The sequence below is a fragment of the Methylobacterium sp. E-045 genome, from assembly GCF_022829685.1.
Lineage (GTDB): Bacteria > Pseudomonadota > Alphaproteobacteria > Rhizobiales > Beijerinckiaceae > Methylobacterium.
The window spans coordinates 1-115343 of the sequence record NZ_JAKSYE010000096.1 but is presented as its reverse complement, the minus strand read 5'-3'; the positions used below and the strand labels follow the sequence as shown (position 1 = coordinate 115343).

Below are 115343 nucleotides of genomic sequence, written 5' to 3'. Positions count from 1 at the left end.
GTTGCTTGCCCCCTCTGCCACGGCGAAGGCGCGTTCAAAGGTGCCGATTGCCCAGCATGTGACGGTAACGGCGAGATGGAGAGTCGCTACGCAGAACAGGTTGACCCTCGTGATTGGGAGACGGTTTCCTGCCAACTCTGCAAAGGATCAGGCGTTCGAGAAGGCCTGCACTGCCCGGCGTGCGGCGGCAATGGATCGCTGGACCGACGTCAGCGTGATGAGGTCGACCTTAGGGACTTCGATTCAGTCAAATGTCCGCTCTGCGAAGGCGAGGGCATATTTCGAGGGGACGATTGCCCTGTCTGCCGTGGCGAGGGGGAAATGGATCGCCGCTTCGCAGACGAGGTCGACATCAGTCAGTACGAGAGCCAGGACTGTCCGATCTGCAAGGGATCAGGCGAATGGCACAATGTACGGTGCCGTGCCTGCGGAGGCAACGGCGCGCTGGACCGGAGATACGCTGACGAGATTGATCGAAGCGACTACAAGATGGTCGCGTGCCCAGCGTGTAGAAATCGCGATGTGGAGTTCTGCAGGACCTGTGACGGCGAGGGTGAGGTCCCTCGATGGGTCGCGAACGAGTTCGACTGACGCAGAGCGCTCTCACTCGCATTACGAAGATAAGCGCATATAAGCGTACAGAAGCGCATCGAAGGTTCCTAAAAAAGTCCCTTTGGCGCAGCGCTGGCAGGCGCTAAGTGATGGTGCGAACGGCAGGAATCGAACCTGCGACCTACGGTTTAGGAAGACGGGGTTCTGATTTCTAGCTTCTCAATCACTTCCCTTCCCGTCATCTCCCTAACCATCGGAAATAAAAGGTTAATTAACCATTATCGTACGTGATCGAAAATGCGTGACGGAGCCACGAACTTACGAGATTAGGCGTACGTAGGGTTGCCCAAGTGCAGCTTGAATTCCTCGCAGCGTTACTCGTTGCAGGCAGCGTCAGTTCTACCTCCCGTCGCGCGACCTACCTCAGGCTACCTTGGTCGAATGACGAGGGCCGCAGGACCAGACGGATCGATGGTGATGGTGGACCTTCGCCGGACGGTCCTCAATTCCGTACCGTGGCGACACTGCGGCGCAGCCGGTATCGTCATCCCAATCGCGCAGCTGACGTCCTACTCGTCGCCATCATGGTTGGATGGCGGGGGCCCCACGACTAGCCTGTCGATCGTAAGGGGTGCCCTGACCGACCGGGTTCCGATCCCTTATGTGTCTATCGGGGCGGAATGTGTCGCGTCCTGAATGTCAGCGGTGTGCTCGGCAAGGCCTCCGAGAGGACGTGGCCAGAACAGATTGGGCTGGATCTCGCGCGGCGTTTGTGAATCCGCCCTCCGCGGTGCCGCTTATCGCTCACGACGGAGGGCCCCACGAATTACGAGGCGTGGTGATGAGGGCTTTTGAGCTCCGTTCTCTATGCGGAGAAGCGGGCTCGCTCGGTCTCATAGGCCTCAAGAATAGCCTTCACCCATACATCCATCCCCGGCTGCTTCACTTCCAGCCTTTGACCGTGGATGTAGTGCTTCAACGTCATAGCTTCAGTAAATTCAGACTCCGCCATGCTCGTATCGTCGGACGAGCGCTGCCTGCGGTGGGCGAGTATGGCGGAGGCTGATCCACCGAGTCGCTCCATGTCGAGGTAGGTCGACAACGCGCGCCTGACGTCGTGTCGAACCCACGGTCGGATCTTGCATTTTATGAACAGGTCCCCTTCCGGACGCAGCGTGATGCCATCTTGCTTCGCGGCCTTCTCCTTTCCCATCAAGCGAGCGAACAGCGATGTTAGCGCGGTGCCCTGCAATGGCTTGTCTGACACCCCTGAAGGGAACAGGAACGTGCTTGTCGGGTCGGCATCGTATTTGGCAATCATCGCGAGAGCCTCGGGCGGCATCGGCAGGGCATGCGGCACCTCGATGCCACCCGACTTCTTCATTTCCTCGCCTGACCAACTCCAGATTTTCCATCCGACCGGGCCATCGTTCCATGGGAGGACGCTGTCGCGCCGAGTGCCGGTCAGCGCGCCAACGCGCTGGCCGGTAAGGACGACCGCCCATAGCGCGCCTAGGACTGCGTCTGAGGTCTCCTTGCCGCTGCCGCCGAGCGCCCGGTACTGCTCGGCGAGTACGAGCGTCCGAGCAAGCTCGTCCAGCCTGGGCGTGTGGGTCCGCTTTCCTGACTCGTAACCTGTCTGAACCTTCTCTCGCCACCAGGGGTACGCGGTCTCTGCGAACCCTGCCCGATGAGAATTCATGTTGAGTGCCCAGTCTAAAGCGGATTTCACCGCTTCGATGGTGTCAGCCGCGGCTGAGAGCGTTCGTGCCTCTATTACCTCGTCACGCAGTAAGAGCAGGTCATTTTGGCGCACCTGGGCGACCCGCATGTTCGTCAGCCGGTTGTTCAACGACCTGCGCACGTGCCCCTCGAACTGCTTGCCCCAACGCGGGCGAAGGGTGGGAAGCTTGTGGGCGAGGTAGAGATCAACGAGGTCCTTCCATTGCCACGGTCCTCGACGGCGCCGGTCCTCGTCAGTCTGGAGCTCAACCACCTCGGGGAATGCCGCGTCGATGGCGACCGCAAGATCGCCCGTCTTCGCCATGGCGTGCTCGAACACCCTTAGGTCGACGCTTGGGTCGATGCCGGCGTTGAGGTCGAGCTTGGCCCGCGTCGCTGCCTCGCGGGCAGCCGCCACTGTCAGGCTCGCCCCATCTCCCAGCCGTAGCGTCTTGGTCCGGGTCTTCAGATACCAAGTGACCGCCAGTGGTGTCGTCCGGAGAATAAGTCCGGGGAAGGCGATGTCGGCATGGTCAATCCCGCGGCCCGGGACCTTGCCGCCCGCGACCATCGCCAGGGCGCGCTTCACATCAACCGCCGTCAATCGCCCCCTCTCTCTCGTGTAGGTTGACACCCAATCCTCCCAGGCGCGATACCACAGCGATACCACAACATCGAAAGGCCCGTAGTCAACACCATAAATGTGCAGGAGCGCGTTTTTCCTTTGCATTCGCAGTGGCTTGGTCAGCAAGCGCAGGATGTCTCACGCTGCCGTAATTTTGATCCATCAGCTTCCCAAGCTGAATGTCGTCGGTTCGATCCCGATCGCCCGCTCCAATTCACTCGGTGAAGCGTCAGCTCTTCTAATCCCCTGCCGCTGATCTCGCGTTCCCCACGGCCTGTTCAGGCCCGTTCTTCACGGCCCGGTGCGCGATCCGAAGATTCGCCACCGCCCGTGATTGTCCGACCGCGCCGCGCGAGGAGCGCCGCGCCGTCGAGGATCAGCGGACCGACGCGGCGATGAGCCGGCACCTTGTCCGGCAAGGCCACCACGAGAGGGCAGAGCTTCAGATCGTGAGCGGCGAAGGCGCCCGCCTTCGTCGTCACTTTCCTCACGAGGTCGCCCCGCCCGCAGGGACAGGCTCCCCCTCGCCGAAGACGTCCTTCTGCCGCGTCCCGTCTCCAACTGGATGGCGGTCCCCGGCGCCAGGGATAGCCGTCCCATCCCAAACGCCCTGGCGGGCGGATTTCTCTGTAACGCCATTTACGTTACGCTCAGTCCTCCTCCGGTAGAGCCAGTGGCGTTACATTTTCACGGTCGAGCAGTGGAAGAAGACGGCAGCCCTGACCTCCGGATAGACCCGCAGTCGAAGGCGACGGCCGAACGCGGGGCTGACGATCAGCGCTCGCTGACCTCGCTTGCGGAAAAGCGGCTCACCGATCACCTGAAAGCCGAAGGCCATTTTGGCGGAGAACATCTGGAGCGGTCGAGGAAGGGGATGGGATGACGATCGTACGCTTGTCGAAGATTGCCCTCGTCGCATCGGTCGCGCTCACCTGCAGCCTGGCCGTGTTCGAGAACATCGTCGATCCGCAAATCAACATGGCTTTCGTGCGCCATGCCCTCTCGATGGATACGATCTTTCCCGATTCCGGCATTCAGGATCGATCGATCACGAATCCGCCCCTTCAGACAATCGCGTTCCTGCTGATCGTTGCCGGCGAGTTCCTCACGGCCCTGTTCCTCTGCATCGGCACCGTGCTGATGGTGCGGCGCCTGAAAGCTCCAACCGGCCGGTTCGCGCAGGCAAAGACCTGGGCGATCGTCGGGCTAAGCCTCGGGTTCGTCGTTTGGCAGGCCGGCTTTCTCGGCATCGGGGGCGAGTGGTTCGGCATGTGGATGTCGAAAACGTGGAACGGCCAAGAGGCGGCCTTCCGCTTCTCGACCGCGTTGCTCGGCATCTTGATCTACGTATCGATGCCGGAGCCGGAATGACTGTCGCACCGTGTCGGCTGAACCGAAATCCATGAGCGTTCACCGGCGTGCCCCGATGATGTAGAATTTCGGATGCTCATGATGTGACAGGTCTTGACCTGGATGATTGGAGCCGGAACAAGGTTACAACCTTGTTCCGGCTCGAAATTTACGCGAGCGTTTCATCATGGCACGGTCAATGAACGCGAGAGCTGCGCCCGACCACGTTGGATCGGGACACACCTCTCGCTTTTTGTTGTGTCGCACTCTCTTTCGCCGAACCGGCATCCACTTCGGCGGAGAGCGCTCTGGCGTCAGAAAGCGAGGCCGCCCGGCGAGCACCGGCACAGGCCAGACCATCGGCGTTCGCAGGCTGCCGGCTCGACTTGCTTCACCCGATGCCTGGATCGCAGATCAGCCGGATCCGACGCCCTCCCGTCCTGACGCCATCCGCGAAGCAGTGTCCGTGCATCTGAAGACGAAGGGCTATCCGAAGTCACGGCGATCTTTCGGCTACCTCCCGAGCACACATTCAGAGGCACTCTGAGCCAGGACGGGCGAACACCCCTTTCGGCCTGACGTCACCGCCCCTCGAACGGAGAGTTTGATGCGCACAGTATCTGGTTTGATGATCTCCCTGGTGACCGTGCTTCCGCCGACCCTCCTGTGCCAGATCGCGCCGGCCTTGGCCCAGCAGAAGGCGCCGATCCGGGCTACGTTCTCCTGTCCCGCTGGTGCGACCCTGGCAGTCGAGTTCGTGACGGCCGAGCCGAACGCGGTCGCCATTGTGCGGCCGCCCACCGGGCCCGCCGTGACCCTGCCGATCCAGATCAGCGGATCCGGCTATCGCTATGCGGACGCGACTCATGAGTTGCGCGGCAAAGGCGGCGATGTGACCTGGACCGCCGGAAGTGCCCCTCCTCTTCAATGCTCAGATGCCGGCTCGCCCGCGAAGTGAGCGACCCGTGACCGCCGGGACGGGACTTGTAGGGTACGGTCCCACGACAGGAAGGGGATGACCTCCGGAGGTCATCCCCTTCCTGTCGTAACGATCCGACAGTTCTTTCACCCTCGAGAACGGACAGGTTATGCGCATCCCACCCCATGCTGGTCGCGAACGCCCAGGGCTCGGCCTGCGTGCCCTCGCCGTCTGCCTCTTCCTGATCGGGCCAGCGAACTCGGGAAAGGCCCTCGCCCAGGACTTCGGAGCCCCCGCGAGCGCCCTGTATGGCGAGGATGCCGCCTCCCTGCAGCCGTTCGTCGATCGCATCGTCGGTGAAGCGGTGGCGCGGGAGGCCATTCCTGGCGCAATCGTCGGAGTGAGCTGGCGCGGGCGCCGTGCCTTTTTCGGCTACAGCGGCACGGGTGGTGCGCCCTATGGGCCCGAGACCATCGTGGAGATCGGCTCGATCACCAAGGTGTTCACCACTGCTCTGTTTGCCGAAGCGGTCCAGGAAGGCGCGATGCAGCGCGATGCGTCGATCCAGGACTACCTGCCACGGCTGCGCCTGCACGCCTGCGCGGCGGCAGTCACGCCGCTCCAACTTGCCGATTTCACCTCCGGCATGCCCGAACTCCCGGGCGACGTGCCCCGGCGCCTCGCGGAGCGCGGCATCGACACTTACACCAGCGAGGATTTTCTGGCCTGGGTTGGCCGCTGGGCTCCGGGCGATGGTGGACGCTGCAATCTGCCCGCCCCCTACCGTTATTCCAACGCCAGCGTCGGCCTTCTTGGGTATCTCGTGGCTGAACGGCTCGGAGCCCGCTGGGAGGAGCTCGTGCGCGCGCGGATCACCGGGCCGCTGCGCATGAGCAGCACGACCGTCCGCGTGCCCCCGGATCAAGCCGGGCGGATTGCACAGGGGTTCGGACCGGAGGGCGGCCAGGTCATCCCTTGGCCCGTCTTCGCCTGGTACGCTGCCGGCGCCTTGCGCTCGACCGCGTCCGATATGCTTGCTTTCGGCGAGGCGGCGCTCGGCCACGAGCGCGTCAACGGCGAGCGGGTGCCCCCTGCGCTGACCACGGCCCTGGCGACGGCTATGGCGCCGATCTACCAGCCTGAGGGACAGCCCTTCGTGCAAGGCATGGCCTGGATTGAGAACCCGGGCGACCCCGAGGCCGGCACGCACCCCGTCACTTTGAAGATCGGTGGGACGGACGGCTTCAACAGTATTCTCGTCATCAACCCCGGCAAGGATCTCGCTGTCTTCATCGCGGGAAGCCGGCCCAAGATGCAGATCGAGAGGCTGGGAGTCTCCCTGTCACGCCAGATTCGTTGAACGACCCGGAGCGACGCGCCTGGCGAAGATACAGACCAGCTAGAGCATTTTCCGTAATCTCTGGATCACGGAAAATGCTCTAGCCTGCTGTGTGGTCGCATTTTCTTCACGCGAGCCGGCATCCACCTCGCTTGAAAACGCTCTAGATCACCCGGGCCGTGAAGAGCGGCGACGAGGCCATCGCCTTGGACGCGGTGAGCGACCTCGCGCGACCGATGCACACTCTCGCGCCCTGGCGAGCCCACCGACACTGCGCTGGTCGCGTTGTTCCACGGCCGCCTGCGCGACAGGTGCCTGAACGCGAACTGGTTCTTCTCGTCGGCCGACGCGAGGAGCAAGATCGATTTGAGTTCCTCCGATCCGGGGAGCCCGGCGTGCCGGTCGCCGAAAACGGGGAAGCGGGAATGCGGCTGCCGAGCCATTCAAATGCGACGGCTGAAAACTCAGCCGATGTCGTGAGGCCTGTCCCCGTCAGCGAAGCTCCCCGTCGTCGAGCCTCGAGCTAGCGCTTCCGGGCGTAGGCCGTCGGGAGCGCGACGCTGCGTGTCGGGAAGGCCGATTTGAACCCGGCGAAGCCTTCGGATTCCTCGTCCCCCGTGGGGACTACAGGGGGGGTCTGTCGCTTGAGCCGCTTTCGTGTCCCTTTCCGCTGACAGAACCTCGTGCGTCCTCTGGATCCTGTCATTCCAAGACTTACCGCCCGGACTCGGCCCTATCGGTCCCGATCCGCCTCCAACTGCTTCATGAGTTCGGCAAGGCGCGGGTCCAGCGACTCGTCGATGACCGGCTCGTAGAGGGCCTGCAGCTCTTCGCCGAGACGCCGCCGCGTCGTCTCGGTCAGCGCAACGTTCAGATCCGTGGCACGGGGACGGGGCCAAGACGGCTCACGGTATTCCTCGATGCGCATCCCCACTCCCTCGCTGACACAAGGACTGTAAACGCGAAGGTCAGCGATAGGTTCAGATATCGCGGCCCTCGTGAAAGTTCTCTCTCGGGCGTGCGACGGCCTCTCCGGGCAAATGTCCGCACCCTCGTCGACCGGGGCGGCGCGGCGGCGAGCGCGCTCACGACGCTCCCGGTCACGGCCGGAGCACGATGGCGCAGAGAGAGTTCTGGAAGACATACCGAACCATCAGCTCAGCTCTACGGATGACCATCGAACGAACGTGAAGTCGGAAGAATGAGCGCCACGCCCGAGGCCAAATTCGAGCGGAGAGCCCGACGATCGCTGAAGAGCCGAGCTTCGATCACGCCCAGCGTCCACTATAACTGGGTCTCCTCGGCGCTTTTATCTTGCATGAACATTCTGTCAGCCCGTTCTCAGCTATCGTGATACGATGTCTTATTTATTATTAATCAAATCTGTCGATTTATGCTTGCGTTACAGGTCCGGCTGGTTACGCTCCTGCGAATCATCCCGCTTCGGAATCGCCATCCCATCGCCGTATGAGCCTCACCTCCGCGCAGATTCTCGACCTCGCTCCCGATGCATCGAGCCGCAAGGCCGGCCAGGATCAGGCGAAACCGGCCAAGTGGGGCGGGCTCGGCCGGGCGGGCGACGTCGTCTGGGGCGAGATCAAGGGGAGCGGGGCGAATCCCTATCGCACGGTCGCCGACCTTTCGGGGCCGAGCTCGAAATGCACCTGCCCGAGCCGGAAATTCCCCTGCAAGCACGCCCTCGGTCTGATGCTGGTGGATGCGGCCGCGCCGATCCCCGAGGCCGAACCGCCCGACTGGGTCGCCGCCTGGATCAAGGGGCGCGAAAGCCGTGCCGTCTCCGCCGAGGCGCGGGCCCAGGCGGCCCCGGCCCCCGTGGACGAGAAGGGGCAGGCCAAGCGCCGCCAGGCCCGCGAGGGCAAGGTTTCGGCGGCCCTCGATGAACTCGACCTCTGGCTCGGCGACCTAATGCGCCGCGGTCTCGCGACGGTGCGGCGCGAGCCCTATGCCTTCTGGGACCGCATGGCGGGGCGTCTCGTCGATGGCCAGGCCCCGGGCCTCGCCCGCAGGGTCCGGGCCATGCCGGGCCTCGTCGCGGCCCCACCCGGGGCGGGGGCGGCAGGTCCGGAAGCCAGCCTCGCCCTCGCCCTCGGCCGCCTGTCCCTGCTGGTCCGGGCCGCCCGGCGTCCAGACAGGCTCACCCCCGAACAGGCCGCCGGCGTCCGCGCGGCCATCGGCTATCCCGTCACCGCCGAGGAGCTGGCGGGCCGGCCGGGCCTCGTCGACGAGTGGGCGATCCTCGCCCATGCGGTGGAGGACGAGGACAAGCTCACCGCCCGCACCGTCTGGCTCGCCGGACGGACGAGTGGCGCCATGGCCCAGGTGGTCGATTACGGCACCTCCGGCTCGCCCCTGCCGCCGGTCCCCGCGGCGGGACAGGATTTCTCGGGCGCCCTCGCCTTCCATCCCGGCGATCCGCCGTTGAGGGCCGTGTTTCGCGAGGGTCGCGCCGGGCCGGCTCGAGCCTGCGCCCTGCCCGGCGCGACGAGCGTCGCCGCGGCCCTCGACGGGTTCGCCGAGGCTCTGGCGAGGGCGCCGTGGATCGACCGCTGGCCGGTTCGGCTGTCCGGCCAGCGCCTCGGACACGGGGCGGATGGCGCCATGGCCGCGGGTGATGCCACCGGCTGTTTCACCCTTGCCGATTCCGCACATTTCCCCCCTCTGATGGCGGTGGCGGCGGGGGGCCACGTCGATCTCTTCGGGCTCTATGACGGGTTCGCGCTAACACCCCTGGCCATGGTGGCCGAGGGGCACCTCTACGCCGTTCCCGCCCAGGATGCCCGGCCGATCCTGGTGAGGGCGGCCTGATGAGCCTCGGCACGTCCACCCCCGACGATTGGGAGGCGGCCCTCGTCGCCGCCCTGCTCGGAGCCGACCGCTCCCCCGCCCCCGCCGAGTTCGAGACGGTCGCCGGTGCCCTCCCGCGCGAAGAACCGGGCATGGCCCTGCTGACGCGGGTCGCGGTCGCGGGCATCCACCATCTCGCCGGCAGCGGCTTTCCCCCCGACGCCTTCACGCCGGCGCCGCCATGCCAGGCGAAGGGCCGTCCCTGCCCGCCCGACGCGGCGGCGCGGCTCGGCCTCCTCCTCGCCGCCGGCACGGAGGCGCGGGGCCGCGTGAAGGAGTGGTGCGAGATCGCCGCGGAGCGGGGCATGCGCGCGCCGCCCTGGCTGCTCCCGGCCCTCGCGCCCTATCGGCGCGAGTGGGACGAGACCATCGACGCGGTCGCGGGCGAGGAGCTCGACTGGCTGGAGACGGCCTGTTCCGCCCGAGGCACCGAGGCGGCGGCCCCGGCTCCGGACGATGCGGAGGCGAGCCCCGCCGAGCGCTACGCGGCCTTCGCCGCCTTCCGCCGGCGCGACCCGGAAGGAGCCCGCGCCGAACTGGAGGCGGGGTTCCGCGCCGAGAAGGCGGAGATGCGCGAGCGCCTCGTCCACATCCTGGAGATCGGCCTGTCGGAGGCGGACGCGCCCTTCCTCGAGACCTGCCTGGACGATCGCGCGGGCGGCGTGCGCGCGGCGGCGAGAAGCCTGCTGCCGCGCCTCACCCGTTCGCTCCTCGCCTTCCGCATGGCGGCGAGGGTGCGCACCGCCCTCGTGATCGAGAGCAGACGGACGCTCCTCGGCGGGACGAAACACGGTCTGGTGGTGACGTTGCTGGAGGAATCTCCGACGCTCGCCCGCGACGGGATCGAGCCGAACGCCTACGAGCGGCGGCGCGGCGGCGTGAGAGCCAGCCTGCTCGAGAGCATCGTCGCCGCCGCTCCCCTCCACGCCTTCGCCGAGCATCCGCCGAGGCTCTGGATCGAACTGGCGCTGCGCAGCGAATGGCCCAACCAGATCGTCGACGGCCTTCTCACCGCCGCGCGCCGCGAGCGCGACCTCGACTGGGTACGGACGATGGCGACGGTGCTGGCCGAGGCCATCGCCGGGCGCCTCTCCGGCATCAAGCCGGGCGACGACATCCATGAGATCTGGGCCCGCGCCGTGCGGTCGCTCCCCGATGCGGAATGGGAGGCGACGGTGACGCGGCACTTCGGCGGGGGCGAGATCGATACGATCCTGACCCTGCTGCGGCAGACGCCCTCCTCCCTGTCCGGGGCCTTCACGGCGGCCCTCCTCGATTGGCTCGCCTCGGTGACGCGGACCTCGCCGTCCGACCGGAAGGACCTCGCCTCCGCTTACCTGCTCACCCGCCTCGCCGAACGGGCCTGGCCCGCCGACGACCACGCGGCCTCCGCCGCCGCCATCCTCGCCCGGCTGCCGGACGAGGCCGAGGACAACCTGCGCCGGCAGATCGAGGCCTTCGCCGAGACCCTCGCTTTGCGCGCCACCATCCGACGGGAGTTCGCCTGAGGCATGAGCCAGACCAACGCAACCAAGACGACGCAGCTGCGCCGGGCCGCCGAGGATGCCTTCGCCGAGGAATTGGAGGCGCTGCGCGGCGCCGATGACAGGCCCCGCCCGCCGAACTGGCTGCTCTCGCCGCAGGCGGTCGTCACCTACCTCATGGGCGGGCGGCTCGGCTCCGGGTTCGAGGTCACGCCGAAATACATCGGCGACCGGCGCCTGATGGAAGTGGCGGTGGCGACGCTGGCCACCGACCGGGCGCTTCTGCTCCTCGGCACGCCCGGCACCGCCAAGAGCTGGGTCAGCGAGCATCTGGCGGCGGCGATCTGCGGCACCTCGCGCCTCATCGTGCAGGGCACCGCCGGCACCAGCGAGGAATCGATCCGCTACGGCTGGAACTACGCCCTGCTCCTCGCCAAGGGGCCGAGCCGCGAGGCGGTGGTGGCGAGCCCGATCGTGCGCGCCATGGAGGACGGAAAAATCGCCCGCGTCGAGGAACTGACCCGCATCCCCTCCGAGACGCAGGACAGCTTCATCACGATCCTCTCCGAGAAGACCCTGCCGATCCCGGAACTCAACGAGGAGATCGCCGCCGCCCGGGGCTTCAACCTCATCGCCACCGCCAACAACCGGGATCGCGGCGTCAACGAATTGTCGAGCGCCCTGAAGCGCCGCTTCAACACCGTGGTGCTCCCCTCGCCGGCCACGATCGAGGCCGAGATCGCCATCGTCGAGACCCGCGTGGCCGCCCTCGGACGCGCCTTCGAGATCCCGGCCGAGCCCCCCGGCGCCGACCAGATCCGCCGCGTCGTCACCATCTTCCGGGAGTTGCGCGAGGGCGTGACCGCGGATGGGAAGAGCAAGGTCAAGCAGCCGTCCGGCACGCTCTCCACGGCCGAGGCGATCAGCGTCGTCGGCAGCGGGCTGGCACTGGCCGCCCATTTCGGCGACGGCCACCTCTCGGCCCACGACCTCGTCTCCGGGATCAGTGGCGCGGTGATCAAGGATCCGGTGCAGGACGCCATCGTCTGGCGCGAATATCTCGAGACCGTGGTCAAGGAACGGTCGGAGTGGAAGGACTTCTACCGCGCCGCCCGCGAGAGCGCATGAGGGCGTTCTTACCCTCCCCCCTCCGCGGGGGAGGGCCCCCCCCGCGCGCCATCCACCGCGACACCCCACCCACGAGACCGTTCGTGCCATGAGCCTTCGCCCCACCACCCCCGGCCGCGATGCCTGAGGTCCGGATCTTCGGCATCCGCCATCACGGACCGGGATCGGCCCGCTCCCTGCGCGCGGCCCTCGACGCCTTCCGGCCCGATTGCTTGCTCATCGAGGGGCCGCCGGATGCCGACGCCCTGATCCCGCTGGTGGCCGACCCGGCGATGGCGCCGCCCGTAGCGCTCCTCGTCTACCGGGCTGACCGGCCGCAGACCTGCGCCTTCTTTCCCTTCGCGGCCTTCTCGCCCGAATGGGTGGCCATGCGCCACGGCCTCGATCACGGGGCGACCCTGCGCTTCATCGACCTGCCGCACGCGATCCAGCTCGCCGACGGGTTCGCAGCGAGGGGGGAGGCGCCCGAAGGCGAACCGGCCCCGGCCGGGCTCGACGCGCCCGCGCCCGACGAGGCGGCCGAGGCCCCCTCCCTCGCCCTCCGGCGCGATCCCCTGGGCGAACTGGCCGAGGTCGCGGGTTTCCCCGATGGCGAGCGCTGGTGGGACGCCTTCGTCGAGAGCCGCGCGGGCGAGGACGGCGACGTGTTCGCGGCGATCCACGAGGCCATGGCGGCCCTGCGCGAGGGCGCGCAGGCCGAGACCGGCATCGACGAGGAGGCGTCTCGCGAAGAGGCCCGCGAGGCGCATATGCGCACCTGTCTGCGCAAGGCGGGACGGGAGGATTTTGCCCGCATCGCCGTGATCTGCGGGGCCTGGCACGCCCCGGCCCTGGCGCGCCACGACGCCAAGGGACAGGTCGGCCTCGACGCCGCGACCCTGAAAGGCTTGCCCAAGACCAGGGTCGCCGCCGCCTGGGCGCCCTGGTCCTATGAGCGCCTCGCCACCGCCAGCGGCTACCGGGCCGGGGTGCTCTCGCCGGAATGGTACGACACCCTGTGGAACCACGAGGGCCGCGTCGCAGCGCGGTGGCTCGCCCGCGCGGCGGCCCTGCTCCGGGCCGAGGACCTCGACGCCTCCCCGGCCTCGGTGATCGAAGCCGCCCGCCTCGCCGCAGCGCTGGCCGGTTTCCGGGGACGGGCGCGCCCGTCCCTCGACGACCTGCACGAGGCCGCGCAGGCGACCCTGTGCTTCGCCGACCCGGCGCCCATGGCCCTGATCCAGCGCAAGCTCGTCATCGGCGAGCGCCTGGGCGCCACCCCGCCGGACAGCCCCGGCACGCCGGTGGAGGCGGATTTCGCCGCGACCTGCAAGAGCCTGCGCCTCAAGCCGGAGGCGGTCGCCGGGGACCTCGTCCTCGACCTGCGCAAGGACAACGACCTCGCCCGCAGCCATTTCCTCAACCGGCTCCATCTCATCGGCATCCCCTGGGGCCGGCGCCAGCAGGCGCGCGGGCGCGGCACCTTCAAGGAGGCGTGGTTCCTGTCCTGGCAGCCCGAATGGGTGGTGGATCTGGTCGCCGCCTCGGCCGATGGCGGCACCGTGGCGGAGGCCGCCGCCAGCCGGGTGCGCAGGCGGGCCCGCGAGGCGACCCGCGTCGCGGAGCTGTCGGGCCTCATCGGCACACTCCTCGACGCCGATCTCGCCGGAGCCGGGGAGGATGTGATCCGCGCCCTCAACGACCGCGCCGCCGTCTCGGCGGACGTGTTCGACCTGATGGAGGCGCTGCCGCCGCTCGCCGAACTGGCGCGCTACGGGTCGGTGCGCTCCTCCGATACGGGACCGGTGCTCGGCGTGGTGCGCGGGCTCGTGCCGCGCGCCGCCGCGGGCCTGACGGCGGCCTGCCAGAGCCTCGACGACGACGCCGCCGCGGCGGCCATGGGGCGGATCGTCGGCGTCCACGGCGCGATCTCATTGCTGGAGGAGCCCGACCTCAAGGCGGTCTGGCAGGAGGCCCTTCGCGGCCTGGCCGACCAGACCCATGTGCATGGCCGCGTCGTCGGTCGCGCCGTGCGGCTGCTCTTCGACGACCGGGCGCTCACGGCGGAGCAGGCCGGCGATCGGCTTCGCCTCGCCCTGTCCCGCGCCTCCGGCACGCTGTCGGCGGCCGCCTGGATCGAGGGGTTCCTGGAGGAGAGCGGTACGGTCCTGATCCACGGCGGCACCCTGCTCGCGGTCCTCGACGAATGGCTGTCGGGCCTCGACGGCACGCTCTTCGACGAACTGCTCCCCCTCCTGCGACGCACCTTCGCGACGATGGCGCAGGGCGAGCGGCGCGCCATCGGCGAGGCTTTGACGCGCCATGGGACGGGTGTTTCCGACGACGAGGGATCGGCCCGCATCTTCGACGATCAGCGCGCCGCCAGGGTGCTGCCGATCCTTCGCCTTCTCTTAGGCCCCGAAGCGGTCTCCGACACCGCAGTTCCGGTGTCTGGGGAGGACGAGACGACGGAGGACAGGCCATGAGCGACACGGAACGCCTGCGCCGCTGGCGCCTCGTCCTCGGCGGGGGGGCGGCGGACGGCACCGGCTGCGGCCTGTCGGGTCGTGATGCCGGCATGGACCGGGCACTCGGCGCCCTCTACGATTCCGATCGGAAGGGGGGCCTCGGCGCCTCGTCCCCTTCGGTGCCGCGCTGGCTCGGCGACATCCGCGATTATTTCCCGGCCTCCGTGGTGCAGGTGATGCAGCGCGACGCCTTCGAGCGCCTCGACCTCAAGCGCATGCTCACCGAGCCCGAGATGCTGGAGGCGGTGGTCCCCGACGTCGCCCTCGTCTCGACCCTGATCTCCATGCGCGGGCTCCTCGGCGGCAAGACCAAGTACACCGCCCGCCTCGTGGTGCGCAAGGTCGTGGAGGCCCTGATGCGCAAGCTCGAAGAGCCCCTGCGCCAGGCGGTGACCGGGGCCATCGACCGCGCCAGCGTGAACCGGCGCCCGCGCCATGCGGAGATCGACTGGAACCGGACCATCCGGGCCAACCTGCGCCATTACCAGGCCGAGTACCGGACCATCATCCCCGAGACCCGGTTCGGCCACGGCCGGCGCCAGCGCGCCAGCCTCAAGGACGTGATCCTGTGCATCGACCAATCCGGCTCGATGGCGAGCTCGGTCGTGTATTCGAGCATCTTCGGTGCGGTGATGGCCTCATTGCCGGCGGTGTCCACCCGCCTCGTGGTGTTCGACACCGAGGTGGTGGACCTCTCCGACGAGCTGGAAGACCCGGTGGAGGTGCTGTTCTCGGTGCAGCTCGGCGGCGGCACCGACATCAACCGGGCGATGGGCTATTGTGAATCCCGCATCACCCGGCCGGAGGACACGATCCTGGTGCTGATCTCCGACCTCTACGAGGGCGGCGTCGAGGCCGGGCTCCTGGCGCGGGCGCAGCGGATGGTGGCGTCGGGCGTACAGGTGGTGGCGCTGCTGGCCCTGTCCGACGAGGGCGCGCCCTCCTACGACCGCGCGCTGGCGGGCCGGCTCGCCGCCTTGGGCGTACCCGCCTTCGCCTGCACGCCGGACCTGTTTCCCGACCTGATGGCGGCGGCGATCCGGAAATCCGACCTCACGGCCTGGGCCGCCTCGGCCGGCATCGCCGCGATCCCGGCGGCGGGCGCGCCCGGCTGAGCCGGGACGCGTCTCATCCTAAGACGTCTCGTCGGCCGACGCACCGGCCGGGAGCCTGGCTCTCGCGCGAAACAGGGCCGGGTGGAACGCCCTCGCCCTCCGCAGCCGGCGCTGCAGCATCCGGCGGGAGCGGGACCGGATCGGCCACAGGGCACGTCTCATGAAGGTGCCCTTAACCGAGACGGAGCGGCGGCGTGGGCCGGCCCGCCTCGCTGGCCGCCGCGATCTCGTTCAGGCGCCCCGTGGCGACGTCATAGACGAAGCCGAAGATCGGGATGCGGCTCGGCACGAGGGGATGCGCGCGGATACGCCGGACATCCGAGGTGACGGCATGGCTCCGCTCGGGGATGGTCAGCCAGTCGATGGCATATCCGGCCGGCGAGCCCCCGCCATGATGTGGGTTCGACCAGACCGTGCCGTCGAAACTCGCGGTGTCGAGACTGTCGGCGAGGAGATCGCCGATGACGGAATCGGTGAACAGCTCCATCCCGCAATTGGTGTGGTGGATCACGAAGAACGCCTCGGTGCCGAGGAGCTTGTGCGAGATCACCAGGGAGCGGATCGCGTCGTCGCTGGCCCGCCCGCCGGCATTGCGGATGACGTGGGCGTCGCCTTCGCTCAGACCGGCATATTTCGCCGGATCGAGGCGCGCATCCATGCAGGTCAGGATGGCGAACCGGCGGGCCGGCGGGAGGGCGAGGTCGCCCTTGTCGAAGCCTGCCGCGTAGCGGTCGTTGGCCGCGCGGATGTCGCGATAGGCCTGGGGCTCCGGGTCGGAGACGGCGATGTCGGCTGCCATGGAGGGGAAACCTCGCTGAGGAAGGTGGCGTGGCTGAACATGGCGGCGACACCGGCGAGATGAGCCGCATCGGGATTGCCGCGCGGGGCGTCGCCGTACCGGGGCCGGCCGCGCAGGACCACGTCCAGCAGGCCGGAGATCACGCGCCGGGGACCGCCTCTCATGCGGCCCCCGTCACGGCGAGATCGCCGTAGAACCGCGCCGCTACATCGGGATGGGAGCGCAGGCGGCCCTTGAGGTAGTTGCGTCCGACCTCGTGGAAGAGCGGGTTGTCGGGGTCGCTCGCCGGACCGCGCGCCTCGGCGGCGAGATCGGCCGGCAGGTCGAGGAGGGGCACCGTGGCGTCGTGGCGGGCGCCGAGGAAGAACGCGACGGAGAGGCAGTCGCGCCCCGCCGGCGGGGTGACGACCCGGTGGATCGTGGCGCGCAGATAGCCGTTGGAGGCGAGTTCGAGCAGTTCGCCGATATTGACGACGAAGCTCCCTTCCACCGGCTCGGCCGCGATCCAGCCGTCCGCCCCCTCGACTTCGAGGCCGCTCTGCCCGTCCTGGACCAGCAGGGTGAGGAAGCCGCTGTCCTTGTGGGCGCCGACGCCCTGGTCTCCATGCGTGGCCTCGCGGCCGGGATAGCGGATGATCTTGATGTGCTGGTTCGGCGCGTCCTGGTAGATCGGGGCGAACACGTCCTCCGGCTGGCCCAGGGCGAGGGCGAAGGCGCGCAGCAGGCGGATGCCGAGCTGTGTCACCGCCGCCTGCCAGCGCAGCAGGCCGATGCGGAGTTCGGGCAGGCCGACCGGCCATTGGTTGGGACCCTGCAACCGGGTCCAGGGGGGCGAGGCGGCGGTTTGCGGCAGGGCTTCGCGCTCGGCGCCGACATCGAACTGCTCGCGCCAATCCGGCGCACCGCGGGTGACCTCGCGGCCGGCCGCGGTATAGCCTCGGAAATGCGGCGAGCGCACCATCGCCACGGCCTGCTTCTCCGGGAGAGGCAGGGCGAAGAAGCGTCGGGCCAGAGCCTGGACTTGCGCGATCTCCGCCGCCGGAATGCCGTGGCCGACGAGGTGGAAGAAGCCGACGTCGCGGGCCGCGTCACGCAGTTCCGCAAGGAAGGCCTCCCGCTCGGCCGGCCCGGCGTCCAGACGGCGCAGGTCGAGACGGGGAATCGAGGCGGCGGGAGCACCGGGTTCGGGTGCTGCCCACGAAGCCAGGGGGGCGGCCGCCATGGTCAGGCGGCCTTCGCGAAGGAGCCGACCGAGGCCAGCGCCTGATCGAGATCGGCCAGGATGTCGTCGATATGTTCGAGGCCGATGGAGAGGCGGACATAGCCGTCGGACACGCCGGTGGCGCGCTGGTCCTCCGGGGAGAGCTGCGCGTGGGTGGTGGTGGCCGGATGGATGGCGAGGCTGCGCGCGTCGCCGATATTGGCCACGTGATAGAACAGCGACAGGGCCTCGATGAAGCGCCGGCCCGCATCGCGCCCGGCCGCGAGCTCGAACCCGACGAGGCCGCCGAGGCCACCCGTGAGATACGTCTCCGCCCGCTCGCGCGCCCTGCCGGTGGCGTGCGAGGGATGGATGACCCGCTCGATCTCGGGCCGGGCGGCGAGGTAATCGACCACGGCCTGGGCGTTGCGGCTGTGGCGCTCGATGCGCAGGGCCAGGGTCTCCAGCCCCTGCAGGGTCAGGAAGGCGTTGAGCGGCGAGACCGACGGACCGAGGTCGCGCAGCAGGCGGACCCGGGCGCGCAGGACATAGGCGATGGGCCCGAGGGGCTTGGCGGCCTCGGTCCAGACGGCGCCGTGATAGCTCGGATCGGGGGTGTTGAGGGCGGGCTGGCGCTCGGGGTTGGCCGACCAGTCGAACCGCCCGCCATCGATGATCGCCCCGCCGATGGCGATGCCGTGGCCGCCGAGATACTTGGTGGTGGAATAGACCACGATGGCCGCGCCGTGGTCGAACGGGCGGGCCAGGAGCGGCGCCGCCGTGTTGTCGACGATGAGCGGGATGCCGAAGCTCCGGCCGATCTCGGCCACCTCCGCGATGGGGAAGACCGCGAGCTTCGGGTTGGCCAGCGTCTCGCCGTAATAGGCGCGGGTGCGGTCGTCGGTGGCGCGGCGGAAATTCTCCGGATCGGCCGGATCGACGAAGCGGACCTCGATCCCCTGCTCGGGGAGCGTGTTGGCGAACAGGTTCCAGGTTCCGCCATAGAGGTCGGTGGAGGCGACGATGTTGTCGCCCACCCGCGCAAGGTTCTGCACCGACAGAGCGGACGCCGCCTGCCCGGAAGCTAGGGCCAGGGCCGCCGCCCCGCCTTCGAGGGCGGCGAGGCGCTGCTCCAGCACGTCCACGGTGGGGTTGGTGACGCGGGTATAGAGGTGGCCGAGTTCCTTCAGGGCGAACAGGTTCTCGGCATGGGCCGTGTCGCGGAACTGGAACGAGGTGGTCTGGTGGATCGGCACCGCCACCGAGCCCGTGGTCGGATCGGCGCGCCAGCCCGCATGCAGGGCGAGCGTCTCCGGGTGAAGCGAGGCGGGGCGGGGCGGCTTCGGGCTCTGGTTCGACATGGGGCGGCTCCGTTGGACGTCGGGTCGGCGTGAGATCCGGACAGGCCATGGCAGGCCGATCGCCGCTCCGAAGGAACGGCGTGAACCAGACTGCGACAGAAGTGTCGAGACAGTCGGCCACAGCAGAACCGACAGACTTTGCCACTACTGATCAGTCACGCGCAGAAACTGTTCAAGATTGCCTTCGTATCATGAGGCACTTGCCGTTTCTGTCAACGGAATGGATTTTCGATTTTCAGCGAAGATCGATGCAAAGTCTTTGGCGACGGGCGCATCGGGGGAGTGAATTTTCGCTCCTCGCACCGGACCGGCCGGACAGGCTCGATCTTCGGCGGACGTGGCGCTCTCCCCGTCTTCGGCTCGGCGGCGCCTCGTGACGGGCGGACTGGCGATGCGCTCCGGCGGTGAACGGCCGTGGTCGCGGGGATGAGGCTCCCCGACCGGTCGGGAGGCCACGCGCCAGTGGGGACGCGGCCTCCCGGTAGTGCCTGAGTGCATTTTCAAGCGAGGTGGATGCCGGCTCGCGTGAAGAAAATGCGACCACACAGCAGGTGAGAGCATTGTCCCGTGATCCATAAAGTACGGACAATGCTCTCGTGTCTCTCACAAAACTCCCGCTGCGCCGCCGTCCTCAGAGCGAGAACCGAGGGTGACCGGGAGTTTTGTGAGGCACTCTTAGTCGACGGCGATCATCACGTCAGAAGATTTGACGACAGCATAGGCTTCGCCGCCCACGGTGAGGCCGAGTGCATCCACCGATTCGTTGGTAATCGAGGCGGTGACGACGGTGCCGTCGGCGATCTCGATCTTCACATGGGCGGTGGTGGCGCCCTTCTCGACGGCGACGACCTTGCCCTTGAGGGTGTTGCGCGCGCTGATCTTCATGGTGTTTTCCTTAATTACTGTGCAGAAGTAGGGCCGAGGATGGTGAAGCCCTGGGCTTCGAAGAAGGGCCTGGCTTCTGCTCCCTTGAGGAAGTCAAGGAACTTGGCGGTGCCCTCCCCCTTAGCCTCGGCCGTGACGGCGAACGGGTACACCACCTTTGAGTGGCTGTCCGCAGGAAATACGCCCACCACCTTCACCCCCGGATCGGACCTGGCGTCGCTCTCGTAGACCACGCCAAGCCGCGCCTCCCCGCGCGAGACCAGCAGCAGAGCGGCCCGCACGTTGTCGGCCTGGGCGAGGCGCGGCTGCAGACCTCCCCACAGGCCGAGCTTCTCGAGGGCGGCCACGGCCTTCGGCACCGATCTGGTCCGCGCTTACCGCGCCATCGAGGCGGCGGCGGCCGAGGCTGCAACACCGCTCCTCGACGGGTTCGACGGGGAGACGGTCACGCCCGGCGACGGCGAGGGCGCGCCCGCCGGACGCACCGGATGAGGGCGCGCAGCCGGGCCGAAACCGGGATCAGGGGCGGCTCGCGCGCCGCCGGTCGATCTCGAGGGCTGCGTCCACGACGGCCTCACCCGCGAAGTGATGGAGCATGTGGCCGAGGCCATGCAGCCACCGGAAGGTCGCGTCCGGGATCAGGCGCGCGGCCAGCCGCCCGTGCATCAGCGGGTTGGTGACGATGTCGGCGCTGCCGCACAGGACGGCCACGGGGACGCGGCAGGCCGCGTAGGAGAGCGCGCTGCGGGACAGGTCGCTCCACAGCATGTTGGCGTTCTCGCCATCGGCGACGAGGCGGCGGGACTGGCCCGCAAGGCCGAAGGGGAACTCGGCGGCGAAACGCGCCGGCATCGCCTGCGGCAGGAACATGGCCCGCCACAGCAACGGCATCAGCATCGCATCGCTGCCGGCGAGCATCCGCGACAGCGTCTCCCCGCCCAGGGGGCAGGCGCGGGGCCCGAACAGGAGCTGTTCGAGGCGCAGCTCGGGAAAGCAGATCGGCGAGACGGTGACGACGCCGCCCGCCTCGTCAGGATAGGCCATGCCGAGGGCGAGGCAGACGGCTCCGCCGAAGGAATGGCCGACGAGGACCGGACGCCGGAGCCCCAAGGCCCGCGCGACGTCACGGACGATCCGGGCCTGCCGCCAGACCGACGCATCGTTCAGGCGGACATGCTCGCTCTCGCCATGGCCGGGCCGGTCGATGGCGACCACGTGAAAATGGCGCGACAGCACCTCCATCGGGCCGAGCCACATGTCGTCCAGGGTCATGACAGCGCCGTGGACGAGGATCAGGTCCGGGCCCGACCCCGCCTCCACATAGGCGATCCTCGGCCCGTCCGGGATGTCGAGGAAGCGGCGCGGCGGCCTGTCCGCCCGGACCGGCACCGCCGGGGAAGACGCATACGGTCGGGACTGGCCGTCGATCGCTCCCGCCATCTCAGAACCGCCTTCGCGGGGACGACTTGCGGCCGAGAAGCACGGCGGCAGTGGCGGCGAGGCCCGCCACCGCGCTCAGGGTCACGAGGGGATGCAGGGTCGCCCGCGTGTAGGCGCTCGACCGCATGACGGGAAACGGCGGGGAGCCCCTCACCTCGCCGGCGCCGCGGGGAGCATGCAGGGCCCCCTCGGCATGCTCCGCCGGCTCGGATCGCTTCTGAAGCGCGATGATGGCGGAGGCCAGCCGGTCGTAGGCACCGGGGGCGAATTCCTTGCCCATGACGAACAGTTTGCCGCCGCCGCCGACGATGATGTCGCGCTGGCCATGCACCGCCGCGTGAAGGATGGCGTTGGCGACCTCCTCGGGCGGATAGATCGGCGGCGGCAGGGTCGGCCGCCGGTCCATGTAGTTGCGGGCCCGGTCGGGGAGCGGGGTGTCGATGGAGGCGGGCTTGATCAGCGTCACGGTGACCGGCGCATCCTCCGCGATCAGTTCCATCCGCAGGGTATCGGTGAAGCCCTTCACCGCGTGTTTCGAGGTCGCGTAGAGGCCCTGGAACGGGAAGGCGAGGTCGGAGGCGATGCTGCCGACATTGACGAGCGCGCCCCCGCGCCGGCGCAGGTGCTCGACCGCGATCAGGGAGCCGTTCACCGTGCCCCAGAGGTTCGTCCGGATGAGGCGTTCGTGGTCCTCCTGGGCGATGGCCGAGAGCGGCCCGTAGACCGTGAGGCCGGCGACGTTCACCCAGGTGTCGAAACCGCCGAAGGTGGCGATGGCGGCGTCGGCGATGGCCTGGACATCCTCGCGACTCCCGACATCGGCGACGACGGAGACGGCTCGGCCGGGGCCTCCGAGTTCCCCACAGAGTCTGGCGAGGACATCCCCGCTCCGTGCGGCGAGGACGACGCGCGCCCCCCGCCCGGCCGCCATGCGGGCCGTGGCGAGGCCGATGCCGCTCGACGCACCCGTGATGACGATCACCTGCTCGCGCAGGGGCTTATGTTTCATCGGCGGGGATTCCCGGTCTCTGCTTGGTCTGGATGGATCTCCGGACCTACGCACGAGCGGGGGATGCGTTGCCGATGGCGCCAGCCTGCGCGGTTTTCACGCGCGCCGTCGCGTCAGCCGCCGGTGAGGCTCTCGGCGAAATCATCGGGCACCTCGCCGAACTGGCCGAGGATCGTCGCGCTCTCGAGCTCGCCGGTCTCGTCGTCGGCCACCACCTTCAGGGCGGCGGTGCCGGGCATGCGGCCGGACATGGCCTCCGCCTTCTTCAGGGCGCCGCTCTCGGTGGGCGCGACCTCGCGGTCGCCGGGCACGAGGCGCTTGCGCTTGATCACGAAGGTCTGGACCACGAACGTCGTCTTCAGGGCCATTGCCATCTCCGTGGGCCGCGCCGCCCTCCCTGCCTCATAGGCCGGGCGCGGACGCCTTACCAGAGACGGATCAGGCCGTAGCCGACACGCGCATCCACGACCGCGAAGCCGAGGAGGCCGATGATCGAGAGGCTGGCACGGAACACCGCCGGGCCGAAAGCGCTGGAGAACAGGAAGAGACCCGCCAGGATCAGGTTGACATGCTGGGCCGCCTGGTCGGCGACGCGGCGCACCGGCTCGGGCAGCCAGGGCTGAAGGATGCCGTAGCCGTCGAGGCCCGGAAGCGGCATCAGGTTGAGGATGATGGCTGTGCCCTGGAACAGGGCGGAGACGGCGAGCACCGCCCGAAGCGTGTCGGATTCCTCGCCCGCGAGGGAATACAGCAGGGCGAGGGCGAGGAGGACCAGGCCGTTCATCGCCGGGCCGGCCGCCGACACGGCGGAGACCCAGACTTTGCTCCGCAGCAGATGGGTGTTCACGAACACGCGCCCGCCGGGAAACCCGATTCCGCCGAGGATCGTGAACAGCAGCGGCAGGACGATGGAGGAGAGCGCGTCGGCGTAGAGCCGCGGGTCAAGGGTGAGGTAACCGGTCCGCGGGATGTCGGCATCGCCCCCTTTCCAGGCGACGAAGGCATGACCAAATTCGTGCAGGCACAGGCTGAGCAGCCAGCCGGCCATCACGAAGACGAACGCCGCACCCGAGCCCTCCACGGCGCCGGTGCCGATGGCGAGGCCGGTCCCGAGGAAGATCAGGGCGATGAGCAGGAAGTTCGCGCTGGGGCCGACCGGCATGGTGGCTGCGCGAAGCTGGCTTGGCGGAAGCTCTGACGACATCTCACCCCCGATGGTGTCTCGGACCGAAGGACGCGCGGCGGCGGGTGGAGATCCCGAATTCCGCCATGTCCGACCGTCTTCTACGCTCTCAGCCCCGCGCGCGGCACCGTCGCATCGCGGGCGCTTCGTGCGCATGACACGATAAGAGGGGGGTCTCAACAGCGCGCCGCCCCCCGACCGCCCTTTCCATCCACCATTCCATCATCGAAGCGCCCTGAATGACCCTGCTCCGCGTCATCCTGCTCGTCGCCTTCGGGTTGACCGCCTCGCTCCTCGGCGCCCTGTTCCTGTTCCAGCGCCATCTCATCTATCCGGGCGCCTTCGGAGCCGGTCTCGCCGAGGGCGAACGCCGGGTCCCGGCCGGGACGGAAGCGGTCGCCGTGACGACGGCCGACGGCCGCCGTCTCTACGGCTTGTGGCGGGCGCCCGAACCCGGACACGGCGTGGTGCTGACCTTCCACGGCAACGGCTCGCTGCCCGAGCCGCATGCCGCGCGGTTCTCCAGCGGGGTCTGGCGCGAGGCCGGCTGGGGCACCCTCGCCATCGCCTATGGCGGCTATCCGGGCTCGGCCGGCTCCCCGAGCGAGGCCAGCCTGATCGAGGACGGGATGGCCGCCTACCGCTTCGTGCGTGACCGCGCCCCGGATGCGCCCATCCTGCTCCACGGTCATTCCATGGGGGCGGCGGTGACCGTGGCCGTGGCCGCGCGCGAGCCGCATCTCGGCCTCTATCTCGAAGCGCCCTTTGTCTCCCTCGCCCGCCTCGTGGCCGAGCATTTCCCTCTGCTGCCCGGGCTGCTCCTGCGCGATACCTGGCGTTCGGACCGCCGCATCGGCGCCGCGGCGGGGCGGATCCTCATCGTCCACGGCACCGACGATCCCGTCATTCCCGTGGCGCATGGGCGCGACCTCGCGGCCCTCGCCGGGACGAGGGCACGCTTCGTCGCCGTGCCGGGCGATCACGTCTCGCTCCTCGGCCAGCGCGATGCGGAGGCGGAAGCGACGTTCCGTCCCGTCAGGAGCGGCGAGCCCAATCCGGCGATGCCGCGTTGATACCCGCAGGATGGGAGACGGGGATTTGGGACGACGCGCCCGGCAATGGCGGGAGGACGAGGACAACGCGGACCGACCGGCCGGTCCCGCGATCTGCCCGCTCTGCGAGAGGCCGATCCCGCCCCGCGCCAAATCGAGCCTGCATCACCTCACACCCAAGCTGAAGGGCGGCGCGAAAGCCGGCACCGTCCGCCTGCACCAGATCTGCCATTCGGCGATCCACGCCCGCTACAGCGAGGCCGAGATCGCCCGGCGTCTGGCCGATATCGCGGTCCTGCGGGCCGATCCCGAGATCAGCGGCTTCCTCGCCTGGGTGCGCACCAAGCCGGACGATTTCCACGCCGCCACGCGGATGACGCGGGCTCGCAAGCTCTCGCGCCGCAAGGTTTCCTGACGCCCCGCCATCCGGGGGCCCCGCCGGAGCGGACCGACGTGGCCGCTGCCGGGTCGTCGGGCGCGTTGACATCCCTCGTGAGACGGCGGGTCTTTTTCTTTAGAACAATTCGTCTTTGTTGCCCTGGAAGCACGCTGCTTGAGCAACGATTCCCAAGTCCTTGCCGAAATTCATGTAATAAATTATTCGCTTTCGTATACACGAAGTCGATCCCAAAATATTTGACTCATCGATGCGCTGGCTGCGAGCCAAAAACTCGCATGCCTGTCGCAACAACAGGAATGCAACGGTGCGTAAGCGCGTCTCGACACTGGCAACAACCCTGAGTTACTCGGCAATCGGCGCCGCCTCGCTCGGACTCGCTTGGATCGGATCGTCATCGAGCGCCTGGGCGCAGACGGCGGTGCGGCTGGACGAGCTTTCGGTGGAAGCCTCGGCCGGCGGCGCGGGACGGGGCGCCCAGGGGTCGGGGCGCCTCGGAGACCTGCCGCCCCCCTATGCCGGCGGTCAGGTCGCCCGCGGCGGGTCCCTCGGGATCCTCGGGACCAGGGATGTGCTGAACACGCCCTTCAGCACCGTCAACTTCACCCAGCAGGTGATCCAGGACCAGCAGGCGCGCACCGTCGCCGATACGCTCATCAACGATTCCTCGGTGCGCCTGACGACGGGCAGCAACGGGTTCGACGACACGTTCCAGATCCGCGGCTTCGACGTCCCGTCCCAGGATGTCGGCCTGAACGGCCTGTACGGACTGGTTCCCTCCAACCGCGTGGCGGCACAGTACATCGAGCGCATCGAGCTGCTCAAAGGGCCGGGCGCCTTCATGTACGGCATCCCGCCGGGCGGCAGCGTCGGCGGCAGCATCAACATCGTGACCAAGCGCGCGCTCGATATCCCCTTCGTGCGCGTCACGCCGCAATTCATCAGCGACGGCAATTTCGGCGTCCATGTCGATGCGGGCACACGCGCCGGCGAGAATAAGGAATGGGGCATCCGCTTCAACGGCCTGGGCCGGACCGGCGAGGCCTCGATCAACGGCGGCGACGTTCAGAGCGGTATCGGCGCCCTCTCGCTCGATTATCGCGGCGAGCGCCTGCGCTGGGCCCTCGATATCATCTCCCAGAACGACGACACCAAGAACTTCCGGCCGCAGATGACCCTGCAATCGGATATCCCCTTCATTCCCCAGCCGCCCAATGCCCGGAGCAACTGGTATCCGGGGACGCTGCTCAAGCAGCGCGACAACACCGTCGCCTCCTTCGTGGAATACGACCTCACGGATTGGCTGACCGCCTATGGCGGCCTCGGCTATCGCGCCGGCTCCAATCAGCAGACCTTCCCGGATTCCCGCGTCTTCGGGTACTCCAGCGGCGCCGACGCCCTGGGCAACTTCCGGCTCATCAACGCCTTCTACGATTCCGACAGCAGCACGATCAGCGGCAATGCCGGCGTGAAGGCCCGGTTCGACACAGGGTTCATCAATCATTCGCTGAACTTCGTCTTCACGGGGTTCACTCGGGAGGACGGCTTCGCCTATGTCTCGAACACACCGGATGAATCGGTGCCGTCGAACATCTACCGTCCGGTCCCGCTTCCCGTGGTCACCGGCGCGCGCCTCAACCCCCAGCGCTATGCCGACACGTCGCTGACGAGCGTCGCCGTCGTCGACACGATGTCGGTCCTCGACGACCGTATTCTGCTCACCGCCGGCGTGCGCTACCAGATGGTGAACCAGAAGAGCTACGACACCGTCACCCAGGCTCGGACGAGCGAATACGACGCCGATGCCACGTCGCCCCTCGCCGGCATCGTCATCAAGCCCTGGCAGAACGTCTCCCTCTACGCGAACTACGCGGAAGGACTGACGGCGGGCACCATCGTCGCCCCCGGCTTCAGCAATGCGGGCGCGATCCTCAGTCCCTACAAGTCGGATCAGCAGGAAGTCGGGATCAAGGTCGATTGGGGGACCATCACCACGACGGCTGCGCTCTTCCAGATCAGCCGACCCAACCAGGCCGTGTCCGCCACGAACGTGGTGGCCTATAACGGCGAGCAGCGTAACCGGGGCCTGGAACTGTCGGCCTACGGCGCCATCGCGCCGAGCCTGCGCGGGTTCGCGAGCGCGACCTTCCTGCGTCCCGAACTGACCAAGCCGGACGATCCGCTCCAGCGCGGAAACGATGCCTCCGGGGTGCCCGACCTCACCGCGTCCGCCGGCCTCGAATGGGACACGCCCTGGGTACCGGGCCTCTCCCTCAACGGCCGGGTGATCTACACGTCGGGTCCCTACCTCACCAACGCCAACACCCTGCGCTTCCCCGACTGGACCAGGGTCGATCTCGGCCTGCGCTATGCGACACTGGTCTATGACAGGCCCATCACCTTCCGGTTCAACGTCGAGAACATCGCCGACAACCGGTACTGGCTCACGACGGGCACCTTCGTGACCGTCGCATCGCCCCGGACCTTCATTCTGTCCGCCTCCCTCGATTTTTGAGGGAGCAGCCTACGCGGCATTGCGTTGACCGGGCGTTCGGCATGGATCAAGGACGACCGCATCGGAGCCACCTGGCGTTAACCCCGGATCGGCCATGCTCGTCCCCGGATATCGACGGAGTGCAGCTTTGGCGCCAGCGACCCAGCTCCCAGGCTCCGAGGAGGCCCTGAGACTCGCCTGGGTCGATGTCGCCAAGGGCCTGTGCATCGTCCTCGTGGTGATGATGCACTCGACCCTCGGCACCGGTAACGAGATGGGCGGCGAGGGCTTCCTCCACACCGTGGTCGCCTTCGCCAAGCCGTTCCGCATCCCCGATTTCTTCCTCCTGTCGGGTCTGTTCGTCGGGCGGGTGATCGACCGGGACTGGCGCCTCTTCGCCGACCGGCGGGTCGTCCATTTCGCGTATTTCTACCTGCTCTGGGTCCTCATCCAATCGGCGGTGAAGTACGGCCAGATCGTCGACGGCGCCGGGCCGGGGGCTTTCCTCGCCCATCTCGCCCACGCTTTGGTGGAGCCCTATTCCACCCTCTGGTTCATCTACCTGCTCGCCGTGTTCTCGGTGCTGACGAAGCTCCTGCGGGGCCTGCATCCGGCGCTCCTCCTCGGGGGAGCCGCCCTGCTCCAGAGCATTCCCCTCGAAGGATATTCGGATCTCGTCACCGAATTCTGCAGCCGCTACGTCTGGTTCGTCGCCGGCTATCTGTTCGCGGACCGGATCTTCCGGTTCGCCGGCCTCGTCCAGCGCCACCCCCTCGCCGCCCTCGGAGGCCTCGCGGCCTGGGCCGTGGTGAACGGCGTCTTCGCCTTCACCGCCACCAGACACGAGACCTTCCCGACCCTGGCGAGCCTGCCCGTCGTCAGCCTCGCCCTCGGCGGGGCCGGCGCCCTCGCCATCGTCGCCACCGGCGCGCTCCTCACCCTCGCCGGCGGGCCGGTGACGGCGGCGCTCAGAGCCTGCGGCGAGCGCTCGATCGTCATCTACCTGGCGTTCTTCCTGCCCATGGCGGCCACGCGGACGCTCATCGTGAAGACCGGCGCCATCACCGATATCGGGCTCGCCAGCCTCGTCGTGACGATCGTCGCCGTGCTCGTCCCCCTCGCCATCGAGCGGGTGGTGCGCCACACGCCCTTCGTCTTCCTGTTCCGCCGCCCGGCGGCGTTCCACATCGTCGCCGAGACGCCACCGCGATCCGCCAGGACGGCGGCGGCGCGCTGAATTCAGGCCTGGTCGTCGATGTAGCGGGAGGCGATCATCGAGGCGGCGGTACGGTTCTCGACGCCGAGCTTGGCGTAGATGCTCTCCAGATGCTTCGTCACCGTGCGCGGCGACAGGCCGAGGATCTCGCCGATGTCGCGGCTCGCCTTGCCGCGCGACAGCCAGAACAGCACGTCGGCCTCGCGGGCGGTGATCGGCAGGTTGCCGCGCAGGCGCTCGATCCCGCTGGCCGAGGCATCGCGGGAGAGGCGCAGCAGCACCTCGTCGCCGGTGGTGCCGATGAGGCTGAGACTGTGGGCGCTCCCCTCCGCATCCAAGAGGACGACGGCGGCGGCATTGCCGCCCTCGAGTTGCTCGGCGAGCCAGGCGCGGCCGGTCTCCGGCAGGCGCGCGCCCCCGTCGCCGAGCTTGGCCAGCACGCGGGCGGCCTGCGGCGTGCTCCACAGGACGACACCCTGTCGGTCCACGGCGAAGAGCGTGCGGCCGGTGGTGTCGAGGGCGGCCCGCGCGCTCTGGGCCGCCCGCGCACTCGCCAGATGCACGCGGATGCGGGCCAGGATCTCGTCGGGGGCGATGGGCTTGGTGACGTAGTCGCTGCCGCCCGCCTCCAGTCCCTTCACGATATGCTCGGTCTCGGACAGGCCGGTCATGAAGATCACCGGCACCAGGGCGAGGTCGCTGCGCGCCTTCAGGCGGCGGCAGGTCTCGAACCCGTCCATGCCGGGCATCATCGCATCGAGCAGGATGATGTCGGGGGTGATCTCCTCCACCAGCGCCAGGGCGAGGTCGCCGGCCACCGCCACCAGGACGGTGGCGCCGGAGCGCTCGATCGCCTCGGTGAGGAAGCTCAGGGTCTCGGGGGAATCGTCCACGACGAGGACGATGTCGCGCTGCATCTCAGCCATCGCGCATCCCTTCGAGGACGCGCACGTAGCGCCGGAGGTCGTAGGAGGCGACGAGACCGCGCATCTGCGCGGCGATCTCGGCGGGGATGGCGGTCTGGTCTTCGAGTTCCGCGAGCTTGGCCTCGATGCCGCGGACATGGCCGATGCGGCCGAGGCGGATCAGCTCGGCGATGTGGTCCTGGCGCAGGGATTCCCCGCCATTCCCGCTCCTCGGCGAGACCTGCGCCACGGCGGGTGGAGGCGGCGCGGGCTGGCCCAGAGCCAGCAGCCGCTCGATGCGCTCCAGGAAGTCGCGCAGATCGAAGGGTTTGGGGATGATCTCGTCATGCGGGGCGTCGTCGCCCCGGATCGGGCTGATCTCGTGGACGTTGGCGGACATGATGGCGATACGGGACGAGAGCCCGCCATCGCGCAGGGCCTTGGCCACGGCCCAGCCGCTCATTCCCGGCATGGCGATGTCGAGGAGGATGATGTCGGGCCGCCGCTCCATCGCCTGCGCCAGGCAATGCGGCCCGTCGGGGGATTCCAGCACGACGAGGCCGAGGGGTTCGAGCACGTCGCGCATGAGCGCACGATGCGCGGAATCGTCGTCGGCCACCAGGACCACGCGGGGCGGCCCGTCATGGGCCGGCCTCGCCTGTCGATGGCCGCCGGCGGGCTCGGGCGCCTCCACGGGCCTGGGACCGGCGGGCCGATGCATCGAGGCGAGCATGAGCCGGAGGCTGAAACAGGTGCCGCGTCCGACCTCGCTGGTGACGGTGATCTCGCCGCCCATCACCTGGGCGAGGAGATGGGCGATGGTGAGCCCGAGCCCCGTGCCGGGCGTGTTGCGCGCCGCCGGCAGGGAGCCGCGCTCGAAGGGCCCGAAGATCCGCTGCAGGTCGCCCTCGGGGATGCCGAGGCCGCTGTCGCGGATCGAGAACACCGCCACCTGGCTGCGATAGCTCATCTCCAGGGCGACCCAGCCGTTTTCCGTGAACTTGATCGCGTTGGAGAGGAGGTTGAGGAGGATCTGGCGCAGGCGCTTCTCGTCCGCCGCCACCACGGCCGGCAGCATGGGCGGGCGCGAGAACCGGAATTCGAGGCCGGCGGCGTTGGCCTGGAGCCGGACCATGTCGACGATCTGGTCCAGGAAATCCACGAGGCGGAACTCGTTGCGGTGGATCTGGAGACGCCCCGCCTCCATGCGGGAGATGTCGAGGAGCCCGTCGATCAGGCCCGACAGGTGCTGGGCGCTGCGCCGGATGACGCGGATGCCGTTGCGGCGGGCCATGGGGATGCCGTCGTCGCCCTCCAGCAATTGCGCGTAGCCGAGGACGGCGTTGAGCGGGGTGCGCAGTTCGTGGCTCATGCCCACCACGTAGCGGCTCTTGGCGAGGTTGGCGGCCTCCGCCGTCTCCTTGGCCTGCTGCAGCTTGGCGTCGGTGATCTTGTGGGCCTCGATCTCGGCCTCGTACAGGGCGGTCTGGCGAGCGGTCTCCTCCTGCGCCACGCGGCGGCTCTCCTGGGCGAGGACGAACAGCCAGGCGACGATGCCGAGGATCACCACGAGGATGAAGAACACGCTGGTCAGCGCCGCGCGCAGGGTCTCGCCGTGCTCGGGCTGGGCGGCGGCGATGCCGGCATGGACGATCCCGAGGATCAGCCCGATCACCGACACCAGCGTGAGCATCAGGGCGAGGTAGCGGCCCAGCGGCGCCCCGATCCAGGCGGCGGTCCTGGCCGGCATGATCCGGGTCAGGGCGCTCTGGGCCTGCGCCTCCAGACGGCCGTGCGGCTTGCACAGGTCGCCGCAGCGGGCGTCGAGCGAGCAGCAGAGCGAGCAGATCGGCCCGGCATAGGCCGGGCAATGGGACATGTCCTCCCCCTCGAACGGATGTTCGCAGACGGTGCACTGGATCTCCGGGCGGCCGCCCCAATCGGCGATGGCGGGCCTCGCCAGATAGTAGCGCCCGCCGGTGGCGAAGGCGATGGCGGGCGCCGCGGCGAAGGCGGTGACGAGGGAGAGCAGCGGCGCGAAGTTCTGGAGCCCCGCGCCGAGCAGACCCGCATGGGCGAGGAAACCGGCGAGCAGCGCCAGGGCCGAGGCGCCGGTGCCCACCGGGTTCACGGCATAGAGATGCGCCCGCTTGAACTCGATGCCCGGCGGCGACAGCCCGAGGGGCTTGTTGACGGCCAGATCCGCCGCGAGCGCACCGACCCAGGCCGACACCACCACCGCGTAGAGCGAGAGCGTGCTGACCAGGGTCTTGTCGATGCCGAGTTCCATCAGCAGCAGCGCGATGGCGACGTTGAAGACGAGCCAGACCACGCGCCCGGGATGGCTGTGGGTGAGGCGCGAGAAGAAGTTCGACCAGGCGATGGAGCCGGCATAGGCATTGGTCACGTTGATCTTGAGCTGCGAGATCACCACGAACAGGCCGGTGAGGAGCACCGCCCCCTCCCGCGACGGCATGACGTAGCCGAAGGCGACCACGTACATCTGCGTCGGCTCGGCCGCCTGTTCGTGCGGTACGCCCTGCCCCAGGGCCAGCACCGCCAGGAAGGCGCCCAGCATCATCTTGAACATGCCGGGCAGGATCCAGCCCGCGCCGGCCCCGAGCACGGCGAGCCACCAGCGCGGATTGCTCCCCGATTCCGACGTCTCGGCCGGCGGCACGAAGCGCAGGAAATCCACCTGCTCGCCGATCTGGGCCAGCAGCGCCAGGAGGATGCCGGAGGCGAGGCCGAACTGGGCGAGATCGAAGCCGGAGATCGGGTAGCCCAGGACCGTGGAGATCGAGCCGACCGCTTCAGAGGCTCCCGGATAGGACAGGAGGTCACTGAGGGCGGGGCCGCCCTTCCACGCGATGAAGCCGAGCGGCAGGAGGTTGAGCGCGATCCAGAGCGGCTGTGTCCAGATCTGGAACCGGCTGATCAGGCTGATGCCGTAGACGACGAGGGGGATCACCACCACCGCGCTCACGACGTAGCCGATCCCCAGCGGCAGGCCGAGGCAGAGCTGGAGCGCCAGAGCCATGATCGACGCCTCGATGGCGAAGAACAGGAAGGTGAAACTCGCATAGATCAGCGAGGTGATGGTGGAACCGAGATAGCCGAACCCGGCCCCGCGGGTGAGGAGATCGATGTCGACGCCGTAGCGCGCGGCATAGAGGCTGATCGGCACGGCGGTGGCGAAGATCAGCACGCCCACGAACAGCACCGCCGTCACGGTGTTGGTGAAGCCGGTGGCCAGCACCAGGGTGCCGCCGATCGCCTCCAGCGCCAGGAACGAGAGCGACCCCAGCGCCGTCTGCGCGACCTGCAGGCTCGACCAGCGCCGCGCCTTCTTCGCGGTGAAGCGAAGGGCGTAATCCTCGAGCGTCTCGTCCGCGACGAAGCGGTTATAGGCCCGCCGGATCGGAGGAATCTGCTGGCGGCCGCTCATGGGGTCGTTCAGTCTGCCCGGTCAGCGTCAAGTGTGAGGAAGGCCGGCCCGCGCGGTCGCGGGAACACGGCGGTCGATGAGCAATCCCCGTGCCGCGGGGCCCGGAAACATTGGTACACCAGGAGAGCCGCGTCGAGGCCTCCCTTCACAGGGAGGGCATGCCCCGCGCGGGAAAGATCGTCCTCCGGGGCACGGGGAAGGCGACGCGCATATCCTCCGCCCTACGCAAAACAGCGTATATGCTGCGCCGCGCCATCCCGCCTAGCTTCCGCCATCCGCAACGGCCCGCCTCATGCAGGAGCCGGCGGGATATCTCGTGGAAGGGGTTCACGCACGATGGCAGCCGACAACGAGCACGGACCGCACTCGGCCCTGCGTCGCAAACTTCTGATGGGTCTGGCGAGCATTCCGGCCATGGCCATGATGCCGCGCAGCGCCTTCGCTGCGGCCCCTCCGACCTCGGCGGTGAACACCACCGGGCTCGCGGTGACCGATACCGAAGTCACCGTCGGCATCCTCCACTCGGCCACCGGCACCATGGCGATCTCCGAGACCGGCTCGATCCAGGCGGAGAAGCTCGCCATCGCCCAGATCAACGAGATGGGCGGCGTGCTGGGCCGCAAGATCAAGGTCATCCAGGAGGACGGCGCCTCCGACTGGCCGACCTTCGCCGAGAAGGCCAAGAAGCTCCTCGTCAACGACCATTGCGCCGCCGTGATGGGCTGCTGGACCTCCGCCTCGCGCAAGGCCGCGCTGCCGGTCTTCGAACAGTATAACGGCCTGCTCTACTACCCGACCTTCTACGAGGGCCTGGAGCAGTCCAAGAACGTCATCTATACCGGCCAGGAAGCCACGCAGCAGATCCTCGAATCGCTGAACTGGGTCACCAAGGAGAAGGGCGCCAAGACGTTCTTCTTCATCGGCTCGGACTACATCTGGCCGCGCACCTCGAACAAGATCGCCCGCAAGCACATCGAGAACGTGCTCAAGACCAAGGTCGTCGGCGAAGAATACTTCCCGCTGGGCCACACCCAGTTCAACTCGGTGATCAACAAGATCAAGCTCACCAAGCCCGACGTGATCTTCACCGACGTCGTCGGCGGCTCGAACGTGGCGTTCTACAAGCAGCTCAAGGCAGCCGGCATCGATCTCTCGAAGCAGACCCTGCTGACCATCTCCGTCACGGAAGACGAGATCGACGGCATCGGCGGCGACAACATCGCGGGCGCCTATTCCTGCATGAAATACTTCCAGTCGCTCAAGAACGCCAACAATGAGAAGTTCGTCGCAGCCTTCCACAAGATGTGGGGCGAGAAGACCGTGATCGGCGACGTGACCCAGGCCGCCTATCTCGGCCCGTTCCTGTGGAAGATGGCCTGCGAGAAGGCAGGTTCCTTCGATGTGGACAAGGTGGTGGCGGCCTCCCCGGACATCGAGTTCAAGGAGGCCCCCGAGGGCTACGTCAAGATCCACCCAAACCATCACCTCTGGTCGAAGACCCGCGTCGCCAAGGCCCTGCCGAGCGGCCAGTTCGAGATCGTCTACGAGAGCCCCGCGCTGATCGAGCCGAACCCCTTCCCCAAGGGCTACCAGTAGCACTGCGCCCCCTCCCCCTCGTGGGGAGGGGTTAGGGCGGGGGTGGTCGGGTGACCCTCGCGGGCCAGAGGCCGGCGGATCCACCCTCACCCCGGCCCTCCCCACAAGGGGAGGGAGCGTGCCCTTCTCGGGGGAGCGCTGCGCCACGCCTGATCGGCCTGATGCTTGCAAAGCAGACATCGGATTCTTCGGAAGGTCGGAAATATGTTCGGTGACTATTCCCTCGGCGATCTCGGCGCGATCTTCGCGATGCAGGGCTTCGCCGGCCTGATCCTGTTCTCGGTCTACGTGCTGATGGCCCTCGGCCTCGCGGTCATCTTCGGCCAGATGGGCGTGATCAACATGGCGCATGGGGAGTTCATGATCCTCGGCGCCTACGTCACCTATCTGTGCTCGACCTTCTTCCAGACGCACCTGCCCGGCCTGTTCGGCATCTACTTCTTCGTGGCGATGATCCTGGCCTTCCTGGCCTCGGGAGCCCTGGGGATGATCGTCGAATGGACGCTCATCCGCCACCTCTACAAGCGCCCCCTCGATACGCTGCTCGCCACCTGGGGCCTGTCGCTGATCCTGCAGCAATCCTATCGCACCATCTTCGGGGCCCGCGAGGTTGGCGTCGAGCTGCCGTCCTGGCTCATCGGCTCGGTCCAGGTCACCGACACGATCGAGGTGCCGATCAACGGCCTGTTCGTGATGGCGATCACCACCCTCATCACCGTCGGCGTCGGCCTGCTGATGTACCGCTCGCGCTTCGGCCAGCAGGTGCGCGCGGTGATGCAGAACCGCCCCATGGCGGGCGCCGTCGGTATCGATACCGAGAAGGTGGATCGCTACACGTTCGGCCTCGGCTGCGGCATCGCCGGCATCGCCGGCTCGGCCTTCACCATGATCGGCTCCACCGGGCCGACCTCGGGCCAGCTCTACATCGTCGACACCTTCCTGATCGTCGTCTTCGGGGGTGCCGCGAGCCTGCTCGGCACCATCGCCTCGGCCTTCTCGATCTCGCAGACCCAGTCGACCCTCGAATTCTTCCTGTCCGGCTCCACCGCCAAGGTCCTGACGCTGCTCGCCGTCGTCGGGATCCTGATGGTCCGCCCGCAGGGTCTGTTCACCCTCAAGGTCCGGCGCTGAGGAGGCCTACCCGATGACAAGCCCCGTCCAGACCCTGTCGAAGTCGCTCACCGTGAACGACAATCCCTTCATGAAGCCGATGGAGTGGGTGAGCCTCGCACTCCTCGCCGCCTTCATCCTCATCGTCCTGCCGGCGACCCTCGACGCGTTCCGCCTCAACCTGGTGGGCAAGTACCTCACCTACGCCTTCGTGGCGCTCGGCCTCGTCATGTGCTGGGGCTATGCCGGCATCCTGTCTCTCGGACAGGGCGTGTTCTTCGGGCTCGGCGGCTATTGCATGGCCATGTACCTGAAGCTCGAAGCCTCCAGCGTCGAGAACACCAAGATCCAGTCGACGCCGGGCATCCCGGACTTCATGGACTGGAACCAGATCACCGAACTGCCCCTGATGTGGAAGCCGTTCCAGAGCCTGCCGCTGACGCTGATCCTCATCCTCGCCGTGCCGGTCTTCTTCGCCTTCGTCATCGGCTTCGCGATGTTCACCCGCCGGGTCGGCGGCACCTACTTCGCCATCATCACCCAGGCCATCGCCGCCATCCTGACGATCCTCATCGTCGGCCAGCAGGGCTATACCGGCGGCATCAACGGCATCACCGACCTGCGCACCCTGCACGGCTGGGACATCCGTACCGACAGCGCGAAGTTCATCCTCTACTTCCTCAACGGCGGGCTGCTCATCGGCTGCATCCTGGCGGCGCAATACGTGAAGAAGGCCAAGCTCGGGCGCATCCTCCTCGCCATGCGCGACAAGGAGGACCGGGTCCGGTTCTCGGGCTATTCCGTGGCCGGGTTCAAGGTCTTCGCCTTCTGCCTCGCGGCCGGCTTCGCCGCCATCGGCGGGGCGATGTTCACCCTCCAGGTCGGCTTCATGTCGCCGTCCTTCGTCGGGATCGTGCCCTCCATCGAGATGGTGATCTACGCCGCCGTCGGCGGGCGCCTGTCCCTGTTCGGCGCGGTCTGGGGCACGCTCCTGGTCAACTGGGCCAAGACCACCTTCTCGGAGAGCTTCCCCGAGCTCTGGCTCTTCGGCCTCGGCGCCCTGTTCATCGCCGTCGTCCTCGCCTTCCCCAACGGTCTCGCCGGCATCTACCGCAGCTATGTCGAGCCCCGGCTCACCCGCAAGGTGAAGGCCCTGGCGCCCGTGGGGGCGCCCGTCCCCCACGGCACCCCCGCCGAATAGGAGCGCCCTGAGATGAACGCCGCCATCCTGAGCTCGCCGATCATCGGCGAATCCCCCGACGCGAAGGACTTCCTCCTCTCGGTCGAGGCCCTCACCGTCTCCTTCGACGGCTTCAAGGCAGTGAACGACGTGTCGTTCTACGTCGATCCCAACGAGATCCGCGTCATCATCGGCCCCAACGGCGCCGGCAAGACCACGGTACTCGACCTGATCTGCGGGCGGACCAAGGCCAGTGCCGGCTCGATCAAGTTCAAGGGCCAGGAACTCACCAAGATCTCGGAGAGCGCCATCGTCCAGGCCGGCGTCGGCCGCAAGTTCCAGACGCCGTCGATCTACGACGACCTCACCGTGTTCGAGAACCTCGAGATCTCGTTCCCCCGCGGCCGCACGGTCTGGGGGGCGCTCACCTTCAAGCGCGATGCCGAGGTCCGCGACCGCATCCACGAGGTCGCGACGATGATCTTCCTCAAGGACCAGCTCAAGGAGCGGGCGGAGTTCCTCAGCCACGGCCAGAAGCAATGGCTCGAGATCGGCATGCTGCTGATCCAAGACCCGGAACTCCTCATGCTCGATGAGCCGGTGGCCGGCATGAGCGTCGGCGAGCGCATCAAGACCGCCGAGCTCCTCAACCAGATCATCGTCGGCCGCTCGGTGCTGGTCATCGAGCACGACATGAAGTTCGTCGAGGACATCGCCCACCGGGTCACCGTGCTGCACCAGGGCAAGGTGCTCTCCGAAGGCTCGATGGAGCGGGTGAAGAACGACCCGAAGGTCATCGAAGTCTATCTCGGCCACTGAACAGGACCGGCGCCATGCTTCAGACCAGTTCCTCCCCGGCTACCCTCCCGCCGGGGCCCGTCCTCGGCACCGAGCCGATGCTGGCGATCCGCGACCTCCACTCGGCCTACGGCCAGAGCGAGGTGCTGCACGGCCTCGACATCAGCATCGCCCCCGGCGAGATCGTCGCCGTGATGGGCCGCAACGGCATGGGCAAGACCACGCTGATGAAGACCCTGATGGGGATCGTCCCGGTGAAGTCCGGCACCATCACCGTCGACGGTCAGGACATCACCGCCCTCAAGAGCCACCAGCGCGTGGCAGGCGGCCTCGCCTACGTGCCGCAGGGCCGGATGATCTTCTCGGCCATGACGGTGCAGGAGAACATCGAGACGGGCCTGACCGTCACCAAGGAGCGCAAGGTTCCGCAGGACCTCTACACGATGTTCCCGGTGCTGCTGGAGATGAAGGGACGGCGCGGCGGCAACCTCTCCGGCGGCCAGCAGCAGCAGCTCGCCATCGCCCGCGCCTTGGCGAGCCGGCCGAAAGTGCTCCTCCTCGACGAGCCGACGGAGGGCATCCAGCCCTCGATCATCCGCGAAATGGGGCGCACCCTGAAAAAGATCCGCGACGAGCGCGGCCTCTCCATCGTCGTCTCCGAGCAGGTGCTGAGCTTCGCCCTCGACGTCGCCGACCGGGTGCTCGTCATCGAGAACGGCAACATCGTTCACGAGGCGATGCGGGCCGATATCGACGAGGCGCAGGTCGCCCGCTTCCTCTCGGTCTGATTGCGGGGGAGCCTCCGCCCGTCGTTCCGCAACACAGCTCCAGGCAGCCCCCAATGGCGGATTACGAGATCTTCGAGCTCGGCGACTATGTGCTCCAATGCGGCAAGACGCTGCGCGGGGCCAAGCTCGCCTTCAAGACCTTCGGCACGCTCAACGCGGCCAAGGACAACGCCATCGTCTATCCGACCTGGTATTCGGGCCAGCACACGGAGAACGAATGGCTGATCGGCCCCGGCATGGCGCTCGATCCGGACAAGTACTTCATCATCATCCCGAACATGTTCGGCAACGGGCTCTCGTCCTCGCCGAGCAACACGCCCGCCCCCTGGGACGGGCCGCGCTTTCCCAACGTCACGGCCTACGACAACGTCGTCGCCCAGCACCGCCTCGTCACCGAGCATTTCGGCATCGAGACGCTGGTGCTGGTGACCGGCTGGTCGATGGGCGCCCTCCAGACCTACCATTGGGGCGCGCTCTATCCCGACATGGTCCCGCGGATCCTGCCGTTCCAGGGCTCGGCCAAGTGCTCGCGGCACAACTTCGTCTTCCTCGAAGGGGCGAAGGCCGCACTCCAGGCGGACGCCGCCTTTGCGGAGGGCTGGTACACGTCGCCACCGAACAAGGGCCTGCGCGCCTTCGGCCGGGTCTATGCCGGCTGGGGCCTGTCGCAGACCTTCTACCGGATCGAGGCCGACCTGACCCATATGGGCTACGCGTCGCTGGAGGACTTCCTCGTCGGGTTCTGGGAAGGCCTGTTCTACACCCGCGACGCCAACGATCTGCTGGCCATGCTGTGGACCTGGCAGAACGGCGACATCGGCGCCAACCCGGTCTTCAACGGAGATACCAAGGCGGCTCTCGCCGCCATCCGCGCCAAGGCGATCCTGATGCCGGCCTCCACCGACCTGTACTTCCCGCCGGAGGACAACCGGATCGAGGCGCAGTCGATGCCGAACGCCGAGTTGCGGGTGATCGAGACCTGGTGGGGCCATTTTGCCGGCGGCCCCGGCACCAGCCCCGACGACATCGCCACGCTCGATGCCGCCCTGAAAGAGCTGCTCGCGAGCTGAAAGCCGGGCAGCGCCGCAAAAGGGCGCCGCCGGCCATCGTCCACGGCCCGTCGGATGAACCGGCCGGCCCAAACGGGGCGCATGCCCCGACCACCCCAGAGGGAGTCGAACAACGATGGCCGAGACCCTGATCAAGGTCGACCTGACGCAGTCGGCCTACGACAACGACATGGTCCATAACCGCTGGCACCCGGACATCCCGATGGTGGCCATGGTCAAGCCCGGCGACGACTTCATCGTCGAGACCTACGACTGGACCGGCGGCTTCATCAAGAACAACGATTCCGCCGACGACGTGCGCGACATCGACCTGTCCATCGTCCACTTCCTGTCCGGCCCCATCGGCGTCGAGGGGGCCGAGCCCGGCGATCTCCTCGTGGTCGATCTCCTCGACATCGGCGCCAAGCCCGAGAGCCAGTGGGGCTTCAACGGCTTCTTCTCCAAGAAGAACGGCGGCGGTTTCCTCGACGAACACTTCCCCCAGGCCCAGAAGTCGATCTGGGACTTCGAGGGCATGTTCACGAAGTCGCGCCACATCCCCGGCGTGCGCTTCCCCGGCCTGATCCATCCAGGCCTGATCGGCTGCCTGCCCGACCCGAAGATGCTGGAGACCTGGAACACCCGCGAGAAGGCGCTCTACGACACCAATCCCGGCCGTGTGCCGGCGCTGGCCACCCTCCCCTTCGGACCCACCGCCCATATGGGCCGGCTCCAGGGCGAGGCGAAGGACAAGGCGGCGGCGGAAGGTGCCCGCACGGTGCCGGGCCGCGAGCATGGCGGCAATTGCGACATCAAGGATCTGTCGCGCGGCTCGAAGATCTACTTCCCCGTCTACGTGCCGGGTGCCGGCCTCTCCATGGGCGACCTGCATTTCAGCCAGGGCGACGGCGAGATCACCTTCTGCGGCGCCATCGAGATGGCGGGCTGGGTCCATCTCAAGGTCAGCCTGATCAAGGACGGCATGTCGAAATACGGGATCAAGAACCCGATCTTCAAGCCGTCGCCGATGACGCCGAAATTCGACGACCATCTGATCTTCGAGGGCGTCTCCGTCGACGAGTACGGCAAGCAGCATTACCTCGACGTCACCGTCGCCTACCGGCAGGCCTGCCTCAACGCGATCGAATACCTGAAGAAGTTCGGCTATTCGGGCGCCCAGGCCTACTCGATCCTCGGCACCGCCCCGGTCCAGGGCCACATCTCCGGAGTCGTCGACATCCCCAACGCCTGTGCGACCTTGTGGATTCCCACGAAGATCTTCGACTTCGACATCAATCCCGGCGCCGACGGGCCGATCAAGCATATCGACGGCTCGATCCAGATGCCGCTCTCGCCGGATCTGTGAGAGCAAGACCGCGCACTCGTGAAAAGAAGCGCGTCCCCCTCCCCCCTGTGGGGAGGGAAGGCGCGCGATGCGTGAGACCGACAGCCCTGGAGCGGGAAGCCCGTTGCTCCCCTCGCGTCGCCCATTGTCGATCCTTCGGGAGGCCCCGATGCCCGTCTACGATTACGCCTGCAACGAATGCGGACCGTTCACGGTGCTGCGCCCCATGGCGCAGTTCAAAGACCCGCATGACTGCCCCGATTGCGGGTCGTCCTGCGGCCGCGCCTTCCTCACCGCGCCCAACCTCGCCTCGATGGATGCGGGCCGGCGCAAGGCGCATGCGACCAACGAGCGGAGCGCGCACGCACCCCGCCGTTCCTCCGGGCACGGAGCCGGCTGCGGCTGCTGCTCGGGATCTTCGAAAACCAAGCAACCGGCAGCCGCGAAAAGCTTCCCCAACGCGCGGCCGTGGATGATCAGCCACTGACGGCTGGCCGCCTACCCCTCTCCCCGCCTGGCGGGGAGAGGACGTCAGACACAACAGGAGACCCACCCATGATGCACGGCGACATTTCCTCGAGCAACGACAGCGTCGGCGTCGCGGTCGTCAACTACAAGATGCCGCGTCTTCACACGAAGGCCGAAGTCCTGGAGAACGCGCAAAAGATTGCCGACATGGTGGTCGGCATGAAGTCCGGCCTGCCCGGCATGGACCTCGTGATCTTCCCCGAATACTCCACCCACGGCATCATGTATGATGGCCAGGAGATGTACGAGACCGCCTCCGCCGTGCCCGGCGAGGAGACGGCGATCTTCGCGCAAGCGTGTCGCAAGGCGAAGGTCTGGGGCGTGTTCTCCCTCACCGGCGAGCGCCACGAGGAACACCCGAACAAGGCGCCCTACAACACCCTCATCCTTATGAACGACGAGGGCGAGATCGTACAGAAATACCGCAAGATCATGCCCTGGACCCCGATCGAGGGCTGGTATCCGGGCGATTGCACCTATGTCTCGGACGGGCCGAAGGGCCTGAAGATCAGCCTCATCATCTGCGACGACGGCAATTATCCCGAGATCTGGCGCGACTGCGCCATGCGCGGTGCCGAACTCATCATCCGCTGCCAGGGCTACATGTATCCGGCCAAGGAACAGCAGATCCTGATGTCGAAGGCGATGGCGTTCGCCAACAACACCTATGTCGCCGTGGCCAACGCCGCGGGCTTCGACGGCGTCTATACCTATTTCGGCCACTCGGCGATCATCGGCTTCGACGGCCGGACGCTCGGCGAATGCGGCACCGAGGAGATGGGCATCCAATATGCCGCGCTCTCGAAATTCCTCATCCGCGATGCCCGCGCCAACATGCAGTCGGAGAACCACCTCTTCAAGCTGCTGCACCGCGGCTACACGGGCATGATCAACTCGAAGGAAAACGAGCCCGGCAAGGCCGATTGCCCCTACGACTTCTATCGCCGCTGGATCGAGGACCCGGCCGGCACCCGCGAGGCGGTCCGCGCCATCACCCGCCCCGACCTCGGCACGCCGGAATGCCCCATCGAGGGCATCCCCAACGAAGCCCAATAGGGCTTTTGCGGATACGAGGTCTCGGTGAGCCCGGTAGGGGCCTGGCTCACCGAGCCTTGGTACAACGGGATTAGTGGAACCGGACCGTCGGCACCGTCTCGATCGGCACGTCGATGCGGCAGCGCAGGCCTTCGGCGAGAAAATCGAGCTCCACCGAGCCCGCCAGTTCGCGGGCGATGCCGCCGGTGATGAGGCGGGTGCCGAAGCCGCGGCGCCGGGGCTGCGCCACGGTTGGCCCGCCGCGCTCCCGCCACTCGATCTCCAGGCGGCGGCCACCCGTGTCGTCCTCGACGACGCGCCAGACCACCGACAGGCGGCCTTGAGTGCCCGACAGGGCACCGTATTTCGCGGCGTTGGTGGTGAGTTCATGGGCGGTCATGCCCAGGGCCAGGACGTAGCGTGGCGGCAGGTCGATGTCGGGACCGTCGAGTTCCATGTGGTCGGCCGAGCTGCGGTAGGGGCTGAGCTCGTTCTCGAGCACGGCCCGGAGCGGCGCGCCGGTCCAGTCGTCGCGGGTCAGGAGATCGTGGGTCTTCGACAAAGCGAGGATGCGGCCCTCGAGCTGCGCCGCCTGCTCCTCGCCGCCGCGCGACTGCCGGGCGAGGGACTGGACCGTGGCGAGGGTGTTCTTCACCCGGTGGTTTAGCTCGTGCATCATCGTCACCTGCTGCTCCTGCAGGGTGCGCGTGCGTTCGAGCTCGGCCCGAAGGCCGTCCTCGTGCGTCTCCAGCGTGGCGGCCATGGCGTCGAAGGCCTGGCCGAGCTGGCCGAACTCGGAGCGGCCCGTCAGGCCCGACCGTGCGAAGAGCTGGCCGGAGCGCCAGGCACGGGACGCCTTCAACAGGCGCCGCACCGGCTTGCGGATGAAGACGCGGCCGCCGATGAGCGCCGCGACGATGGCGACGAGCGTGCCGAGGAAGATCAGGATCACGCCGCGCCGGGTCGCCGCGTCGATATCGGCGAAGGCGGTGTGACGTTCGAGGCCCACGGCGACGGTCATCCCGTCGAGGGCGCCATCGGGACGGACCACACCGGTGATGCGGCGGGTTCCGTTGAGGCCGAGCATCTCGATGGCGCTTCCCCGGGCGCTGGCCGTGTTCAGCCCGGCCGCGAAGTCCGCCGGCATCGTCTGACCGACCCAGGAGCCGAGATCGGGATTCTGGACGATGATCGTGCCGCTGCGGTCGGCCACCGTCACGGCGGCGTCCTTGGGCAGCCCGGCATGGGCCAGCCTCTCCCCGAGCCAGGCGGGATCGAAGCCGAAGATGAGCAGGCCGGAGGGTGTGTCGCCGGCATCCCGGATCGGATAGGCGAACTGGATGGTGGGAACCCGGCTGCCGCGACCGACCACGTATTCGCCGATCACCGGGACGCCCGACTGCATCGCCTTCTGGAAATAGGTCCGGTCGGCGACGGAATAGGCGCCCTGCTCCATTCCCAGGCTGTTGCAGACGAGCTGCCCCTTCGCATCCGCGACGATGAGGATCGTGGCGCCCGAAAGCTTGCGGATGATGGAGCGCAGGAAGCTGGTGCAGCCCACCGCTTCCTGGTCTCGGATGAACGGCGCCTCCGCGAGGATGTCGAGGAGCTGGCGCATACCGCCGGCGAATTGGTTGAGGTCCTCCGAGACCGCCCGGGCATTGCGCAGGGCCGAGGCCGTGACGGCATCCTCGCGGGCGCTGCGCAGGGCGTGCTCGTTGAAGCTCTGAACCGCGATGGCGGGGATGAGGGCGAGGACGACCAGCGCGACGATACGGGAGGTGAGCGTCATGACGGGAGGTCGGCCAGGGGGAAGGTATCAGCCACGCGGACCCGGCTCGGCCGGCCGAATCAGCTTGGCCATATACTGTATGCCTGACTTGCCGGGGCGGTCGTATCGGTAATTTGGCACGGCGCCGCGATTTCTGCGCGACGGCGAAGGCTGAAACGTCCGCGCCCGCCGATGTTGAGGCTGGACCGCCGCTCCGCCTGCGGCCACAACCACGCCAGCGTGACAGCCCCTGAGCGTGACAGCCCCGAGGAAGACGACATGAGCGACCGCATCACTCTCAAGGCCGGCGACGGCACCGTGGCGGTGGTCTCGTCGGCCGGTGCCGAGCCCGTCTCCTGGCAGGTGGGGGGCCGCGAATATCTCTGGAACGGCGATCCGGCGCATTGGAACCGGCATGCGCCCTGGCTCTTCCCGGTGGTCGGCGCCTCGTCCGGCGGCGTGGTCCGGGTGGACGGCACGGCCTATCCGATGGGCCAGCACGGATTTGCCCGCGACCTGCCTTTCGCCATCGTCTCGCAGAGCGACGACACCGTCACCCTGCGCCTCACCGAGAGCGAGGCGACGCGCGCGCACTACCCCTATTCGTTCCAGCTCGACATCACCACGCGGGTCGGCCCGGCCCATCTCGATTTCGAGATCTGGATGGAGAATACCGATGACGTGCCGCTGCCCTACGCGCTGGGCTTCCATCCGGCCTTCCCGTGGCCCTTCGCCGGGGGCGAGCGCAAGGCCGGCGGCGGCTACGCGGTCGAGTTTGAACATCCCGAACGGGCGATGGCGCCCGAGGTGGGGGATGGCGGCCTGCTCCTGCGCCAGGAGCGTCCGTTTCCCCTCGAAGGGCGCACCCTGCCCCTCGATCCCGACATGTTCGCCGAGGCCATCGTCCTGCGCGATGCGGCGAGCGCGCGGATGCGCTTCACGGCGCCCGATGGCAGCGCCATCCGCATGAACGTCTCGGACTTCCCGCATCTCGCCATCTGGACGAAACCGACGGCACCGTTCCTGTCCCTCGAATGCTGGACCGGCCATGCCGACTGGGCCGGTTTCGGCGGCGACCTGACCGAACGGGATTCGCAGCGCCTCATCGCCCCCGGCCAGCGCGTCCGCCACGGGGTCAGCCTCACCCTGGAAGGTCCCCGCTCATGATCCGTCCCACCGACGAGAACGGCTTTGCGGCCGAAGCCTGGGCGCGGAACGAGGCGGCCTACGAGACCATCCGCACCATGCCGTTCAACGCGGAACTCGCCGCCGGCACCCTCGGCGAGGCGCGCTTCCGCCACTACATCCTGCAGGACGCGCATTATCTCATCGGCTTCGGACGAGCACTGGCCCTCGCCGCGGCGAAGTCGCCCGAGCCCGAGGGCATCGTGCAGTTCGCGAAAGCCGCCGAGACGGCCATCGTGGTCGAGCGCTCGCTCCATGGCGGGTTCTTCCGGGATTACGGCATCTCGGCGGACACCTTCGCCGCCACGCCGCTCTCGCCCCCTTGCGACCACTACGTGTCCTATCTCCTCGCCACGGCCTACGGCGACCCCTACGAAGTGTTGGTCGCCGCCCTGCTGCCGTGCTTCTGGATCTATGCGGAGATCGGCACCGACATCCTGTCGCGGGCGGGCGCCGGCAATCCCTACGCCGCCTGGATCGACACCTACGCGGGAGAGGACTTCGGCACCGCCGTCGCCGAGATGATCGCGGCCACGGACGCCGCCGCGCGGGGTGTCTCGCCCTCCCTGCGGGACAGGATGCACCGTGCCTTCACCCGCGCGACGCAGCTCGAATGGATGTTCTGGGACGGGGCCTACCGCGAGGCGGCCTGGCCGGTCTGACCGTCGGGACGCCCGCTCCCGGAACAGGGCGACGGAACCCGCACCGGCTTCGGCAACCCCGGCTTGACGATGCGGACGATGCCGTCCCGCAGGGAGAGCATGTGGCCGCGCTCCACGTCGGTCCAGCACTCGTCGCGGGTGAGCGCCTTGGTGGCGATAACGGTCACCACGTCGTCGGTCCGCGTCTCCTGCGCGAAATCCACGTGCCAATCCTCGTCGATGAGGGTCGCGGTGCCGAAGGGGGCGCAGCGGGTGAGGTAGCACAGGCGCTTGCCGCAATGGGCGTAGAGCGTCCGGCTGTCGCTGAGCAGCATGTTGAACACGCCGAGCCCGTGCAGCTCGGCACAGAGTTCGGCCACGGCGCTGTCGAGCCGCGCCGGGCTCGGCAGGCTGGGATAGCGCGCCTGCAGTCGGTCGAGCATCCAGCAGAAGGCGTATTCGCTGTCGGTGGAGCCCACCGGCTTGAACCAGGTGAGCGGCCACTTCTTCACACCCTTGAGCTGGCCGTTATGAGCGAAGGTCCAGCGCCGTCCCCAGAGCTCGCGGCTGAACGGATGGGTGTTCTCGAGCCCGACCCGCCCGCGATTGGCCTTGCGCACATGGGCGATGACGATCCGGCTCTTGATCGCGTAGTCGCGCAGGAGCTTGGCCAGGGCCGAGCGCGCGCTCGGCTCCGGCTCGTGGAAGGCGCGCGCCCCCCGCCCCTCGTAGAAGGTGATGCCCCATCCATCCGCGTGGGGCCCGGTCTCGCCGCCGCGCCGGGCGAGGCCAGCGAAGGAGAAACGGATGTCGGTGGGCACGTTCGCGCTCATGCCGAGCAATTCGCACATGGAAAATCTTGCAGCTTCTGGCGATGCGCTTGCGACGAGAAAGCGGATTATGGGGGAGCGGGCGTCGGGAATGCCGGAGAGGCATGAACCTAGGAGTGTTTGGCACGCCCGACAACCGCGGACCCGGCATGGAGCCGCAAAACCGCACCGATCATCGTCTCCTCGACGTGCCTCCCTGGATACAGGCAGATGCCTCCCGTACTCCTATTGCTCGCAGGAGGATTTCCACTTTGGAAATACAGCCGAGACGCGACATGAAACACGCCGGAACGCCGACGCTGACTGTGTTGCAGGGCGGCCGTGCCGTCGCGGCCCTGGCCGTCGTCGCATTCCATTCCGCCATCGCCACCCGCGACTTCGGGCAGGGCCTGCCTGACGCCGTCTTCCGGGCCAGCGGCTACGGGGCGTTCGGGGTGGACTTCTTCTTCGTGCTCAGTGGATTCATCATCCTCTTCGCCCATGCGGGAGATGCACGCGACAGCCAGACCGCGCGGACCTATGTCTGGAAGCGGCTCGCGCGCATCTATGTGCCCTACCTGCCCGTCTCCCTGGGCCTCATCGGCATCTATCTGGCGCTGCCTCGGCTTTCCGGCAGCACACGCGAATGGAGTCTGCTGACGTCCCTGACGCTGATCCCGACGGGATTGCCTCCAGCGCTGGCGGTAGCCTGGACCCTCGTCCACGAGATGATGTTCTACGGCCTGTTCTTGGTGTCGTATGTGATCCGGCGCTTCGCCTGGCTGGTCGCCGGCTGGGTGGTGCTGATCCTGGCCGCGGCCCCGTGGGGCATGGGTGAGACCGGCAATGTCCCAAGCGCCTGGAGCTTCCTCGCGCCGATCAATCTCGATTTCGTCCTCGGCATGCTAGCCGCCCATGCCGTTTGGTTGCTGAACCTGCGCGGCGCGTGGGTCGTCCTGTGCATCGGCCTCGGCGTCCTGGGCGCCGCGGTCGCGTTCTCGCCTCCGGATCCGGGGGGGCTCCACCGCCTGCCGCACGGCATCGGCCTTGCCTGCATCGTGGCAGGGGCCGTGCGGTTCGAACAAGTCGGCCTGATCCGCGCGCCCTTGTTTCTCGTTGGCCTCGGCAATGCGTCCTATGCGATCTACCTCGTCCACAATCCGATCGCTTCCCTGGCCGCCCGTATGGCAGCCCGCCTCGGAGCGTTCGCCGCTTGGCCGCTGTGCCTCGCCTTCTGCATCGGCTGCGGCGTGGTGGTCGGCCTGTTCTATCATTACGCCGTCGAGCGCCCCGCCCTCGACCGGGTTCGCCGCCGCCTGGGGCAGGTGCGGACAAGCGTGGCCGTGATGCGTCGACCCGATCCGGCGTGAGCCGGTACGGCATGCTTCCGTCCGCCGGGGCGCCCGCCAAGCCGTGCCGCATGACACGGTAGCGATACCGCCCGTCGCTTGCCGCCTTCCCTGCCCGGCGACGATCCTCTAAGCCGACCTCGGATGATGGACCGTACCCGGCGCGGCCCGCCGGAGGGAAACGTCGATGGATCGTGATCCGATCGTCTTCGCCTGGAAGTCGGCGCGGACACTCCAGGCTTCCGCCATCGCCCTGACGCTGGGAATCGGCCTTCCCATCGCCCTGTTCGCCCTGCTCTGCCTGCGCGATCTCGTGAGCGTCCTGGTCCAGGCACCGGCGCAGACCGTCCCCTTCCTCCGGATCGCCATGGAACGGCCCTGGAACGCGGCCGGTGACCCGGCCCTGGTGGCCGTCTCCGGCTGGCCCCTGGCGCCCGTCGACGTGGTCCTGTGGGCGCTGACCGGCCTCGCCGCCGTCGCGGTGCTCGCGGCGGCCCTGGGCTGGATCGTGGCCCGCCTGTGCTTCTCCGCCCAGTCCCGGACGATCCGTCTCCTCAACGAACGGGTGACCACGGCGATCCTGCATGCCCCCACGGCCGCTCGGGACGAGGCCCGTAGCCTGACGCAGCACGTGGGCGCGATGCTGGCGCGGATCGACACGCTGTTCGGCCTCGGCATCGTCGTCCCGGTCGCCGCTCTGGCCACCATGATCCTGGCCCTCGCCATGGCCGGCCTCGCCGCCCCGAGGCTGGTGCCGGCGGTGGCGGTGGGCCTTCTCGCCGCCGCCCTCGCCCGCATCCTGATCCTCCGCCGCACCCGCGAGCGGACGATCCTGCGCCTCAGTTCCGGCGTCTCGGCGGAACGGTTCCTCTCCGACCTCATCCGGCGGGTTCCGGCGGTGCGCGCCCATGGGGCCGAGGCCTTCGAGCGCGGTCGCCTCGCGGCCAAGGGGGCGGCGATCCGCGATGCCCTCGCGGCGGCCGAATCCTCCCTCGCCTTCGCGCGGGCGCCCTCCCTCGCCCTCGGCGTCCTGCTTCCCGCCATCATGCTGGCCGTGGCCCTGTGGCGCGGCGAGAGCGGCACGGCGCCTCCCGTGGCGCCGGGCGCCCTGGTGGCGGCCGGCGGCGGCTTCGCCCTCGCGGTCCTCGCCCTCGCGGTGACCCTGCGCCTGCGCTCGATCCACGAGGGGGTGTCCCCGGTCTTCCGCGATCTCGCGGCGACCCTTGTTTCCTTGGAAAGTCGCGGCGGCTACAGGCCCGGCCCCTTCGCAGCTCTGCCGAAGGGCGGGGCGCTCGCCGCGTCGGGGGTCGGCGCCTACGATCCCGCCAGCGGCGAGCGCCTCACCGGTGTCGACGTCACCGTGGCGATGCCCTCCCATCTGGCGATCGTGGGCGAGCGCGGCAGCGGCGCACGGGCGCTGGCCGCCCTGCTGGCCGGCCAGCTCGAACCCACCGCGGGGTCGGTGACCTATGACGGGATCGACCTGCGCAGCCTCGATCCGGCCGAACGGGCCAGCCACATCGCCCTGGCGGGCGCCGAGGCGATCCTGATCGAGGGCACGCTGGAGCAGAACATCCTCTACGGCGCGGCGCGCCAGGAACGTCCCTCGGAGGCGGACCTCATCGAAGTGCTGCGCCTGACCGGGCTCGACGCCTTCGTCTATGCGCGCGGCCTCGAAGGCACGGTGGACCCTGCGGCCGAGCCGGCCGTCGCGAAGACGATCGTCGCCGCCCGCCACGCCGTGCGCGAGGCCCTGGTGGCGGACAAGGCGGCGCGGCTGGTGGAGCCGTTCGATCCCGCCCGCTACAACCACCAGGCGACGGTGGGCGAGAACATCCTGTTCGGCGAGGCCGTCGGCTCAGCCTTCTCCGGCAGCCATATCGCCGCCCATCCCTACCTGCGCGCGGTGCTGGAGGCCGAGGACCTGACCCGGCCCTTCACCGAGATCGGGCTGCAGGTGGCGCGCAGCACCATCGAGATCTTCGCCGACCTGCCGGACGATCACCCCCTCTTCGATGCGTTCTCGCTGTTCCCGGCGGCCGAGCGCGGATTCTTCGAGGATCTCGTCAGCCGTCAGCCCGAGGCGAAGGGTTGGCGCCGGGGGCCGGCGGGCCAGCGCGACCGCAAGCGCCTGATCGGGCTGGCGCTCCGCTACAGCGAGACCCGGCACAGGTTCGGCCTGATCGACGCCGCCTTCGAGGAGCGCATCGTCGCCGCGCGCCATTCCTTCGCGCGGCTGATGCCGCAGAGCCTGCGCGCGAGTGTCGAGTTCTACGATCCCACCCGGCTGAATCCCGCCGCCAGCCTCGAGGAAAACCTGCTGTTCGGCCGGATCAACGGCGAGGAGGCGGGGGCCGAACAGCGCGTGCGGGCGCTGGTGCGCCGCGTCCTCGTCCAGCAGCACCTCGAATCCGCCGTCTACCGGCTCGGCCTCGCCAGCCGCGTGGAGCCGGGCATGGGTGGCGGCGGGGCCAGTCTCGGGGAGAACGCCATCGGCTCCCGCGAGCGCATCGGCATCGACCTCGCCCGCTGCCTCGTGCGCAAGCCCGACATCGTGGTCGTCGCCATCGCCCTCGACGACGGCAAGGCCGCCGAGATCCGGGAGCGCCTCGCCAGCCTGCGCGCGGCGCGGGCCGGTCGCGGCCTCATCGTCTGCCTGCCGAGTGCCGCCCCCCTCGACGCCAACGATCCCTTCGGCGCGGTGCTGCATGTGGAGCGCAACACGGTGCTGGCCGCCTGATACGGCGAGGACAAACCAACGGGTCCGGCCGCCTCCCCTATTGCCGCCCCATTGGGATGGGATAGGCAGGGACGCGTGCACCCCGCTGCACGACGCCGGCCACGTCGGCGGACCCCTCTCCAGGGCCGGGCATGGTCGTTCTACCCTCGCCACTCCTCCCGCGCCGCGCCATCGCCTGGCTTCTGCTGTTCGCTCTGGCGCTCGTGGCGCCGGACATCGCACGGGCGCAATCGGCCAAGGCCACCGCGCCGATCCCGGCGGCGACCCTGGCGTTGATGAGCCAGAAGGGCACCAGCGCCTCGGCGCCGGTCCTGTTCAGGGCCTACAAGAAGGAATCCGAGATCGAGGTCTGGAAGAAGGCCGTCAACGGGCGCTTCGTCCTCATCAAGACCTTCCCGATCTGCCGCTGGTCGGGCCAGCTCGGCCCGAAGCGCAAGAGCGGCGACCGGCAGACGCCGGAGGGGTTCTACTCCGTGCCCCAGCGCCAGATGAACCCGAATTCGAGCTACTACCTCTCCTTCGATGTGGGCTATCCCAATGCCTATGACCGCGCGCAGGGCTCCACCGGCTCGGCGGTGATGGTCCACGGCGTCTGCTCGTCGATGGGGTGTTTCGCCATGACCGACCAGGTGGTCGGCGAGATCTACGCCATCGCCCGCGACGCCTTCGCCGGCGGTCAGGCGGCGTTCCAGTTCCAGTCCTTCCCGTTCCGGATGAATGCGGCGAACATGGCCCGCTACCGCACGGACCCGAACATCGCGTTCTGGCGCCAGCTCAAGGAAGGCGCCGACCGGTTCGAGGCGACGGGCGAGGAGCCCAACGTCACCGTCACATCCGGCCGCTACGCCTTCCTCCCCTACAAGGATCCCGCCCTCGAATCCCTCGTGACGGCGCGGCGGGTGCAGGAGGAGGCGCGCATCGCGAGCCTCGTGGAGGAAGGAAGTGCGGCCGTGCGCACCACCTATTCGGACGGGGCGCAGCATCCCTTCTGGGCCGCCCTCTCCGCCAAGGGCGTCTCCCTCGGCGATGTCAGCCGACCCGAGGCCCTGGCCTATGCCGGCCAGGACGTGATCGTGATCCCGGCCCAGCGCCGCCCGGTCCTCGTCGCCGAAGCGGTGTGGTCGCGCTGGATGGCGGCGGCGTCGGTTCCCGCGCTGGTGAGGGTGCGCGGGTTCAAGCCGGCCTACGAGGCGGAGCCGTCGCGCTTCGCCGCCCTCGTCACGCGCTACGATCAGACCCTGCCGACGATGCTCTCGGCCTCCCTCGCCGGACAGATGCCGGCCCCGACCCCGCCGGCCCTCGTCGAGACCCTGGCGCAGCGCTAGAGCGCTCTCCGCCGAAGCGGATGCCGGTTCGGCGAAAAGGAGCGCGGCAGAACAAGGGGCTAGAGATGTGTCCCGACCCAACGTGGTCGGGCGCAGCTTTAGCGCCTCGCCGTCGGAAGCCTCCGCTCGTTGCTCGTTGCAAGCGGCCGCTTCAGTATGGGCGGGCTGGATTGACGCCACAGCCGTGCGGGTTCCCCTCTCCCCGCAGCGGGGACAGGGGATGCTCAGGCGGGGACCGCACGACGAGCGACCAGCTTTTGCCCTCGTCCTTCGGCGACCGGCAGGCTCAGCCGAACCGACCGACCGGAGCCCAAGTCACGGCCCCGCGCTCGACAGGCGCGCGGGCGGTGTCCCTCGCAGGGCGGTACTGACGGGGACGAGGCGAACGCCGCGGGCTTCGAGGTCACGCGACCAGCGGGCGATCCGCTCGATCGTCATGGGCATCGCCCCGGCGGAGGCCAGGGCGAACCCGTTGGCCTTGGCCTGAGCTTCGAGTCGGGCGAGTTCGCGGTCGATGGCCTCGGCCTGGGGCATGGCGTCGAGGACGATCTCGGCGCGGGCGACGGGAACCTTCAGCTTGCCGCCGAGAGACGTCGCCAGGGAGCGCGACGAGGTGCCGTCATCCACGAAGCCGAGCCCCCTGGCGCCGATCTCGCGCAGCACCGGCTCGAAGGCGGCCGCATCGCCCTCGAGCTTGGCCCCCATGAAGTTCACGAGGCCGACATAGCCCCCGAACCGGCTCATCACCCAGGACAGCCGGTCGAGATTCTCAGGGGCGCGCGAACCCGTCAGCATGGTCTGCGGACCGGGATCGCTGTCGGGATAATCGAACGGCTCCATCGGGGCCTGGACCAGGATCTCGTGGCCGAAATCACGGGCGCGGGCGACGCTGCGTTCGAGGTCGCCGCCATAGGGCGAGAAGGCGAGGCTGATTGCGGGGGGCAGCCGGGCGATGGCGCCGGCCGTGGCGGCCTGCCCGACCCCGAGACCGGTGACGAGAAGGGCGATGCGCGCGCCCGGCGCCCCGGTGGCGGAATCGGCACGGGCATAGACGTCGAGGGGCCGGCGGCGGTCGTCACCGATCTTGGGCAAGCTGCCGTGGCGACCGCGTTCCATCAGCCGCGGGTCGGGGGCGGCGAGGCGCGCGGGCTCGGCATTGGGCACGCGGATGATCACCGCATCGGTGGGGGCGGCGGTGCCGGCAGGCCGCACCACGTGGACGCCGGATGCCGTCTCGACCTCGCCGGCCGAGCGCGGGGCCGATGCCGGGGGCTCGGGAGCCTTCGCCACGGGGGGAGGAGCGGCCGGTTCGCGCAGGGTGATCGTCGCGATGGCGGACGGCTCGCCGCCCCGGGGGTCGCCGGTCATCGCCAGGATGGTGCCGCCGACGGCGAGGCTCGCCACCGCCACGGCGACCACGGCCGCCGCGCTCATCCTGGGCATCGCGACGCCGCGCAACCGCTGGCCGAGCGAGCGGGGCGCCGCAGCACTCACGGTTCCCAGCGGACGGGTCAGGATGTCGTCGGTGGCCACGGTCAGCCGTTTCCCTGAGGGCTCGCGACCGACGGATGCTGGGCGCGCACGATGCGAGAAACGAAGCGGCCCGCAGAGTCGGTTCTCACCGACATTGCGGGCCGCGCTGGTTAACGTTTGCTTAAACCCGGCGACACGAGCCGCGTTTCAGGAGCGTACCGGGATCGTCAGTTCGGAACGGCGGCCTTGGGCGTGTTGGCCGCGCCCTTCTGGATGCCGCGGATGAAGTCGACGGCGGCAATGAGCTGCTTGTCCTTGGCCGGATCCGGCGGGACGTAGGCCGACGAACCGCCGCGCTCCTCCACGTCCTTCTGCTTGAGGTGACCCTTCAGGCCGGCCTCGCCCTTGGTCTCGTCCTTGCCCTTCAGCTCGTCGGGAATCTCCTGCAGGACCTCCTGGTCCGGCTCGATGCCCTTGGCCTGGATCGAGCGGCCCGACGGCGTGTAGTAGCGCGCCGTGGTCAGGCGCAGCGCGCCGCTGCCGCCCAGCGGAATGATCGATTGGACGGAGCCCTTGCCGAAGGAGCGCGTGCCGAGCACGGTGGCGCGCTTGTGATCCTGCAGGGCGCCGGCCACGATCTCCGAGGCCGAGGCCGAGCCGCCATTCACCAGGACGACGATGGGCTTGCCCTTGGTGAGGTCGCCGGACTTGGCCGAGAAGCGCTGCGTCTCGTCCGGGTTGCGGCCGCGGGTGGAGACGATCTCGCCCCGGTCGAGGAACGCGTCGGAGACCGAGACGGCCTGGTCGAGGAGGCCGCCCGGATTGTTGCGCAGGTCGAGGACGTAGCCCTTCAGCTTGTCCTGGCCGACTTCCGTGGAGAGCTTCTCGATGGCGTTGCGCAGGCCGTCATAGGTCTGCTCCGTGAACTGAGTCAGGCGGATGTAGCCGACGTCGCCGCCCTCGGCCCGCGAGCGCACCGGCTTGATCTTGATGACGTCGCGGTTGAGCACGACGTCGATGGGATCCTTGGACTCCTTGCGGGAGATCTTGAGCTTCACCGGCGAGTTCACCGGTCCGCGCATCTTGTCGACGGCCTGGTTCAGGGTGAGGCCCTGGACCTGATCCTCGTCGATCTGCGTGATGATGTCGTTGGTGAGGATGCCGGCCTTGGAGGCGGGGGTGTCGTCGATGGGGCTGACCACCTTGATCAGGCCGTCCTCCATCGTGACCTCGATGCCGAGGCCGCCGAACTCGCCCTTGGTCTGCACCTGCATGTCGCGGAAGCTCTTCGAGTCCATGTAGCTCGAATGCGGGTCCAGCGAGGTGAGCATGCCGTTGACGGCCGCCTCGATCAGCTTGGCCTCGTCGGGCTTCTCGACATAGTCGGTTCGCACCTTCTCGAACACGTCGCCGAACAGGCTGAGTTGGCGATAGGTCTCCGCGGAGGCCGCCACCGCGCTGGTCCCGGAGAGCAGATGCGTCTGGGTCGCGAGGAGGGAGGAACCGACGCCAAGAAACGCGCCGGCCAGGACTAGGGAAATCTTGCGCATTATCCGCGAACCTTCTCGCTGGGGCTCTTCGCCCACCACGGCTCCGGATCGATGGAGCCGCCGTCTTTCCTGAACTCGACGTATAGAACCGGCCCGTCACGGTCGCCCGGAGCGGTGCCCTGGCCGCCCTCACCCATGGCCGCCACCGGTTCCCCCGCAAGCACGAACTGTCCGACCTCGACGCTGATCTGATCCATACCGGCCAGCAGCAGATAGTAGCCATCGCCGGCATTGATGATCAAGAGTCGTCCATACGAGCGGAACTGCCCGGCGAACGACACCCACCCATCGGACGGAGACGAAACCACCGCCTTCGGGCGGGTCGCGAGCGATATGCCGCGGGTCGTTCCGCCGTTGCCGTCGGGCTGGTTGAAGCTGCGCAGGGTCGCGCCGCTCACGGGCTTGGGCACGTCGCCGCGCGTATCGACGAAGCGGATCTTCGGGGCGAGCCGCGCGGGATCGCGCGCGCCGGCCGCCGCGAATCGCTCCTGGGTCGCCCGTGCCTCCCGCGTTTCGGCGGCACGCGCCTCCTCCGCCGCCCGGCGGGCCGAGGCGACCTCGTTCTCCATCCGGTCGAGGAGCTCCTTCAGGCTTTTAGCCTGGACACCGAGCTCGGCCGTGCGCGCGCGCTCGGTGACGAGACCGCTCTCCACCTCGGCGAGGCGCGTGCGGCGTGCCGTGATGAGGGCGTTGATCCGCTGCTGCTCCCTCGCCCAGCCGGTCAGATCGTTCTGCAGGCCTTCCCGGTCGGCGGCGATGAGCCCCTTCAGCCGCACCATCTCGGTGAGGTCGGCGGCCAGGGTCTCGGCCTCACCGCGCAGTTCGGGCACCACGGCCCCGAGCAGCATCGAGGTACGGATCACGGCGAGCACGTCCTCCGGCTGGACCAGGACAGCCGGCGGTGGCCGCCGGCCCATGCGTTGCAGGGCGGCGAGGATTTCGGCGATGACGCCCCGTCGCGCTTCGAGGGAGCGGCGGATGCCGGATTCGCTGGCGGTGAGCGTCTTCAGGCGCTCCTCGAGCCGGCTCATCCTGTCTTCGGTGGCCTGCGCCTGGCGTGCGGCATCGAGGAGGGCGGCATTCAGCTTGGCCCGGTCTCCGGCGACCGAGGCGATCTCCGCTTCGAGCTTGGCCCGCGCGCCGGTGGAGGCCGCGAGTTGCTCCTCGATCCGCTTCAGGTTCTCGGCGCGGCGGGCCTTCTCGTCGATGGCGCGCTGGACCGCGTCGGCGGCGGCGTCCTGCTGTTTCGAAGTGTCCTGCTGTTTCGAAGCGTCCTGGGCCTGGGCACGACCGAGCGCCAGCACCGCCATCGCCGCGAAGGCAGCGATGCGGAGCGCTCCGCCGTCAGATCCGCGTCGCGCGTATCCGCCCCTCATGCGTCGATGTCGCCCCGGTGATAGGGATGTCCCGCAAGGATCGTCAGCGTCCTGTACACCTGCTCCAGGGCGAGCACGCGCACAAGGCCGTGAGGCAGGGTGGCCGCCCCGAAGGCGAGGGAGAGGTCGGCGCGCGCACGCACCGCCGGCGCGAGCCCGTCGGCGCCGCCGATGGCGACGACGAGGGTCGCCGTCGCCGCATCGCGCCAGGACGCGATCCGCTCGGCGATGCGCTCGCTGGTCCAGTCCGAGCGCCCGCGCTCGTCATAGACCAGCAGCACGCTCGACGAGGCCGGGGCATGGGACAGGATCGCCGCCCCCTCCTCCACGCTGCGGTCGACGGCGCGCCGGGCCCGGCTCTCAGGGATCTCGACGATGTCGCAGGCGGTAACGCCCAGCCCGCGACCGAGCTGCACCGCCCGATCACGATAGCGCGACGCCAGATCCCGCTCGGGTCCGGGCTTGAGGCGGCCCACCGCCGTCACGAGCAGACGCACGCCTCAGATGCCCCGCGCCACCGGGACGGTGCTCAGCCGGCCATGAGGTCGGTGGTGGGACGATCGGCACCCCACATCTTCTCGAGATTGTAGAAGCCGCGGACTTCCGGGCGGAAGATATGGACGATGATGTCGCCCGTATCGATCAGCACCCAATCGCAGGCGGGCAGGCCTTCGACCCGGGCCGTTCCGAAGCCCTTGGACTTCATTTCCTGCAGGATCCGGTCGGCGATGGCGCTGACATGGCGCTGCGAGCGGCCGGAGGTGATGATCATCGTGTCGGCGAGCGAGGTCCGACCGGCGAGATCGATCTCGATGGTTTCCTCCGCCTTCATGTCTTCGAGACAATCGAGCGCGAGCGCCTTGAGATCGCCGATCCTCTGATCGGTGGCGTGGTCGGAACCTGTGGTTCCGGAAGGGTGCGAATCGGTCAGTGTCTCGATTCCCGAAGTGACGGCGGTCATTTTACCTGAACAATCTATAGTCTGGAGAGAGTGGAACGATCACTCTCCGTTTTCAAGAGTCGCGACGCGCTCGTCATCGTCCGCCCCGGAGGGCCGTGGACGACAGGGTCGAGCGCGGGCCATGGAGAAACACCCAGGCCGGGGGTTCGAGATCGGCGAGGAGACCCGCATCCGATTCGTCGATGCGCCACCGTCCCATCGCCTGCGCCCCTCGGGCGCGCGGCGCCGTCAGGGTGAAGCCCGGCCTATCGATGATCGCGATCGGCATCGTGGCGGCGATAGCACGAAAATCACGCCAGCGGTGAAATGCCGCGAGACTGTCGGCCCCCATGATCCAGACGAACCGCACGGCGGGGTGGCGGGCCTGGAGGTAAGCGAGGCTCTGGCGGGTATAGCGGGCGCCGATCCGCGTCTCGAAACCGGTGATGGCGATGCGCGGATGGTCTGCGACGGCGGACGCCACCGCGATCCGCGTCTCGAGGGGGGCGAGAACCGTGCGGTCCTTCAGCGGGTTGCCCGGGGTGACCATCCACCAGATGCGGTCGAGCCGCAGCCGCTTCAGCGCCACGAGGCTCACGTGGCGGTGGCCGAGATGGGCGGGATTGAAGGATCCGCCATAGAGGCCGATCCGCAGGCCGGGTACGGCGGGGGGCAGCCGGACGAGCCCCTCCGCCTCAAGCCGCACGGGTGAAGCGGGCAAGCCGTATCAAGGACGGGTCTGCCCGCGGCCATGGACCCGGTACTTGAAGGTCGTCAGCTGCTCGACGCCCACCGGGCCGCGCGCATGCATCCGCCCGGTGGCGATGCCGATCTCGGCGCCGAAGCCGAACTCGCCGCCATCGGCGAATTGCGTCGAGGCGTTGTGGGTGACGATGGCCGAATCGACCTCCGCGAGGAAGCGCGTCGCTTCGGCGGCGTCGCCCGTGACGATGGCGTCGGTATGGTGCGAGCCGTTGGCCTCGATATGGGCGATCGCCGCGTCGAGCCCGTCCACCACCTTCACGGCGATGATCGCGTCGAGATACTCGGTGCGCCAGTCGATCTCGGATGCGGCGGTGACCCGCGCATCCACCGCCTGGGTCGCCGCATCGCCGCGGACGCTGCAGCCGGCCTCGATCAGCGCCGTGACCAGGGGGGCGAGGTGGGTCTCCGCCACGGCGGCATCGACGAGCAGGGTCTCGGCGGCGCCGCAGATGCCGGTGCGGCGCATCTTGCTGTTGACCACCAGGGTGCGGGCCATGTCGAGATCCGCGCCGGCCGCCACGTAGACGTGGCAAATGCCGTCGAGATGGGCGAAGACCGGCACCTTGGCCTCGGACTGGACCCGCTCCACGAGGCCGCGTCCGCCGCGGGGCACGATGACGTCGATGCAGCCGTCGAGGCCCGACAGCATGGCGCCCACCGCCGCGCGGTCGCGGGTGGGGACGATCTGTACCGCATCCGCCGGCAGGCCGGCGGCTTCCAGCCCCTCGCGCATGGCGCGGGCGATGGCCATGGCGGTGCGGTGGCTGTCCGACCCGGCGCGCAGGATCGCCGCGTTGCCGGCCTTGAGGCAGAGAGCGCCCGCATCGGCGGTGACGTTGGGACGGCTCTCGAAGATGACGCCGACGACGCCGAGCGGCACGGCGATGCGCTCGATCAGGAGTCCGTTGGGACGCTCGAACGCCGCGAGCTGGCGGCCGACGGGATCGGGCAGAGCGCCGATCTTGGCCACCGCGTCGGCCATGGCGGCGAGCCGGCCCTCGTCGAGGGTGAGGCGGTCGATCAGCGCCTGGGTCTGTCCGCTCGCCTTCGCGGCGGCGACATCGCGGGCGTTCTCGGCGAGGATCGCGTCCCGGCTCGCCCTCAGGCAATCGGCCACCTGACGGAGGGCGACATCCTTCGCCTGGGCCGAGGCCTGGGCGATCTTGCGGGCGGCGGCGCGGGCGCGGTGGCCGATCTCCTGCATCTGCTCGGTGAGATCGGGGGCGGCGGCGAAATCGGATCTCAGGTTCAGAACGGGCACGGTCTGTTTCCTCGCAGCTCACCGTTCAAGGCGATGGCGGCATGTCGATCGTGCCCTCATGCCATGCGTCGAGGCGGCAAAACAAGCACATTGCTTAATAGTCGAGCCTATTCTCCCGCCATCGCGAGGTCATCGCGATGCACCATTTCAGCGCGACCGGGATGAGTGAGCAAGTCTGCGATCTCCCGACTCGGGCGACCGATGATCTGTGCCGCCTGTGCACTGTCATAAGCCACGAGGCCGCGCCCCAAGGTGCGGCCCTGCACGTCCCGGATGATCACGGCATCCCCCCGCCCGAAGCTTCCGGCGATCGCGGTGACGCCGACCGGCAGCAGGCTCGCGCCGCCCTGCAGGGCGCGGGCCGCCCCGGCATCGACCACGAGGGTGCCGCGCGGCTCGAGTGATCCGGCGATCCAGGCCTTGCGGGCGGCGACGGGGTTCGAGCCCGAGAGGAACCAGGTGCAGCGCCCGCCCTGGACGATGGTGCGCAGGGGGTTCTTCTCACGCCCGTCGGCGATGATCATGTGGGTGCCGCCGCTCGCGGCGATCTTGCCCGCCTCGACCTTGGTGCGCATGCCGCCCCGCGACAGTTCCGAGGCCGGCCCGCCCGCCATGGCCTCGATCTCCGGCGTGATCCGCTCGATGAGGGGCAGATGGCGCGCATGCGGGTCGCTGGCGGGGGGGGCGGTATAGAGACCGTCGATGTCGGAGAACAGCACCAGCACGTCGGCGCCGATCATGGTGGCGACGCGGGCGGCGAGGCGGTCGTTGTCGCCGTAGCGGATCTCGCTGGTGGCGACCGTGTCGTTCTCGTTGACCACCGGTACGGCGCGGACTTCGAGGAGCTTCAGCACGGTGGCGCGGGCATTGAGGTAGCGGCGGCGCTCCTCGGTGTCCTGCGGCGTCACCAGAATCTGGCCCGCAGCGATGCCGTGATGGCCGAGCGCCTCGGCCCAATAGCGCGCGAGCGCGATCTGCCCCACGGCGGCGGCGGCCTGGCTCTCCTCCAGCCGAAGGGTGCCGGGCGGATAGCCGAGCACCGTCCGCCCCAGGGCGATGGCGCCCGAGGAGACGACGAGGATGTCGACGCCCCGCGCATGCAGCTCGGCGATGTCCTCGACGAGCGCCGCGAGCCAGGCATGGCGCAGGCGCCCCCGCGCGCGATCGACGAGAAGCGCCGAGCCCACTTTGATGACGACGCGGCGGAAATCCTGGAGGGCGGGGATCTGGGGAGAGGTGACGTGTTGAGAAGAGGTCATTATCGGGAGCTTTGCACGGCGCAGGCGAGGTCCGTTCGTGAAAAATCGTTGCCCTTGAACAGGAGCGGCACAGGTGAAGCTCCGCAAGAGTCGGCGTCCCGATCAGGCAGATGGAACGGTGGAAAAGGCGGCCGTAATCGACGGGTCCGTCTTCACGCAGGAAGATCGCCACGAGGGCCGACGTGTCGACGGCGATCGTATGATCCGCCGCAGTCAAATCGGCAGGCCGTTCTCATCGTACATGTCGGAATGGTCCGACGTCGCGCCGAGCAGTTTGGTGGCCGCACTCCGAGCCGACAAGGCCCGCAATTCCTGATACCGCCGCTCCACTTCCTCGGGGGCCAGCACGTCCCATGCCTGGGACCGGCGATCCTTGAATTCCCTCAACGCCGTTTCGACCACATCGGCGATGGATGTCCTGCTGGAGCGAGCCAGAGAATGTGCGATCTCGTAGGCGACGTCGCTCCTCACATTCAGTTGCTTCGTCATCCCCGAACTCCACCGCCGGCAGCACGTAGCTTAGGGCTACATGCCCGTGTCCTCAAGGCTGCCAGGCCTCCGCCGGCTGAGCCTCGGCCTCGGCCGCCTTGGCCTCCATCATCTCGCGGGTGATCGCGCGCAGGGCGTCCTGCACGCCGAGGCCGGTGGCCGAGGACAGGATCAGCGGCTTCGCCTTGGAGGCCCGCTTCAGCCGCGCCACCTGCTCCTTCAGCGTATCGGGATCGACGGCGTCGGCCTTCGACAGGGCCACGATCTCGTGCTTGTCGGCCAGACCGTTGCCGTAGGCCTCGAGTTCCTTGCGCACCAATTTGTAGGTCTTGCCGGCATGCTCGCTCGTCGCCTCCACGAGGTGGAGCAGCACGCGGCAGCGCTCCACGTGTGCCAGGAACTTGTCGCCCAGCCCGACGCCGTCATGGGCGCCCTCGATCAGTCCCGGAATGTCGGCGAGCACGAATTCGCGCTCGTCGGAGCGGACCACGCCGAGGCCCGGATGCAGGGTGGTGAAGGGATAGTCGGCGATCTTGGGACGCGCCGCCGTCACGGTGGCGAGGAAGGTGGACTTTCCGGCATTGGGCAGGCCGACGAGGCCGGCATCGGCGATGAGCTTGAGGCGCAGCCAGATCCACTGCTCGTGGCCTTCGAGGCCCGGATTGGCGTGTTTCGGGGCGCGGTTCGTCGAGGTGGTGAAGTAGGCGTTGCCGAAGCCGCCGTTGCCGCCCTTGGCCAGACGCACACGCTGGCCGACATGGGTCATGTCGGCGATCAGGGTCTCGCCGTCCTCGGCGATGATCTCGGTGCCGGCGGGCACCTTCAGCACCACGTCCGCCCCGTTGGCGCCGTGGCGGTTCGAGCCCATGCCGTGCTCGCCCTTCCTGGCCTTGAAGTGCTGCTGGTAGCGGTAGTCGATCAGCGTGTTGAGGCCGTCGACGCACTCGACCCAGACGTCGCCGCCCCGGCCGCCATCGCCGCCGTTGGGGCCGCCGAACTCGATGAACTTTTCGCGCCGGAACGCGACGCAGCCGGCGCCGCCGTCACCGGAGCGCACATAGACCTTGGCTTCGTCGAGGAATTTCACGGGTGTTCTCGTCTCTGTCGTTCCTTCGCCGAGGGCGGGGCCTGCCGGCTCCGGACCTTGGCGAATCACATGCGGGTTCGGGTTCAGGCTGCGCCTTGTCGGCACTTCCCGTCGAGGTTCAGGTACTGCACGCTGCGCAGGCCCGCCTCGAACCACGCCCCACCCGACTTCGTCCGGTCGTAGGCGTAGAGATTGATGACGATGGCGCCGTCCGGAGACGTGAGCGTCGCCGGCACCTGCGCATCGTCCAAGGCCCAGATCGGGCGGGAATCGGAGCCGAATTCGGCCCGCGTCCCGTCCATCTCGAACTGGCTCACCTGGGCGAAGACCGGCCGTGAATCACGGTCGGAGATCGCGAAGGAGAATCCGACCTTGGGGCTCCGCCCGACGAAATTGTAGAATTCGCAGTAGAGCGTCGGGCTCCGTGGCGACGGTCTCGGCGTGTCCGCGACCGGGGTCGCGGGGGGCTCGCCTCTGCCGCTCAGAAGCGCGAGGGCGACCGCGACCGAACCGATCGCGGCGAAGGCCGCCAGAACGAGCGTGCGTTGCGTCATCGCGGCTCCGCTTCCGAGCGCGACACCGTCCGGATGACGGATGCCGCGCAGACGACGAAAGGGAGGATGGCGCACCATCCTCCCTTCGATGTCCGACGATCGTCGATGACGGGATGCCCGGTGCGGGCGCCGCCTCGCGGTGGGAGACCGTGGATTACTCCGCGGCTTCCTGGTGCGGCACCACGGCGACGAAGGCGCGGCCGCGCTTCACCTGGAACAGCACGCGGCCATCCGCCTTGGCGAACAGGGTGTGGTCCGTGCCGATGCCGACATTGACGCCGGGGTGGAACTTGGTGCCGCGCTGACGGACGATGATGTTGCCGGCGATGACGGCTTCGGCACCGAACTTCTTCACGCCGAGGCGCTGACCGGCCGAATCGCGGCCGTTGCGGGACGAGCCGCCTGCTTTTTTATGGGCCATTGTGGTTGACTCCGAATGTCTCGATCAGAACGTCAGGCGCTGATGCCGGTGATGCGCACCACGGTGTGGTGCTGGCGATGACCGCGCTTGCGGCGCGAGTTCTGACGGCGGCGCTTCTTGAAGGCGATGACCTTCGCGTCGCGGCCGTGGCTGACGATCTCGCCGGCGACGCTGATGCCGGACAGGAGCGGCGCGCCGACCTGCGTGGCGCCTGCGCCGTCCGTGAACAGCAGGACTTCGCCGAAGGTCACGGCCGAGCCGGGCTCGCCCTCGACGGTGGCGATCGTGATGGTGTCGTTGGCGGCAACGCGATACTGCTTGCCGCCCGTCTTGATGACTGCGAACATCGTTCTCTCTCGTGTTCTCTGCCGGCCTCCGGCTTTCGCCTGGACCGTCTTCTTGTTCAGGTCATCCGCGACACCGATCGAGCGATGCTGCGAACGCGAAACGCGCGGACTTCGTCGAGGAAGCCGCGCGTTGCGGGGCTGGATAGGCGCTCGGGGGGTGATTTGTCAATGTCACTCCGAAAACGCCTCAGCGTCCGGCTTGATCGCCCCTGTGCCGAAGCGCGCCGTTGTACGTGAGCACATACTTCAAGCGACTTGCAATGACGGATTTTAGAGTCGGTATCGGTCCACGACAAAAGTAAATCGTATCACTAAGTCGATGAAATTCTGAAATTATCGCTTCGACCTTTCGACGAATCTTTTTAGCCATACTATTTTCCCGACCGATACCAACGTCGGGTGCGAGCATCCGAATCGTCACCGCTTCATCAAGCCACCCAGAACATTGCGCAGGATCGCGTTGCCCACCTGCGTGCCCACGGTGCGCGCCATGGACCGGGCCGCGTTACCGATGACTTGTTCGGCCAGACTCTGCGGCGGGCGGCGGCCGCCCTTGGCGGCGGGCTTCGAGCCCAGCACGCCGCCGAGCAGACCGCCGAGCATGCCGCTTAAACCACCCTCCGATTGCTGCGCCGCCTCGGCGGGGGCGGAATCGAGCCCCTTACGCGCGGCCAGGATCTCGTAGGCGCTCTCATTGTCCACCGCCTCGTCGTACTTGCCGCGCAAGGGGCTCTTGGCGATCAGCTCGGCGCGCTCGGCCGGCGTCAGCGGGCCGACCCGGCCCTGGGGCGGGGCGATGAGGGCGCGCTCCACGATCGAGGGCGTGCCCTTGGCTTCGAGGAAGCTCACCAGGGCCTCGCCGACGGCGAGTTCGGTGATGGCGGATGCCACGTCGAAGCCGGGATTCTGCCGAAACGTGTCGGCCGCCGCCTTCACGGCACGCTGGTCGCGGGGCGTGAAGGCGCGCAGGGCGTGCTGGACGCGATTGCCGAGCTGGCCGAGTACCGATTCTGGCAGGTCGAGGGGGTTCTGGGTCACGAAATAGACGCCGACGCCCTTGGAGCGGATGAGGCGGACCACCTGTTCCACCGCGTCCAGAAGGGCTTTTGGCGCGTCGTCGAACAGGAGATGCGCCTCGTCGAAGAAGAAGACGAGCTTGGGCTTGTCGAGGTCGCCCACCTCCGGCAGCTGCTCGAACAGTTCGGACAGCATCCACAGCAGGAACGAGGCGTAGAGGCGCGGCCGCTGCATCAGCTTGTCGGCCGCCAGGATGTTGACGATGCCGCGGCCCTCGCGGTCGATCTTCATGAAGTCGTTGAGGTCGAGGGCGGGCTCGCCGAAGAACTGGTCGGCGCCCTGGTTCTCCAGCATCAGCAATTGCCGCTGGATCGCGCCGACGGAGGCGGCCGAGACGTTGCCGTACTTCCCCGAGATCTCCTTGAGGTTCTCGGTGACGTAGAGCAGCAGCGCCCGCAGGTCCTTGAGGTCGAGGACCGGCCATTGGTTGTCGTCGGCAACGCGGAAGGCGATGTTGAGCACGCCTTCCTGGGTGTCGTTGAGTTCGAGCAGCCGGGCCAGCAGCAGCGGCCCCATCTCGATCACCGTGCAACGGATCGGGTGCCCCTGCGCCCCGAACAGGTCCCAGAACACGGTGGGGAACCGGTCGGGCTCGTAGGTGATCCCGAGTTCCTCCGCACGCTTGACGAAGACCGGCTTCGATTCGCCCGCAGCCGCGAGGCCCGACAGGTCGCCCTTGATGTCGGCGGCGAAGACCGGGACGCCGGCATTGGAGAACCCCTCCGCCAGGACCTGGAGCGTCACCGTCTTGCCGGTGCCGGTGGCGCCGGCCACGAGGCCGTGACGGTTGGCGAGCCTGAGGGTGAGCGCCTCCGGCTTGGTGCCGCTTTTGCCGACGAGGATGGTGCCGTCGCTCCGCATGATCGCCTGAACCCACCGCTTCCCGTCGCGCCCGCTGCGCCGACGGTGGAGTTATGCCGCTCGCAGGCAACATTTTCCAGCGCGCCGCCCCGAGGCGCTTGATTTCGCCTCGTCCAGGCCAGATGGACGGGACGACCTGCACGCGTTGGAGCATTTGCACATGGAAGAGTTGATCGCCCGCGTCACCACGAAGACCGGGCTCGACGCCGCGACGGCGCAGACGGCCATCGGCCACATCCTCGCCTTCCTGCAGAAGGAAGGCCCGGCCACCGAAGTCGCCCAGCTCTTCGCGGCGATGCCCGGCGCGGACGCGGCGGCGGCGCAGTCGAACGAGGGCGAGGGCGGCGGCGGCCTGATGGGCATGCTCGGCGGCATGATGGGCGGGGGCGTGATGGCGCTCGGCCAGAAGCTGATGGCGGCCGGCGTACCCATGGGACAGATGCAGCCCCTCGGTGCCGAACTGTTCGCCTTCGGCCGCGAGAAGGCCGGCGAGGACGTGATGGGCCCGATCGTCGGTTCGATCCCCGGCCTGAACCAGTTCGTCTGAGACCGGTCCGGGACGCTCCTCCTGCCCGGCACCGAAGCTGGGAGAGAGAGAAGGATGTGAAAGGTTCGGCGGCTACCCATGGACAGGTGGCCGGCGAACCATTTTGGCATGCCGCTAACCGCCTCTGGATTCACGCGAAAACCTGTCATAAAAGCGTTCGGGCTTCGTGATGATGTGGCCACGCGGATATGAGGCTCCAGGCTCCATCGGGAGCCGGCCTCGCGGGTCCGGCAGAGCGGATTGGACGATGGTTCCGAACTTCGCGCGTGATGCGTCCAACGCTTGGCTCAATGGCTGGGAGGCCCATGTCCACGCGCCCTTCGCCCGGTTCAAGCAGAAGCGCCTGGAGGCGGGACATGCCGGCTTCTCCGGCCTGCCGGGCTTCACGAGCCTTCCCGGCGCCGGCGGCCGGCCCCTGATCCCGCCGGGCGGAACGCCGATCCGGTTCAAGCCCCGCCTGAAGAAGCCCCTGGCGGCACCGGGGCTCGACCCGGTCCTCGGCCGCATCGGCGACCTCGAGGTGCGCCTGGCCACCACCGTCTCGGAAATCCGCCGGGCCCAGCGCCTGCGCTACCAGGTCTTCTACCAGGAGATGTCGGCGGTGGCCTCGGGCATGTCCCTGCTGTCGCGGCGGGACATCGACGATTACGACACGGTCTGCGACCACCTGCTGGTGATCGACCACGCGGCGACGGAGGCGAAGCCTTTCCGCCGGCCGAGGCCGAAGGTGGTGGGCACCTACCGCCTGCTGCGTCAGGACGCCGCCGACCGCAATTTCGGGTTCTACACCGCCGGCGAATACGACATCGCGCCCCTGCTCGCCGCGCATCCCGGCAAGCGCTTCCTCGAACTCGGCCGCTCCTGCGTGCTGAAGCCCTACCGGACCAAGCGGACGGTGGAACTGCTCTGGGCCGGGATCTGGGCCTATGTCCAGCACCATCGCATCGACGCGATGCTCGGCTGCGCCAGCCTGGAGGGAACCGACCCGGACAGGCTCGCCCTCGCCTTGAGCTTCCTGCACCACCATGCCCGCGCGCCCGAGCCCTGGTGTGCCAGGGCGCTGCCGGGGCGGCATGTGGCCATGGACCGGCTGCCGCGCGAGGTGGTGGACGCCAAGGCCGCGCTCCAGTCGCTCCCGCCGCTGATCAAGGGCTACCTGCGGGTGGGGGCCACCTTCGGCGACGGCGCGGTGATCGACCACCAGTTCGGCACGACGGACGTGTTCGTGGTCCTGCCGGTCTCGGCCATCGCCGCTCGCTATATCGGCCATTTCGGACCGGCCGCGAACACGCGCGCGGCGTGAGCCCCTATGCAGCCGCGCTCATGCGGCGGGACCGCAGGAACGCCTGGACCTCGTTGGCGGGGAGAGGCCGGCTGAACAGGAACCCCTGGACCTCGTCGCAGCCCTCGCTCCTGACGAGATCGAGCTGCTCCGCCGTCTCGCCCCCCTCGGCCACGATGCTCATCCCGAGCCGCTCGCCGAGGCCCACCACCGCCCGCACGATAGCCGCCGCATCCGGCTCGGCGATGTCCTTGATGAAGGCGCGGTCGATCTTGATCTTGTCGAAGGGAAACCGCCGCAGGTAGCTCAATGACGAGTACCCGGTGCCGAAATCGTCCAGGGCGATCCTGACGCCCCGCGCCCGCAGACGGTGCAATGTCGCCACGACGCCCTCCGGGTCCCGCATCAGCGCGCTCTCCGTCACTTCGAGGTTGAGCCGATCCGCCGACAGGCCCGCTCCGTCGAGGGCGTTCGACACGGAGCGTTCGAGGTCGTGCTGGAACTGCACCGTCGACACATTGACGGCGACGCGAATCTCGCCGGGCCACGCCATCGCCTCGCGGCATGCCTCGGCCAAGGCCCAGGCGCCGAGGGCCACGATCAGCCCGGTCTCCTCCGCCACCGGAATGAATTCCATCGGCGAGATGAGCCCCCGTTCGGGGTGACGCCAGCGCATCAGCGCCTCGAAGCTCGTGACCGTCTCCGCCGCGAGGTCGATGACAGGCTGGTAGACGAGGTAGAAGTCGCCCCGCCGGATCGCGTCCTTCATGTCGAAGGCGAGGAGGTAGCGCGCGGAATGGCGCGCGGCCAAAGCCGGCTCGAACCGGCGATACGTGTCACGGCCGGTCGTCTTGGCCTCGTAGAGCGCGATGTCCGCCCGCCGGAGGAGGTCGTCGGCGGTGATGCCCTCGTTCGGCACCATCACCGCGCCGATACCGACACCGATCTCGACCACCATGCCGTCGATCTCGATGGGCGCACAGAGCACGGCGATCACATGCTTGGCCACCGCGTCCGCTTGATGGGGCCCCTCGAGGCCTTCGAGCACGAGCGCGAACTCGTCGCCCCCGAGCCGGGCCACGGTATTGCCGGAGCCCACGGCCCCGCTCAGGCGGTCGGCGACGATGCGAAGGAGACGGTCGCCGGCGCTATGGCCGAGTGTATCGTTGACGGCCTTGAAGCCATCGAGGTCGCAGGCGAGCACCGCGGCAGTGAACCGGCCGTTTCGGGCGCGCATCACGGCCCGGTCGAGGCGCTGGCGAAGCAGGCGGCGATTGGGCAGGCCCGTCAGGTCGTCGTGCAGGGCCAGGTACTCGACGCGGGCCTCCGCTTCCCGGCGGTGACTGATATCGATCTGGGTTCCCACCGCGCGCAGGGCCTTGCCCGCGCCGTTCCGTTCCACCACCCGCCCGCGGGTCAGAACCCAGAACGACGTGCCGTCGCGGCAGACGACGCGATGCTCGCACTCGTAGGTGGGGGCGAGGCCCCTGGCATGCGCGACCATGGCAAGGGTCAGGCGCTCGCGGTCCTCCGCGTGCACGATGTGATCCAGCGGCTGCCTCGCCTCGATGGCGTCGACGGCGTAGCCGAGACGGGCGAGCCAGCGCTCGGAGATCCAGATCGATCGGTCGGCGAGGTTACAGTCCCAGATCCCCTCGACGCCGCCATCGAGGGTGAGCGTCAGACGTTCCTCGCTCAGCGGCATCGTCGACTCGCGCGCGCGCGACGTCCGCACGGATTTCAGCCAGCCTCCCGGATCAATGCGGAGACCGGCTCGTCCGCCCCCCCCGCCGAAGAAGGCACGGAGAACGGATTGCGTCCGGCCAGACATGTCCGTCCGCGAATCCCCGGTGGCGGAGCCGGCATCGGTTGCGACCGGACCCATCCGCCTGACGAGCGTTCGAAGCCACGCGGCCGTCTTCAGTGACAACATCGCCCCGCTCATCCTCGGCACGTGTGCCTCAGGGTCTGCAATGGCCCGCGCTCTCGCAGGCTGAACAGAGTCCGCAGTGACGATGAACCGTGTGCTGCCACGACCCGCTTTCTCATTCGAAGGGCGATATTTGTGCAAGCTGGCTGAATCAGCCGCCGCTCCCCATACTTCAAGCATCGTTATGCGAATCGTCCGTTAATGAAAAGTCATTGCGGCGGGGACGGAAGCCGGATTGAACTGCGCTTAAATTATCGAACCGCACGTGATGGGGAGACACTGCGGCAATTTCTGAATTTACCAGTACATACATACCATATCTATCTATTAACTTTCGTCGCACGGCGATAAGATCAGAACGATATTCATCGTTTAATGGAAGCATGCTGGTGCGGCGAAAATGTTGTCGGCATCGATCGACGGCTAGACCCGCAGGCGACCTTAAGAGATCACCGAACGAGCAGAGCATCTTGACTGTTAACTTTTGATTCGGGATGGAACGAATACGTTATTGCGAAATAGTATGACTTACCGCTGCCCCGATATTAACATAAATTGTTATCATACGCCAAGAATTCACTGACGACTCAGCAACCCATTCTAAGATCACTGAAATCGCGCCCGATCACTATAAAACAGTACGTTCTAAATTGAATGACCCATGATTTTTAGTATGGTCGTCACTGAGATAACGGACATCCCGGCACATCGAGTCTATCGCAGCTGAGCCAAAAGACTGAAAAGCTGCTTTCGTGCCAAGGAACTTGGATCCGAGTCTCAAACCCTCGCGTCGGCGACAAGGGCAGCCAGCCCCTCGCGATAGGTCGGATAGGCGAGATCGACCCCGAGTTCCTCGCGGATCAGGCGATTTCGCACGCGCTTGTTCTCGCCGTAGAAGCTCCGCGCCATGGGACTGAGATCCGCCGTCTCGAAGTCGATCTCGGGGGGCAGCGGCAGGTCGGCGAGACCGGCGGCGTATTCCGTCACCACCTGCGGCGGCGTCGGCTCGTCGTCGGTGACGTTGTAGATCGCCTGCGCCCGCGGCCTGTCGATGGAAGCGAGGAGAGTCGTGGCGATGTCGTCCACATGGATGCGGTTGAACACCTGACCCGGCTTGATGATGCGCTGCGACTTGCCCTCGCGCAGCTTGACGATGGGATTGCGGCCCGGCCCGTAGATGCCGGAGAGCCGGAACACCTGGACCGCCTTGCCGGTCTCCTCCCCGAAGCCGAGCCAGGCCTTCTCCACGGCGATGCGGCCATGCGAGCGGCCGCTGGCCGGGTTGGGCGGCGTCGTCTCGTCGATCCAGGCGCCCTGCTGGTCGCCGTAGATGCCGATGGTGGAGAGATAGCCGATCCAGCCGATCCGGCTGTCGGCGATGGCGTCCCGGTAGCGGGCGAGCACCGTGTCGCCATCGCGAGACGGCGGGGCGGACACCAGCAGCACGTCGGTGTCGCCGAGGTCGCCCGCGATCCGCGCGTCGTCCGTCTCGGGACCGAAGCAGCGCAGGGCGACGTCGGCGAGCCCAGCGCCCGGCCGGGCCGGATCGGTGACGGTGGCGCGGACGTGTTCGAACCGCCCGGCCGCGCGCTCGACGAAGCGGCGCGCCGTGAAGCCGAGGCCGAAGACGAAGAGGTTCATGCCGCCGTGTTTCCCGCGTGATCGAGCGCCGCGCGCCATTCGGCGCGGACATGCGTATCGGTTTCGCCCATGGCGTGGCCGTTGGAAAGCCCGCGCAGGGCCGCTGGAGCGACGAGACGGGCCAGCGCCCACACCGCCATGCCGCGCACCAGGGGCGAGGCATCGGACAGGCAGCGTTCCGCCTCGACGGCAAGGGCCGGCTCGCCGGAATTGCCGATGGCGATGAGGACGTTGCGCAGGAAACGGTCGCGCCCCGTGCGCTTCACCGGCGTTCCGGCGAACCGCGCCCGGAAGGCAGCATCGTCGAGGCGCGCCAGTTCGGCGAGCGGGGGCGCGGCGAGGTCGGCCCGCGCGCCGAGACGTCCCTCGGAAGCCGTGACGGCGAACTTGTTCCAGGGGCAGACCGCGAGGCAATCGTCGCAGCCGAAGACGCGGTTGCCGATGGCCCCTCGGAATTCGGGCGCGATCGGCCCCTCGTGCTCGATGGTGAGGTAGGAGATGCAGCGCCGCGCATCGAGCTGGTAGGGCGCGGGGAACGCCGCCGTCGGGCAGATGTCGAGGCAGCGCCGGCAGGAGCCGCAATGATCGGCCTCGGGCGCGTCGACCAAGAGGTCGGCGGAGGTGTAGATCGCCCCGAGCAGGAGCCAGTTGCCGTGCTCGCGCGAGACGAGGACCGTGTGCTTGCCCTGCCAGCCGAGGCCGGCGGCGGCGGCGAGCGGCTTCTCCATCACCGGCGCGGTATCGACGAAGACCTTCACCCGCACGTCGCCCTTGGCCGAGAGATAGCCGCCGAGCTCCTTCAGCTTGCCCTTCACGACCTCGTGATAATCCCGCCTCTGGGCATAGGCCGCGATGGCGCCGCGATCCTTCAGGGCCAGCAGCGAGAGCGGGTCGGCCTCAGGGCCGTAATTCATGCCGAGCATCACGATGCTGCGGACGCCCGGCCAGAGAATCGACGGATCGGCACGCTGGTCCGCGCGCTCCACCATCCAGTCCATCGCGCCATGGTGCCCGGCGGCGAGCCAGGCCGGCAGCCGCTCGCGCAGGGCCGGCACCGCATCGGGGGTGGTCACCCGGACCGTATCGAAGCCGAGATGCCGGGCGCGGGCCTCGACGGCCTGCCGCAGGGCATCGCCGGAGAGAACCTTGCGCTGCTCCCGGCAGTCGGCCGCCCGCTTGCCCTCCGCCCGGAACTGGCCCGCCGGGGCGTTCAGAAATCCAGGTCCGCGTAATGATCCGCCGGGGCCATGCCCGGCACCCGGTCCGCCAGGAGCGTCCGGAAGGAGGGGCGCGATTTCAGCCGCGCGTACCAGTCCCTCGCCGTCTCGTCCTCGTCCCATGGCACGTCGCCGAGATAATCCACGCAGGAGAGGTGGGCCGCGGCCGCGAGATCCGCATAGGTCAGATGGTCGCCGGCGATCCATTTCCGGCGGGACATCAGGTAGCCGATGTATTTCATATGGTAGCGCACATTGGTGCGCGCCGCGCGAATGGCATGCATGTCCGGCGGGCCGCCGCCATTGGCGCTGGTCATGAAGCGCTTCGAGATCTTCTCGGTGACGAGGTAGCCGGTCACCTCCGCGTCGAACTTCACCAGGAACCAGTCGAGCAGGCGGCGGACCTCCACGCGATCGGCGGTGGCCTCCGGCAGCAGCCGGCGCCCAGTGAGGCCGAGGCCGCGGGTCTCGTCGAGATACTCGGCGATGATGCCCGCCCCCGGGACCGCGAGCCCCGATTCCTCCACCAGGACCGGGGTCGTCCCGGCCGGATTGATGAGGAGGAAGGCCTCGCGGCGGTCCCAGACCCGCTCTTCCACGAGCGCGGGCTCCATGCCCATCTCGCTGAGAACGAGGCGGATGAAGCGCGAATGCGGACAGAAGGGGGAGTGGTGAAGCGTCGCCATAGAGGCCGTTTCAAAGGGAATGGAATCGCGGGACGCGCCGTGTCGAGACCAACGGTGAGAGAGGGTCGCGCATCGAGACTTATTGCCCGATCATTGCCGCCTCATTAACACGCTGGACAGGTTCCGGTAACCGCTCGTCAACTCTGATGGCCGACACCATCCGGCAACGAGCACTCCCCCAACGACAACCGAGGCGATGACATGATGGATGCGATGAGCATCGTGAAGGCGGTCGTTCTCGCCATGGTCGAGGGCGCCACGGAATTCATCCCGGTTTCGTCCACGGGCCACCAGTTGCTGGTGGGGCACTTCATCGGCTTCCAGTCGCCCAACAACACGTTCGAGGTGCTGATCCAGCTCGGCGCGATCCTGGCCATCCTCGCCGTCTATTTCCGCCGCCTCCTCGGCATCGCCACGGCCTTTCCCACCGATCCGAACGCGAGGCGCTTCGTCTTCGGCATCCTGCTGGCCTTCCTGCCGGCGGCGATCATCGGCGGTCTGTTCTCGAAATACATCAAATACTACCTGTTCAATCCGTGGATCGTCTGCGCCACGCTGGTGGCCGGCGGCCTCGTCCTCCTCGTCCTCGACGAGACCGAGCTCGAGGTGAAGAAACGCGACGTCTTCGACTTCACCCTGCCGATGGATTTCAAGATCGGCCTGTTCCAGTGCATCGCCATGATCCCCGGCGTGTCGCGCTCCGGCGCCACCATCGTTGGCGCGATGCTGATGGGGGCGGACAAGCGCTCGGCCACCGAGTTCTCGTTCTACCTCGCGATCCCGACCATGGCCGGAGCCTTCGCCAAGGACCTCCTCGACAATTACAAGAACCTCTCGCAGGACGATGTCGGCCTGATCGCCATCGGCTTCGTCGTGGCCTTCCTGTCGGCCTTCGTCGTGGTGCGCACGGTGCTGGACTACGTCTCGTCGCACGGCTTCCGGCTGTTCGCGTGGTGGCGCATCATCGTCGGTTCCCTCGGCTTCGCGGGGCTGATCCTCGTGGGCTGAGGAACGCCGCCGCACGGGGCGGCCGCCCCCGCGCTGGGGCTGCCGCTTTTCTTTGAGTCCGCTCCGATTTCTTTGATACCCCGCGCGTGTTGCCCGGCAAGCCTCGCCGTGCGAGGGCTGTCGCCGACAGCGTCCGGCCACACGCGGCCGGCGGAAGCGTGCGCCAAGGCCCAGACGAAATGGAAGATCGCCCCCTCGCCGACCTGTTCCCCACGCCGACCCGCGAGCGCTGGCTCGGTTTGGTCGAGGGCGTGCTCAAGGGCGGCGATTTCGAGAAGCGGCTGGTCTCTAAGACGGCGGACGGCATCCGGATCGAGCCGCTCTACGAGCCCGCCGCTCCGGTGGCGCAGCCCATGCGGGCACCCGGCCCCTGGCGCATCGCCCAGCGGGTGGACCACCCGGACGCGCAGGCGGCACACGGCCTCGCCATGGCCGATCTCGAAGGCGGCGCCGATGCCCTGAACCTCGTCTTCTCGGGCTCCGTCTTCGCGCGCGGCTTCGGCCTCGCCGCCGACGAGGTGTCGATCCTCGACACCGCCCTGTCCGGCGTGATGCTCTCTCTGATCGCGACGCGGATCGATGCCGGCGGGCGCGGCCTCGAGGCGGCCCGTCTGGTCAAGGCGCTGGCCGCGCACCGCAGCGAGGATCTCGGCGCCCTCGACCTCGATCTCGGCCTCGACCCGATCGGCACGCTGGCCGCCACCGGCCGGCTCGACGCGACGATCCCCGAGATCGGCGCGGCGGTCTCGGCCCTCCTGTCGGAGTTCGACGGGGCGGGCTTCACCGGCCGGGCGATGCTCGCCGACGGGCGGCCCTATCACGAGGCCGGCGCCAGCGAGGCGGCCGAACTCGCCGCCGTCCTCGCCACCGCCGTCGCCTATCTGCGTATGCTGGAAGCCGGCGGGCACGATCTCGCCCGCGCCCGCGATGCCGTCGCCATCCTCCTCGTGGCCGATGCCGACGAGTTCCTGACCATCGCCAAGTTCCGCGCCATGCGCCGCCTCTGGGCGCGGGTGGAGGCGGCCTGCGGGCTCGACCCCAAGCCGCTGCGCCTGCATGCCGAGACCGCGTGGCGGATGATGAACCGGAACGACCCGTTCGTGAACATCCTGCGCACCGGCATGGCCGCCTGCTCGGCGGGGCTCGGGGGCGCCGATTCCGTCACCGTCGTCCCCTACACCGCCTCGCTGGGCCTCGCCGACGCCTTCGCGCGGCGGGTCGCCCGCAACAGCCAGATCGTTCTCATCGAGGAATCCAACCTCGCCCGCGTCGCCGATCCGGCGGCCGGGGCCGGCGGGTTCGAGGCGCTCACCGAGGAACTCACCACCACGGCCTGGGCCGCGTTCCAGGCGATCGAGCGTGAGGGCGGCATCGTCGCGAGGCTGCAGGCCGGCGCGATCCAGGCCCGGATCGGCGAGACCCGCGCCACCCGCACGAAGAACGTCGCCACGCGGCGCGAACCCCTCACCGGAGCGAGCGAGTTCCCGTTCCTCGCCGAGAAGCCGGTGACGGTCCTCGACCTGCCCGCCTCCGCCGTGCTGGCGCCCGCCTTCGCCCTCGACGGCAGCGGCACGACCACCTGCGAGGCCCTGCCCTCGTCGCGGCTCGCCGAACCCTACGAGGCCCTGCGCGACGCCTCCGACGCCCATCTCGCCGAGACCGGACGGCGCCCTCGGGTGTTCCTCGCCAATCTCGGACCGGTCGCCGTCTTCAACGCCCGCTCGACCTTCGCCGCCAATGCCTTCGCGGCCGGCGGCATCGAGGCGGTGAACGAAGAGGGCTTCACGGACGCCGCGGCCCTGGGCGAGGCCTTCGCCGCATCCGGCGCACGCATCGCCTGCCTCTGCTCGTCGGATGCCCTCTACGCCACCCACGCCGTCGCCGCCGCCGAAGCCCTGAAGGCGGCGGGTGCCAGGACCGTGTATCTCGCGGGCAAGCCGGGCGATCTTGCCGAAGGGCTCAAAGCGGCCGGCGTCGATGCCTATCTGCACGCCGGAGGGGACCTCCTCGCGCTGCTTCAGGCCGCCTTGGGCGAAGCTACACGCGCGTGAACCGCAACCGATACGCGATCCGGGACGTTTCCAGCCCCGATCACGTCATTGCAGAACGGGCTACGATGCGACGCTTCCTCCTTGCCGCCGGCTCCCTCGCCCTCCTCTCCGCCTCCTTCGGAGCGGCGGAGGCGGCCAAGCGAAAGGTCTCGGTGCCGAACCGCTACGACGGCAACTGGAGCATCGAGGTCGTCACCCAGGACGGTCCCTGCGACCGCGCCTATCGCTACGGCGTGCAGATCGCCAAGGGCGAGGCGAGCTATCCCGGCGGGGATTTCGACATCCGGGGCCGCGTTTCCGGCAACGGCACCGTGCGGGCGACGATCATGCGCGGTTCGGATGGCGCCAACGTGGTCGGCCAGCTCGATCGCGGCGGCTATGGCAGCGGCACCTGGTCGAGCAACGGCATCATCCGCTGCTCCGGCCGCTGGAACGCCGAGAAGCGGGGCTGATCCGCCCCCTGTGATCGGCCGGGCACAGTCTGCTCAGGAAATCTCGCGCCACCGATTTTGAGGGTCGAGATGCCCTGTTCCGGTCCAACTCTTGGATGAATACTTGGAGCGAATCGGGTTCGATCGACTTCGAGGTTTGCGCGCGATGAAAGCTCGTCTGCTTGGCGCTCTCTTGATCGGTGCGGCGACGGCGGGTGCCGCCGACGCCGCTCCCCGCACACCCGGCCATGCCCATGCGGCGATGGCGCCGCTGGAGCGCGCGGCCACGGATTGTTTCGCCGAGACGGTGATGGCCAACCCTGCCGCCATGCGCCACGCCCGGGCGGGCCGCTGGTACGAGGCCGCCGGAATCATCGGGTTCCTGTGCCGCCCCGAAGTGGACGCGATGATCCGCACCCACGACCGGCTCTTCGGTCACGGCACGGGCGAGCGCTACTTCAAGGCCGCCTATACCCGCCATCTCGGCGGCGAACTGGCCGTCCGCCTCCAGCCGATGCTGGAACGCATGGCGGTGGCGACCGCCGAACCGCCCGCCGAGAAGGCCAGCGAAGAGGCGGCCGACACGGCGCGGTAGACTCACGCGTCGACGGTCTCGGCCTCCTCGGCGACGGGACGGGCTGCATCGTCCGGCAAGGCGAGGCGCGGGTCCGGCCCGAGAAGCGTCTCCACCAGGGCATCGATGCGCGACGAGACGCCTTCCTCCCGCAGGGCCTCCCGCACCAGGGCCCGCGCTTTCTGGAACGCGGCCTCCGCGGGCAGCGTCACGGAAGCCGCGACCGCCTCAGCCACCGCGCCTTCCGCCGCGAGGCGGGCATGGACCGCCTCGCGCGGGTCGAAGCGGGGGATGGGTAGCGTGAACATCAGCTTGTCGAAATCCCGCGCGCCCTGTTCACCCCGACTCTGCAGATGGGCGATGCGACTGCGAACCGCCTCGCTGTTGAGGATGGCGACGAGGAAGCGGGCTTCGTCGTCGGATGGCACGTCCGCCCAGTAGAGCTTGTGGTCGATGATCCCCCGGCGATCCCTGACGATACAGGCCGCAGGCCATTTTCCGGCCTTGGCGAAGACGACACGCTGATGCGCGACGGGGATCTGGCTCGACAGCTTACCGTAATGGTCGACTTGCTGCTTGAGCGAGACCTTCTCGGAGCCGAACTCGGCCCATAGCCGCTCGGCCTCTGCGAGCCATTTGGCCAAGCCCGGAAAATGGCCTGCGGCCTGTACCGAGGACAGCACCGTTCCTCCGGCGGCGGCCGGAACGATGCCTTCCGCCGGGGCCAGGACGCGGAAAGGGGCGATGGACTCGCCAAGATAGACGGGGCGCAGGAACGACGACTCGATCGCGCCCCGGAGTCCCGTGACGTTCTTCCACTCGCCCTTGCGTTCACGCTCCTCGCTGCAGACGATGGGCGAACTCGGACTGACGCCGATCTTGCTGCCGCGAACGCGCGTCACCAGACACAGGATGCGCGGGTAGAGGGTCGCACCGTTCCGGAAGACTCCGCAATACGGCGAGACCGCCTCGAAGTTCGCAGGGATCGGCGCGTCGGCCTGTTCCTGGCGCAGGCAGCGATCCGCCACCTCCTCGGGCACGTCCTTCCTGCCGAGGAAACCGGCGAAGGTGGTGACCCGTCGAGGCGTGGGCCGGGCCTCCCCTGCCGTGACGTCGGCGAACAGGACGCAGGTGGGCACCCGGAACAGGGGGGAGACGGCCTGGTTGTCGAGCATCCAGGCTTCCGAGAAGGCGACCCGGACGCCCGTCCAGTCCCCGGTGCGGAAGGCGCGGAACTGGCCCCGGCTCATGGCGGCGAGCGGCAGCACCATGGCGACCCGTCCGCCGGGCCGGCCGCCCTCCGGCGGGCGGACATAGAGTTCCGCCGCCCGCGCGAAGAACAGCCCCGACAGGTCGGTCTGCGTTACCAGCCGCGCCTCGTCGGGGCCGACCCAGATGCCGAGACGGCGCGCGGTGTCGCGGAACAGCCCCTGCAGGGCGGGAGCCATATAGCGGTAGGACAGCCAGGGCGGGTTGCCGATGACGACGTCGACCCTGGCGCCGTCCGACAGGGCGACCGGACGGCTGAGGTTGCGGGCGAAGAAGCCCCAGACATGGTCTCGTCCGGCCCGGCGCAGGCGGTCGTAGATCGTGAAGGTGGTGATCAAGGTCGGGTGCTGATCGGCCGGGACGCCGAGGCCCGCGAGCCCGCGCGCGAAAACCTCGGCCGTGCGCCCGGCCTCGCTGGCATCGTGCATGGCGGTGACGACGCGGTCGAACAGGGGCGGATCGGCGCAGAGGCCGAGGGGGAAGCGCAGGGTCGGCGCGCCTCTGCGGCCCTCGCGGGGGTCGCGGGGCACCTCCACCACGAGGTCGCTCTCGAACGCGTCGCGCTTCACGTTCCATTGCAGCGCATCGCCGAGATAGACCGGCAGGGAGATGTCGCCGCCCCGCCCCGGCAGGGCATCGCCCAGGGCGAGGAGATAGGTGACGCGGGCGAAGATGACGGCGACGGGGTGGACGTCCAGCCCCGTGACGGAGGCGCAGCAGCGCGACGCGATCTCGTCGAGGGGCACCCCTGCCGCCGTCAGGGCCTCGCGCTTGAGGCGCACGGCGTGGAAGAGGAAGCTGCCCGAGCCGCAGGCGGGATCGAGACAGGTCTGCTCGGCCGGGCGGTCGACGGCACGCCGCACCACCTTCCGGGCGAGCCAGTCGGGCGTGTAATACTCGCCGAGATCGTGGCGCTGGGCCGGATCGATGAGGGATTCGTAGAGCACCTTCAGCAGGTCGACGTCGACGCTGCCGAGATCGAACCGGGCGGCATGCGCGGAGAGACCGGCGACAATGGCCTCCCCGCCCGGCGCCTGGATCACCCAGCCGAAGAAATCGGTCTCCACCGCTCCGTGGACCCCCGCCTCGTGGAAGGCGCGCCCCGAGAGCAGATCCTCGGGCGAGCGACCGGTGGCGCCCATGGTTCCGGCGGCGATCGCCTTGGCGAGGATGACGAGATAGGTGTGCTGGAGCCACAGCGTGTCGTCGTCGATGGCCTTGCCGTAGACGAAGCCGAGATGGCGCGACCAGAGTTGGCGCTTCAGTACCGCCTCGGGGTCGGCGGCCAGCGCCTCCCAGGCCTTGGCGAGGAGGCCGAGGGTCCGCGCGAACGCGGCGCTCTGGCGGCCGAGTTCGTTGGTGATCCCGACCGCATCCGCCGGCAGCCAATCGAGGACGGCGACGACCCCTTCGAGCCAAGCGGTGAGGCCACGGGCATCCGCCAGCTTCACCTCGTGCTCGGTGAGCCGCACCAGGGCGCCGTCGCGCATCTCGTAGGCGGTGAAGGTGGCGCCGTCGGTGGCGAGCCCCACGTAGCGCTGGCCGGTGGCGCCCTCGCGTTCCGGCAGGTAGCGCGTGAGCTGCGCCTCGGCGTCCCTGGCCTCCCGGCGCAGGTCCGACTTGATCTCGATGATCGTCCGGCCGAGCAGGGCATCCAGGCGCCCCCTCACCTCAGGTATCTTTCTCTCGAAGAAGATCCGCTCGCTCTTGGCGCCCAGCGCCTCGATCAGCAGGCGATAGAGCAGCGCCCTGACCTTCTCGTGCCCCGGCCGGATCGAGAGTTCAGCTATTATCGTAGTCAGAGCATCGTCGTCGATCGGCATCGCCAGCCCTCACGTGAGGTTGCGGACTATATATACCTTAGGTTGCCTATCAAGGAGCGATTCGGTTCACCCATGGGAGCCTGTGCACAAGCGCGGCGGAGGCGGGCGCCCCCCGCGGCGGCCTGCATCCATCCGCCATGCCGGAACGGGGCGAGGCCATGATGCGGAGAGGCCGTGATGCGGAGAGGTCATGGCGGCTCAAGAAACGCGCAGCTCTGATGACAATTTGCGCAGGACACGGGCGTCGTTCGAAGCTTTGATCAAGGATTGTCGAGCTAACTCCAGCATTGTCGAAGCAATGCGAGAAGATCTGGCTCTTCGGCATGGGCGAGACGAACTGATGTCGGGGCCATTTCTGCGCGAGGGATCGGTGAACAGGTCATTGAGCACCGGATGGCTCGGACGATGGACGTCTCGCCGGACCGAGGCGGGCGAGGCTCCATCGCCCGCGCTCTCGCACGGCCTCGGCACGGTCCTCGCCTTCCTGAACGCGATCGCGCGGGCCTGTGCCGAGGCGCCGACGCCCGAGGCCGCCACCACGGAATGCCTCGCCGAAACCGGCCGTTTTACCGGCTGGCCGATCGCCCATGCCTATCGCCGCCTGCCCGACGGGAGCGGCAGGATGACGTCGATGAAGGCGTGGTACCTCGCCGCGTCCGGTGAGGGTCAACACACCGAGGCCTTCGTGGCCGCCTCCGAGGGGGCCGTCTTCGCCCCCGGACAGGGTCTCGTCGGACGGGTCTGCGCCGAAGGGCGGGCGGTCTCCTGCGAGGACGTGACGGTCCTGCGCGGCTTCGTCCGCGCGGCGACGGCGCGGGAGAACGGCGTGCGCGGCTGCTTCATGTTTCCGGTCCGCATCGGCGGCGAGGTGGAGATCGTGCTGGAATTCTTCTCCCGCGAGAGGGCCGAGCTGAACGACGCGCTCCTCGAACTCATGGTCTACGTGGCCGACCGCCTCGCCATCACGGTGACCGAGCATGCGCAGCGAGCCCGAGTCCGCACGCTGATGGCGTCCCTGGGCGGCATCGCCTCCGGGCTCGCGGACACCACCATGCAGGTCGAGGCGGGGGCCCGTACGGTCCTGGCGGTGGCCGAGACCGTGGACGAGAGCCGGGGCCGTGTGGACCGGGCGAACCTCGCCGCCTCCCGCGACATCGACGCGGTCTCGGAGTCCGCCCACGGCCTCGTCGTCCTGTCCCGCGAGGCGAGCGCCCATGCGGAACGGGTCGAGACCATCGCGGACAGGACCACCGGGCTCCTCGCCGGGGCGGTGGACGTCTTCTCGGAGCTACAGGAGAGGATCGCCGGGATCGGGCGGATCAGCGACCTCATCGGCACCATCGCGGCCCAGACCAACCTCCTCGCCCTCAACGCGACCATCGAGGCGGCCCGCGCCGGCGCCGCCGGGCGCGGATTCGCGGTGGTGGCCGGGGAGGTCAAGGACCTGTCGAACCGGGTGAGCGCGGCGACGGCCGAGATCGCGCAACAGATCGGACGGCTGAAGGACGGGGCCGCCCAGTCCACCGCCTCCCTCGCCTCGGTGAAGGCCGAAATGGAAATCGTGCAGAGCACGGCCGCCGACATCTCCCGCGTCAGCGCCTCGCACCAGGACGCCGCCGGCACGATCGCCGGGGGCGTGGCACGGGTGCAGACGACGATCCTCGAAGCGACCCGCCACCTCGACGCCCTGCGGGCGACCACCGAGGAAGCGCTCGCCTCGTCCCAGGCCCTGGGCGAGACCTCCGGCCACCTGCGCGACCAGGGCCGCGACCTCGGCGAGGCCACGCGGCTCCTGGCGGTGTCGGCCCGGTGACGGCGCGCCCTGTCCCGGGCGCCGTCACGGTCCGGACCCGCAGTCCGACGGGCTCGGTATCGGCGGGACGCGGTGAAGCGCGCCTTCAGGCGCCGGCCAGACGAAAGCTGGCCTGACGCCGGTCCGCCACGCCGCGACGCCGCTCGACGAGCCGGGTCTGGTTGCGGCCGTTGGCCTTGGCCTCGTAGAGCGCGGCGTCCGCGAGACTGTACAGGTCCGACGGCGTGAGGGGGTCGGCTCCGGGCGCGCCCATGGTCGCGACGCCGATGCTCACCGTGACCGATCCGGCCTCGATCTGCGCCGATTCCACCGACAGGAGCGCCACCCTGGCATGCACCCGCTCCGCGATGCGCAGGGCCGCCGCCTCGTCGCCGTCCTGGATCAGGATCGCGAATTCCTCGCCGCCCACCCGGCAGACGATGTCGGCGGGACGGTGGACGCTGCCCAGCAGGCACTGGGCGAGGCCGCGCAGCACGTCGTCACCCACCGCATGCCCGTAGAGGTCGTTGTAGCGCTTGAAGTGATCGGCATCGATGACCAGCAGCGCGAAGGGACGGGCCGCATCGCTCCGCAGGGCGGTCAGGGCCTCCTCGAACCGGCGGCGGTTCGGCAGGCCGGTCAACGCATCGGTGAGCGACTGCCGGGCGAGTTTGACCTGCATCGCGCTGCGCCGCGCCAACTCCCGTCCGAACAGCAGCGAGAGGCAGATGGTCAGGCCGCAAAGGGCGACCACGATGGCGGTGATGACGATGGCTTTCGCGCGCCATTCGGCCTCTATGTCCTCAACGGCCACGGCGACGTTGAGGATCAGCGGCAGGGCCCCGACCTGCGTGAAGGCATAGTGCCGCTCCACCGCGTCGAGGCTCGAGGTTCCGACGAAGCTGCCGCTGCCCTCGCTGAGGAACCGCTTGAAATTGGGCGCTCCGGCAACGTTCACCCCGCCATCGCCGCCCTGGCTCGGGTAGCGCATGATGCGCGTACCATCGTGCAGGAACAGGTTGATCGCGCCATCGCGTCCGAGGCCGATGCGGTCGAACAGCCGCATGAAGTACGACAGTTTCAGGGTACCCAGGACCACCCCGCCGAACGACCCGTCCGGCTTGTCGACGCGTCGGCTCAGCACCATGACGCGTGCGCCCGTCAGGCGCGACATCACCGGCTGGCTGATGAGAAGGCCTCGGCCGCCCTGGGCCTTGTGGGCCTGGAAATAGTCGCGGTCGAAATTGTTGGTGTGGCGCGCCGGAATGGCATGGCCGTCGAGGATGCTGTCGCCCCGCTCGTCGAGGACGAGGATCACACCCATGTCCTGGGCCGAGATCGCCCGATCGAACAGGATCAACTGGCGCAGGTCCGGCGACAGATGGTTGATCGCGGGGAGTTTCAGGTTCTCGGTGACGCCCTGCAGCGACAGATCGATGATCTCGATGTTGCGGGCGATGTCGCGTTCGATGACTTGGAGGAGGTTCCGCGAGGTCTGTTCGGCCTTCTCCCAGGCGTCTCGTCTCAGGTCGAGCAGCATCATGGCCGACACCGCGAGCATGCCGACCGGCGCCAGGATTCCGAACACGATCCAGGTGCGAGCCGAGCGGACCCTGCGAGCGAGTGGACGCAGCAGGACCATCCGTACCCCCTCCCAAGTCACCCCAAGGTGCCTGGTTCCGACCATGTTACCCGCCTTTCCAGCCGGGCAAAGCGTCCCACCGATTCTGTGGGGCGCGTCTTAACGCACGGTTAAACGCTTCGACGCGCAACCAGAGGTGGAGGCAGAGCCTCCCGCCTCCGCGCTGTTTCAATCGTCCATCTTCAACGCGGCGATGAATGCCTCCTGCGGGATCTCCACACGCCCGAACTGGCGCATCTTCTTCTTGCCTTCCTTCTGCTTGTCGAGGAGCTTGCGCTTGCGCGAGATGTCGCCGCCGTAGCACTTGGCGGTCACGTCCTTGGAGAGGGCCTTGATGGTCTCGCGGGCGATGATCTTGCCCCCCAGAGCCGCCTGGACCGGGATCTGGAACAGGTGGCGCGGGATCAGGTCCTTCAGCTTCTCGCACATGGCCCGGCCGCGATGCTCGGCGCGGCTGCGGTGGACCAGCATCGAGAGGGCGTCCACCGGCTCGGCGTTGACGAGGATCGACATCTTCACCAGATCCCCCTCGCGGTAGTCGGAGATGTGGTAGTCGAACGAGGCGTAGCCCTTCGAGATCGATTTCAGGCGGTCGTAGAAGTCGAACACCACCTCGTTGAGCGGCAGGTCATAGACGACCATGGCACGTTTTCCCACGTAGTTGAGGTCGACCTGGGTGCCGCGCCGGTCCTGGCAGAGCTTCAGCACGCCGCCGAGGTAGTCGTCGGGCGTGAGGATCGTGGCGCGGATCCACGGCTCCTCGATCGCGGTGATCTTCATCACGTCCGGCATGTCGGCCGGGTTGTGCAGCTCCTTCGTCGTGCCGTCGGTCATCTGGAGGTGGTAGACAACGGAGGGCGCCGTCGAGATCAGGTCGAGGTTGAACTCGCGCTCCAGGCGCTCCTGGATGATCTCGAGGTGCAGGAGCCCGAGGAAGCCGCAGCGGAAACCGAAGCCGAGGGCGGCCGACGTCTCCATCTCGTAGGAGAACGAGGCGTCGTTCAGGCGCAGCTTGCTCATGGCGCTGCGCAGGGTCTCGAACTCGGCGGCATCCACCGGGAACAGCCCGCAAAACACGACCGACTGCACGTCCTTGAAGCCCGGCAGCATCTCCTTGCAGGGGCGCTTGTCTTCCGTGAGCGTGTCGCCGACGCGGGTGTCGGCGACCTCCTTGATCGAGCCGGTGAAGAAGCCGACCTCGCCGGGGCCGAGTTCGCCGATATCGGCCATCTTCGGCCGGAACACGCCGATCTTGTCGACGCCGTGCACCGCGTCGGCCCGCATCATGCGGATGTTCATGCCCTTCTTGAGCACGCCGTCGACGATGCGCACCAGCACGACGACGCCGAGATAGACGTCGTACCAGCTGTCCACCAGAAGCGCCTTCAGGGGCGCGTCGCGGTCGCCCTTCGGCGGCGGCAGTCGGGTGACGATCGCCTCCAGCACCGCCTCGATGTTGAGGCCGCTTTTCGCCGAGATCGCCACGGCTTCCGAGGCGTCGATGCCGATCACCTCCTCGATCTGGGCGCGGATACGCTCGGGCTCGGCGGCCGGCAGGTCGATCTTGTTGAGGACGGGGACGATCTCGTGGTTGGCGTCCAGCGCCTGGTAGACGTTGGCGAGCGTCTGCGCCTCGACGCCCTGGCTCGCATCGACCACCAGCAGCGAGCCCTCGCAGGCGGCGAGGCTCCGAGACACCTCGTAGGCGAAGTCCACGTGGCCGGGCGTGTCCATCAGGTTGAGGATGTAGTCCTTGCCGTCCTCGGCCCGGTATTCGAGGCGCACGGTCTGCGCCTTGATGGTGATACCGCGCTCCTTCTCGATATCCATGGAGTCGAGCATCTGCTCGCTCATGTCGCGAAGCGCCACCGTGCCGGTGGTCTGGATCAGCCGGTCGGCCAGCGTCGACTTGCCATGGTCGATATGCGCGACGATGGAGAAATTGCGGATGTTGTCGATGGGGACGGTGGTCATCGAGGGGTCTGTCTCCGGCGCGGTCGCGGTCCGTCGGCGTAAGGACGGGCCCGGCGCACGGCTTTTCGGTGTGTGGACGCGCGTCGGGAGATAGCAGTGCGGCACCGGCACGCCAAGCGGAGCCGCGTCCGCACGTGGTCGCGCCCCTCGGTTCCGGGCGCGACGCGGGTCTCAGAGCAGCCGACAGTGAGCAGACCTCATCGTCATCTGGTAGAGACGACGTCCCGTAAGGCGACACGCTCGGTCTCTGCCGGCGTCCCCTCGGTTGGCGGCGGCATAGCAAGGCCACGGCGCCCATGCCCCCGCCGGACGGCCAACAGGGCCTCGCCCATTTCATGCAATGCCTCCTCGCGGGTCGCCCCCCAGGCGATCGCTTCCGCTACGGCAGAGCAAGAGGCGTGGAGCGAGCCGTCTTCCTCTCGCCGAAGCGCGACCGAATAGATCCGTTCGCCCGTCATCGCGCCAGCTCGCCCGCGCCCCTCGCCAGGGCCTCGTGCATCCGCGTCTGCCAGCCGGCGCCCGTCGCCTTGTAGGCGTCGAGCACGGCGGGATCGACGCGGAGCGTCAGGTTCACCTTGGGGGACTCGACGGGCGGTCGGCCGCGCCCGCGCCTCGTCATGAGTTTGTAGATCTCCGGCGCGCCCTCCTTGAGAGGCTTGAGTTCGGCGAGCTCGGCATCGGTAGCCTCCGGGGTGTCGGACACTTCGTCCCAGTCCTCCTGGGAGAAGCTGACGCCTTCAGGCTTGCGATTGGTGGTCGTCATAGATCTTCCTTTCCTTCGCGATGGCGGGGCGGATGCTGACGATATCGAGAGCCTCGGTCCCGAGGGGCGAAACGATGACGGCGACAACGAGGGCGCCATTCCATTCGCCGATCAGCATGTGACGGAGGCGCCCGGTGCGACTGGGGCGGGTCGGGAGGATCATAGCCGCCTCCGCATCGAACGAAGCATCGAAGTCGGCGAAATCCAGTCCGTGCTTGAGCAGGTTGGCCTCGCGCTTATGCTCGTCCCAGGTCACGGTCATGCGATGATAGGTATGAGTACATGATGAAATCGGCTAGCGATTTTTTGCTATAGCGGAAAATATCTGACACATTTTTGCAACGTGGCCCTGAAGGTCGTGGACTCCGGTCCTTATGAGAGGTCCGAAGGGGGGCATGCATAGGTCGATCTTCGCGCCGAAAAACACTGTGACCGTTCCGGGGCCGCCGGCCCCGTCCGTTTTCCACGATCCCTCGGGCGTGATGAGGGCATCGAATGGACAGTCCGTTGCGTCGCGTTTCGCCGCGCCCTTGTAGGGACCCATCAGCGTCTTCGTCGTGGCGGCCGAGGTGGACGCTCCAAGAAGTCTTGTCTCGACCCGAAGGGCGAACCGCCCATTCGCCACCGCGCGGACGGGGCGCTTTCGCTTTCCGAATGCCTTACAAAACTCCCGGTCCCAGTCGGTTCTCGTTCAGATCACGACGGCGCAGCGGTAGGTGAGTGAGAGACACTCACAACAGGGCCACCGTCTGCCGGATTTCCGGCTGGGTCGGCCCCATGACCTCGTGGACCATGCGATTCATCAGGTCGCGGGCGACGTGGCAGCGCCGGCGCACGGCCTCCCGTTCGATACCGTCGGGAATGGCCGCGAGGGTCCGGTAGGCCTTGGCGAGGTCGCGGAAGCCGGTCCGTTCGGCCTGGGCCGCGAGTTCGTTGGCATCGGTTTCGTCCGGATCGTCGCCCGATCGTTCGACGCGACCGACGAAGGCCCGCACGGCCTCGCGGGCCGCCTCTTCGCCGATCCCGGCGACCAGGGCCTCGAAGGCCGCCCGGTCGAAGATCGGCGGCCGTTCCGGCATCGGCGCGCCCTCAAGGCTCTCGCGCAGGACGATGGTCGAGACCTGCTCGCCGACCACCCGCGACAGGGTCGGGAGATCGAACGGCTTGCCGAGATGGCCGTCGGCGCCGGCCTCCGTCAGGGCCCGGACCCGGTCCGGCAGCATGTTGGCGCTCATGGCCACGATCGGCACCCGGCGCGCCGGATGCTGCAGGGAGCGGATGCGCCGGATGGCCGTCGCCCCATCCATTCCGGGCATCGATACGTCCATGAGGACGAGGTCGTAGGCGCGGGCCTGCACCGCCAGGATGGCGGCCTCTCCGCCGGCGACCATGTCGACGCCGTAGCCCAGGCGCTTCAGCATCGCCTGAACGACCTCCTGGTTGATCGGGTTGTCCTCCACCACGAGGATACGGCCGGCCCCGTGCGCGTCCGGGCTCGGGGCCGGGGCGGACTGTGTCCGCACCGGAGCAGGCGCCAGGGAGAGGGAGAACCGGTAGGCCGCCGTTTCGCCCAGCGGCGTGCTCCGGTCGATGCGCCCGCCCCCCATGAGGCCGACGAGGCGCTGGGCGATGATGAAGCCGAGGCCGCTGCCGTCGAGGGAAGCGGTGGGGGATGCGTGATGCTCCGGGTCCTGGCCGGCATGGGCGGTGACGGAGACGCGCCAGCGCTCGACGGGCTCGCCGGCGCGCGGCCCCTTCAGCGCGAGGGTGACGGTGCCCCGGTGCAGGGTGCCGATGGCGTCGTTGAGCAGGTTGAGGAGGATCTGCCTCAGGCGGCGCTCGTCGCCGAGGACGTGGCGGGGACCGTCGCAGGCGACGGCCACGTCGATGGCGGAGCCCCTCGCCTCGGCCATGGGCCTCACGAGGTCGGCCGCCCCGCTCACCAGGGCGGGCAGGTCGAGGGGGAGGCTGTCGAGGCGCAGGTCGCCGGCCCCCGCCCGTGCATAGTCGAGAACGTCGTCCACCGTGCCGAGGAGCGTGTCGGTGGCCGCCCCCATGAGGGCGAGATGGCGGACCTGATCGGTGGAGAGGCCGGTCGTGCGCGTGAGGAGATCGGTGAAGCCCTTGATCGTCGTCAGCGGCGTCCGGATCTCGTGGCTCATCAGACCCATGAACTCCGATTTCGCCCGGCTCGCATTCTCGGCCTTGGCCTGGGCCAGTTCGGCGGCGTCGCGGGCCATGCGCAGCTCATCGGCCTGATCCTGCCGCTTCGTCACGTCCCGCAGGGTCGAGATCACGTTGGGCGCCCCCGGCGCGGCGGAGGTCAGGATGTCGTTGACCGCCTCGATCCAGATGTAGCGGCCATCCGCATGGCGCATCCGGAACAGGGAGACGATGCTCGGCCGGCCGGGTCCGAGGCGGGCATCCGCAGCGGAGAAGGCGGCGAGATCGTCGGGGTGGATGCGCTCGCGCGGATCGAAATCCGACCCTTCCGTGCCAAACAGCGCCATGCCCGAGGGCGAGACATAGGTGATCCGCCAATCGGCATGGCGCAGGATCACGACGTCGGTCATGGTCTCGGCGAGGAGCTTGTAATGCGCCTGGCTCGCCGCGAGTTCACGGCTGCGCTCGGCCACCCGGACTTCAAGGCTGGCATTGGCCTCCGCGATGGCGGCGTGGTGCTCGGCCGAGACGCGGGACGCCGTCACGAGCGCCCTGCCGATCTGCTCCACTTCACGGATCTCGCTGGCGGGTAGGTGGACGGGGTCGCCGCGCCCGATCGCCCCGGCGGCCCGCTTCAGGTTCCGCACCGCCTTGGCCACCTGCCGGGCATAGATCCAGGCGACGATCCCGCCGCTGCCCAGCAGCGCCACGGCGAGGAAGCCCAGAACCGCGAGCGAGCGATAGAGCGAGGCCTCGAACGCAGTCCGGTCGAGGCCCGTGACCACCGTCCAGTCGGAGAGTCCGGAGCGGTGGTGGAACTCCATGACGCTGGCCTCGGCCTTCTCCCAATCCTCCAGGCGCTGAAGCCTGGCCGGAGACGACGACGGCTCGTTCTTGGCAGGATCGGCATGGGAACGCTCGGACAGGGTCGGCGCATCGTCGGTCCGCGCGACGATGCGCTTCTTGCCATCGACGAATACGGCGGAGAACGGGGCGTCGATCTCCGCCTGTGCGATCAGGCGGACGAAGTGATCCGTGCGCACGGCGATGGAAACGAACATCTCCGGCGCGCCGCCACCGCGCAGGACCGGTGCGCAGATCAGGACGATGTCGGCCCCGGTGAGCACGCTCTTGATCACCGGAGAGATGACCGGGCGCCGGGTCGCGATCAGGGAAGCGGCGAGCTCGGGACGGGGGGAGGATGGCATGGCCGCGCCGACGGGCACGCGGGTGTTCACGATCTGGCGGCCATCGACATGGACGAGGGACACCGCGAATTCGGTGGTGTCGACGAGTGCCCGGCCCTGGGCGTCGAACCGCGCCCAGTCCTCGGCATCGATGGAGGGCGAGGTCGCCAGGGTCCTGGCCATCGCGCTCATCTCGGAGAGATCGCGGTCGAGGCGCTCGCGGAGATGATCTCCGGTGAGCTGCCCCATCGTCTGCAGACGGGCCCGCTCGGCGGTTACGTACCAGTCGGTGGTGACGACGGCGAGCACCACGAGGGGAACCGCGATGGCGAGGGCGAGGACCATCATGGCCGCCACCGCCGAGTGTTGCCTCCGCTCTCCGCGCCTGCGCACCGCTCTCGACCCCGTGGGATGGGCGCTCCGATGGGACGCCGCCTCGCTCCTCCTAAGCAGGGATTCTCCGACTGGCCAAGGGATTGTGAGTTCGTTCGGGGTTCACGGATTCGACGGCTTTACGGATACGGCGCCCGTCGCCTCCGTTGCGCGCATCCCGGCCCACCTCGTCGATCCAGCCCATACGAAGCATGAGAGGACAAGCCCGACACCGCGAAGGTCCGACGCAAATCGAGGGACGCAGTCCGCGACGGCACGGGCGTCCGCTCTACTCCATCACTGCCTCGGCCACGAACTTCGCATGACCCTTCGCTCGCAGGTCGCAGGCGGGGCAGGTGCCGCAGCCGTAGCCCCAGGCGTGGCGTTCCCCGCGTGTCCCGAGGTAGCAGGTGTGGGTGTCCTCGACGATGAGGTCCACCAGGGGCTGGCCGCCGAGGTCCTTGGCCATCTTCCAGGTCTGCGCCTTGTCGATCCACATGAGGGGCGTGTGGAGGACGAAGCGGCGGTCCATGCCGAGGTTCAGGGCCACCTGGAGCGCCTTGATCGTGTCGTCGCGGCAATCGGGATAACCGGAATAATCCGTCTCGCACATGCCGCCGACGATGTGGCCCAGCGATCGCCGGTAGGCCAGGGCCGCGGCGAAGGTCAGGAAGATGATGTTGCGGCCGGGCACGAAGGTGTTGGGCAGGCCGCTCGACTCGAAGGCGATCTCGGTGCTGCGGGTGAGCGCGGTCTCGGAGACCCTGCCCAAGGCATCGAGGCTGATGGTGTGGTCACGGCCCAGACGCCGGAACCAGGCCGGGTTCATGGCCGCCATCGTCTCGCGCAGGGGCGCCCGCCCGTCGAGCTCGACCCGGTGCCGCTGGTTGTAGTCGAAGCCCAGGGTCTCCACACGGGGAAAGCGCTCCAGCGCCCAGGCGAGGCAGGTCGTGGAATCCTGTCCCCCCGAGAACAGGACCAGGGCGCCGTCGTCGCTCATGGTCAGGCTTCGCCTTCGTATTCGGCCCAGGACATCGGCGTCTCCATCACCTTGACCGAGGACAGGCCGGGCAGGGCGGGCTTCGTCCGATGCCAGATCCAGGCCGCGATATGCTCGGCGGTGGGGTTCTCCAGCCCCTCGATCTCGTTGAGGCAGTAATGGTCGAGCTGAAGCAGAATCGGCGCGAAGGCGTGTTCCACGTCGAAGAAGTCCACCACCCAGCCCGTCGCCGGGTCGACGGCGCCGGAGATCGTCAGCTCGACCCGGTAGGAATGCCCGTGCATCCGGTGGCAGCGATGGGTCTCGGGCACGTTGGGCAGGCGATGCGCCGCCTCGAAGGTGAACGCTTGGGTGATCTTCATGGACGACGACTCTACAGGATCTGAACGCGACGGGGTGGCCGGATGAGGCTCATGGAATGCCGATGATCTTGTGGGTCTGCAGCGACAGCCGCCAGCGCGCGTCGCGGCGGCAATACTCCACCGCCGCCCGGGTATGGGCAAGGCGGTCGGGTCCGTCCATGGGCTGGAGCCAGTGGTGGCGGAAGTCGAGGGCGGCGAAGCGCTCGGGGAGGGCCTCGTCCTGCGGGTAGACCAGTTTCAGCTCGTGTCCGGTGGTCTGGACCAGGGCGTTGCCCGCCTTCGGACTCACGCAGATCCAGTCGATCCCCTCGGGGGCCGCCAGGGTGCCGTTGGTCTCCACCGCGATCTCGAAGCCGCGCGCATGCATCGCCGCGATCAGGGCGGGATCGAGCTGGAGCAGCGGCTCGCCGCCGGTGAAGACCACATAATGGTGAGACGCGCCGCCCTCCCAGGTGGCGGCGATGGCATCGGCCAGAGCCTCGGGCGTCGGAAAGCGCCCGCCGCCCTCCCCATCCATGCCGATGAAGTCCGTGTCGCAGAAGGTGCAGGCGGCCGTGGCGCGGTCCTCCTCGCGGCCGGACCAGAGATTGCAGCCGGCAAACCGGCAGAACACCGCGGCCCGGCCCGCCTGGGCCCCCTCGCCCTGGAGGGTATGGAACAGTTCCTTGACCGCGTAGCCCATTGCTCTCTCAGCCGATCTCCCCGGAAGGCCCCCGTCCCGCGATGGGAACGGCCCGCCTCCAACATCGCGACGCGATGTGAAGCCCATAGACGCCTCCCCGCGCCGAGGCCATGGGGCAGAGCCCAACGCAACCATGCGCGCGCGGCAACGGCCGTCATCCGCTCGCGGCATGTCCGGTTCTGTCCGCCCAGACGGGCCTGTGCATTGCACCAATCGTTCGGTCGCATCGCCATGCTCTCGCCACGGAGACGGCGTTGATGGGCATTTGCGCCGAGCCTTCTCGTAGGAATGGCCGAAGGCTGGCGTCCCTCGCCAAAGCTCGGCCGGTGCGCTATTTTTCTTCGGACGGACCGGCCGTGATGGTGTCGGGGCGTTCCCTTTCGAGACGGGCCTGATGTCGAACCGATTGTTGCGCCGCCTCGTCCTGGGTCTCGCCACGGCCGCGGGATTGCTCGGAGCGGGTGCGGCCGGCGCGGTGACGGCGCCGGTCCTCGTGGTCGAGGTCGATTCCGGCAAGGTCATCTACGCACAGGGTGCCACCGACCCGTGGTTCCCCGCCTCCATCACCAAGCTGATGACCACCTACGTCGCCCTCGACATGGTGCGGCAGGGCAAGGTCTCCCTCGACTCGCTCATCACCATCTCGCCCGCCGCAGCGGCCGAGCCGCCCTCGAAGATGGGGTTCCGGCCGGGCACGCAGCTGACCCTCGACAATGCCCTGAAGATCATCATGGTCAAGTCGGCCAACGACGTCGCCTGGGCGATCGGCGAGAATCTCGGCGGCTCCATCGAGGGTTTCGCCGCCCTCATGAACGAGACCGCCGCCCGGATCGGCATGCGCGAGAGCCGCTGGACCAATCCCAACGGCCTTCCGGACGCCCGGCAATGGACCTCGGCGCGCGACATGGCGGTGCTTGGCCGGGCGCTGATCCGCGACTTTCCCGACAACCGCGCCCTGTTCTCGATCAGCGCGATCCAGTTCGGCAAGTCGATCATGGCCAACCATAACGGCCTGCTCGGCCGCTATGCCGGGGCCGACGGCATGAAGACCGGCTTCATCTGTTCGGGCGGTTTCAACGTGGTGGCCAGCGCCACCCGCAATGGCCGCCGCCTCATCACCATCATCATGGGCCAGCCGAGCGCCCGCGAGCGCGACCTCAAGGCATCGGACCTGTTCGATTACGGCTTTGCCCAATCGGCGGGATGGACGGCGCCGACCATCGATTCACTGCCCGCTTCCGCCCTCTCCGAGCCGCCGGACCTGCGTCCCTATATCTGCGACAAGCGCAAGGCCTTGCCGGTCGACGAGGGGCCGGGCCCCATCGCCTCGCAGGCCGGCAGCGAGAACGCCTCGATCCTGGCCGCCGCCGCGCCCGTGGGCTCAGCCCTCGCCTTCGCCACCCTCAACAACGGCTCCCTGAAGGGCCGTGCCCTGCCGCCGCGCGCGCCCCTGCAGCCGATCCTGGTCTGGATCGGCCGCGATCCGGCCGAGGGTGCCATCGCCCTGAACGAGCAGGCCGAAGCCGAAAAGGCGGAGCGTGCCGCCAAGGTCGCGGAGGCCCGCAAGACGAAACTCGATGCCGCGAACGCCAAGCGCGAGGCGTCGAGGCTCGCCAAGCCGGCAGCGAACGGCAAGGGCGCCGTGCCCGCCACCGCCAGCGCCTATGCTCCGGTGGAGACGACGCCTGTGATCGCGGGGCGCGCGCGATCCAACGCCAAGGTTGAGGCCGGCAAGAAGCCCGCTGCGAAAGCCGCGACGAAGCCGGCCCACAAGGTTCCGGAAAAGCCGGCGGCGAAGGCTGCCGACAAGACCGTCACCAAGTCGTCCGCGGCCAAGCCTGCTGCGAAGCCTGTGAAGAGCGCCGCCAAGGCATCCGGCGCCAGCAAGACCTCTGCTGCTCGATCCGCCGAGGATTGAGCCGGCGGCGTCGGCGAGGTAGGCCGGTTCCATGGCCCATCCCTCACCGCCCACGTCTCCGAACGACGATCCCCGCCGTCCCGAACCCATCCCGCTGACGGTCCTCACGGGCTTCCTCGGGGCCGGCAAGACCACGCTCCTCAACCGGATGCTGCGCGATCCGGCCCTTTCGGACACCGTGGTCATCGTCAACGAGTTCGGCGAGATCGGCCTCGACCACCTGCTGATCGAGACGGTGGACGAGGACATGATCCTGCTCGGCGCCGGGTGCCTGTGCTGCACCGTGCGCGGCGACCTCATCGCCACCCTCGAAGATCTGCTGCGCAAGCGCGACAACGGCCGCATCACGCCGTTCCGCCGGGTCGTCATCGAGACGACGGGCCTCGCCGATCCGGCCCCGATCCTCCACGCGCTGATCTACCACCCCTACCTCGCCCTGCGGTACCGGCTGCAGGCCGTCGTCACCGTGGTGGACGCGGTCAACGGCGCGTCCACCCTCGACGCTCATCCCGAGGCCCTGCGCCAGGCCGCCGTGGCCGACAGGATCGTGCTGGCGAAGGAGGATCTCGTCGACACCGGCAGTGACGTCCTGCGCGCCCGCCTCCGGACCCTCAATCCCACGACGCCGATCCATGGTCCCGACGTGGCGCCGTCCGAGCTTCTCGGCGGGTTCTTCGGCCTGGACGGCAAGAGCGAGGATGTCCGCGCCTGGCTCGGCGCCGGGGCCTTCCCGGACCACGATCATCATCACGGCCATCACCATCACGACGTGAACCGGCACGATGCCGCGATCCGGGCCTTCACCCTGATCAGTGACGCGCCGGTGAAGCGCGCCGCCTTCGAGATGTTCCTCGATCTCCTGCGGTCCGGGCACGGCCCGAAGCTCCTGCGCCTGAAGGGGCTGGTGGCGCTCGCCGACGAACCGGATCGTCCCGTGGTGGTCCACGGCGTCCAGCACGTGATCCATATGCCGGTCCAACTCGCCGCATGGCCCGACGACGATCACCGCTCGCGCCTCGTCCTGATCGTGCGGGATCTCGATCCGGCCTTCGTCACCGGCCTGTGGGACGCCTTCCTGGGGCGTCCGAGGATCGATGCGCCCGACGCTGCAGCGCTGACAGTCAATCCGCTGGCGATTCCCGGGGGCTAGTTCACCGGTCGTCCCGGCGGAAACCGTCCTGTTTCGGGAAAAGATGGGCGGCATTCATTTTGTTTCTATATACCACGCTTGGCCGCAATGCGGAGAGCTATGTCTCATTATGGGACAAGTCGGTAGCGGGATCACCGAATGAGACAGGGCCTGAGCATCATCGAGGGCGGCCGGTTCGTGGAAGCGGGTCGGATCGGGACGGATATCGACGCCGATGAGTGTCGCATCGTTCTGCGGCGGCCGAATCTGGTGGAGCCGGTGGAGGTCGAGGCATGGCGTGCGCTCCTCACCCGTATCCGCTGGCCGGCACCGATCTATGCCGACCCCGACTACCTGCTCACTGCCGCCGTGCACCAGTCCGGCGGCCGCGATCTCGTCTTCGCCTTCGCCTGGAGCGGGCAGGGCGAACGCGCGCGCCTGCGTGGCGTCATTCCCCTCTCCATGCCGCACGGCCTGTGGGGCAACGGCCGGGCACAGGGCTGGTACCCGCCCGGTCCGGTGGTCGCGCCGACCATCGAGCCGGGGTTCCTCGATGAGGTCGAAGCGGCGTTGCGGGCGGCGGTCAAGGCGGTCCACCCCCGCTCGACGCTGATCATGATACCGCCCCCCGTCGTGCCCGCACCGGAGGAGACGGTCCTTCTTACGGATGCGTCCGATGCCCATGTCGTGCCGGCGCGGGATCGCGTGGGCGTACGGCTGGCCGGGCCGTGGACCCGCGACGGCGTCGAGATCGAGCGCATCACCGAGCCCTTGAGCATCCGCGATGCCGTCGAGACCTATCTTTCGTTCGATGCGCAGGTGTCCGGAAACCCGATCGTGCGGGATCCGTCCGCCTCGTCCATGGTCAGGGTGGTGACGCGGCGCTTCGCCCAGAGACGCCAGACCAGCGTCGACTTCGCGCGCAAGGACGGTGTCATCGTCGCCGCGGTCCTGCGCCTGGGCGCCGGTCCGGGCTCGATCGTGTGGCGGCAGGCCGAGACGCGGGCGGCCTGACCACCCCATAGGCCCGAGATATCAGAGGCCGGACCGGCCTATTCGTCCTCGCCGAACTTGTTGGCGAGGAGGTCGGCGATGGCTTGGAGGCAGGCTTCGGCATCGCTGCCAGAGGCCACCACGGCGATGGAGGTGCCCTGCGCCGCGCCGAGGGTGAGCAAGCCCATGATCGAGCGTCCGCCCACGGTCTCGCCCGAGCGCGTCACGGTCACCGCAGCCTCGAACCTCTCTACCGTCTGAACGAACTTGGCCGAGGCCCGCGCGTGGAGGCCGCGCCGGTTGATGATCGGAAGGATCCGGAGGTGGCCGCCCTCCGGGACCGTGATCTCGGGCTCGGCATCGTCGTCGTCGTAAGCGTCGCTCATGGGCCTGTGCCGTCCCTGTCCCGTCCCCGTGGCCGGTCCGCCAGCGGTCAGCCCGAGGCGCCCCACCCGATCCTCGTCCAGTGATGGCACGGCAGGGCCGGGACTACGCCGCGCGAAATCGCCACGCTTGCCTGATAAGCCGACAGAGGATGTTTGGGAAAGTCCGTTCGTCTCGCGGAAGTGTTATTTGCCTGCGAGGACGCGGGAGGCGACGTTGATATACTTCCGGCCCGCCTCCTGGGCATGGAGCACGGCATCCCCCAGGGGCTCGGCATCGCGCACGCTGGCGAGCTTGATCAGCATCGGAAGGTTGATTCCGGCCACCACCTCGACGGTCCCGCCATTCATGCAGGACAAGGCGAGATTGGACGGCGTGCCGCCGAACATGTCGGTGAGCACGACGACGCCCTTGCCGGTATCGACCCGGTCCACGGCGGACACGATGTCGAGCCTGCGCAGCTCCATATCGTCCTCGGGGCCGATCGTGATCGTCTCGATCTGCTTTTGCGGACCGACCACGTGTTCAAGAGCAGCCTTGAACTCTGTGGCGAGCAGCCCGTGGGTGACCAGCACCATTCCAATCATAGACGCGTGTTCCGACACCCAGTGGGAGCCGCCATTTTGTGCAGCGCAAGGTCGGGCGCAAGACGAGAGTGACGTCTTGCGTCTCCTAGCCCCAGGATCATGTCATGTGGGTCGGCGCCACGCTATATGGGAGAGCCGAATTCGCATGAGACGGTGCGGAGGTGCGTCCGTGGGGCAACGCTCGCCCTCCGGATCAGAGCATCGCGCACGAGACCCGGCGCCAATGCGCGGTCGCGGATGCTGCGGTCCAGCATGATCCGGCGAATCGCGACGCCGAGGAGCTCCACCGAATCCATGGGTGTGTCGGGCAGTCGCGGCAGCGTCCCGACGAGATCGACCACGAGGCGGATGACCGCCGCATCGGCCAGCGGGGATGCCTCTACGAGCCCCATGCCCCGGATCTCGACGAGGCCGCGAAGGGCGGGGTGGCCGCGAGCGACGATGCGTCCGTGATGGAGGGTGAGCCCGATACGGTCGTCGCCCACCAGCGCGCCGTATTCGCCCTCCTGCCGCGCCCGGTCGAGGAGAGCGAGGGCGAGGGACGATTTGCCGGCGCCGGATTCGCCCCTGACGAGGAGTCCCGCCTCTCCGAGGACGAGGCAGGTGGCGTGGACCGTGACGGCCGGCGCGGGAAGGGGCCGGTTCACGGGCCGGCGCGCCTAGCGGGAGGCCGCTGGGAGACGCACGACGAACCGCGCGCCACGCACCGTCGCTTCCCCGTTCTCGTCGGCGGGTCCGGGGCGGTTCGCGGCCCTGATCGTGCCGCGGTGGGCCTGGATGATCTGGCGCGAGATCGACAGGCCGAGGCCCGAATTCTGGCCGAATCCCTGCTCCGGCCGGTCCGTGTAGAAGCGTTCGAAGATGCGCTCCAGGGCATGTTCGGGGATGCCGGGCCCCTCGTCCTCGACGATCAGCTCGACATCGCCACGGACCCGGCGCAGGGCCACCCGCACCTTGGCGTCGGGGGGCGAGAACGAGCGGGCGTTGTCGAGGAGGTTGTTGACGACCTGCCCAAGCCGGCTGTCATGCCCGAAGATCATGAAGGGGGCCTCCACGTCGCCGGGGGGCGTGTCCACGTCGAACTGGATGAGCGCGTCCTTCGGGCGCCGGCGCTCGTTGGCGACGGAGACCACTGTCGTCATCAGCTTGTGCAGGTCCACCTTGCGCGCTTCGGCGCGGGCGAGTTCCGCATCGAGGCGCGACGCGTCGGAAATGTCGCTGATGAGGCGGTCGAGACGCTTCACGTCGTGCTGGATGATGGCGAGCAGGCGCGACCGGGAATCGTCGGACTTGGCCAGGGGCAGCGTCTCCACCGCACTGCGCAGGGAGGTGAGAGGGTTCTTCAGCTCGTGGCTGACATCGGCGGCGAAGCTCTCGATGGCGTCGATGCGCCGGTAGAGGGCCTGGGTCATGTCGCGCAGGGCGCCGGACAGATGGCCGATCTCGTCGGTCCTGCCGGTGAAATCGGGGATCTCCTCCCGCGACTTGATGCCGAGGCGGACCTTCTCGGCGGCATCGGCGAGGCGGCGGACCGGCCCGGCGATGGCCCCCGCCAGCAGGATCGACAGGACCAGCATGACGGAGGCGGCGATGAGGAAGACCTGGAGCAGGCCGAACCGCTCCGAGGCGATGACCCGGTCGATGTCGCCCCCTTGGGTCGAAAGCATCAGCGCGCCGCGCACCGCCCCCGAGCGCAGGATCGGGACCGCCACGGAGACGTTCGTCTCTCCCGCCTCGTTGCGGCGGACCACGGTACCGCGGGCGCCGCCGAGGGCGACCTGGACCTCCTTCAGGCTATGGCCGCTCGCCGGACCGACCTCCTCCGGAACCGGTGTCCGGGCGGTGCCGAACAGCTTGGCCTGGACGAACTCCCAGGCCTGTTCGAGGAAGTTGCGCTTGCTCCGCACGACGATGCCGTCGCTGCGGCCCATCTCGCCACGGGCGGAGAGCGTGCGGGTGTCGAACAGCAGGCCGCCATCCTGATCGTAGACCCGCGCGCGGTTTCCGGTGGGCGTGATGAGGCGGCGCAGGAGCGGCGCCACCCGCTCGGGATTGAGGGAAAAGGTGAGCGGAGAGGGGGTATCGTCCCCCGCGCCGCCTTCTCCGGCCTGAAGCTGGAGCAGCTTGTCGGGGTCGATGCGGATCGCATCGGTATCCACCGACGCCGAGGACGAGATCGCCCCGGCGATGATCTCGCCCTGGATCAGCAGGCTCTGCACCCGCGCCTGGATCAGCCCCTGCCGGAACTGGTTCAGGTAGAGGAAGCCGAACAGCAGGGCGATGAGCCCGACGAGGTTGAGGACGACGATCCGGCGCGTCAGGCTCGACGAGGCGCGCTGGCCGATGCCGCGCCAGATCGTGCTCGGCAGGGCCAGGAGGCCGCGTTGCGGGGCGTCGGCTTGGTCTTGGGAATCCACGATCGTCCGAGGTTGGTGAGCCGGCCCGGAAAGGGCGCCATCGTTGCAGGAAAAGCACCGCCACGGAACGCCCGGAACTACCGCCATGCGACGCCCGAAACACCGCCACGGCTCGACGTTCGGGCGGGCGGGAGGAGCGTGGCGCGTGGCGGTCGCGCGGGCGTTCGACGTCCGTGCGGCGCGCTCAGCCTTCCTTGAAGCGGTAGCCGACGCCGTACAGGGTTTCGATCATGTCGAAGTTGGTGTCGACCACCTTGAACTTCTTGCGCAGGCGCTTGATGTGGCTGTCGATGGTGCGATCGTCGACATAGACCTGATCGTCGTAGGCCGCATCCATCAGGGCGTTGCGGCTCTTCACGACGCCGGGCCGGTGGGCCAGGGCCTGCAGGATCAGGAACTCGGTGACCGTGAGGGTGACGGCCTCGCCCTTCCAGGTGCAGGTGTGCCGCTCCGGGTCCATCATCAGCAGGCCGCGCTCCAGGGAGCGGGCGGCGGCATCGGCCTCGCGCGCGGCGGCGCCGGGTCCGTCCTTGGGGGCGAAGCGGCGAAGCACGGCTTTGACCCGCTCCACCAGGAGGCGCTGCGAGAACGGCTTATGGATGAAGTCGTCGGCGCCCATCTTGAGGCCGAACAATTCGTCGATCTCCTCGTCCTTCGAGGTGAGGAAGATCACCGGCAGGTCGGATTTCTGGCGCAGGCGGCGCAACAGTTCCATCCCGTCCATGCGCGGCATCTTGATGTCGAAGATCGCAAGATCGGGCGGCGAGTGCTTCAGGCCGTCGAGGGCCGAGGCGCCGTCGGTATAGGTCTGGATCCGGTAGCCTTCGGTCTCGAGGGCGATCGAGACGGAGGTGAGGATGTTTCTATCGTCGTCCACGAGGGCGATGGTGGGCATGTCGCGTTCCCTGTTGCTCGGATGCGGCCTTCGCGGACGTCGGTTCGCTCGTATGGTCTCCGCATCCCGCCCTCCGGAGACGAGGGCCGGCAGGACGCGCCGGCGAACCCTTCGGAAACCGGGTCGCCTTCGCGCGGAGAGTCAGGCTGTGTAAAGACTTCGGTTGAAAAAAGCGAGCTTGCTCGGTGGATAGGCCGGTTTGACGCTTGACTGAGGCCGTCGCGCCGCAGTCCGGCGGCCTCGCGCAAGCGGGCCGCAAACCCCTATCATCGCGATTCTGAATGAAGCCCGGCGGTCGGACAGTCCGGCCCGCGACCACGTGAGAGCAGGGTGCACCATGGCTGACGGAAACCGGATCGAGGATGGACGGGGCGAGGCCGGCGAGGCCGCGCCGCAGCGGCGGGGGCCCGCCGCTCCGTTGCCCGCCGCGGAGGCCCCGTTCGACGCGGTCGGCCTCGCCCGGCATCTCCTGCGCAGCATCCGCTCCGGCGCGCTGGCGACCCTCGACGCCGAGGACGGCACGCCCTTCGCCTCGCTGGTGACGATCGCCACGGATGTCGACGGCACGCCGCTGATGCTGCTCTCGCGCCTCTCGGCCCATACGCGCAACCTCCTGGCCGATCCCCGCGCGTCGCTGTTGTTCAGCGCCGGCGGGAAGGGCGATCCCCTGGCCCATCCCCGCCTCACCGTCACCGGCCGCGTGAGCCGGACGACGGAGCCGCGCATCCGCGAGCGCTTCGTCGCCCGCCATCCGAAGGCGAAGCTCTACGCGGACTTCCCCGATTTCGGCTTCTTCGCCCTCGAACCGGCCGCCGGCCATCTCAACGGGGGTTTTGCCAAGGCGGCGACGCTGACGCCCGCCGAGCTCCGCCTCGACCTGTCGGGCGCCGAGGCCCTGATCGCCGGCGAGCGCGGAGCGGTGGAGCACATGAATGCCGACCATGCCGACGCGCTTGCCCTCTACGCCAAGGGCGAGGGCGGCGGCGACGGTCCCTGGCGCCTGACCGGCCTCGACCCCGAGGGGATGGACCTCCTGGCCGGCGACCGGACCGCGCGCATCCGCTATCCGGCGCCGGTCGGCGACATGGGCGGCCTGCGCAGGGTTCTGGTGGAGATGGCCGCGAAGGCGCGGGAAACCGCGGCATCCGGCGACTGAGACCGGGCGGTGATGGGCGAAACCCATCACCGTCAGCGTCGAACCGAGGACGACAGCCTGGACGGCGGCAGGGCGCCGCAGGAGCGATGCGCCCCCTCCTCATCGGCCGCAACGACACCGTTGCGCAGGACCACGGCTTGGGTTAGGTGTCGTCCACGGTCAGCACCCGTAGCTCAGCTGGATAGAGCGTTGCCCTCCGAAGGCAAAGGTCACACGTTCGAATCGTGTCGGGTGCGCCAATTTTTTCAGTGACATAGCTCAGCATGTCATTCAGCTGGCTAGCTTGGGGCTACAGCCGGGCTACAATGCTACTGCGTAGTAGTGGCGGCTCATTCCGGCGGTCCCTCAAGCGAAGCTCTGGCTGACAGCTCTCATCGGACCGAGTTACCGAGCGTCCCGGTTTGTCTCGTTCATTGCCCTGCGAGCCTTCAGGTTCGGGCACCTATCATTGAGTGGATAGGATCCGCGTGAGCCACATGTTTGCGGTTATTGCGTCTTGCCGACTATCAGCCTGAACTGCGATGTTTTGGCTCACTCGCGACCACATCACGCGACAGATCGTAGTTCTAGGTGGAGCGAATCATGGAAGGTAGGACCGAGTATCCGGGTACATTCGGGGCTGTGCCGCCCGGCTTCGCACTAGCGCAGGCGGCGCTCGCAAGGTTCCACGAAGAGCGCGTCGTCGCCTCCGATGTTCAGGAGCGAGACGCTGAACGAGCACACGTGACCATGGTCGTTACGGACGCATTGGCAGCAGGATCGCTCGTGGTGTTCGTCCGAACGCAGCAGGACGAAATCCTCCCTGTGCCCGTCGATGCATGGCGGCCGCATCTGCTCGAATCAAGCCGACCGCATATAAACGTCGGCAGACTCCACAAGTCTGGCTTACGGCACGACAATCCCTTGGTGGTGGCTCACGAAACGTTCGCAGCGAAGGGTATCGCTCTCGTTGACCTGAACAACTGGGCGGGCTTCTCAAAATATGCAGATCGCTGGCCACCGTTCGAGATCCCGGCCTCCGTTCGGCTGATCCTCAAGTTCTGTGAACACAAGGATGCAATGAGCGAGGGATTACAATGGAAGAAATCGGATGCTATTTCTTGGTTTCAGCAGAACTGGCCAAGTGATCTAGATCATCTATGGCCTATTAAGCATCGCCTAGATATGAAAGACAATAACAAAGATAAATACCCAAAGTGTGTATCTGAATTTACCAATGTTGTATTGAATGATAAAAAGCGCGCTGGTGGAAATTATAAAGGGGAAATTATTAAAGCCATTACCGATAGGCGCAAGCGGATGGCGCCAGCACGCGTAAGCGACGCAGACCTCCAGAACGAGTTGGCGACCATCGACGACTAATTTATGGGAAGCGGTCACGGAACGAGGTTCAAGCGCCATTATGCCGTCGTTGGGCTCGGCGCCGTCGCTGCCTGATAATATAGTACCCCAACATCATTTCCATCGCGGGAAGCCGGTATGGTCCGGCTTCCCGCACGTCATACGAGTCATACCGGCCGTCGATCGCTGACAAAACTGATTCCGGTAGGTTTCGGCCCCGCTCAAGGGCGGCATGTTTGGTCACCTACCATTAAGTCGCTGGAGTATTTAGCCTATTTCGCATGCAAGCTCCTAATTCAGACCATTGGTAAGCTACCTTAAACTGTAGCATTCTCACGCCACCTCCGGCCATCTGCGGATAAGAGGGACCTTCAAGCGCCGCCTCGGTCGGAGAGATCGATGGGTAAACAACAACTAACATTTGCGAACGCGGGGCAGGCTGTTACGGACCGGCATGACCTCGCTCTCCACACGCAGGCGGAGGCCGCAACTCTCCTGAGGATATCCGAGCGGTCGCTCGAGCGTCATCGCGTCCAGGGGACCGGTCCTCGCTACGCAAGCCTCGGTCGGCGCATTGTCTACGCGCGCGCCGACCTGCTTGCGTGGGTGCAGGCCTGCAGCCGCTGCAGTACCTCTGAGCCTCGACGATGATGGCTTTGAACAGAGGTAAAACGCTGTCAGTACGGATCTTGAAGTCCTCTTTGTGTGCTGGGCGCGTCATAGTTCATTGCTGTTTGCAGCCCGCCAAGACCGGAATTGCCTGGGCCGGCTGAGGCCCGTCCCGATCACCATCAACAACGGATCAACTGGGCACGCCAAGCCGCGGCCTGGCCCGGAGGGAGTGTGGGTTCAATGACTGAAGAAGAAGCTTTTCTTGAACTCGATCTGCCGCTCGGTTCGACGCCCGAGAGCATTGAGGTGTTCTTTCGTAAAAAGGCTAGGCGCTGCCATCCGGATGGCGGCGATCCGGCCCAGGAAGCCGCGTACCTCCGTTTGCTTGAGGCCCGCCAGGTGCTGCGCGACCGCCCGCCCGCGCAGATCGGGGGCGCAGATTCTTCGTCCGCTCCTGCTGAGGCCGACAATTCCGTTTCCGATGCAGTCGCCAAAGCACGCCTCGACGAGGAAGCCGCTGCCCTGGTGCGGGAGGTCGTGATCAAGAACGATCTTGTGATCCTGTTCGACCGGTCGATCGTGGTCGGCATCGAGCCCCATCGCGGCTTCGGCCGGGCGGAGGAGCGAGCCTGGCTCGCCCGCCCAGACGATTGGAATCTCACACGGTTATCCGAAGCGGTGATGGACGAGGTTCGCGGCAGCGATCACCCGTTCAAGGCAGCCGACATCCAGCGAGCGCTCAATCGGGTCGTCCGGGAGGAACAGCGTGCCCGTGAGAATGCGGTGATGAAACCGCTGCTGTACGATCCTCTCGATCCTGCGGAAAGGCGGTGGGCCCGAACGCTGTGGCTCAAACTCGTCAGCACAACCTTAGAGATCGAGCCGGAGCTGGGCGTGGCCGTGCTGCAGCACTTCATGTGGCAAATAAAGCGCAAGCAGCTCTGGCTGCCCGTCGAGCACCATCTCATGCCGGTGATCACTGGTAAGATGCAGGGCAGCGGCAAGACCACGTTGCTGAAGTTGTTCCTCGCTCCACTGGCGGAGCTAGCGAGCGCGCCGGTGCTGCTGTCCGAGCTCGCCGATTCACGCAGCGGCGAGATACTCCGTTTTCCTGTCATAGTTGTCGACGACGTCGAACGCGTAGATCCGCGTCACGTCCCGGTGCTCAAGAGCTTGCTCACGGCCGACGCGGTGAGCCGCCGCCGCCTCGGCACGTCGTTCGCGGAGAAACGGCAGCAGCGCTGCACCCCGATCGGCACGGCGAACGAACCCATCGGTACGCTCATCGCCGATCCGACCGGCCACCGCCGCTTCGTCGAGTTGCTGTTCCGGAACGGCGCCGTCGACAAGGGCGGCGATGCAGTGGTTTGGCGGACCGTCAACGAGACGGATTATGTCCTCCTGTGGCGCTCGGTCGATGGGTTCGGTCCCTCATCGATCCTGGAGCATCTAAGTGCCCTGGCCGCCATGCAGGCCGCGGCGGCGCCTGTTGATCCACTACGGGAATGCCTCATAAGCCTCGATCTCCGCTCCGAGGCCGTGCTGAACATCAGCGTGCGTGGCGGTGTGCGAGCGGATGAACTGCGGGAACTGCTCTGCGCGCATATGGGCGTGACGATCTCGAACACAGTCTTCAGCGCACGCATGTCGGTGCTTGTGGGCGATCCCGAGGTTCCTCTGAACCCGAAAGTTCGCATCAGCAAGGGCTGGGTCTATCCCCTGAAGTATCCCCGTGGGCCCGTCGAGATGCCGACCATCCCTGACGGACCTTCGCGGCGCGATCCAGATCGATTCCGTGCACTCAGCCAGACCGTCGCCCCGTAAGCCAATTGGCCACTTGAGCCTCCCCATGTCGGACCGCCCTTGGCCCGGCATGAGCCGGCGCACCTGGAAACATTGCGCCCTCGCTTTGCTTCGGTGGGATCCCATGAACGAAATGAACTTCGCCGACACGTACCGCCCGCGTGTCTTCAGTGATATATTTGGACAGGAGAGCGCCGTCGCTTGCCTGTCTGGGCTGATCAAACGCGGTCAATGCGGCCGCCACCTCCAGGTTCACGGTTCGTCCGGCTCCGGAAAAACGAGCGTCGTGCAGATTTATGCCCGCGCTTTGAACTGTGAGGTGCCCGCTGCGGACGGCTCGCCCTGCTGCGATCATTGCGAGCCATGCCGAGGGTTCACCGCGGGAGGAACGACCTACTTTCATGTCTTCAACGTGAGCAGGCGGGGCGGCGGGGTCGACCAGATCAGGCAGTGGGTGAGCGAGCGCAATCGCGAAGAGCGGGTGTTCTCCTACCGCATCCTGTTCTTCGACGAGGCTCATGCCCTCACCGCGAAGGCTTGCGACGCGCTCCTCGACTGCGTCGATCACCCGGCAGAGGGGGTGCTTTTCTTCTTCGCCACGACGGAGATTGAGCGTCTGAACCGGGCGCTGCGCTCCCGCCTGTTCGATCTGAAGATTCGGTCGCTCTCCGTCTCCGAGGCAGTGGGATTCCTGCGCAGGACCGCCAAGAAGGCGCGGATCAACTATGAGCCGGGCGCCCTTGAACTTCTTGCGGGCCTACGTAACCCTTTTCCTCGAGACCTGTTGCTCGGCCTGGAGCGGGTGCATAATCGCGAGCGTCCGCGCGTTACGGTCGAGCAAGTGCGCGCGGCCTTCGACGCGGACCAGACAGACGTACTCGTTGCCTACTTTTTGGCGCTCGGCGCCGGCCAGCTCGATCAGCAGGTGTTCGTGCTGCGCGACTGGCGTGAGGATTGGAACGATAAGGTCCGCTGGATCCAGAGCTTCCTGGTCTCCCTCTATCACAACGATATCCTGCACCAGCGCCTCGAACTCGACGGGCTAATCGACGCAATCCCCGAGAGCGCGCGCCGGTCAATCGTGACGCGGTTCTGGCAACGGCTGAGGCTGGCTTCGCCTGCCGAGCTTGCGCCGATCTGGTGTGCGATGATGGAGTTCTGGGTTCAGGGTGAGCCGGCAAGGGACGACACTTCGCTCGCCCTGCGCCTGACGTTGTTCCACCAGCTCATCAACGCGGCCGAGGACGGCGCTCTAGATCGCAAGCCTGCCGTGTCAGTATTCACGTCCGACACCGCCGCGACGGTGACCGCGCCTCAGGGCTTTGCGCCCACCACACGCTCGCTTGCCAGCCTGCGTGGCGAGCCGGACGAACCCGACTTCCTGACGGCGCAGGATGTTCGACAGATCGTCAATTGCGCATCATTCTTGGTGCAGGAGTACGATCTTTTCTTCAATGCCGCCTTCGAGATCCGACCAGCCCTGGCCGGTGCGCAAACGCAGGCTGAGGCAATTCAACTGATCGAGGCTTTTCGCGACGACTTGGCCGCCGAAGCTCGAGACCAGGGCGGGGCGGTGTTCGCCAGCATCACCGTGATCGAGCGCGACGGGCTCGGCGTGGTAGGCCACCTCGTTGCGCATGTGTCGCTGCTGGGCGCCGCGCTAGAAAGCCCCGAGGCTCCCGATGGGATGTTTACTGGTCCGAATGGACTGAAGGCTTGGATACGGACCTGGCGCCGGCCGCAGCTTGGGGTAAGTGGTGTCGTGCAGTCCCGGATGGCCCCTGCCGGTGAGACGAGCGGTCTGGCGTTCCACTGGGACGTCACGCTTGCCCTTTGCGGCGGCTTGCCGGATGGGATCGAGGTCTGGGATCGAACCCGTGAGGAGTATCGGTCCCTGTCCAGGCTGCTCGGTATCCGGGCCAGACCGGCAGGTCCGATCCATGATGCGCCGCGTGTGAGTGTCTCGGAATGGTTGTCCGATGCGGCGATTGCCCGGGCTTGCGAGCACCGTCTGGCGCCACTGTCTGCATTCGACGATGGCGCCTTCGCCGAGATCAGGACCGGCTGGGAGCGGAGCGAACACGCGGACCGTATCGAGCGCCGATCGAGGCGCGCGGATGAACTTCAACGGATACGACAGCGGGGCCACGCCGACCCCGATGCGGCGCGTGCGGAAATTGACGCCGTGATCGAGACCTGGTCCCCCGACCCGCATGAGCGACCACGCCGCTGGCGGGGATGGTGGTGATGAGGTCCGTGCAGCCCAGGCTGGATGTCGATATCTTGCGGGAAGCGCATCCGTCTGGCGTGTTGCGGCTGGATCGGCCCTTGATCTATCGCACGCGCTCGGGCGTCCTGCGGCCACGCCTGATCGCACTGCTCGAACGATGCGCCGCGCGGGAAGGCCGCATGCTTGCGAGCACGCAGCTGCCGCCGCCTTTCGGCTTCGAGCCCGGTGGCATTTTCGATTGTCTGCAATGCTTCGCGTGGCCGTCACGGTCGACGCGAGACCTGGACCGGACAACGTTGACGTCGGCGTTGGACGCTCTGGCAGACAGCCTGCCGCACCGAAGCGTTCACTTTGTGCCGCACGGCAGCGAGGTCACCAAATATGCAGCTTGGCGACGGGTCGAACGTGGCGCGCTCGTTCTTGAGGAGCCGCTGGTCACCCGCACGAGCTTGCGGCCGATCTTGGCCTATCTCGCCGCGACATCCGATCTCGCGCCCGATGTCGATCTTCTGAACCAGCCCGACTTCGTGGACAGCTTCAGGGACTCGGTCGAGGCCCGGGCTGAACTACCTGTTATCATCCAGGCATTCGATGAGCGCGTGCTGCAGTGCCTCGACCCGGTGACCCGGCGCTTCGACGCAGCCCTTCACACGAGGGCGGTAGCACGACAATCGGGGCGGCGGGCGCTGTTGCCGACGTTGCGTGATCTTACGGCTTATCGCCGCGAGCGCGATCGCATTGAACTCGTCAGCGGACTCGACGAACGACGCTCGGGCTGCGGCTGGACTGCGGCCGAACTCGTGAGCGAACTCTACCGCAAATCGGCCGCGCTGCTTCGCTCACCAACCGTGATCCGATCCCGCGGGAATGCGCAAAAGCGTGTGTCCGAGCGGCGAATTCGAGAGGGCGGCCTGCTCTGGGCTGCACTGCTGCTCGCGGGGGAGGAGCGCGTCAGCTCTAGTCTGCGCGAAGAGGCGACTGGCTATCGACGCGGACCAGATACGCTCGTCACAAACCTGGCGGGCCTCGGGCACGACTTCCTGACGCGGGCTTTAGATGCCGAGGACGCGGATCCGTTGACCGGTCGATGGCCTGCGCTGGTGCGCACCGTGGGACGTTGTGGTGCAGAGGATCCGCTGGCCCCGGCTCGCGATGAGCTCGTAGAGGCTCTGGAGACGGCGCTCCTGCAGGCGCCGGTTGGGATCTGCGGATGGATGCGGCGCCTGTTGGTCGAGATCCTGGCGGCTCGCAGCCGGCTCGCGCCGTGTGACTGTCGGCCCAATGCGGCGGAGGTGGCGGTGAGGCGGCCGGCGGCGAACGCGGTAGAGCAGCTTAATGCGCCGACGTCGTCGCAGAACTTCTCGACTCTGATCGGCCGGACTGGCCTCGTAGCGGCACTCCGGCGTCATGCGGCCCAGCCGGGGGCGGCGAACAACCTGCTCCTCCACGGCCCGGACGGGGCCGGCAAGCGCACTCTGGCTCACGTCTACGCACGGGCGATCCTGTGTCACGCGCCGAGTGATGACGGCATCGCCTGCGGCACGTGTGCCTCCTGCATCGCGCCCGACGGTCATCATCCAAGAATCTTTTCATACGATGGTGCGAGCGATCGGATCGAGAGCATCACAGGGTCGATCACGGGCGCCATTCAGTCGACGCTTTGGGACCCCCACTGCGTGTTCATCGTCGACAATGCCGATCGATATCCGCCGGAGATCTTCGACGCTCTGCTCGACCCAATGGAGAACAGCAGGCGTGCCAGCTTCGTCTTACTCGCCCGGGATCGGAAAGCGGTAAGGTTGGCTGGACAATCTCGGTGCTTCGACTACCGCGTGCGCCCGCTCGACAATGAGGACGCGGATGCCGTGCTACGGGTGATGCTTGCCGCGGACGGACGGATGCTCGACGAAGCCTCGCGCGCGCTGCTGGTCGAGGCGTGTCGGGGGCTGCCTGGGCGCCTGCGTGACGCTTGCGAGATTGTGGCCGCGGCGGGAGCAACGAACATTGCTGGCGTCCGCACCGCGCTCGGGTTCGGTTGGGCTGAAGAAACTCTGCCGTTCTGGCCGGCGCTACTATCCGCGGACGCAGGTGCCTTGGCTAGCTTGATGAGGCGGTCGCGCATCGAACGCGGTGAGGCAGTACGCCGAGTTCAGGCCCTGCTGCAACTCGTCTACCTGCACGAAGGGGGCGGGGGAACACAGGAGTCTGGGGCCGGCGATCTTGCCCTGCATCACCTTGATGAACGACGTCTTGATGATCTCGCCGCGACCGTCCGCGCGCAAGCACACCGCGAGGGTACGGACACCGAGGCCCTTTGGATGCGGATGACACAGGCATGGAGAATGGGGTCGGCCGTGCGCGCGTCGACGAACTTCGGCGTGCGCGAACGTCAGCACAACCGGCACGATCCGCGATGAGCTGAAGCGGGATAACTCCCAACGCAGCTCCCGCTTCAATAGCATTACTTGATAGAAAAATCAGTTATTTGCTTGCGAATCAACCACTTGGTGCGTCGGGTGCTTGCATGGCGGCCAGGTAGTCGGCGGCGCGTGAGCCTTGGGTGGCGGCGGTTGCCAGTGCGTTGGGGTCGGTGCGTAGGAGGGGTGCCCAGGAAGCGCAGTAGGCGGCGTGGTTGGGGTGCGGGATGCGGGCAATCCCAAGGTCGGCCAGGATGAAGGCGGCACCTAGCTCGGCGACGAGTTCTTCCGCCGCGTAGCTGCGGGCGCCGAAGCGGCCGGTGAGGTCGCGGGCGAGGCGGTGGGGTGTGCCCGTCCAATGGACGAGTTCGTGCGCGAGCGTGCCGGCGTAGCCCTCGGTGGAGTGGAAGGTGGCGCGGGCAGGCATGTGGATCGTGTCGGTGGCGGGGACGTAGCAGGCGCGTGTGCCGCCCTCGTGGATTGTCGCGCCGGTGTCCGTGACGAAGCTGTCGAAGGCTGGGAGCGGCAGTATGGTTGTGTCGCTCGATGGCGTGTCCGCTCGGGTCGGGGCTGCATCGACCTGTGCGACGTTGAACACGTGGGCGGCGCGGGCGACGAAGGGGGCGCCGGCGGGCCTGCTGGAATCGTGTGTCGTCGCCTCCGCGTCGGTGCCGCTGGGCAGCTCTTTGTAGAACAGTACGAGCGTGCTGCGTTCGGCTCGACGAACCTGGGCTCCAAGCGCTGCCCATTGTCGGTAGGTGGCCCACCGCGCGTCCGTGTATCCGTTGGCCTGCGCCGCGCACCAAAGCGCAAGGATGTTCAAGCCACGGTACCGGCGGCCCGTGCTGGCATTGCGCGGCATCGGGTCTGCGCCGTGCCAGGGTGGTGCCCATGAAGCCGGGTCAGCTGTCTCCAGCTGTTCTAGGATGGCGGCGGCGGCGCGGGCGTGCAGGTCGTTCGGCATGGGGATGGTTCCGGTAGCCCCTGTGGGGCGGCAATCCGGTTTCCCGCTGGGGCGGCGGTTCTTCACGATCGGCGGTGTCGCTCTGTTCGTTGGACTGGGGGCCGCGTGTCCGTGTTTCGGCCCGAAACCATCGGCGTGTTCGTTTGTCTTCGCCTGGATCTTGGTGAACGTTTGAGGGAGGCCGGCTTGCCTAGGGGCAAGGCTTTGCCGGGCATTGGCAAAGCCTTGCATCAAACCGAGGGGTCCGGATCTCGGAGCCACGCCGTCGGTCGACCGGCGGATCGAAGGTGCAACCTTGTGACAGGCGAGGCCGGGGTTGTGCTGTCGGCCTTTGCGCACCGCTTCCCGCCACCTTGGACGGACAACGCGAACGGACCCTACCTGCTCGATCCGCTGGCATCGGGGTCGTTCTGAAGGTGTGGGGCAACCCATTCCCTCCATCCCACGATCCGCTTTAATTGGGCGGACCGCTTGCTGCCGATGCCCTTCGACTTGCGACCCGGCGTTCCCCATCCCGCCTGGTTAGCGGTGGAGGCTCGGGGCTCATGGGGAGCGTGGCTCTTTCCTTTCAGCGGAAAGAAGCTCCCCGCGATGTTCCGCAGCAAGACAAGCGATACGCTAAGACGATTGCCCGGCGTGTCGAAGGGCTGGGGAGGATCGGTTGCCCCCATCGATCTGGAACATGGCCGAGGAAATCCTGTTGGACCGGCATTCATTCCGGAGACAGGCCATGACGACCGACCCCCTGCACAAGTACCCCCGGCCGCCGTTCGAGGCCCAGCCCCAGGGCTTCCCCGGCAAGACCGGCAAGATGACCCCCGAGCCCGATCACGGCGAGGAGAGCTACAAGGGCTCGGGCAAGCTCGACGGCAAGGTGGCCCTGATCACCGGGGGCGACAGTGGCATTGGACGGGCGGTCGCCATCGCCTTCGCCCGCGAGGGGGCCGACGTCGCCCTCTCCTATCTGCCCGAGGAGCAGGCGGACGCCGAAGCGGTGAAGGGTTGGATCGAGAAGGCCGGCCGGCGGGCGCTTCTGCTACCGGGTGATCTCAAGGACCCGGCCTACGGACGTGAGATCGTGGCAAGCACTGCCGAGACGTTCGGCGGCCTCGACCTCCTCGTCAACAACGGCGCCTTCCAGCAACCGAACGAGGGGCTCGACGGCATCGACGACACCGTCTTTGAGGACCATTTCCGCACGAACGTGTTCGGACCGTTCTACGTTACGAAGGCGGCGCTCGCCCACATGAAGCCGGGGGCCTCGGTAATCTTCACCTCGTCGGTGAACTCCAAGCACCCGATGCCGTCGCTGCTCGCCTACAGCGCCACCAAAGGCGCCCTGAGCAACATGGTGTTGAGCCTCGCCCAGTTGCTGTCCGAGAAGGGCATCCGCGTGAACGGCGTGCTGCCGGGGCCGATCTGGACGCCCTTCATCCCCTCCGGCATGGATCAGGACTCGGTGAAGTCGTTCGGTTCGAAGGTGCCGTTCGGACGACCGGGCCAGCCGGCCGAGCTCGCCTCGGCCTATGTGATGCTGGCGTCCGACGAGAGCAGCTACACCTCGGGTGCCCTCGTCACCGTTGCGGGCGGGATGCCCGTCCTCTGATCGGCGTCGTTTGAAGTGGGGCGGTCGTTCTGGCCGTCCCGTACCGATCGGGGATGCGACGCGGGCATCGTACGGCCTCCCCGCGTTGGGCCTATTCGTCGGATCAGAAGGTCGGCGACCCGAGGTGACGGAGGAAATCCGGCTTGCCGAGGGTCACGCCGGATGCGCGAAGGATCGCGTAGGCCGTGGTGACGTGAAAGAAGAAGTTCGGTAACGCGAAGCCGGTCAGGTAGGCCTGTCCCGTAAAGCGATAGCCCGTGCCGTTGGGAAAGTTGAGCACCACCTCGTGCTCGGCGCTGGATGCCAGCGCGGCCGGATCGACGCTTTCGATGAAGCTGATCGTCCGAGCACAACGCTCCCTGAGTTGGGCGAAGCTGACCTCGGTGTCCGGCATCGAAGGCGCCTCGATACCGGCGAGACGAGCCACCGCGTTCTTCGCGCTGTCGGAGGCCATCTGATATTGGGCGGGCAAGGCCCGCATGTCGGGTGCGAGGCGTCCGACGAGAAGCTCGGCCTCCGGCTTTTCGGTTGCCGCCTTGTCGAGCCAGGCGCTCATGTTACGGAGTCCGTTGACGAAGATCGGAACGCTGACGTCGTGCATGCTGGTGCTCATGGCAGCCAGCTAGGCCGCGGATACCGATCAGGGCAATGGGTTTACCGGGCCTTCGACGCCAAACTGATCGACCGGAGGCGGTGGACCTTCGCCCCCGTGCGGTTCGGCACTGGCCCCCAAGATCCCTGAGGAGATCCCCGCACCCCGATTGGCCACGGTCACGTCCCAAGGCGCCGGCGTTTGGAAGATCTCTCCGAGGAAGGTCAGGAACGCCCTCACGTTCGGGTTTCCCCGGCGGCTCTCCGGCCACAAGGCGGTGATCGCGTGCCGGTCGACGGCGTAGTCATGCAGAACCGGGATGAGGTCGCCTCGCTCGACATGGGTCGCCGCCAGGTAGGTGGGCGAGACGCCGATCCCGGCGCCGGTGACCAGGATGGCCGCGACGGCGTCGCTGACGTCGGTGACAATCCAGGCGTTCGGCACGATGTCCACGACACGGTCCCCGATCCGGAAGGGCCAGCGCAGCACCTGCCCCGAGCTCTGGAACCTGAAGTTCACGCAAGTGTGGCCGACAAGCTCGTCCGGATGCCGCGGAATGCCATGCCGCGCCAGGTAGGTCGGCGCGGCGAAGGCGCAGACGCGATGCGGCGCCAGGTGGCGTGAGATCACCCGGCACCGCAGTGAGCTTGGATTGCTGCCGCCGGGCGCGGTTCAGGGCGCAAAGTAAGAGCCGTGCGCATCATTACCCCATGAACGTCGAGGCGGATCCCGCCTCGACCACCCGCACCGACCGGTTGCGTGCCCTCAACGAGGCCTTCCGCCGGAGCTCTACCCGCGGCCATGTGATGCTTTCGCGCGGGATAGCCACCTTGCCGGCGGAGCAGCGTCTCGAAAGGGGCGCGTTTCAGGCCTGACAGAATGGCTCCGTCCGGACCCTGCCTCCCTCAGCCCGGCGCGAGGCCGAGCAGGGTGCCGAGGGGAACGACGAGGGTGAAACCACCGTAGAACCCGTCCTTGGCACGGCGGGCGGTGTAGGGGTTCCAGTACGAGTTCGGGTTGACGACGTACTGGACCACCGGCTCGAGCACGACCCCTGCGCCGAGGTCGAAATGGGCGTTGACCTCGAACACGAACTTGTCGCGCGAATAGGGTTCGCCGGTGCCGCCCGAGATGAAGTTCGCATCCGCGAGGAAGTCGGCATAGTTCTGGTTCAGCCGCTGCCAGTTGGCCTTGATGCCGTAGCTGTCGTTGGGCCGGCTCTGGTCGGGCGCCTGCAGCAACAGGCCGGCGAAGGAGTTGAAGCGGATCGGGATCGTCGGGTCGAAGGCGTAGCCGGTGCCGGTATAGGCCGAGATCGCGGTGGGATGCGGGTTGCTCGCATCGCTTCCGCCATCGGCCCGCCACAGGGTCTGCGTGCCGGTGAGGACGACGCCCGACGTGCCGGATTTCTGCAGGGACGGCGTGCCCGGGTTGAGGCCCTTCGAGGTGCCGGCGATGGTCTTGAAGTTATCGTCGTGGTCGGCGGTGTTGTAGAAGCCGGTGAGGGAGACGCGGCCGGGATAGGCCTCCATCGTGTAGTCGGTCTTGCGCCCGATCTCGGTCATCACGACGGCGCCGGCCAGGCGCTCGTAGCCGAAATCGTAGCCCGACAGGACGTTGGTGCCGGGGTTCACGCTGAAGGCGCCGGCCTGGATATAGGTGGTCGGCGAGAGCTTGTAGGCGATGTTGGCACCCCAGACGCCGAAGAGCGGCGAGGTGAAGCCGGCATTGAAGTAGAACATGTCCTGGAAGCAGGAATTGATCGAGTTGCACGGCGGCAGGCCGTAATAGCGGTCGGGATGGGTGCGGCCGACCTCGACCACGAGGCGGTCGTCGAGGAGCTTCTGCTGGTAGGTCAGCAGCGACAGGCGGGTGCTGTTGGGCGTGTAGGGCGGCTGGTAGCCCACCGTGGTGTCGCCGATATCACCGGCCATGTTCAGGTTGCGCACGAGGCCGAAGAAGGTCTGGGTGAAGTTGATCGAGCCGCCGGCGATGCCGGCGAGCTTCTGCATGTCGGCCGTCATGCTGAGCACGAAATAGGCGGCGTTCGATTGCTCGCCGGTGCGCAGGCCGGCGCTCGGATTGGCCTGGTAGAAGTCGTAGATGTTGACGTCGAAGGTCAGTCCCCGCGCCGCCATGTCGGTGGCCCAGGGCGCGAGGGGCCCGGTGCGGACGGGATCGGCGGGTTTCGAGGCGAC

Annotated in this window: 96 protein-coding genes, 1 tRNA gene and 2 pseudogenes (1 of these 99 running past the window's edge); 46 read left to right on the top strand and 53 right to left on the bottom strand. The window is 67.9% G+C overall.

The window, feature by feature from the left end:
- A protein-coding gene (locus tag MKK51_RS27410; protein ID WP_243979766.1) for a zinc finger domain-containing protein crosses the window boundary here: on the top strand, positions 1 to 591 show its 3' portion. The gene continues 945 nt to the left of window position 1, outside the view; only the last 591 of its 1536 coding nucleotides appear in the window; the start codon falls outside the window, past its left edge; the stop codon is at positions 589 to 591.
- Between the two features lie 826 nt (positions 592 to 1417).
- Here the strand turns inward: MKK51_RS27410 and MKK51_RS19285 are convergent.
- The 3 genes from MKK51_RS19285 to MKK51_RS19275 form a co-directional block, all read right to left on the bottom strand.
- Positions 1418 to 3025 carry an integrase arm-type DNA-binding domain-containing protein gene (locus MKK51_RS19285; protein ID WP_243979764.1) on the bottom strand — a complete coding sequence of 536 codons (1608 nt, stop codon included), beginning with the start codon at positions 3023 to 3025 and terminating at the stop codon, positions 1418 to 1420.
- 152 nt (positions 3026 to 3177) lie between these two features.
- Positions 3178 to 3381 carry a hypothetical protein gene (locus MKK51_RS19280; RefSeq protein ID WP_243979762.1) on the bottom strand — a complete coding sequence of 68 codons (204 nt, stop codon included), beginning with the start codon at positions 3379 to 3381 and terminating at the stop codon, positions 3178 to 3180.
- Between the two features lie 197 nt (positions 3382 to 3578).
- Positions 3579 to 3752 carry a hypothetical protein gene (locus MKK51_RS19275; RefSeq protein ID WP_243979760.1) on the bottom strand — a complete coding sequence of 58 codons (174 nt, stop codon included), beginning with the start codon at positions 3750 to 3752 and terminating at the stop codon, positions 3579 to 3581.
- Between the two features lie 26 nt (positions 3753 to 3778).
- Here MKK51_RS19275 and MKK51_RS19270 point away from each other — a divergent pair, with 26 nt between their 5' ends.
- The 4 genes and pseudogenes from MKK51_RS19270 to MKK51_RS19255 form a co-directional block, all read left to right on the top strand.
- Positions 3779 to 4270: a DUF2165 family protein gene (locus MKK51_RS19270; RefSeq protein WP_243979758.1), complete on the top strand. Its 492-nt coding sequence runs from the start codon at positions 3779 to 3781 to the stop codon at positions 4268 to 4270.
- Between the two features lie 586 nt (positions 4271 to 4856).
- Positions 4857 to 5207: an MliC family protein gene (locus MKK51_RS19265; protein ID WP_243979756.1), complete on the top strand. Its 351-nt coding sequence runs from the start codon at positions 4857 to 4859 to the stop codon at positions 5205 to 5207.
- 130 nt (positions 5208 to 5337) lie between these two features.
- Complete coding sequence (locus tag MKK51_RS19260; protein ID WP_243979755.1) at positions 5338 to 6528, top strand: serine hydrolase domain-containing protein; 1191 nt, start codon at positions 5338 to 5340, stop codon at positions 6526 to 6528.
- Between the two features lie 225 nt (positions 6529 to 6753).
- A pseudogene (locus MKK51_RS19255) lies at positions 6754 to 6873 on the top strand (integrase core domain-containing protein); the annotation flags it as partial.
- 367 nt (positions 6874 to 7240) lie between these two features.
- Here MKK51_RS19255 and MKK51_RS19250 read toward each other — a convergent pair.
- The gene (locus MKK51_RS19250; RefSeq protein WP_243979752.1) at positions 7241 to 7435 is read right to left on the bottom strand and encodes a hypothetical protein; all 195 of its coding nucleotides are present in this window, start codon (positions 7433 to 7435) and stop codon (positions 7241 to 7243) included.
- 539 nt (positions 7436 to 7974) lie between these two features.
- On the opposite strand from MKK51_RS19250, the gene MKK51_RS27250 reads away from it, so the two are divergent.
- The 5 genes from MKK51_RS27250 (at position 7975) to MKK51_RS19220 (ending at position 15606) form a co-directional block, all read left to right on the top strand.
- Entirely contained in the window at positions 7975 to 9333 is a 1359-nt protein-coding gene (locus tag MKK51_RS27250; protein ID WP_279601219.1) for an SWIM zinc finger family protein, read from the top strand.
- On the top strand, positions 9333 to 10880 hold the full coding sequence (locus MKK51_RS19235) for a DUF5691 domain-containing protein (RefSeq protein ID WP_243979750.1): 1548 nt from the start codon (positions 9333 to 9335) through the stop codon (positions 10878 to 10880). The genes MKK51_RS27250 and MKK51_RS19235 overlap by 1 nt, the downstream gene beginning before the upstream one ends.
- Before the next feature lie 3 nt (positions 10881 to 10883).
- A complete protein-coding gene (locus tag MKK51_RS19230) occupies positions 10884 to 11984 on the top strand; it encodes an ATP-binding protein (RefSeq protein ID WP_243979748.1) in 1101 nt (366 codons plus the stop codon).
- 119 nt (positions 11985 to 12103) lie between these two features.
- A complete protein-coding gene (locus MKK51_RS19225) occupies positions 12104 to 14449 on the top strand; it encodes a DUF5682 family protein (RefSeq protein WP_243979747.1) in 2346 nt (781 codons plus the stop codon).
- Positions 14446 to 15606 carry a VWA domain-containing protein gene (locus tag MKK51_RS19220; protein WP_243979746.1) on the top strand — a complete coding sequence of 387 codons (1161 nt, stop codon included), beginning with the start codon at positions 14446 to 14448 and terminating at the stop codon, positions 15604 to 15606. The genes MKK51_RS19225 and MKK51_RS19220 overlap by 4 nt, the downstream gene beginning before the upstream one ends.
- A 172-nt stretch (positions 15607 to 15778) precedes the next feature.
- Here the strand turns inward: MKK51_RS19220 and MKK51_RS19215 are convergent, their stop codons facing one another.
- The 9 genes and pseudogenes from MKK51_RS19215 to MKK51_RS19175 form a co-directional block, all read right to left on the bottom strand.
- Positions 15779 to 16405: a beta-class carbonic anhydrase gene (locus MKK51_RS19215; protein WP_243979745.1), complete on the bottom strand. Its 627-nt coding sequence runs from the start codon at positions 16403 to 16405 to the stop codon at positions 15779 to 15781.
- Between the two features lie 160 nt (positions 16406 to 16565).
- Positions 16566 to 17627, bottom strand: a complete 1062-nt coding sequence (locus MKK51_RS19210) for an isopenicillin N synthase family dioxygenase (protein ID WP_243979744.1) — start codon at positions 17625 to 17627, stop codon at positions 16566 to 16568.
- 2 nt (positions 17628 to 17629) lie between these two features.
- Entirely contained in the window at positions 17630 to 18967 is a 1338-nt protein-coding gene (locus MKK51_RS19205; RefSeq protein WP_243979743.1) for an O-acetylhomoserine aminocarboxypropyltransferase/cysteine synthase family protein, read from the bottom strand.
- A gap of 675 nt (positions 18968 to 19642) precedes the next feature.
- Entirely contained in the window at positions 19643 to 19852 is a 210-nt protein-coding gene (locus MKK51_RS19200) for a molybdopterin-binding protein (protein WP_243979742.1), read from the bottom strand.
- Between the two features lie 14 nt (positions 19853 to 19866).
- A pseudogene (gene modA / locus MKK51_RS19195) lies at positions 19867 to 20196 on the bottom strand (molybdate ABC transporter substrate-binding protein); the annotation flags it as partial.
- 175 nt (positions 20197 to 20371) lie between these two features.
- Positions 20372 to 21292 (bottom strand): alpha/beta fold hydrolase, encoded by a 921-nt coding sequence (locus tag MKK51_RS19190; protein ID WP_243979741.1) that lies wholly within the window; start codon positions 21290 to 21292, stop codon positions 20372 to 20374.
- 1 nt (position 21293) lies between these two features.
- On the bottom strand, positions 21294 to 22301 hold the full coding sequence (locus tag MKK51_RS19185) for an SDR family oxidoreductase (RefSeq protein WP_243979740.1): 1008 nt from the start codon (positions 22299 to 22301) through the stop codon (positions 21294 to 21296).
- Between the two features lie 113 nt (positions 22302 to 22414).
- Positions 22415 to 22669 carry a hypothetical protein gene (locus MKK51_RS19180; protein WP_027171111.1) on the bottom strand — a complete coding sequence of 85 codons (255 nt, stop codon included), beginning with the start codon at positions 22667 to 22669 and terminating at the stop codon, positions 22415 to 22417.
- Positions 22670 to 22725: 56 nt separating this feature from the next.
- Positions 22726 to 23463 (bottom strand): site-2 protease family protein, encoded by a 738-nt coding sequence (locus MKK51_RS19175; protein ID WP_243979739.1) that lies wholly within the window; start codon positions 23461 to 23463, stop codon positions 22726 to 22728.
- Positions 23464 to 23723: 260 nt separating this feature from the next.
- Between MKK51_RS19175 and MKK51_RS19170 the strand changes: the two genes are divergently transcribed.
- The 4 genes from MKK51_RS19170 to MKK51_RS19155 all read left to right on the top strand — a co-directional run bounded on the left by MKK51_RS19170 (position 23724) and on the right by MKK51_RS19155 (position 28664).
- Positions 23724 to 24557 carry an alpha/beta hydrolase gene (locus tag MKK51_RS19170; protein ID WP_243979738.1) on the top strand — a complete coding sequence of 278 codons (834 nt, stop codon included), beginning with the start codon at positions 23724 to 23726 and terminating at the stop codon, positions 24555 to 24557.
- A 10-nt stretch (positions 24558 to 24567) separates the two neighbouring features.
- A complete protein-coding gene (locus MKK51_RS19165; RefSeq protein WP_243979737.1) occupies positions 24568 to 24951 on the top strand; it encodes an HNH endonuclease in 384 nt (127 codons plus the stop codon).
- A gap of 403 nt (positions 24952 to 25354) precedes the next feature.
- The gene (locus MKK51_RS19160) at positions 25355 to 27448 is read left to right on the top strand and encodes a TonB-dependent receptor (protein ID WP_409565728.1); all 2094 of its coding nucleotides are present in this window, start codon (positions 25355 to 25357) and stop codon (positions 27446 to 27448) included.
- A 94-nt stretch (positions 27449 to 27542) separates the two neighbouring features.
- Positions 27543 to 28664 carry an acyltransferase family protein gene (locus MKK51_RS19155; RefSeq protein WP_243979735.1) on the top strand — a complete coding sequence of 374 codons (1122 nt, stop codon included), beginning with the start codon at positions 27543 to 27545 and terminating at the stop codon, positions 28662 to 28664.
- Between the two features lie 2 nt (positions 28665 to 28666).
- Here MKK51_RS19155 and MKK51_RS19150 read toward each other — a convergent pair whose 3' ends face one another.
- Together MKK51_RS19150 and MKK51_RS19145 are read right to left on the bottom strand one after the other, a co-directional pair.
- Complete coding sequence (locus tag MKK51_RS19150; RefSeq protein WP_243979734.1) at positions 28667 to 29569, bottom strand: DNA-binding response regulator; 903 nt, start codon at positions 29567 to 29569, stop codon at positions 28667 to 28669.
- Positions 29562 to 32996, bottom strand: a complete 3435-nt coding sequence (locus MKK51_RS19145) for an ATP-binding protein (RefSeq protein WP_243979724.1) — start codon at positions 32994 to 32996, stop codon at positions 29562 to 29564. Before MKK51_RS19145 ends, MKK51_RS19150 begins: the two co-directional genes overlap by 8 nt.
- 336 nt (positions 32997 to 33332) lie before the next feature.
- Between MKK51_RS19145 and urtA the strand changes: the two genes are divergently transcribed.
- The 9 genes from urtA to MKK51_RS19100 all read left to right on the top strand — a co-directional run bounded on the left by urtA (position 33333) and on the right by MKK51_RS19100 (position 42446).
- Positions 33333 to 34592 carry an urea ABC transporter substrate-binding protein gene (urtA, locus tag MKK51_RS19140; RefSeq protein ID WP_243979722.1) on the top strand — a complete coding sequence of 420 codons (1260 nt, stop codon included), beginning with the start codon at positions 33333 to 33335 and terminating at the stop codon, positions 34590 to 34592.
- 204 nt (positions 34593 to 34796) lie between these two features.
- Positions 34797 to 35723 carry an urea ABC transporter permease subunit UrtB gene (gene urtB / locus MKK51_RS19135; RefSeq protein ID WP_243979720.1) on the top strand — a complete coding sequence of 309 codons (927 nt, stop codon included), beginning with the start codon at positions 34797 to 34799 and terminating at the stop codon, positions 35721 to 35723.
- Positions 35724 to 35736: 13 nt separating this feature from the next.
- A complete protein-coding gene (urtC, locus tag MKK51_RS19130; protein WP_243979719.1) occupies positions 35737 to 36903 on the top strand; it encodes an urea ABC transporter permease subunit UrtC in 1167 nt (388 codons plus the stop codon).
- 12 nt (positions 36904 to 36915) lie between these two features.
- On the top strand, positions 36916 to 37701 hold the full coding sequence (gene urtD / locus MKK51_RS19125; protein WP_018041704.1) for an urea ABC transporter ATP-binding protein UrtD: 786 nt from the start codon (positions 36916 to 36918) through the stop codon (positions 37699 to 37701).
- Positions 37702 to 37778: 77 nt separating this feature from the next.
- A complete protein-coding gene (gene urtE / locus MKK51_RS19120) occupies positions 37779 to 38468 on the top strand; it encodes an urea ABC transporter ATP-binding subunit UrtE (RefSeq protein WP_243979884.1) in 690 nt (229 codons plus the stop codon).
- Positions 38469 to 38521: 53 nt separating this feature from the next.
- A complete protein-coding gene (locus tag MKK51_RS19115) occupies positions 38522 to 39538 on the top strand; it encodes an alpha/beta fold hydrolase (RefSeq protein ID WP_243979717.1) in 1017 nt (338 codons plus the stop codon).
- A 115-nt stretch (positions 39539 to 39653) separates the two neighbouring features.
- On the top strand, positions 39654 to 40883 hold the full coding sequence (fmdA, locus tag MKK51_RS19110) for a formamidase (protein WP_243979715.1): 1230 nt from the start codon (positions 39654 to 39656) through the stop codon (positions 40881 to 40883).
- A 148-nt stretch (positions 40884 to 41031) separates the two neighbouring features.
- The gene (locus tag MKK51_RS19105) at positions 41032 to 41349 is read left to right on the top strand and encodes an FmdB family zinc ribbon protein (protein ID WP_243979713.1); all 318 of its coding nucleotides are present in this window, start codon (positions 41032 to 41034) and stop codon (positions 41347 to 41349) included.
- 68 nt (positions 41350 to 41417) lie between these two features.
- Positions 41418 to 42446 carry an aliphatic amidase gene (locus MKK51_RS19100; RefSeq protein WP_243979710.1) on the top strand — a complete coding sequence of 343 codons (1029 nt, stop codon included), beginning with the start codon at positions 41418 to 41420 and terminating at the stop codon, positions 42444 to 42446.
- 70 nt (positions 42447 to 42516) lie between these two features.
- Here the strand turns inward: MKK51_RS19100 and MKK51_RS19095 are convergent, their stop codons facing one another.
- Positions 42517 to 44217, bottom strand: a complete 1701-nt coding sequence (locus MKK51_RS19095; protein WP_243979708.1) for a sensor histidine kinase — start codon at positions 44215 to 44217, stop codon at positions 42517 to 42519.
- Positions 44218 to 44475: 258 nt separating this feature from the next.
- Here MKK51_RS19095 and MKK51_RS19090 point away from each other — a divergent pair, with 258 nt between their 5' ends.
- Positions 44476 to 45363 carry an aldose 1-epimerase family protein gene (locus tag MKK51_RS19090; RefSeq protein ID WP_243979707.1) on the top strand — a complete coding sequence of 296 codons (888 nt, stop codon included), beginning with the start codon at positions 44476 to 44478 and terminating at the stop codon, positions 45361 to 45363.
- Positions 45360 to 46043, top strand: a complete 684-nt coding sequence (locus MKK51_RS19085; protein WP_243979705.1) for a TenA family protein — start codon at positions 45360 to 45362, stop codon at positions 46041 to 46043. Before MKK51_RS19090 ends, MKK51_RS19085 begins: the two co-directional genes overlap by 4 nt.
- Here the strand turns inward: MKK51_RS19085 and MKK51_RS19080 are convergent.
- Positions 46016 to 46873 (bottom strand): class II glutamine amidotransferase, encoded by an 858-nt coding sequence (locus MKK51_RS19080; protein WP_243979703.1) that lies wholly within the window; start codon positions 46871 to 46873, stop codon positions 46016 to 46018. The genes MKK51_RS19085 and MKK51_RS19080 overlap by 28 nt on opposite strands.
- A gap of 254 nt (positions 46874 to 47127) precedes the next feature.
- Here MKK51_RS19080 and MKK51_RS19075 point away from each other — a divergent pair, with 254 nt between their 5' ends.
- From MKK51_RS19075 to MKK51_RS19065, 3 genes are all read left to right on the top strand, one after another.
- Positions 47128 to 48201 carry an acyltransferase family protein gene (locus MKK51_RS19075; RefSeq protein WP_243979701.1) on the top strand — a complete coding sequence of 358 codons (1074 nt, stop codon included), beginning with the start codon at positions 47128 to 47130 and terminating at the stop codon, positions 48199 to 48201.
- A 166-nt stretch (positions 48202 to 48367) separates the two neighbouring features.
- On the top strand, positions 48368 to 50920 hold the full coding sequence (locus MKK51_RS19070) for an ABC transporter ATP-binding protein/permease (RefSeq protein ID WP_243979699.1): 2553 nt from the start codon (positions 48368 to 48370) through the stop codon (positions 50918 to 50920).
- Positions 50921 to 51051: 131 nt separating this feature from the next.
- Positions 51052 to 52245 carry a murein L,D-transpeptidase family protein gene (locus tag MKK51_RS19065; RefSeq protein WP_243979697.1) on the top strand — a complete coding sequence of 398 codons (1194 nt, stop codon included), beginning with the start codon at positions 51052 to 51054 and terminating at the stop codon, positions 52243 to 52245.
- 315 nt (positions 52246 to 52560) lie between these two features.
- Here MKK51_RS19065 and MKK51_RS19060 read toward each other — a convergent pair whose 3' ends face one another.
- From MKK51_RS19060 to MKK51_RS18995, 14 genes are all read right to left on the bottom strand, one after another.
- On the bottom strand, positions 52561 to 53784 hold the full coding sequence (locus MKK51_RS19060) for a divergent polysaccharide deacetylase family protein (RefSeq protein WP_243979882.1): 1224 nt from the start codon (positions 53782 to 53784) through the stop codon (positions 52561 to 52563).
- A gap of 161 nt (positions 53785 to 53945) precedes the next feature.
- The gene (locus MKK51_RS19055) at positions 53946 to 55268 is read right to left on the bottom strand and encodes a S41 family peptidase (RefSeq protein WP_243979694.1); all 1323 of its coding nucleotides are present in this window, start codon (positions 55266 to 55268) and stop codon (positions 53946 to 53948) included.
- Positions 55268 to 56578, bottom strand: coding sequence for a murein hydrolase activator EnvC family protein (locus MKK51_RS19050; RefSeq protein ID WP_243979880.1), 1311 nt, complete (start codon positions 56576 to 56578; stop codon positions 55268 to 55270). Before MKK51_RS19050 ends, MKK51_RS19055 begins: the two co-directional genes overlap by 1 nt.
- Positions 56579 to 56640: 62 nt before the next feature.
- The gene (gene rlmH, locus MKK51_RS19045) at positions 56641 to 57141 is read right to left on the bottom strand and encodes a 23S rRNA (pseudouridine(1915)-N(3))-methyltransferase RlmH (protein WP_243979692.1); all 501 of its coding nucleotides are present in this window, start codon (positions 57139 to 57141) and stop codon (positions 56641 to 56643) included.
- A gap of 32 nt (positions 57142 to 57173) precedes the next feature.
- On the bottom strand, positions 57174 to 57605 hold the full coding sequence (rsfS, locus tag MKK51_RS19040) for a ribosome silencing factor (protein ID WP_018041688.1): 432 nt from the start codon (positions 57603 to 57605) through the stop codon (positions 57174 to 57176).
- 73 nt (positions 57606 to 57678) lie between these two features.
- Positions 57679 to 58290 (bottom strand): nicotinate-nucleotide adenylyltransferase, encoded by a 612-nt coding sequence (locus MKK51_RS19035; protein WP_243979879.1) that lies wholly within the window; start codon positions 58288 to 58290, stop codon positions 57679 to 57681.
- A gap of 21 nt (positions 58291 to 58311) precedes the next feature.
- Positions 58312 to 59610: a glutamate-5-semialdehyde dehydrogenase gene (locus MKK51_RS19030; protein ID WP_243979689.1), complete on the bottom strand. Its 1299-nt coding sequence runs from the start codon at positions 59608 to 59610 to the stop codon at positions 58312 to 58314.
- Positions 59611 to 59717: 107 nt separating this feature from the next.
- Positions 59718 to 60869 carry a glutamate 5-kinase gene (gene proB, locus MKK51_RS19025; RefSeq protein WP_243979687.1) on the bottom strand — a complete coding sequence of 384 codons (1152 nt, stop codon included), beginning with the start codon at positions 60867 to 60869 and terminating at the stop codon, positions 59718 to 59720.
- Positions 60870 to 61082: 213 nt separating this feature from the next.
- Positions 61083 to 61358: a type II toxin-antitoxin system VapB family antitoxin gene (locus MKK51_RS19020; RefSeq protein ID WP_243979685.1), complete on the bottom strand. Its 276-nt coding sequence runs from the start codon at positions 61356 to 61358 to the stop codon at positions 61083 to 61085.
- Positions 61359 to 61410: 52 nt separating this feature from the next.
- On the bottom strand, positions 61411 to 62445 hold the full coding sequence (gene obgE, locus MKK51_RS19015; RefSeq protein WP_243979683.1) for a GTPase ObgE: 1035 nt from the start codon (positions 62443 to 62445) through the stop codon (positions 61411 to 61413).
- Between the two features lie 83 nt (positions 62446 to 62528).
- Entirely contained in the window at positions 62529 to 62999 is a 471-nt protein-coding gene (locus MKK51_RS19010) for a hypothetical protein (protein WP_243979681.1), read from the bottom strand.
- Between the two features lie 154 nt (positions 63000 to 63153).
- On the bottom strand, positions 63154 to 63420 hold the full coding sequence (rpmA, locus tag MKK51_RS19005) for a 50S ribosomal protein L27 (protein ID WP_018041680.1): 267 nt from the start codon (positions 63418 to 63420) through the stop codon (positions 63154 to 63156).
- Positions 63421 to 63452: 32 nt separating this feature from the next.
- Positions 63453 to 63767, bottom strand: coding sequence for a 50S ribosomal protein L21 (gene rplU, locus MKK51_RS19000; RefSeq protein WP_056422333.1), 315 nt, complete (start codon positions 63765 to 63767; stop codon positions 63453 to 63455).
- 417 nt (positions 63768 to 64184) lie between these two features.
- Positions 64185 to 65705, bottom strand: coding sequence for a helicase HerA-like domain-containing protein (locus tag MKK51_RS18995; RefSeq protein ID WP_243979679.1), 1521 nt, complete (start codon positions 65703 to 65705; stop codon positions 64185 to 64187).
- 160 nt (positions 65706 to 65865) lie between these two features.
- On the opposite strand from MKK51_RS18995, the gene MKK51_RS18990 reads away from it, so the two are divergent.
- Together MKK51_RS18990 and MKK51_RS18985 are read left to right on the top strand one after the other, a co-directional pair.
- Positions 65866 to 66252 (top strand): DUF2267 domain-containing protein, encoded by a 387-nt coding sequence (locus tag MKK51_RS18990; RefSeq protein ID WP_243979677.1) that lies wholly within the window; start codon positions 65866 to 65868, stop codon positions 66250 to 66252.
- A gap of 247 nt (positions 66253 to 66499) precedes the next feature.
- On the top strand, positions 66500 to 67555 hold the full coding sequence (locus MKK51_RS18985) for a GNAT family N-acetyltransferase (RefSeq protein ID WP_243979675.1): 1056 nt from the start codon (positions 66500 to 66502) through the stop codon (positions 67553 to 67555).
- 4 nt (positions 67556 to 67559) lie between these two features.
- Here MKK51_RS18985 and MKK51_RS18980 read toward each other — a convergent pair whose 3' ends face one another.
- The 4 genes from MKK51_RS18980 to MKK51_RS18965 form a co-directional block, all read right to left on the bottom strand.
- Positions 67560 to 69239 carry a putative bifunctional diguanylate cyclase/phosphodiesterase gene (locus MKK51_RS18980; protein WP_243979673.1) on the bottom strand — a complete coding sequence of 560 codons (1680 nt, stop codon included), beginning with the start codon at positions 69237 to 69239 and terminating at the stop codon, positions 67560 to 67562.
- A 1002-nt stretch (positions 69240 to 70241) separates the two neighbouring features.
- A complete protein-coding gene (locus MKK51_RS18975; protein WP_243979672.1) occupies positions 70242 to 71105 on the bottom strand; it encodes an SDR family oxidoreductase in 864 nt (287 codons plus the stop codon).
- A complete protein-coding gene (queG, locus tag MKK51_RS18970) occupies positions 71102 to 72232 on the bottom strand; it encodes a tRNA epoxyqueuosine(34) reductase QueG (RefSeq protein ID WP_279601223.1) in 1131 nt (376 codons plus the stop codon). Before queG ends, MKK51_RS18975 begins: the two co-directional genes overlap by 4 nt.
- 83 nt (positions 72233 to 72315) lie before the next feature.
- Complete coding sequence (locus tag MKK51_RS18965; RefSeq protein ID WP_243979670.1) at positions 72316 to 73008, bottom strand: glutathione S-transferase family protein; 693 nt, start codon at positions 73006 to 73008, stop codon at positions 72316 to 72318.
- Between the two features lie 204 nt (positions 73009 to 73212).
- Between MKK51_RS18965 and MKK51_RS18960 the strand changes: the two genes are divergently transcribed.
- The 4 genes from MKK51_RS18960 to MKK51_RS18945 all read left to right on the top strand — a co-directional run bounded on the left by MKK51_RS18960 (position 73213) and on the right by MKK51_RS18945 (position 77093).
- Positions 73213 to 74016 (top strand): undecaprenyl-diphosphate phosphatase, encoded by an 804-nt coding sequence (locus MKK51_RS18960; protein ID WP_243979875.1) that lies wholly within the window; start codon positions 73213 to 73215, stop codon positions 74014 to 74016.
- A gap of 179 nt (positions 74017 to 74195) precedes the next feature.
- Positions 74196 to 76067 (top strand): methylmalonyl-CoA mutase subunit beta, encoded by a 1872-nt coding sequence (locus MKK51_RS18955; RefSeq protein WP_243979668.1) that lies wholly within the window; start codon positions 74196 to 74198, stop codon positions 76065 to 76067.
- A 65-nt stretch (positions 76068 to 76132) separates the two neighbouring features.
- A complete protein-coding gene (locus MKK51_RS18950; RefSeq protein ID WP_243979667.1) occupies positions 76133 to 76519 on the top strand; it encodes a hypothetical protein in 387 nt (128 codons plus the stop codon).
- Between the two features lie 145 nt (positions 76520 to 76664).
- The gene (locus MKK51_RS18945; protein WP_243979665.1) at positions 76665 to 77093 is read left to right on the top strand and encodes a hypothetical protein; all 429 of its coding nucleotides are present in this window, start codon (positions 76665 to 76667) and stop codon (positions 77091 to 77093) included.
- Between the two features lie 2 nt (positions 77094 to 77095).
- On the opposite strand, the gene MKK51_RS18940 is transcribed toward MKK51_RS18945, so the two are convergent.
- Complete coding sequence (locus MKK51_RS18940) at positions 77096 to 80164, bottom strand: N-6 DNA methylase (RefSeq protein ID WP_243979663.1); 3069 nt, start codon at positions 80162 to 80164, stop codon at positions 77096 to 77098.
- 340 nt (positions 80165 to 80504) lie between these two features.
- On the opposite strand from MKK51_RS18940, the gene MKK51_RS18935 reads away from it, so the two are divergent.
- Complete coding sequence (locus MKK51_RS18935) at positions 80505 to 81977, top strand: methyl-accepting chemotaxis protein (protein WP_243979661.1); 1473 nt, start codon at positions 80505 to 80507, stop codon at positions 81975 to 81977.
- A gap of 85 nt (positions 81978 to 82062) precedes the next feature.
- Here MKK51_RS18935 and MKK51_RS18930 read toward each other — a convergent pair whose 3' ends face one another.
- The 8 genes from MKK51_RS18930 to queE form a co-directional block, all read right to left on the bottom strand.
- Positions 82063 to 83598: a sensor domain-containing diguanylate cyclase gene (locus MKK51_RS18930; RefSeq protein ID WP_243979659.1), complete on the bottom strand. Its 1536-nt coding sequence runs from the start codon at positions 83596 to 83598 to the stop codon at positions 82063 to 82065.
- 168 nt (positions 83599 to 83766) lie between these two features.
- A complete protein-coding gene (gene lepA, locus MKK51_RS18925; protein ID WP_243979657.1) occupies positions 83767 to 85572 on the bottom strand; it encodes a translation elongation factor 4 in 1806 nt (601 codons plus the stop codon).
- Between the two features lie 454 nt (positions 85573 to 86026).
- On the bottom strand, positions 86027 to 86335 hold the full coding sequence (locus MKK51_RS18920; protein ID WP_243979649.1) for a BrnA antitoxin family protein: 309 nt from the start codon (positions 86333 to 86335) through the stop codon (positions 86027 to 86029).
- Positions 86310 to 86597 carry a BrnT family toxin gene (locus tag MKK51_RS18915; RefSeq protein ID WP_243979647.1) on the bottom strand — a complete coding sequence of 96 codons (288 nt, stop codon included), beginning with the start codon at positions 86595 to 86597 and terminating at the stop codon, positions 86310 to 86312. Before MKK51_RS18915 ends, MKK51_RS18920 begins: the two co-directional genes overlap by 26 nt.
- Positions 86598 to 87066: 469 nt before the next feature.
- The gene (locus MKK51_RS18910; RefSeq protein ID WP_243979645.1) at positions 87067 to 90033 is read right to left on the bottom strand and encodes a response regulator; all 2967 of its coding nucleotides are present in this window, start codon (positions 90031 to 90033) and stop codon (positions 87067 to 87069) included.
- 313 nt (positions 90034 to 90346) lie between these two features.
- Positions 90347 to 91057, bottom strand: a complete 711-nt coding sequence (gene queC / locus MKK51_RS18905; RefSeq protein ID WP_243979643.1) for a 7-cyano-7-deazaguanine synthase QueC — start codon at positions 91055 to 91057, stop codon at positions 90347 to 90349.
- A 2-nt stretch (positions 91058 to 91059) separates the two neighbouring features.
- On the bottom strand, positions 91060 to 91419 hold the full coding sequence (gene queD / locus MKK51_RS18900; protein WP_243979641.1) for a 6-carboxytetrahydropterin synthase QueD: 360 nt from the start codon (positions 91417 to 91419) through the stop codon (positions 91060 to 91062).
- Between the two features lie 49 nt (positions 91420 to 91468).
- Complete coding sequence (queE, locus tag MKK51_RS18895) at positions 91469 to 92101, bottom strand: 7-carboxy-7-deazaguanine synthase (protein ID WP_243979639.1); 633 nt, start codon at positions 92099 to 92101, stop codon at positions 91469 to 91471.
- 394 nt (positions 92102 to 92495) lie between these two features.
- On the opposite strand from queE, the gene MKK51_RS18890 reads away from it, so the two are divergent.
- The 3 genes from MKK51_RS18890 (at position 92496) to MKK51_RS18880 (ending at position 96162) form a co-directional block, all read left to right on the top strand.
- Entirely contained in the window at positions 92496 to 94019 is a 1524-nt protein-coding gene (locus MKK51_RS18890) for a serine hydrolase (RefSeq protein ID WP_243979637.1), read from the top strand.
- Between the two features lie 31 nt (positions 94020 to 94050).
- Positions 94051 to 95169, top strand: coding sequence for a CobW family GTP-binding protein (locus MKK51_RS18885; RefSeq protein ID WP_243979635.1), 1119 nt, complete (start codon positions 94051 to 94053; stop codon positions 95167 to 95169).
- 138 nt (positions 95170 to 95307) lie between these two features.
- Entirely contained in the window at positions 95308 to 96162 is an 855-nt protein-coding gene (locus tag MKK51_RS18880) for a hypothetical protein (RefSeq protein WP_243979633.1), read from the top strand.
- 38 nt (positions 96163 to 96200) lie between these two features.
- Here MKK51_RS18880 and MKK51_RS18875 read toward each other — a convergent pair whose 3' ends face one another.
- From MKK51_RS18875 to MKK51_RS18855, 5 genes are all read right to left on the bottom strand, one after another.
- Entirely contained in the window at positions 96201 to 96527 is a 327-nt protein-coding gene (locus MKK51_RS18875) for an HPr family phosphocarrier protein (protein ID WP_243979631.1), read from the bottom strand.
- A 183-nt stretch (positions 96528 to 96710) separates the two neighbouring features.
- A complete protein-coding gene (locus MKK51_RS18870) occupies positions 96711 to 97112 on the bottom strand; it encodes a PTS sugar transporter subunit IIA (RefSeq protein ID WP_027171161.1) in 402 nt (133 codons plus the stop codon).
- Between the two features lie 122 nt (positions 97113 to 97234).
- Complete coding sequence (locus tag MKK51_RS18865; protein ID WP_243979629.1) at positions 97235 to 97759, bottom strand: HPr kinase/phosphorylase; 525 nt, start codon at positions 97757 to 97759, stop codon at positions 97235 to 97237.
- A gap of 12 nt (positions 97760 to 97771) precedes the next feature.
- Entirely contained in the window at positions 97772 to 99529 is a 1758-nt protein-coding gene (locus MKK51_RS18860) for a stimulus-sensing domain-containing protein (protein WP_409565723.1), read from the bottom strand.
- 184 nt (positions 99530 to 99713) lie between these two features.
- Entirely contained in the window at positions 99714 to 100424 is a 711-nt protein-coding gene (locus MKK51_RS18855) for a response regulator transcription factor (RefSeq protein WP_018046124.1), read from the bottom strand.
- Between the two features lie 337 nt (positions 100425 to 100761).
- Between MKK51_RS18855 and MKK51_RS18850 the strand changes: the two genes are divergently transcribed.
- From MKK51_RS18850 to MKK51_RS18820, 7 genes are all read left to right on the top strand, one after another.
- The gene (locus tag MKK51_RS18850) at positions 100762 to 101580 is read left to right on the top strand and encodes a HugZ family protein (protein WP_243979627.1); all 819 of its coding nucleotides are present in this window, start codon (positions 100762 to 100764) and stop codon (positions 101578 to 101580) included.
- Positions 101581 to 101742: 162 nt separating this feature from the next.
- Positions 101743 to 101819 (top strand) — tRNA-Arg (locus MKK51_RS18845).
- A 343-nt stretch (positions 101820 to 102162) separates the two neighbouring features.
- Positions 102163 to 102942, top strand: a complete 780-nt coding sequence (locus MKK51_RS18840) for a hypothetical protein (RefSeq protein ID WP_243979625.1) — start codon at positions 102163 to 102165, stop codon at positions 102940 to 102942.
- Between the two features lie 378 nt (positions 102943 to 103320).
- Positions 103321 to 103572, top strand: coding sequence for a helix-turn-helix transcriptional regulator (locus tag MKK51_RS18835; protein ID WP_243979624.1), 252 nt, complete (start codon positions 103321 to 103323; stop codon positions 103570 to 103572).
- A gap of 201 nt (positions 103573 to 103773) precedes the next feature.
- The gene (locus tag MKK51_RS18830) at positions 103774 to 105357 is read left to right on the top strand and encodes a J domain-containing protein (RefSeq protein WP_243979616.1); all 1584 of its coding nucleotides are present in this window, start codon (positions 103774 to 103776) and stop codon (positions 105355 to 105357) included.
- Between the two features lie 103 nt (positions 105358 to 105460).
- The gene (locus MKK51_RS18825) at positions 105461 to 107584 is read left to right on the top strand and encodes an AAA family ATPase (RefSeq protein ID WP_243979614.1); all 2124 of its coding nucleotides are present in this window, start codon (positions 105461 to 105463) and stop codon (positions 107582 to 107584) included.
- A gap of 80 nt (positions 107585 to 107664) precedes the next feature.
- Complete coding sequence (locus tag MKK51_RS18820) at positions 107665 to 109983, top strand: hypothetical protein (RefSeq protein WP_243979607.1); 2319 nt, start codon at positions 107665 to 107667, stop codon at positions 109981 to 109983.
- 79 nt (positions 109984 to 110062) lie between these two features.
- On the opposite strand, the gene MKK51_RS18815 is transcribed toward MKK51_RS18820, so the two are convergent.
- On the bottom strand, positions 110063 to 110947 hold the full coding sequence (locus MKK51_RS18815; RefSeq protein ID WP_243979605.1) for an ArdC family protein: 885 nt from the start codon (positions 110945 to 110947) through the stop codon (positions 110063 to 110065).
- 730 nt (positions 110948 to 111677) lie between these two features.
- Between MKK51_RS18815 and MKK51_RS18810 the strand changes: the two genes are divergently transcribed.
- Complete coding sequence (locus MKK51_RS18810; RefSeq protein WP_243979602.1) at positions 111678 to 112553, top strand: SDR family oxidoreductase; 876 nt, start codon at positions 111678 to 111680, stop codon at positions 112551 to 112553.
- Between the two features lie 103 nt (positions 112554 to 112656).
- On the opposite strand, the gene MKK51_RS18805 is transcribed toward MKK51_RS18810, so the two are convergent.
- The 3 genes from MKK51_RS18805 to MKK51_RS18795 all read right to left on the bottom strand — a co-directional run.
- A complete protein-coding gene (locus tag MKK51_RS18805) occupies positions 112657 to 113154 on the bottom strand; it encodes a DUF1993 domain-containing protein (RefSeq protein ID WP_313898820.1) in 498 nt (165 codons plus the stop codon).
- A 39-nt stretch (positions 113155 to 113193) separates the two neighbouring features.
- Positions 113194 to 113775 carry a substrate binding domain-containing protein gene (locus MKK51_RS18800; protein WP_313898819.1) on the bottom strand — a complete coding sequence of 194 codons (582 nt, stop codon included), beginning with the start codon at positions 113773 to 113775 and terminating at the stop codon, positions 113194 to 113196.
- A gap of 275 nt (positions 113776 to 114050) precedes the next feature.
- Positions 114051 to 115343 (bottom strand): carbohydrate porin (locus MKK51_RS18795; RefSeq protein WP_243979600.1); only part of this gene is annotated, 1293 nt, incomplete at its 5' end.

Coding starts and splice junctions, on each gene's coding strand:
- MKK51_RS19275 (WP_243979760.1), bottom strand. CDS start 3,752: ATGTTCTCCGCCAAAATGGCCTTCGGCTTTCAGGTGATCGGTGAGCCG.
- MKK51_RS19270 (WP_243979758.1), top strand. CDS start 3,779: ATGACGATCGTACGCTTGTCGAAGATTGCCCTCGTCGCATCGGTCGCG.
- MKK51_RS19265 (WP_243979756.1), top strand. CDS start 4,857: ATGCGCACAGTATCTGGTTTGATGATCTCCCTGGTGACCGTGCTTCCG.
- MKK51_RS19260 (WP_243979755.1), top strand. CDS start 5,338: ATGCGCATCCCACCCCATGCTGGTCGCGAACGCCCAGGGCTCGGCCTG.
- MKK51_RS19250 (WP_243979752.1), bottom strand. CDS start 7,435: ATGCGCATCGAGGAATACCGTGAGCCGTCTTGGCCCCGTCCCCGTGCC.
- MKK51_RS27250 (WP_279601219.1), top strand. CDS start 7,975: ATGAGCCTCACCTCCGCGCAGATTCTCGACCTCGCTCCCGATGCATCG.
- MKK51_RS19235 (WP_243979750.1), top strand. CDS start 9,333: ATGAGCCTCGGCACGTCCACCCCCGACGATTGGGAGGCGGCCCTCGTC.
- MKK51_RS19230 (WP_243979748.1), top strand. CDS start 10,884: ATGAGCCAGACCAACGCAACCAAGACGACGCAGCTGCGCCGGGCCGCC.
- MKK51_RS19225 (WP_243979747.1), top strand. CDS start 12,104: ATGCCTGAGGTCCGGATCTTCGGCATCCGCCATCACGGACCGGGATCG.
- MKK51_RS19220 (WP_243979746.1), top strand. CDS start 14,446: ATGAGCGACACGGAACGCCTGCGCCGCTGGCGCCTCGTCCTCGGCGGG.
- MKK51_RS19215 (WP_243979745.1), bottom strand. CDS start 16,405: ATGGCAGCCGACATCGCCGTCTCCGACCCGGAGCCCCAGGCCTATCGC.
- MKK51_RS19210 (WP_243979744.1), bottom strand. CDS start 17,627: ATGGCGGCCGCCCCCCTGGCTTCGTGGGCAGCACCCGAACCCGGTGCT.
- MKK51_RS19205 (WP_243979743.1), bottom strand. CDS start 18,967: ATGTCGAACCAGAGCCCGAAGCCGCCCCGCCCCGCCTCGCTTCACCCG.
- MKK51_RS19200 (WP_243979742.1), bottom strand. CDS start 19,852: ATGAAGATCAGCGCGCGCAACACCCTCAAGGGCAAGGTCGTCGCCGTC.
- MKK51_RS19190 (WP_243979741.1), bottom strand. CDS start 21,292: ATGGCGGGAGCGATCGACGGCCAGTCCCGACCGTATGCGTCTTCCCCG.
- MKK51_RS19185 (WP_243979740.1), bottom strand. CDS start 22,301: ATGAAACATAAGCCCCTGCGCGAGCAGGTGATCGTCATCACGGGTGCG.
- MKK51_RS19180 (WP_027171111.1), bottom strand. CDS start 22,669: ATGGCCCTGAAGACGACGTTCGTGGTCCAGACCTTCGTGATCAAGCGC.
- MKK51_RS19175 (WP_243979739.1), bottom strand. CDS start 23,463: ATGCCGGTCGGCCCCAGCGCGAACTTCCTGCTCATCGCCCTGATCTTC.
- MKK51_RS19170 (WP_243979738.1), top strand. CDS start 23,724: ATGACCCTGCTCCGCGTCATCCTGCTCGTCGCCTTCGGGTTGACCGCC.
- MKK51_RS19165 (WP_243979737.1), top strand. CDS start 24,568: ATGGGAGACGGGGATTTGGGACGACGCGCCCGGCAATGGCGGGAGGAC.
- MKK51_RS19155 (WP_243979735.1), top strand. CDS start 27,543: ATGCTCGTCCCCGGATATCGACGGAGTGCAGCTTTGGCGCCAGCGACC.
- MKK51_RS19150 (WP_243979734.1), bottom strand. CDS start 29,569: ATGGCTGAGATGCAGCGCGACATCGTCCTCGTCGTGGACGATTCCCCC.
- MKK51_RS19145 (WP_243979724.1), bottom strand. CDS start 32,996: ATGAGCGGCCGCCAGCAGATTCCTCCGATCCGGCGGGCCTATAACCGC.
- urtA (WP_243979722.1), top strand. CDS start 33,333: ATGGCAGCCGACAACGAGCACGGACCGCACTCGGCCCTGCGTCGCAAA.
- urtB (WP_243979720.1), top strand. CDS start 34,797: ATGTTCGGTGACTATTCCCTCGGCGATCTCGGCGCGATCTTCGCGATG.
- urtC (WP_243979719.1), top strand. CDS start 35,737: ATGACAAGCCCCGTCCAGACCCTGTCGAAGTCGCTCACCGTGAACGAC.
- urtD (WP_018041704.1), top strand. CDS start 36,916: ATGAACGCCGCCATCCTGAGCTCGCCGATCATCGGCGAATCCCCCGAC.
- urtE (WP_243979884.1), top strand. CDS start 37,779: ATGCTGGCGATCCGCGACCTCCACTCGGCCTACGGCCAGAGCGAGGTG.
- MKK51_RS19115 (WP_243979717.1), top strand. CDS start 38,522: ATGGCGGATTACGAGATCTTCGAGCTCGGCGACTATGTGCTCCAATGC.
- fmdA (WP_243979715.1), top strand. CDS start 39,654: ATGGCCGAGACCCTGATCAAGGTCGACCTGACGCAGTCGGCCTACGAC.
- MKK51_RS19105 (WP_243979713.1), top strand. CDS start 41,032: ATGCCCGTCTACGATTACGCCTGCAACGAATGCGGACCGTTCACGGTG.
- MKK51_RS19100 (WP_243979710.1), top strand. CDS start 41,418: ATGATGCACGGCGACATTTCCTCGAGCAACGACAGCGTCGGCGTCGCG.
- MKK51_RS19095 (WP_243979708.1), bottom strand. CDS start 44,217: ATGACGCTCACCTCCCGTATCGTCGCGCTGGTCGTCCTCGCCCTCATC.
- MKK51_RS19090 (WP_243979707.1), top strand. CDS start 44,476: ATGAGCGACCGCATCACTCTCAAGGCCGGCGACGGCACCGTGGCGGTG.
- MKK51_RS19085 (WP_243979705.1), top strand. CDS start 45,360: ATGATCCGTCCCACCGACGAGAACGGCTTTGCGGCCGAAGCCTGGGCG.
- MKK51_RS19080 (WP_243979703.1), bottom strand. CDS start 46,873: ATGTGCGAATTGCTCGGCATGAGCGCGAACGTGCCCACCGACATCCGT.
- MKK51_RS19075 (WP_243979701.1), top strand. CDS start 47,128: ATGAAACACGCCGGAACGCCGACGCTGACTGTGTTGCAGGGCGGCCGT.
- MKK51_RS19070 (WP_243979699.1), top strand. CDS start 48,368: ATGGATCGTGATCCGATCGTCTTCGCCTGGAAGTCGGCGCGGACACTC.
- MKK51_RS19065 (WP_243979697.1), top strand. CDS start 51,052: ATGGTCGTTCTACCCTCGCCACTCCTCCCGCGCCGCGCCATCGCCTGG.
- MKK51_RS19055 (WP_243979694.1), bottom strand. CDS start 55,268: ATGCGCAAGATTTCCCTAGTCCTGGCCGGCGCGTTTCTTGGCGTCGGT.
- MKK51_RS19050 (WP_243979880.1), bottom strand. CDS start 56,578: ATGGCGGTGCTGGCGCTCGGTCGTGCCCAGGCCCAGGACGCTTCGAAA.
- rsfS (WP_018041688.1), bottom strand. CDS start 57,605: ATGACCGCCGTCACTTCGGGAATCGAGACACTGACCGATTCGCACCCT.
- proB (WP_243979687.1), bottom strand. CDS start 60,869: ATGACCTCTTCTCAACACGTCACCTCTCCCCAGATCCCCGCCCTCCAG.
- MKK51_RS19020 (WP_243979685.1), bottom strand. CDS start 61,358: ATGACGAAGCAACTGAATGTGAGGAGCGACGTCGCCTACGAGATCGCA.
- MKK51_RS19010 (WP_243979681.1), bottom strand. CDS start 62,999: ATGACGCAACGCACGCTCGTTCTGGCGGCCTTCGCCGCGATCGGTTCG.
- rpmA (WP_018041680.1), bottom strand. CDS start 63,420: ATGGCCCATAAAAAAGCAGGCGGCTCGTCCCGCAACGGCCGCGATTCG.
- rplU (WP_056422333.1), bottom strand. CDS start 63,767: ATGTTCGCAGTCATCAAGACGGGCGGCAAGCAGTATCGCGTTGCCGCC.
- MKK51_RS18995 (WP_243979679.1), bottom strand. CDS start 65,705: ATGCGGAGCGACGGCACCATCCTCGTCGGCAAAAGCGGCACCAAGCCG.
- MKK51_RS18990 (WP_243979677.1), top strand. CDS start 65,866: ATGGAAGAGTTGATCGCCCGCGTCACCACGAAGACCGGGCTCGACGCC.
- MKK51_RS18985 (WP_243979675.1), top strand. CDS start 66,500: ATGGTTCCGAACTTCGCGCGTGATGCGTCCAACGCTTGGCTCAATGGC.
- MKK51_RS18980 (WP_243979673.1), bottom strand. CDS start 69,239: ATGCCGCTGAGCGAGGAACGTCTGACGCTCACCCTCGATGGCGGCGTC.
- MKK51_RS18975 (WP_243979672.1), bottom strand. CDS start 71,105: ATGAACCTCTTCGTCTTCGGCCTCGGCTTCACGGCGCGCCGCTTCGTC.
- MKK51_RS18965 (WP_243979670.1), bottom strand. CDS start 73,008: ATGGCGACGCTTCACCACTCCCCCTTCTGTCCGCATTCGCGCTTCATC.
- MKK51_RS18960 (WP_243979875.1), top strand. CDS start 73,213: ATGGATGCGATGAGCATCGTGAAGGCGGTCGTTCTCGCCATGGTCGAG.
- MKK51_RS18955 (WP_243979668.1), top strand. CDS start 74,196: ATGGAAGATCGCCCCCTCGCCGACCTGTTCCCCACGCCGACCCGCGAG.
- MKK51_RS18950 (WP_243979667.1), top strand. CDS start 76,133: ATGCGACGCTTCCTCCTTGCCGCCGGCTCCCTCGCCCTCCTCTCCGCC.
- MKK51_RS18945 (WP_243979665.1), top strand. CDS start 76,665: ATGAAAGCTCGTCTGCTTGGCGCTCTCTTGATCGGTGCGGCGACGGCG.
- MKK51_RS18940 (WP_243979663.1), bottom strand. CDS start 80,164: ATGCCGATCGACGACGATGCTCTGACTACGATAATAGCTGAACTCTCG.
- MKK51_RS18935 (WP_243979661.1), top strand. CDS start 80,505: ATGTCGGGGCCATTTCTGCGCGAGGGATCGGTGAACAGGTCATTGAGC.
- MKK51_RS18930 (WP_243979659.1), bottom strand. CDS start 83,598: ATGGTCCTGCTGCGTCCACTCGCTCGCAGGGTCCGCTCGGCTCGCACC.
- lepA (WP_243979657.1), bottom strand. CDS start 85,572: ATGACCACCGTCCCCATCGACAACATCCGCAATTTCTCCATCGTCGCG.
- MKK51_RS18920 (WP_243979649.1), bottom strand. CDS start 86,335: ATGACGACCACCAATCGCAAGCCTGAAGGCGTCAGCTTCTCCCAGGAG.
- MKK51_RS18915 (WP_243979647.1), bottom strand. CDS start 86,597: ATGACCGTGACCTGGGACGAGCATAAGCGCGAGGCCAACCTGCTCAAG.
- MKK51_RS18910 (WP_243979645.1), bottom strand. CDS start 90,033: ATGATGGTCCTCGCCCTCGCCATCGCGGTTCCCCTCGTGGTGCTCGCC.
- queC (WP_243979643.1), bottom strand. CDS start 91,057: ATGAGCGACGACGGCGCCCTGGTCCTGTTCTCGGGGGGACAGGATTCC.
- queD (WP_243979641.1), bottom strand. CDS start 91,419: ATGAAGATCACCCAAGCGTTCACCTTCGAGGCGGCGCATCGCCTGCCC.
- queE (WP_243979639.1), bottom strand. CDS start 92,101: ATGGGCTACGCGGTCAAGGAACTGTTCCATACCCTCCAGGGCGAGGGG.
- MKK51_RS18890 (WP_243979637.1), top strand. CDS start 92,496: ATGTCGAACCGATTGTTGCGCCGCCTCGTCCTGGGTCTCGCCACGGCC.
- MKK51_RS18885 (WP_243979635.1), top strand. CDS start 94,051: ATGGCCCATCCCTCACCGCCCACGTCTCCGAACGACGATCCCCGCCGT.
- MKK51_RS18880 (WP_243979633.1), top strand. CDS start 95,308: ATGAGACAGGGCCTGAGCATCATCGAGGGCGGCCGGTTCGTGGAAGCG.
- MKK51_RS18875 (WP_243979631.1), bottom strand. CDS start 96,527: ATGAGCGACGCTTACGACGACGACGATGCCGAGCCCGAGATCACGGTC.
- MKK51_RS18870 (WP_027171161.1), bottom strand. CDS start 97,112: ATGATTGGAATGGTGCTGGTCACCCACGGGCTGCTCGCCACAGAGTTC.
- MKK51_RS18855 (WP_018046124.1), bottom strand. CDS start 100,424: ATGCCCACCATCGCCCTCGTGGACGACGATAGAAACATCCTCACCTCC.
- MKK51_RS18850 (WP_243979627.1), top strand. CDS start 100,762: ATGGCTGACGGAAACCGGATCGAGGATGGACGGGGCGAGGCCGGCGAG.
- MKK51_RS18840 (WP_243979625.1), top strand. CDS start 102,163: ATGGAAGGTAGGACCGAGTATCCGGGTACATTCGGGGCTGTGCCGCCC.
- MKK51_RS18835 (WP_243979624.1), top strand. CDS start 103,321: ATGGGTAAACAACAACTAACATTTGCGAACGCGGGGCAGGCTGTTACG.
- MKK51_RS18830 (WP_243979616.1), top strand. CDS start 103,774: ATGACTGAAGAAGAAGCTTTTCTTGAACTCGATCTGCCGCTCGGTTCG.
- MKK51_RS18825 (WP_243979614.1), top strand. CDS start 105,461: ATGAACGAAATGAACTTCGCCGACACGTACCGCCCGCGTGTCTTCAGT.
- MKK51_RS18815 (WP_243979605.1), bottom strand. CDS start 110,947: ATGCCGAACGACCTGCACGCCCGCGCCGCCGCCGCCATCCTAGAACAG.
- MKK51_RS18810 (WP_243979602.1), top strand. CDS start 111,678: ATGACGACCGACCCCCTGCACAAGTACCCCCGGCCGCCGTTCGAGGCC.
- MKK51_RS18805 (WP_313898820.1), bottom strand. CDS start 113,154: ATGCACGACGTCAGCGTTCCGATCTTCGTCAACGGACTCCGTAACATG.